Here is a 109,731-nt window from a genome sequence, read left to right as displayed (position 1 = left end):
CTTGCGGTATGCAACTTAGTCACGTGTGATGAACCCCTTGTTATTCCCAATACAAAACGCGATGTTAGAACGTCTAATTTAGCCATCATTGATGGTGCTCGGGTAGGTTCTTATTTAGGAACACCTATTGTGCTAGAAGACGGGAGAATGTTTGGTACCTTATGCGCGGTCGATCCGGATCCTTATCAGTTTAGCGAAAGTGAAATTCAAGGGTTAAACCGGCTGGCTGGTATTTTGTCTCATATTATTTATAAAAATCAAGCGGCTGTTTTGCCGAAAATTGAAGAGAAAATTCTGCAGCTTGATAAACTGGCGCTCGTAGGGCAGCTAGCAGCAGGGTTAGCGCATGAGATTCGAAACCCGATGCAGTCGGTGCGCGGCTTTATCCAATTTCTATTTAATGAAAATGAACAGGCAGAGCCTTTTCAAAAAATTGTTCTTGATGAACTGGATCGTATGAATGAACTCATTAACAACTTCTTGCTTGTTACGCAGCCAACAGCGCCTAAAAAAGAAATCGTATCGATTGTAGAAGTTATTCATGATACCGTTGCTTTCTTGAAAAGTGAAGCTGCGCTGTATAATGTCGAAATGAACGTAAGAATAGAAGGAGCCATTCCGCTTGTATCAATCGATCCTGCTCAAATGAGACAAGTGTTTATGAATCTTTTGAAAAACGCCATTGAAGCAATGGAGAAAAAGAAACGCGGCGAAGTAAATCTTATTATCAAAGAATGGGAAGGTTGGGCTCTTATTGACATTCAAGATACCGGCTCTGGCATTCCGCTATCCATTATTAATAAAGTAGGAAATCCATTTTTCTCAACAAAAGATGGAACAGGCATGGGGTTAGGGCTTTCTATTTGTAAAACGATCATCAACGAGCATAACGGTAAGCTTGCGATTGAAAGTGATGAGAACGGGACGGTAGTGACGGTGAAGCTGCCTTTGACGCTTTAAGATAAAACAAAAAAGAAAGGAGAGCAAGCACTCATCCTTTCTTTTTTGCTGACCTTTTTAATATGCTGAACTGTCTTCAATCCAGTATTCATAGTCTTCCGCATCTTTTTTATTTAACTTTTTGCCGTTGATGTAAATTTTGTCCCATTCGTAAATTTGTTTATCCAAATAAACGTTAAACACAATGCGTACATGCTCTTTTTCTGTATAATCGTAGCCGGTAAATTGTACAACATGATGACGGCCTTCTTTTTTAATATAGGTCCATTTTGGATGATCGTTGTACGTTTCAAGCGTAATTGCTTCGTCGCCGTAGCGAACTACATCTTTAATATTCGTTTTTGTTGGTAAAAATGATAATCCCGCTCCGACTCCAAAAGTAATCACAAGCGCCAAGATGCTTAAACCAATAGCAATTCCGATGTGAGTGCCGCCTTTTATTTGCAGATAAGCTTCTTTCCGCTGCTCCGGCTGAGCTTCGGCTCGAGCTAACACGTTTTTAACATGCTTATAATACCAGCGGTTTGCACATAGCCCTGTAATAAGTGAAGCGCCGCCGAACACAATTGCATCGGACCACTCTGGTATGTCTACAAAGCACAAAAGGGAAAACCAAATTACTTCAATAAGCGATAAAATAAAAAAGTGCTTATACATTTTTCGGTATGCAAACCAAGCGCTTGTCAGAAAAAAGGCTGCCCAGTTCCACGTGTTGTTTTTAGCTGGATTGGCTGTTTTTCCCCATTTTAAATCATAATACGACGTATTCGTTCGAACTACTTTATGCTCTTCTTCAAAAGAAACGAGTTCATTTACTGCTTGTTCTTCCATTTAAAACACCTTTCGTTGGTTATAATCTATCATCTAAAATGACTCTATTATTATACATTATTTCTAGTATTTTTCTATTCTTCCTTAAATTATTTTTAAAGTAAGAATATTTGTGCTATGGGTTTTTCAACAAGAAGTTTCATAAAAAAGAATAATATGGTAGATTTGAAGAAAAAGGAGCTGCTTGAGCATGAATCATTTAAAGAAAGCCCTGCACCAATCGTGGTCAATTCATTCAAGCACGAAGTGGACGGCTGATAATCCTTCTAAGGGACAGTGCGGCGTAACGGCCCTTGTCGTTCAAGATCTAAAAGGAGGATATATTTTAAAAACTCCGTGTAAAGAAGGCTGGCATTTCTATAATCAGCTTGATGAACAGCGCTGTGATTTTACACAAGAACAATTTCGCGAGCCTCTCCATTATGCAGACATTTTATCCAGTCGGGAAGAAGCGTTTATGGATACGAATAAGGAGCAATATGAGGCTTTAAAGAAAAACGTAATGACCTATTTTATACATGAAAATTTGCTTTAGAAAGGAACACATAAATGAAAAGTATTCAGTATTCCATTGTTGATGTATTTGCACAGAGAAAATATACGGGAAATCAGCTCGCAGTTTTTAAAGACGCAGGAAACCTTTCAGACAAAGAGATGCAGCAAATAGCTAAAGAAATTAATTTCTCTGAAACGACGTTTATTACGTCTTCTTCTGCAAAAGGGGAATATAACGTGCGAATTTTTACGCCTAATGAAGAAGTGCCATTTGCAGGACATCCGACGCTCGGAACCGCTTATGTTATCCGAGAAGAACTAGAAGAAAAAGATACAGAGGAGCTTATTCTTCATTATAAAGCAGGTCCTACGCCCGTTACATACGATGAACCAAAAGATGTGCTGTGGATGACACAAGGTCAGCCGACGTTTGGGAAAGTGCTTGATAAAAAGCGAGTGGCGGACGTGTTAAACCTTGATAAAGCTTATATCGACACGCGTTTTCCTGTTCAAGAAGTATCCACCGGTCTGCCGGTTATCCTTGTCCCGTTAACATCATTAGAAGCAGCTAAAGAGATAAACGTAGACAAAGAAAAATATTTCAAACTGATAGAAGACACGGAAGCAAAAGCAATTATGGTATTTTCACCGGAAACCTATCACCAAGATCATCACTTAAACGTACGAGATTTTGCCGACTACTATGGTGTTCCAGAAGATGCGGCAACCGGCAGCGCCAACGGCTGTTTAGCAGCATATTTAGTTAAATGCGGCTATTTTAATCAACCAGCTATTGATATACGTATAGAACAAGGATACGAAATAGGAAGACCTTCACTGCTGTATGTAAAAGCTAGTTATGACGGAGAGAAATTTCACATTCAAGTAGGCGGAAAAGTAGAGATGATTGCGCGCGGTGAATGGATTTTGTAACAAGCTGTTCATCTGCTGTTCACAATAAGTTCTTATCCTAATAAAAACGCAATAGGACCACGGCGTTTGGTTACACTAGTAAACAGATAGATACTGAAAGAATAAATAATGGCGGCCAAAAGGCCGCCATTTTAAATGGTTGATAAAAGGAGTGGCAGAAGAAATGATTCACATTTTACTGGCGGATGACGATGAGCATATGCGGCAATTAGTTCGTCACTATTTGCAGCTTGAAGGCTATGTGGTGCATGAAGCAGAAGACGGTGAGGAAGCTTCGGGTCTGCTTGCTAAGCAGCACATTCATTTAGCGGTTGTCGATATTATGATGCCTCATAAAGACGGGTATGAAGTTTGCGAAGAAATACGCAGCTATTATGATTTTCCCATTATTTTATTAACGGCAAAAGATCAGCTGGAAGACAAAGAAAAAGGCTTTTTAGCAGGAACAGATGACTATGTGACAAAACCGTTTGAACCAAAAGAATTGATTTTCCGAATCAAAGCCCTGCTTCGCCGGTACGAAGTGGTAAATGAAAAAATGATCGTGCTGAACAACACCTCTATCGACCGAAAAAGCTATGAAGTGCACTGCAGCGGGCGACTGTTAATTCTTCCAATGAAAGAATTTGAATTATTAGCTCAGCTTGCGAGCTATCCAGGAAGAATTTTCACAAGAGAAGTATTAATTCATCTGATATGGGGAGCGGATTTTAACGGAGATAACCGCACAATCGATGTACACGTAAAAAGGCTGCGCGAAAGGTTTGAACATACCGATGATTTTTTCATTACGACGGTTCGAGGAGTCGGCTATAAGCTTGAGGTGAAGGCAAAATGAAGACGCTCTATTTGCGGATTGTCCTGACGACCATCGCTGTAATGGTATTTAGCAGTCTCCTAGCGTTTATTTTAGCAAACGTTTATTATCAGTACAGCTTAAAACCTTATAACGATCAAAAGCTTACGCGTATGGCAAAAGACATTGCGAGCTTTTACGAAAGCAATAGGGGCGTGGATCAACAAGCTTATTTACAGCATATTAGTAAATTAGGCTATCAAATATATGTGGTGGACAGCAGCGGACATGAGACGTTTTACGGACGGGAATTTAGAAATCAGCGCTTAGAAAAGAGTGCTGTCAAACAAGTACTGGACGGAAAAATGTATCACGGAATTGCAAACTTTCCTTCACAGGTGTTTGTGACGGGATTTTTTGATAATGTGTTAGCCAATACCATCGGCGTGCCGTTAAAAGGAGAAAGTAATAAGCAGCAAGCGCTGTTTATCCGCCCTGATATTCAGCTGCAGTTCGGGGAAATGCGTATTTTTTTCTCGGTTATTTTACTGGTGATGATTATATTAAGTATTTTATTTGTACTTATTAGTACGCGTTATTTAGTAAAACCAATTGTCAAGCTAACGGAAGCGACAAAACAAGTGGCAAAAGGAAAATACAACGTCGAGCTGTACGTAAAGCGCCGAGACGAAATCGGCGCGCTTGCTTCACACTTTTCTGAGATGGCTAAAAGTTTAGAGCAGCTTGAAGAGATGCGCCAAGAATTTGTATCCAACGTGTCGCATGAAATTCAGTCTCCGCTGGCGTCCATTCAAGGGTTTTCGAAAACGCTCCGTTCTGCACATCTTTCTGATGAACAAAGAAATGAGTATCTGTCTATTATTGAAGAAGAAAGCCGGCGCATGTCGTCGCTCAGCAAACAACTGCTTACGCTTGCTTCACTTGATAAAGAAAGTCAGAATATCGACAAAATCCCGTTTGATGTTGCAGCTCAAATCAAGCAAGTGCTGTTTATGACAGAGTGGAGCTGGCGTGAAAAAGAGTTAGCTATTGAAATGGATCTTCCTTCAACGATGATTTCAGGCGATCAAAAACTGCTTCATCAAGTGTGGACAAACTTGATTACAAACAGCGTAAAGTTTACGGAAGAAGGAGGAACGCTGTCTCTTCGCGTGCAGATGGAAGACACGCATTGCCACGTTGAATTTCAAGATACGGGAATCGGTATGTCAAAAGAAAGCCTCCCGCATATTTTTAATCGTTTTTATAAAGAAGATAAAGCAAGAAGCCGGACGGAAGGAAGCAGCGGTCTTGGTTTAGCGATTGTGAAGCAAATTGTCGAAATGCACGGAGGTTCCATTCACGTTGAAAGTGAAAAAGGAAAAGGCAGCACCTTTCACGTTTATCTTCCGAAAATGTAATGAGCCGTTCATCTTCCATTCATTTTTTATTTTTATACTTTAAATAGAATTAAAAAAGGAGATGAAAGAAAGATGTTTTTGGCTTTACGTGAATTGAAACATGCGAAGCTGCGCTACTTACTCATTGGCGTGATTATGGTGTTAATTGTATGGCTTGTGCTTTTTGTATCAGGCTTAGCAAAGGGGCTTTCCTCTGACAATGCTTCAGCTGTTCAAGAAATGAAAGGAAATTACGTTGTGCTTCAAAAAGAAGCGGATCAGCGCCTGACGCGCTCTGTTTTATCCGCAAACAAAACAGAAGATATTCAACAACTAAGCGGCAAGAAAAATGCTGAGCCGCTTGGTGTGATGATGACAGCCGTTATAAATGAAGGAAAACAGAAAAAAATAGACGCCTCGTTTTTTGCCATAAGCACAAGCGGCTTTTTAGCTCCGAACGTAATAGAAGGGAAGATGATTACGGACGATGCGAAACATGAAGCCGTGGCGGACTCTTCGCTAAAAGAAGAAGGAGTAAAGCTAGGTGATACGATAAAAGATACGGCTTCAGGAAAAAGCTTTACAATTGTTGGTTTTACAAAAAATCAGTCGTTTAGTCACGCGCCTGTTATTCATATTAATCTTACAGAGTGGAAGACAATTGAAAGCACAGGTGCCTTTAATGCAGTGGTGTTAAACATGAACGATAAAAAAGCGCATGCTCTTCAAAAAAAGGGGTCTAACATTGACGTGATTAGTAAAGATGAAGCGTTAAAGGGTATTCCTGGCTATCAAGAAGAACAAGGCTCGCTTTTAATGATGATCGCGTTTCTGTTTATCATTGGAGCTTTTGTATTAGCCGTTTTTTTCTACGTGATGACGCTTCAAAAAATGAATCAGTTTGGGGTGTTAAAAGCGATAGGAGCAAAAACAAGTTATTTAGCGCGGACGATTTTATCTCAAGTGGTTGTGTTAACTTTATGTAGTCTCGCTATTAGTATTGGACTGACATACGGAGTAGCTGCCATTTTGCCCGATTCGATGCCATTTTACTTGGATTTATCGCTAATCGCAGGCTGTTCAGCGCTGTTTGTAGCTGTTTCTGTACTGAGTTCATTATTGTCGCTGTATCGCGTAGCAAAAGTAGATGCGGTTGAAGCGATTGGGAGGGCTGTTTAATGAGTGAAGAAAAATTAGTTTTAGAGAATGTTAGCAAGTCGTTTGGAGAAGGAGAAAACGCTGTAGTCGTGTTAAATGACCTATCGCTGCGTGTAAAAGCCGGAGAGCTTGTGGCGATTGTCGGTCCTTCAGGTTCTGGGAAAAGTACCTTTTTATCTATTGCAGGGGCGCTGCTTTCACCGTCTAGCGGACGTGTAATTATTGATGGAGACGAGATTAATAAAATGTCTCCCGGGCAAATGAACAGCGTCCGCTTGAAGAAAATCGGCTTTATCTTTCAATCAGCTAATTTAATTCCGTATTTAACGGTTCGCGATCAGCTTCTTCTTGTAACGGAACTAGAAGGAAATCGAAATAAAGAAGCGAAAAAAAGAGGGGATGATTTGCTTGAAAAACTAGGGATTGCTCATCGAAAACATCACTACCCTGAAAGTCTATCCGGCGGAGAGCGTCAGCGGGTAGCGATTGCAAGAGCGTGGATGAATAACCCTGAAATTATCTTTGCAGACGAGCCTACAGCAAGCTTGGATTCAGAGCGAGGAAGAGCAGTCGTGCAAATGCTCGCAGATGAAGTGAAGCTAAGGGGCAAGTCAGCTGTAATGGTTACCCATGACCAAAGAATGCTGGATTTATGCGATCGCGTTGTGTGGATGGAAGATGGGAAATTAGTAGAATCAAATAGCGTGCAAGTCTAAAAAAGTGCTGCTCTTGTCAAGAGCAGCACTTTTTTTATGGTATAAAATTAAGCGATGGAGGCGTACTTTCTTGTTCTTCGTTAAATAAGTTAATCTCTCCTGCCGTTTCCAAACCTTAGCCTGCCGTTTTTAATGACGTTCCAGCAATTTCATTTTTCTGTCCCTGAAGCATCACTTCATCACTTGGCTCTCCTAGCTGCTGAAAAATTCCGGTCGTATGAATAATTTGACCAATCGTTTGAAGCACAATTCCCGATACGACTTGTTTGTCTCCAGGAGTTGGTCGTTTATTAAGAGAAAAGAGATTTGCAGCTCCAATCAGCTCCATAATTTGACCGATTGTTTTTAAAGAATTTCCTGCAGCAATTAGCCCTTCAAAACTTACTTTACTTTCTTCATTATGGGTATATTTGTCATCTCGATTTGGCGCCTCCATACGTTCACTCCTTTGTTAGTAGATGGGTTAGTTATTCATATTCCACTTCTGTAAAAAGCGTGTAGCGAAAATAAAACAACGCTATTTAGGAAGGAATAAAATAAGAAACAGGAAATGAAAGAGCCATGAAGAAATAATAAAAAGGTGATGAAATGATGAGAACATGGAAAACAGCCGCGTTTGGACTTCTCATGGCAAGCTTTACAGGATGTTCAAGCAGTGGATTTCTTGAAGAATCCCCGCCAAAAGCGTATCTCGAAGCAAACAACCATCTTTACGAAACAAAAGTCGGCACATACTGCTGGAAAAGCACGTGTGTGGATACAGCAGGACCTTCAGAATTATTAAAAACAGAAAAGCCTATTGAAGTAAAAGCAAATGAATCGCTATCACTTGTTATAAAACATGAAAGGCAGCCTAACGAGCGGCATATGGTACAAATACAAAACAAAAATGAAGTGGATGTATCTCTGAAAAAAATAAGATGAAAGCACCTTCTAAAGCGGGCACTTACTACTACTCATATTCAGTATGGTGGATGGATGAAAGCCAAAAAAATGTATCTAATGGAGATGCGTCGTACGCGTTTGTATTGGAAGTGAAATAAGGAGAGAGCCTATGCAAACCCCTATTATTCTCATTGGACCTATATGCGCGGGAAAAACGACGGTGGGTGAAAAAGTAGCAAAAAAACTAAAGATTCCTCAGTGCTCAATGGATGAAGTGCGATTTCCCTACTATCACGAGATAGGATTCAGCAAAAAAACACAGCAACATATTCGAGAGAAACAAGGATTTCAAGGCATGTACGCCTATTGGAAGCCGTTTGAAGCTTATGCCGTTAAAAGAATACTAGAAGATTACAAGCACGCGGTAATTGATTTTGGCGCCGGCCACTCGGTTTATGAAGACATAAAGCTGTTTCAACAAGTGGAAAAGACCTTAAAACCTTACCAGTCTCTGTTTTTACTGCTTCCGAGTACTGACAAAGAAGAGTCCATACAAATATTGCATCAAAGATTGCTTCAAATAACGGATAACAACGATGTTTTTGAACTTAACAAACATTTTGTAACGCACCCATCCAATCAAAAGTTGGCAAAGCAAACGATCTACACAAAGGAAAAGTCCGCAGATACCGTAGCGGAAGAAATTATTTTATCCATATAAAAGGAGTGAAAGCAATGATTAAAAAAGTCGGTCAAATTATGATATATGTAAACGATCAAGATCAAGCGGTAAAGTTTTGGACAGAAAAGATGGGATTTCATGTTATGTCTGAACAAAATAATGAACAAGGTATGAGGTGGATTGAGCTGGCACCGGTAGAGAGTGCCGAAACAACCATTATCCTTCATAATAAACAGCTAATAGCAAAAATGCAGCCAGAATTAAACGTTGGGACTCCTTCACTGATGTTTTTTACAGAGAATGTGGATGAATTATACAGAGATTTAACAGCTAAAGGCGTAACGGTGGGAGAAATCGTATCTATGCCTTCGGGAAAAGTCTTTAACTTTTCAGACAGTGAAGATAATTATTTTGCAGTTATGGAAAACGGGAATAATAAATAGAGCAAAAATAAAAAACACCGGGAGCATAATATTGTCTCGGTGTTTTACGGGCAAAGCAGGATAAGTTACTTTTCATTTTCATCTGCTGATTGGCAGTAGCAATACTATTCTTTATAGATTTACTCCTTTTCTTCATTATTAAACGCTATGATTGTATAAACGTGTATTAAGGGTCGCTTTAAGTTTCTAAAATTTAATAAGCCATTTCATAAATCAAGGAGTAATGCCTCTCATGATAAAATTAATAGGAGAAAAAGTGTTACTAAGAGAAGCGACACAAGAAGATGTTAATACGCTCTATTACTGGAAATACGAAGAGAAAAAACAAGAAGCGAAAAAATGGAATGCTCCTTACATACTAGAAGAAAGGCTTACGAAAGAAAAATATATGAATTCATTTGACAAAGAGCATGAGCTTTTTCCAGACGTTCCTCAACTCCTTGCGGTCATCATTGATGAAAAAGCTGTGGGAACAGTGAGCTGTTACTGGGTGGACAAATATACAGACTGGCTGGAAACTGGAATTGTCATTTACGACTCAGACTATTGGAGCGGAGGATATGGGACAGAAGCTTATGGAATGTGGATCAACTTTTTATTTGAGTTTACACCTTTGCATAGACTCGGCATGTCTACGTGGTCAGGCAATATCAGAATGATCAAAACAGCGGCAAAAATAGGTATGAAAGAAGAAGCAAGAATCAGAGAAGCTCGTATCGTAAACGGGGAATATTTTGATAGTGTCAAAATGGGAATTCTGCGAAGAGAATGGAACAACCGGATGAAGCAGAAGCTCTAATACCCTGTGTTCTATGCTTTCCTTGCATAGAATGCCAATCTCGCTGTTTTTCTATAAGTGTTTGCTTTTTGATCCATAATTGAATTAGGCAGTTTAGTTTGATATATCCTAATACGGGGAATAGAGGGAAAATAGGGACGTGTGAGATTTTTATATAATTTAAAACTTCTTCCTTCATGAACGGAAGAAGTTTTTCTTATGTGAAATCATGTCATATGTCAAATCTAGCATGTATAAGATAGAAAAGAGGCAATATAGCCGTCCTCTCTCATACTACAAAAAAGTTATAGCCAAGCTGTGCGTATCTTTATGAAAGAATGCACTTATGGCAGAGAGAATGATAGTTGCGATGGAGGTAACTAAATGAACGTTGATGGAGAAAATAAAGTTCCTCATTTTTATTCACTGCGGTCTGTTTCGCAAAAATTATTTGAGGTTATTACCAAACAGCTGAATGTCAGTACAACGTACGTAACTAGAAGAGGAGAAACAGCGATGACGGTCCTCAGCTCATATAACGAGAAGGAAGAGATTATTCCTGAAGGATACAGCGTTGAATACGGAGGTACATACTGCCGCTTAATTATTATGAATGACGGAGACGTTATGCATACGGCAAATCTGATGAAGGATGCCGTTACAAGACAGCTAGAAGTAACGGATCAATTGCAGGTAAAAGGTTTTTTAGGTGTCACATTAAAAGATTTAAAAGGAAATGTATTTGGAACACTCTGTGTAATGGACAAGGAAGAAAAAGAATTTTCAGGAGAAGACATTGATTTTTTACAATCAATGGCAGGTATCTTATCCCACATGATCGATCTGGATGAAACACGGTATCAGATGGGATTTTTAAGCGTCCCAATTATTCCAATTACAGAAGGTGTTTCGATTCTTTCTCTTCAAGGTATTATTGATAAAGAGCGGGCGGATCAGATTATGACAGATGTGCTTCACGATGCAGCTCATAATGAAATAGATTACTTTATCATTGATTTATCGAAGCTGCTTTTGAGAGAAAAAGAGTTTCCGAATTTCTTCTTTAAAATGATTACAGCACTTCAGCTCATGGGTGCACAAGCAGTTATAACAGGTGTAACGCCAACATTTGCGAAAGAGCAAATTAAAAATCATGATTTGAGAAACTTACAGTTAAAAGTCGTGAAAAATATTCAACAAGCTCTTCAATGTGTAGGGTATAACTTAATCAAAACGTGAAGCAAGCCTTGGCTCTATCAGCCAGGGCTTATTTTTGTGTACGTATATAATTCAATACGAAACGAAAAAGACAAGCTGGTATGCTCAGAAGCTGTGAAAGCATCAAATGCAGCATAAAGTGAATATAGATAAAGAATATAACTTCATTGAAGCCTTGCGTGATGATCATTACGCATCTTTTGATAGCCGTGAGAGAGGCCTGCGTATGGCTAACGATCTTTTTTGTTGTATGCAAGGGGGGAAAATACATACGAGCAAACTTCAAAGAATCTACAGAAATAAACGTGAATACGAAAAAGGAGAGAACGCTCCAGCTGACGTTAAACGTAGTTGGAATCCTTATGTTTATGGGGGTTTTGATAAGGTGGTGGACCGTACCATTTTCTGTCAGCAGAGACCTTCAAATTTATTATAATCAAGGTTTTCAAATGACATTGAACGAGTGTAAAGAGTTTCTTGCGTTCGTTTTATGCGCAGCAGGCGTGTATTTTAGTTTAGTAAATGTCTACTTTTTGGGAAAAACAGATAGAAGACTAGTCTATACCGTTCTTGTTTTATTTGCTGTTTTTAGCCTCTATATGATGCTTACGCTTCTTGCTGTAGCCACGCATTAAAGGTGTGCGTGCAGCTCAAAAGAAAGAGCTCAAACTTCCTTTCTCCTTTAAAGTGTTTTACAATTTTTCTATGTAAAAAACAGATAGGTCTTCAAACATCTTCATTAGTTGAGCTTTCATATCACTTCCACCTTTTGATATTTTTCCCTGGCATATATGCAAACATTATGTATGCTTTTACTTTCATACAATTCTATCAAATCCATTAAAGCAGTTTTATTTTCTAAATTCAACTAAAAAGTATTTTCATTATTTTTCCATAAGCTAACCGAGATAAGCTGCTATAAGGTTTAAAGAAAAAAAGAAAAAATGAAATGATTTTTTACGAGTTTTATATCTTGACGAAAAAATATTTCAGGAATAAGATAGGTTACATAAAGTAACGAGTGAAAAAAAAGTTACTTTTTAAGATTATATTTTTCCTAACAGGAGGAAGAGATATGGAAGCGATGACTTTTGTTTTATTCGGTTCAACAGGTGATTTAGCGAAACGTAAAATTTATCCTGCACTCTATAATTTATTTGTAGACGGGAAAATCCCTAAATCAATTTCTGTTGTGGGACTAGGCAGAAGGGAGATGTCAGACGCTGACTTTCAGGAAAAAGTAGAAGAGTCTATTCATACTTTTTCACGTCGCGTCGAAAAAGATTCATCTCTTATGCAGCATTTTCTTTCAGCTTTTCGCTACAGCCAATTGGATGCAACGAATACTGAAGATTATAAAAATTTGTTAAATCTAGTAGAAGCACGCGAAGCAGAACTGAACATTCCAAGCAACCGAATGTTTTATCTCTCCGTTGCACCAGAATTTTTTGGTACGATTGCCGAGCATATTAAAGACAGTGGCTTAGGTGCTACAAAAGGTTGGAAACGGTTAATTATTGAAAAACCGTTTGGCCATGATCTACAGTCAGCTCGTCAATTAAACGAAAACTTAAGCAAAGCGTTTAAAGAAGAAGAGATTTACCGCATTGACCACTATCTTGGCAAGTCGATGGTGCAAAATTTAGAAGCGCTGGAATTCGCTAATCCTATTCTTCAATCATTATGGAATAACGAACATATTGCGAATATACAAATTACAGCAAGTGAAACGGTCGGCGTAGAGGAAAGAGCAAGCTATTATGACCATTCAGGAGCCATTCGAGATATGGTTCAAAATCATATGCTGCAAATGCTGATGATGACGGCCATGCACTTACCGGCTCGCATTAGCGCTGATGATATTCGAAACGAAAAAATAAATGTGTTAAAAGCACTTCGTCCGCTTGTAAAAGAAGATATGGATCTAGACGTTGTTCGCGGTCAATATGAGGCCGGAAAAATAAACGGGTCTTCAGTGGAGAGCTACGTAAATGAGCCCGGCGTATCACCATCTTCGCAGACGGACACGTTTTTAGCAGCCAGACTATATATCGATAATTCGCTTTGGAAAGGCGTTCCTTTCTACATTCGTACAGGGAAAAGAATGGCTGAAAAAGCGACGCGAATTGTTATTGAATTCAAAGACTCGTTAAAAGAGTTGTACTTAGACAAAGGAGAAACAACATCTCCAAATCTGTTAATGATTGAAATTAACCCGCATGAAAATATTACGCTGCAGTTGAACAGTAAAAACCCATTTAATCATGGTCATATTGAGCCTGTACAAATTAATTTTTCAGGTCAGCAAGAAGGAGCACCGGAAGCATATGAGCGTCTTATTGCAGATGCATGTGCGGGAGATTCTACATTTTTTTCTCATTGGAAAGAAGTAGAGCTAGCTTGGGAATGGGTTCAGCCGCTTCTTGAAGCATTTGAGGAAAATACAGTGCCGCTTTATAAATATGCAGCTGGTTCACACGGCCCTGATGCATCAAATGCACTTTTAGAAAAAGACGGTTTTAAATGGTGGCTGGATGAAGAAGCAGCGAGCCAATCACGCGAAGTGCAGCCAGTTTAATACAAACAAAGCGAAAGAAGGATGACACATGAGTACCAACATAGACACACTTGCAGTTAATACGATTCGCACCCTGTCAATCGATGCGGTGAACGCAGCCAATTCAGGCCACCCCGGGCTTCCGATGGGAGCGGCTCCGATGACCTATGCGCTATGGGCGAATCACTTACAGCATAATCCGGCAAATTCAAGCTGGTTTAACCGAGATCGTTTTATCTTGTCAGCCGGGCACGGTTCAAGCTTGCTGTATAGCATGCTTCATCTAAGCGGATACAATGTATCAATAGAAGATTTAAAAAGCTTTCGCAAGCTAAACAGTAAAACACCGGGACATCCTGAATTTGGCCATACGGACGGCGTAGAAGCCACAACAGGTCCTTTAGGTCAAGGAATTGCAAATGCAGTGGGAATGGCAATGGCAGAAGCCCATTTAGCGGCAAAATTTAACCAGTCAAAATTCCCTGTCATTGATCACTATACGTATACGTTAGTAGGCGATGGTGACTTGATGGAAGGCATCTCTTATGAAGCGATGTCCATGGCTGGCCATATGAAGCTTGGCAAACTTATCGCTTTATATGACTCCAACGATATTTCGTTAGACGGGGAATTAAATCTTTCGTTTAGTGAAAATATCCAAAAAAGAGCGGAATCTGCAAACTGGCAGTATTTACGTGTAGAAGATGGAAATGACGTAGATGAAGTCGCAAAAGCAATCGAAAAAGCGAAGCAGAACAAAGAACAGCCAACGCTCATCGAAGTGAGAACAATTATTGGATACGGAAGTCCAAAAGTAGCGGGAACAAATAAAGCACACGGCAATCCGCTTGGAGAAGAAGAAGCAAAAGCAACAAAACAAGCCTATGGCTGGGAAACGGAAGAAAACTTCTATGTTCCAGAAGAAGTAAAAGCCCATTTTGAAATGCTAGAAGAAAAAGGGATGAAAGCAGAAGCAGAGTGGAACGAGCTGTTTGCTTCTTACCAAAAAGAACACCCCATGCTCGCTGATGAATTAGAACGTGCCATCACGGGCGAAGCGTTAATTGAAGTGAATGATATTTTAACATTCTCATCAGAAAAAGCGATTTCGACTCGTGTTGCAAGCGGAGAAGCTATTAATTATTTCACTAAATCTGTGCCATCTATTTTTGGAGGCAGCGCTGATTTATCGCATTCCACGATGACGGACATTAAAGAAGAAGGCCCTTACGCACCTGGATATTTCGGTAACCGAAATATTTATTTTGGAGTACGCGAACATGCAATGGGAGCGGCCGGTAATGGAATGGCCCTTCACGGAGGTGTGAAGCCGTTTGTCAGCACATTTTTTGTTTTTAATGATTACTTGCGTCCAGCGATTCGTTTAGCTGCACTGCAAAAGCTGCCGGTCACATATGTGTTTACTCATGATTCCATAGCAGTAGGAGAAGATGGACCAACTCATGAGCCCGTTGAACATTTAGCTTCTCTTCGTGCAATTCCAGGGCTTACCGTAATCCGTCCGTCTGATGCAAACGAAACAGCAAGCGCTTGGGCTTATGCGCTTCAGCAAGTGGAAGGTCCTGTAGCCTTAGTGCTTAGCCGTCAAAACTTGCCTGTATTTGAAGAAACAAAACGAAATATCAACGACCTAGCTAAAGGAGCTTACGTACTAACCGAAACAAACGATAAACCGGAGATGATTTTCATCGCTACAGGTTCTGAAGTAGCACTAGCGGTCAGTGCTAAAGCTCAGCTAGAACGTGAAGGTACATCCGTACGGGTTGTGGCAATGCCTAGCTGGGAGCTGTTTAACAAGCAGTCAAAAGAGTATCAAGAGCGCGTCTTGCCTGAATCTATTTCAAAACGAATCTCTCTAGAAATGGGAATTTCACTTGGCTGGGAACGTTTTGTAGGACCAAAAGGAAAAGTGTTAGCCATTGACACATTTGGTGCTTCAGGAACGGGAGCTGATGTGATGAAGCTGTTTGGATTTACAGAAGAAAACGTAGTGGCACAAGCAAAAGAATTGCTAAAGGCTTAAATAAGAAGATGAAAAGATAAATAGAAGGAGCTGTTCACATGAAAGTAGGATTAGTTGGTTTAGGGAAAATGGGGATTAACTTAGGACAAAACTTATTGGATCAGCGTCATGACGTTGTAGCATTTGACGTAAATTCAAACGCAGTGGAACAAATGAAAGGGTACGGTGCTTCAGGAGTATCAAGCTTACAGGAGCTTGTTCAGTCACTAGAAACACCAAGAGTTGTATGGCTGATGGTTCCTCATACGGTTGTTGATTCTGTTATTAGTGAAGTGAAGCCTCTTTTAGCTGAAGGAGATATCGTAATTGAAGCCGGAAACTCTCATTACAAAGAGTCTATTCGACGCTATAACGAGTTAAAAGAAAATAAAATCCGCTTTATGGACGTTGGAACATCTGGCGGAATGGAAGGCGCTCGTAACGGAGCTTGTTATATGATTGGCGGAGATCGTGAAGCGTGGGAAATTGTTGAACCTATCTTCCGCGATACAGCAGTAGAAAACGGATATTTATATGCTGGAGAAGCAGGGAGCGGCCACTTTTTAAAAATGGTTCATAACGGCATTGAATACGGCATGATGGCTGCAATCGGAGAAGGATTTGAAGTTCTTGAAAAAAGCCAATTCGACTATGATTACGAAAAAGTGGCGAGAGTATGGAACAATGGATCTGTTATTCGTTCATGGCTAATGGAATTAACAGAAAATGCATTCTCTAAAGATGCTAAGCTAGATGACATCAAAGGAGTTATGAACTCTTCTGGTGAAGGGAAATGGACGGTAGAAACCGCTCTAGACCTTCAAACAGCTACGCCGGTTATTGCGATGTCTTTACTGATGCGCTATCGCTCGCTTGAAGATGATACCTTTACAGGAAAGGTAGTTTCCGCACTTCGAAACGAGTTTGGCGGTCATGCTGTGGAAAAGAAATAACAAGTGAAATAGTGGGTATAGTAAAAAAAACTAATGGAGGAATGAAAAAATGAAATTTTTTATTGATACTGCAAACCTTGACGATATTAAAAAAGCATACAAAGTGGGCGTTTTATCTGGCGTCACAACAAACCCTTCTCTTGTTGCAAAAGAAGGCGTAAAGTTTGAAGATCGTATTGAAGAAATTTTAAAAACTGTTCCAGAAGTAGAATCCGTTTCAGCAGAAGTGACGCCGGATGCAGAAACAGCAGAAGACATGATTGCGCAAGCAGAAGAACTCATTAAAATTAACGGCGGGGACCAAAATATTACGATTAAGCTTCCAATGACAATCGCTGGATTAGAAGCGACTCGCTACCTTGCTAAAAAAGGTGTAAAAACAAACGTAACGCTTATTTTCACTGTAAACCAAGCGCTTTTAGCAGCTCGTGCAGGTGCAACATATGTATCTCCATTCCTTGGTCGCCTTGATGATATTTCAGAAGACGGCGTACAGCTTGTGGCTAAAATTGCCGAGCTGTTCCGCATTCAAAATATCGACTCTCAAATCATTGCGGCTTCTGTAAGACATCCGGATCACGTTACACGCGTAGCTCTTGCCGGAGCTCATATTGCAACTATTCCATATTCAGTAATCGAGCAGCTTGTTAAACATCCTTTAACAGAACAAGGAATTGAAAAATTTGCGGCTGATTGGAAAAACGCTGTTCAAAACTAAGTAAAAGATAACGAACGTGCGCATTCTAGAGAAGGAATGCACGCGTTCTTTCATAATATCCCTAAAGAGGTAAACATCATGAATACAGTAGACGCTAAGATTATTAAAACCCAATACGGTTCAGAGGTTTATGTAGATGACGTAGAGCATATTAACTTTAAAAGCCTTCATGCGCCGAAAGTTAATATGCCGCTCTATCACATTGAATTTGAAATTGGCTACTTTTTATTAAAAGAACACAGATATTACGAGTACGAAAAAAACTATTTTTGGCTTGCAGTAAGCGAAGATTTTAGTAAGCTAATTATTCAAGAACCTGATATGGAGAGCTTATTTGGAGCTAAAAGCGAAGACGAAAGAAAGGCGACAAAAGAGCTTTTAAGTCAGTGGCTCATTCATACAGAGGCTTATAAAAAGCAATTAAATCAGCATATTAATGACTGCAAGAAAAGTAATAAAACAAATGAGGGCATAACGGCTGTTTTAGAAAAGTTGCTGCATATTTCAGCAGCAGACATTGAACAAGCCCCGATTGAGAAATTAGCTGCCTCACGGTCAGTTTAACTTAAAAAAGTAGGTAGGCATTCATAGCTGCACTAGAAAAAGATGCTTCGTTTAAAACGCGAAGCATCTTTTTTCATTCTTTATAAAGAGAGGGTTTATCTTTAGGAAAGGCTCTTTTCGCATAGAGTATTTCCTGATAAGAGGTGATAAGATACTCTTTCAGGAGGCGGTTTCTCAATGATTAAAGACATCTATGCCACGCTTTCGGACTTCACTAAAGACGAGCAAATTCAACTATTTAACTCTTTAAAATTCCTATGTTGAAACGACTGTATTATTTATTCCGCTAAAGCCCCCGTTACTTGAATAACTTATACCAGTATAAAGTGGTTTCAATAGTAGGGTTATATGACTGTTTTAGTGTGTCAACTCCACCTAGTATGAATCCTTGTTTTACATAAAATCTGCATGCACCAAGATTATCATCTTGTGCTTCCAAGGACATTCCTATAAGTTTTCTTTGTTTTGCCCACTCTTCTGCTTTATTTAAGAGCAACTTTCCGACTCCACTGCCTCTATAATCTTTTTTAGTAGCAATGTTTTCAATATAACAAAAGTGATTCCAATCCTTAATTATTCTAATCTGTCCTATGCAAGTATTATTCATATAAGCTAAAAACAAAGCTTTATCCTCTCGGTTTATATATTGGCTCCAATCAAGTTTGTCATCTGGAAAACGTGTTTCTCTAGTTTCATCAAAAAGAACTTCTTTATAAGACCACCTTCCTGATTGTAAACTGGGGACAACTCTGCCATATAGCTTAAAATAATCATTTGTCATATTGATATCCTCTATTAAGTCATTATTTAATGGAGAAATAATGAGTTTACTTTCACTACCCAATATTACACACTTCCTTTTATGATGTTTTGAAAATATTTTATTTAAGGATAAGTAAACCCTATCTTATTCAACATTTCTGCCCGTTAGCTGACTAAGCTTTTCTTTATACAATACTATAAAAAGGAAATTTTCCCTTGTTATAATTAAAAGCAGCAATCTTTACAAAAAGTGCCTTAGGAAAATAGCCTTAGGAAAATAAAGGATAATAATAAAAAACGACATAATTGTCGTTTTTACATTGACGAATCAATTTCAAGAGGTTACCTTATATTAAAACGACAACGTTGTCGTTTTAATATAAGGAGGCTGAAATGATGCTTATTACGATGTTAACAACAGGAACGCGAGGAGACACCCAGCCTTTTATGGCTTTAGGATTAGAGTTAAAAAAGAAAGGATACCGTGTACGAATTGCGGCTTCAGAAGCTTATCAAAACTTCATAGAATCGTATGGATTTGAATATGCCATGCTTCGAGGTGATGTTTCTAAAGTTATAGAGAGCGGAGCAGCAGACGATGCGATTAATGCAGACAATCCTCTCAAATTTTTTTCAAGCTTAAAAAATGAAAAGATGATGGGTATGATGGTTAATATACAAAAAGATTTGCATAAAGCCTGCAAAGGAGCCGATGCAATTGTATATCATCCAGGCGCGGCAATTGGATATTTTGCTGCTAAAGAAATGGATATACCAAGCATTCTAGCGAGCCCTTTTCCAATGACACCAACAAAAGATTATCCAGCTTTAATATTTTATGATCGCCCCCGATTTGGAAAAATATATAATAAGCTGACGCATCGTATTTTTGAATGGGGATTTTGGAAGATAGTAAGTGGTCCTTTAAAAAAATATTGGGTGCAGCAGTATGGAGAAGGACCTAACGATTTTTCATGTCCGTATCCAAAGCAGCGTACAGCAGCTAACCCAACCATTATTTCATCAAGTCCCACTGTATTTTCCATATCTAAAGATTGGCCTGAACACGTTCATTCCTACGGAAATTGGTTTATGGACAGTGACCATAGCTATCAGCCGGAAGAGAAGCTGGAAAGGTTTTTAAAGGCTGGAGAACCGCCAGTTTATATTGGATTTGGAAGTGTTGGGGATAAAAAAAATGCAGGCGAAACGACTGCTTTAGTGATTAAAGCCTTAAAACTTGCCGGGAAACGAGGTATCATCAATACAGGAGGAAGCGGAATGAATCAGACGGAAGAGATAGCAGAAGACATTTTATTTGTAAAAGATATTCCTCATGAGTGGCTGTTTCCTAAAATGTCTGCCGTTGTTCATCACGGAGGAGCAGGAACAACGGCGGAAGGCCTTCGAGCCGGCGTTCCAAGTGCTATTATTCCTTATGGAAATGACCAATTCGCTTGGGGAAGAAAAATTCACGAGCTAGGAGCTGGAGCAAAAGCCATTCCGAGAAAAGAATTGACGGCTGAAAAATTATCCGCAGCTATTTCCTATACGCAAGTTAATGAAATTCAATCCAAAGCACAAGAAATCGGAAAACAAATCCGAGCTGAAAAAGGAGCCGAAAAAGCAGCTCAGGTAATTATCGATACACTCGAGACATTCGGGAATAAATAAAAAAGTAAGCGAGCGTGAAAAAAATGCCAAAAGTAAGGGAAGGATACGCTGAAAAAAAGAAGCAAGAGATTTTAGAAGCCGCCAAAAGAGTATGCAAGAGCAAACCGGTGCATGATGTAGCCATGCGAGATATTGTTTTGGAATCAGGAATGAGTCAAGGAGGCGTGTACAAATATTTTTCAAATCTTGATGAAGTATTTGTCGGACTTCTTAATCAAGAAAGCGTCAGCTGTAAAGTAAAAGATAAAATTGAAGCCCTACTCCAGACAAAAAAAGATCCCTTTGAAGTGCTGCATAATTTTATTATGTATATTGGAGAGCATATCCAAGAATCGATGACAGCAGGAGGAGAAATTTACTTTGAACTAGTAGCGTTGTATTCAAAAGACCCTCAGCGTTTTATGAAAATTGAAGATCAGCTAGTTGAAGTATCTAACCTTAAATATATTCAAAAAAAGCTTCACGACTTTATCACGCAGCAAATAGAAGTAAAGAATTTCTCTCCGTCTGTACCAACAGATGATCTCCTAGCTTTTATGGCTACAACGATCAACGGAATTACACAAAATCCAGCGCCGGTTTACAACGTCGATGAACAGAAACAAGTTGCTGAGGCGGCAAACGTAGAACGCCATGTCAATACGCTGTCAATAGCTGTCCGAAAGCTATTAGGAGAATAAGTACAGCTGTAACATTAAAATGTGTCTTGTAATATTGCTAGCAGCGTTAAGTATATTTTTAAAAAAGGTTTTTTCACTTCTCCGTCTCCTTTGAATAGTTTTGCAAAAATTAAGCATAATACGACTGCAAACTATATTTAAGGAGATGGAAAAAATGAAAAAAGGACTTATCATTGCTTCTTCAGTTCTTTTTCTTTCCGGCTTAGCTGCATGTGGAGGAAATAAAGACAATAACGCAATGGACAATACTCAAAATGACTTACGCAACACTTCTACAAACGACGGAGTTGATAACAATATCCCAATGGATAACACGGATCAGCCGACCAAGTCAGTTGAAGCAGCGCAAAATGTAGAAGATATGAAGGAAGTTGATGATGCATATGTGCTTCGCGATAATAATAATGCCTATGTAACGGTAGATTTAGCTGGAAATGACGCAGCAGACAACAATGATAACGACAAGGTCAACACCGTAACGTATAACGGCGATACTTACCATGAAGTTTCAACTGATTTTGAGCAAAAAATTGCAGACCGCGTAAGAGAAGCCGATAATAAAATCGACAAAGTATACGTGACGTTTGTAAACACGGGCTTAGACAATATGAACAATAACAATAACGTACCTGGCGTAGATAAAAATGACAAGATGTATCGAGATGATGAAAAAGATAACAACCGTGATCCAGAAGATATTGTAGAAGATCCAAAAGATATGATGGACCGTAACAACAAAGATCAATAACATAAAAAAGGCCTCTGAATCACCAGAGGCCTTTGGTTCATTAACTAAGTTCAAGTAAAGAAATAAAAATCGGAAGAACACAGCAAGAAACGGCTGAAATAAAATCAAGCTCGTTCTGTTTTTTTGCAGAAAGCGTGAACTCCATCAAAATAATTGTCAGGATACTCATGAAAAGCGTTGCATAAAAAAGAAAATCGCGCTGACTTTCCACTAAAAACAACACCGCATTTAAAATCAAAATAACGGCATAAAGAAACTTAAGCAGCACGTGAAGCTGCATGCTGAATTTATTCTCTTGTTTGTAGCGCAAGATATAGACAAAAAAGAAAATAAATAAAGTTAATTGCCATGAGGCAGGAAGTAACTGCTGCCATAGATTGTCCAAGAAACTCATTCCTCCTATAAAACGATGATGCATATATGTATAACATACATTTTTATTTTAAAAGTGAAGAGTATCTTTAGGCAAGCACAATTCTACTTTTTTATTCTTTTTCTTATAAAGACTCTCAACATAAAAAAAGAACGGTCGCGATGACCATTCTTTTTACTTCACTTCAATTAAAACCTTCGTACCGTCAGGAAACTCGTCTACTTGATGTGAGATCCAAGACCCGGCGCCTCGATTGTCTGAAGGCTTTACATATTCAATATCGGCACCGCTTCCGCCTTCTTCACAAAAGGCCATCGGAAACTCATCTCGGTCATAGCCGCTTTTAGTCGGAATGCCTTTTAAAGACTCACGGCGGTTTTCCTCAGCCCCGTCTCGGTCGATTGTACAAACAGCCGATTTTCCTTTATCGATTGCATGTTGAATGTGCGCTGCAGTTTCAGGGTAACGATCAGCAGGGAAGGTAATTACTTCATCGTAGGAGGTATTCGTTGAAGAGTTCTGCTCTAACGGATTTCCTTCAATCATAACAATAACGGCTAATACTAAAATTAAAATTCCAGAAACAATTTTTTTCAATCTGTAAAACTCCTTTATAAAACGTTTATCACTTTTATTTTAAAGTAATAAGAAAAAAATGTAAAAACATATAATGGAACTAGCTAGAATTCATAAGAAAAACATAAGCTCACGTACAGCTGCTAAACGTGAGCTTATGTCTAATGATGAGAGTGATGATGATGCGTTTCGTTTTCAGCTGGCTGCAGTGAACGTAACTCTTCTTTCGATAATTTGCCTACTGCGACTTGCTGAGTAGGAAGGATGTGTTCACCGCGCGCGTTAATATCGGTTTTAACATAATAAATACCATCCTCTTTAAAGGTTGTTTTTGCTTTATACATACTGCCGTCATAGTGCGCTTTTACTGTTTCAACTTTACGGGGGGCATCTTTTTTCCACACTTTAAACTGAACGCTTTTTGCATCATCCACCGTTTTATTTTCTTGCATCACATGTACTTCTAGTACTTGTATGCTCCGTGGTTTTATAGTTTCAGGAAGCATCACATGCGCAGACAGAGGCTTTGGCTGCTTGTAGAGCTTGTCTGCGTTACTGTTTACAGAGCACGCGGAAAGTAAAATCGTACTGAGTATGACCAATCCGGGTATTTTCCATTTGTTCATTGTTACTGCACCTCAAATCGTTTCATAAATCATGCGTTTAAAAACCGCTTCAATGCTGGAATTCGTTTGATGACAAAGAAATCTAAAAGCCACACGATAACTAAGGACAGTCCAACTAAAGGAAAAAGGATACCAAGCACCACGATTATACACGTCACGATTCGCATTGCATTTCCTTCAGGAACTTTAGGAGCCCCTATGTTTTTAGCTGGTTTTCGTTTCCACCACAGTAAGGATCCGCTGATGGCGATACCAGCAATTCCGATACAAATAATAAGGCCCATAAGCTGATTCATAAATCCAAACTGTGTGCCTTTATGAAGCGTAATACCGAGTGCAATCAATTTGCCCATAAATCCATAGTTGCCGTACCGATAATCAGCTAAAACAGCTCCGGTATATTGATCAAGGTGAATGGTTGCTTCATCCTGAGCTCTTGGTGAAAAAACAGAGAGCGTATACACACCTTGGGGCTCTTGCGGAATGGAAATGGTGTAGCCATCGTGAATATGCTGTTCTTTTGCAATACCTACAATGTCATCAAGCGATACTTTTGTATATTGCTGAGCTGTGGAGCTTGGAACTTCTAACGTTTCAGCTCCCCAAGGCACGTCCGCTACATCTTTTGTTTGCACGGTTGAAGTAGGGGCACTGCCTACCCAAATAGACGGAGGGTACCCAACGCCTGCGTTTGTGGCGATTTGCTGAAACGCATTGCCCCACAGTCCTGACCACGGAAGGCCTGTTAGTACGAGAAAAAGCATACCGGCTGAAATCCAAAAGGCCGGTACCGCATGAAGGTCTCGTGCAAGCACGTTTTTACCTTTTGAAAAACGAGGAATCAGTACGCCTTTTATTTTGTCTTTTTTGCGCGGCCACCATAAAAAAGCACCGGTTACAATTAAGACAATCGCCCAGCAGGCCGCAAGTTCTACGATACGATCACCGGCTGTTCCTGCCATTAGCTCTCCGTGAAATTCTTCAATTTGATTCATTAAGCGACTCGAATCATCTAATTTTCCTATGATGTGACCATTGTGAGGATTAACGAAAATCGTATATGTATGGTCTTTTAATGAGATTCCTACTTCTGAAGAACGAGTGGAGCGATCACTGGGCTTATACGTCAACACGTCAGCGCCTGGATATTTTTCCTTTACAGCCTGTACTTGTGCTGAAGGAGATACGGACTGTGACTGAGCTTGCACATGATACAAGTCGTGGTACAGTCTTTCTTCAACTTGAGGCTTGAATAAATACATGCCTCCAGTAACAGCTAATATAAGAAGAAACGGAGTAAACACTAAACCCGCATAAAAGTGCCAGCGCCATATAGCTTTGTATAGACCTTGAGAACGCGCCGTGCTTTTTTTAGTTGTACTCGTTGTTTCTTCGCGCTTTTCCTGCATCATTTTTTCCTCCTTTTTACTAACTAACGTGCTTTTATTATAGAAGGAAAGGGAGAATTAGCCATCACTCCTGAGAGTGATTGTTGGGACTTATAAGAGGAAGCTGCTAATAAAAAAACAGCTCGTGAAAGCTGTTAGTTCATTAAGCCATTTTGAAACGCATAGCTTGTCAGCTGCACGCGATTTTCTAAATGAAGCTTGCTTAAAATGTTTTTCAAATGACTTTTTACCGTGTGTTCAGAAATAAATAACTGCGCGGAGATATCGCGATTTGACAGTCCTTTAGCCACTAATTGAAGCACTTCAAGCTCTCGTGCAGAAAGGGGAGTGTCGGGTTTTGTAATGGACGTTTCCTGAGGAAACTCTTTTAAAATTTGAAACGCAATTTCTTTTGACATAGGAACTTCATCTAAAGCGAACGCACGCAAATAGTCGTACCACACTTCAGACTGCAGGTTTTTTAACAAATAGCCCTGTGCGCCTTTTTTCAGCGCATCAAATAAATCCGTAATATCGTCTGAAACCGTGATGACCACAATTTTAACGTACGGAAACTGAAGCTTAATTTGTTTTGTTGCTTCTAAACCGTTCATCACAGGCATTCCAATATCCATTAACACAATATCGGGCATTAATTTTTCGGTCAGTTCGATGGCTTCTTGCCCGTTGGTTCCTTCGCCAACAATAATAAAATCTTCATATTCTTCTAAAATATCGCGAATGCCTTCTCTCGCATGAGCATGATCATCTACAATCAAAATACGAAACGGCTGCATTTACGTAACCTCCTTTTTAATACTAACAGTCGTTTGGTTCTGTTTTCGCTGAATAGAAAAGTCCCAGTTCATATCTTTAGCACGATCTTTCATAATTTGTAAACCAAGCCCGGCCTTGAGAGATTCGGAAGTAAAACCTATACCGAAATCTGTAATTTCACAAATCCATCCGCCAGCCGTTTCACTGGCTGTAATCCAGATTTTATTTGTTTTTGCATGTTTAATGACGTTCATAGCAGCTTCTTTCACACAGGCAAACAGCTCGTTTTTTTCTTTTCTCGACAGCGTTGTTTCTGACAGTCTCCAATCTAAATTTACATCTAGTAAATGAGTATGTGTTAAGTCATCCACGTATTGTTGAATGCTTTCTGTCCAGCTTTCCGAAGAGTGGGAAGGAGAGTGCTTTAGGTTCGTAATCGCTTGGCGCGTATCGTCATGGACATGCTGCAGAGTTTGTTTCATTCGTATAAAATCAGGATCCTGCTCTAAGTTGTTTTTTCTTCCGAACTTGTTCATTTTAACAGATAAGAGAAACAGCGACTGCGCAATGCCGTCATGCAATTCTCTCGCTAATTTTTCACGTTCAATAAGCGCAGCTTTCTTTTCTTTTTCTTGCCTTAGTTCCTCTTGTATTTTTTCTAAAATAGAAAATAAATAGCGGACAAACACAAGCGTGACAAAAAAGACAAGCAGCGGAGAAAGCACATTTCCCATATCCATTGAGATGTAAGGGAGCAAAAAGGCATGGCGAACATACTCCCAAAGCGCGATGGTCAAAGTTGGAAGAAGCAAAATCAGCCATTTGATTTGTCTATATTTCACGGTATCCCTTCTTTCGTCCATAAAATGTGTCTATATTTTATCATTTGAGCGGAAAATTACTAGAGGAAAGGAGAGAAATCACTCTTAAGAGTGATTAGTACCACCCGTAGCTGAACGGATAAAAGTAATGGAAAAAAGTCTTATCTGCAATATCATACAAGAAAAATTTTCGAGTGAATGGTATGGTTAAAAAAGCTTAGTATGTGACAAGGAGGGGTCGATTGATGACAAAAGAAATTCGCACGGCGCACGTTGACGCCGATTTACATATTGAAGCTTACCGTTTTAAAGGAATTATGCAAAAGTTTCCTGCTCATTTTCACGAGTATTATGTGATTGGATTTATTGAAGAAGGTCAGCGTCATTTAATTTGCCAAGGCAAAGAATACATCATTAATCCAGGAGATTTGCTGCTGTTTAATCCGTATGATGTCCATAGCTGTGAACAAATAGACGGCAAAACGCTTGATTATCGCTGTATTAACGTGACGCCAGAAGTAATGAAAAAAGCTGTTTTTGACATTAACGGCAGTGAAAGTCTTCCGCGTTTTAACAGCAGCGTGGTGCAAAGAAGTGATGCTGTCTCTAGTTTAAAAGAGCTTCATTTGCAAATTTTAAATGGTGAACGTGAGTTTAAGAAAGAAGAGTTATTTTTATATTTGCTAGAAGAACTCATGCAGGATCATTCAAATCTTTCTTTTCTTTCGTCAGCCGTTGACACCTCTCATGAAATCACAACGATCTGCAGCTATTTGGAAGACAACTATACAAACAAGATCACACTGGATGAATTAAGTCAGCTAATTGGATGGAGTAAATACCGGTTGCTGCGCTCTTTCACAAAGCAAAAAGGAATCTCTCCATACAGCTACTTGGAAACAATACGAATCAATCAGGCTAAAAAACTGCTAGAGCAAGGAAAAAAGCCGATTGACGTATCGTTTTTAACGGGATTCAGTGATCAAAGTCATTTGACTCGATTTTTTAAAAGTCAGGTTGGGTTAACACCAAAACAATACATGAAAATATTTGAAAATGAAAAGAAAACAGGATGCTAGTAATAGCTTAGAAGGGAGAGAAGAGATGTGGATCATTTAGCGGCTTACATGCTGATGGCATTGGTCATGTCCATGATACCTGGTGCTGATACAATTCTTATCATGAAAAATACGCTTCATCACGGAGCAAAAGCAGGACGTTTTACCATACTCGGCATGGCTACAGGCCTCACGTTTTGGACGTTAATTGCTGTGCTTGGCTTGTCTGTTGCTATTGCGCAGTCGGTGTATCTGTTTAACACGATTAAATACATAGGGGCAGCGTACTTATTTTACTTAGGCATCAAAATATTTCTGACAAAAAATACGCTCTCATTGGAGGCCATTTCAGAAGAAACAAAAACTGTAAAGTCTTCATCTAATCGCTGCTATAAAGAATCATATATGCAAGGGGCTCTTAGTAATTTTCTTAATCCTAAAACGGTATTAGTTTATATTACGTTTATGCCACAGTTTATTAACTTGGATGCACACACAAATCAACAGCTGCTTATGCTTGGCTTTATTCTGACGCTTATAGCGGTAGGGTGGTTTTTAATCTTGGTGTATGTAATAGATTACGTAAAAAAACGGCTTAAAAAACCGGTGTTTCAAAAAGCCTTTCAACGATGCAGCGGAGTGCTGCTGATTGGTTTTGGGATAAAAACAATAGTGTAATCGTAGTTAGTAAGCAAAAAAGCCTTATTGAAAAATAAGGCTTTTTTTACGTTTAAAAACACGTAAACGAAACAATTTGTCGTGTATCGACACCGAAAATGGTCCAAAAACGTCCGTTCCATCTAAATCCTGCAACCGATCGCGGTCCTACAAAAATAGGAAAATACCAGAAGCTAGAGCCGTTTCTAAGCCATATAAACGTATTGCGGAATAGACAAAGAGAAATGGCTCCTGGGTCAACAGCAAATGGAGTTGCCGTTTGTTGAGCTGGAATAAATGCCGGCGGAGGGGAAGTTGGAGCTTGCTGCGGGTTAGGTGTAGGTAAACCGCCTGGTGGCCTAGGTGGACCGGCCGGGAGTTGAGGTCCAGGAAATCTTGCTGGGTAAGAATAAAAATCCATATAATTAATGTCCATTTTTTTAATCACCTCTATTTTTTATCACTATTTTATAAAGTATGAGAAAGCTGCCTAAAGGGATTGGGCAACTATAACGTTTTTTACATAGGTCTTTTTTATGAAGAAAAGTTTGGTTCTTAAGTCGGGAATAAATTCCTTCATGAACTCGATAAAAGCTGAATAGGATAAAACAGAGTGTGTTTTTAGAGGAGGACTTTTCATGGATAACAATCCAAAAAAGATGTTTACACCGGTTAAGACCTATCAACCTTTCCACAGTATCTATGATCCGTGCCGGCCGATAGGAGTTAAATATTATTCTACGCCGCCTCAATTATACATGGGATTTCAGCCGCCGAATCTGCAGCAGTTTTCACCGAAAGAAGCGCTAAAAAAAGGAACGCTGTGGCCGGCTTTTTGGGACTACTATGAAAATCCATACAAAGATAAGAAGAGGGATGAAGAATGAAAAATCTACCTCCGGAGTACTATCAGGATTTAGAAGAAATACAGGCGATTGATTTTGCACTGGTAGAATTAACGCTGTATTTAGATACCCATCCAAATGACCAGCAGGCTATGCAGCAGTTTAACGAATACGCGCAGCAGGCTATGCAGTTAAAAAGAAACTTTGAAACAAAGTACGGGCCGCTCCAGCAATATGGAAACAGCTATACCGACGGAAATTGGAGCTGGGGAACAAGCCCTTGGCCATGGCAAATATGAGCAGGTAAAGGCGGGAACTATATGTGGGTGTATGAAAAGAAATTGCAGTATCCAGTGAAAGTAAGCACGTGTAATCCAACGCTTGCAAAATATTTAATGGAACAGTACGGGGGCGCGGACGGAGAGCTTGCAGCAGCACTTCGTTATTTGAATCAGCGCTATACGATTCCCGATAAAGTTGTTGGATTACTAAACGATATCGGGACAGAAGAGTTTGCTCATCTTGAAATGATTGCTACGATGATTTATAAGTTAACAAAGGATGCAACGCCGGAGCAGCTGAAGGCAGCGGGATTAGCAGAACACTATGTGAACCATGATAGTGCACTTTATTACAATAATGCTGCTGGGGTTCCGTTTACAGCTACTTATATACAGGCAAAAGGAGATCCGATCGCAGATCTTTATGAAGACATAGCTGCAGAAGAAAAAGCAAGAGCTACATATCAATGGTTAATTGATATATCAGATGATCCTGATTTAAACGACAGCTTAAGATTTTTACGAGAAAGAGAGATTGTTCACTCACAGCGGTTCCGTGAGGCCGTGGAGATTTTAAAAGATGACAGAGACAGAAAGAAAGTCTTTTAACTAGTAAAAAAACATCCCCCTTGGCGAATGCAAACGAAAGGAGGGATGTTTTTTGTTGTAACTGCGTTGATTATACGCTAGAACTGCAGTGACAAGAAACAACCTTTAATTTCCCTTCAACATCTTTCCAAACTCGCGTATAGCTGTATTCGCCTCCGATCGATTCACCGGTTGCCAGCGACCCATTTAACGCTATTTTTGTAACGGTAACGGCAAGTTCTTGAAACAGTTTAATTTCTTGTTCCAACACTTCGATGCCCGCTATATCAAGACTTTTTGAACGATGAGCATTTATATCTTGCTCTTTTGACACCCATTGCCCAAGGTGATTCACAAAAATAAGCTCATCTGAAAGTAATTCTTCTAATAGCTCTACGTTATTAGAAAGCATGGCTGAACGAAGCATTTCTTCGTATTCTATAACTCTTGCTTGGTTCATTTTTTATCCTCCTTTACGCCTTGTGTAACTCTTTTCTATTTCCACGTTGCTTTTCCTTTAAACTTCTGCTCTTAATAAAATGTGTTAATTTATGTTAATAGAGGGGATAAGTGGACTAATTTTCTGTAAGCACAAAAGATTCTGAAAGACTCGGTTAATTACCTTTAAATGGTATAAAATTAGAATGAAAGAACCTTTTCTTTCCACTTTTTCAGTTATCTTTTTACTATTAAGATGCAGTTTTTTATACTTGTAATTGTAGCGGAATGAACGTTCATTCCGTTTTTTGAAAAGAGGTGATAAAGTGGAATCTACTCCAACAAAACAAAAAGCGATTTTTTCTGCTTCGCTTCTGCTGTTTGCAGAAAGAGGATTTGATGCAACAACGATGCCAATGATTGCAGAGAATGCCAAAGTAGGAGCAGGAACAATTTATCGCTACTTTAAAAATAAAGAAAGTCTTGTAAATGAATTATTTCAGCAGCATGTGAACGAGTTTTTACAGTGTATTGAAAGCGGTCTGGCAAACGAAAGAGATGGATACCGAGATGGGTTTCATCATATCTTTGAAGGTATGGTGGCATTTACTAAAAACCATCCTCGTGCTCTTGGATTTATTAAGACTCATAGCCAAGGAGCTTTTTTAACGGAAGAGAGCCGCTTAGCATATCAAAAGCTGGTGGAATTTGTTTGCACGTTCTTCAGAGAAGGACAAAAGCAAGGTGTGATTAGAAATCTTCCTGAAAATGCGCTAATTGCTATTTTATTTGGAAGTTTCATGGAAGTATATGAAATGATTGAAAATAACTATTTATCTTTAACTGATGAACTTCTTACCGGTGTAGAAGAGAGTCTGTGGGCAGCACTTAGCAGACAATCTTGAAACTTAACAAGTGAAAGAGGGATACGATGCCAATTAAAGAAATGCCTCAGCCAAAAACATTTGGAGAACTTAAAAACTTACCGTTATTAAACACAGATAAACCGATTCAAACTTTGATGAAAATTGCGGATGAATTAGGAGAAATCTTTAAATTTGAAGCGCCTGGCCGCGTGACGCGCTACTTATCGAGTCAGCGTCTAATCAAAGAAGCATGCGATGAATCACGCTTTGATAAAAACTTAAGTCAAGCGCTTAAATTTGTGCGTGATTTTGCAGGAGACGGTTTATTTACAAGCTGGACCCACGAAAAAAACTGGAAAAAAGCCCATAACATCTTGCTTCCAAGCTTCAGCCAGCAAGCAATGAAAGGCTATCATGCGATGATGGTAGATATCGCTGTGCAGCTTATTCAAAAGTGGGAGCGTCTAAATACAGATGAGCATATTGAAGTACCGGAAGATATGACGCGTTTAACGCTTGATACAATCGGTCTTTGCGGCTTCAACTATCGCTTTAACAGCTTTTACCGAGATCAGCCGCATCCGTTTATTACAAGTATGGTTCGTGCACTAGATGAAGCAATGAACAAGTTGCAGCGAGCAAATCCAGATGATCCAGCTTACGATGAAAATAAGCGCCAGTTTCAAGAAGATATCAAAGTGATGAACGACCTAGTAGATAAAATTATTGCAGACCGCAAAGCAAGCGGTGAACAAAGCGATGATTTGTTAACGCATATGCTAAACGGAAAAGATCCAGAAACAGGTGAGCCGCTTGATGACGAGAACATTCGCTATCAAATTATTACGTTCTTAATTGCGGGACATGAAACAACAAGCGGTCTTTTATCATTTGCGCTGTATTTCTTAGTGAAAAATCCACATGTATTACAAAAAGCAGCAGAAGAAGCAGCACGAGTTTTAGTAGATCCTGTGCCAAGCTACAAACAAGTCAAACAGCTTAAATATGTGGGCATGGTCTTAAATGAAGCGCTGCGCTTATGGCCAACGGCTCCTGCGTTTTCCCTATATGCAAAAGAAGATACGGTGCTTGGAGGAGAGTATCCTTTAGAAAAAGGTGATGAACTGATGGTTCTGATTCCTCAGCTTCACCGTGATAAAACAATTTGGGGAGACGATGTAGAGGAGTTTCGCCCAGAGCGTTTTGAAAACCCAAGCGCGATTCCACAGCATGCGTTTAAACCATTTGGAAACGGTCAGCGTGCGTGTATCGGTCAGCAGTTCGCTCTTCATGAAGCAACGCTTGTACTTGGTATGATGCTAAAACACTTTGATTTTGAAGATCATACAAACTACGAGCTGGATATTAAAGAAACTTTAACGTTAAAACCTGAAGGCTTTGTTGTAAAAGCAAAATCGAAACAAATTCCGCTTGGCGGCATTCCTTCGCCAAGCCGAGAGCAGTCAGCTAAAAAAGAGCGCAAAACCGTAGAAAACGCTCATAATACGCCGCTTCTTGTGCTATACGGTTCAAATATGGGAACAGCCGAAGGAACGGCGCGTGGTTTAGCGGATATTGCGATGAGCAAAGGATTCGCACCGCAAGTCGCAACGCTTGATTCCCACGCAGGAAACCTTCCGCGTGAAGGAGCTGTTTTAATTGTAACGGCTTCTTATAACGGTCATCCGCCTGATAACGCAAAGGAATTTGTTGACTGGTTAGACCAAGCGTCTGCTGATGAAGTAAAAGGCGTGCGCTACTCCGTATTTGGATGCGGTGATAAAAACTGGGCGACAACGTATCAAAAAGTGCCTGCTTTTATTGATGAAACTCTTGCCGCTAAAGGGGCAGAAAACATAGCTGAACGCGGTGAAGCAGATGCAAGCGACGACTTTGAAGGCACATACGAAGAATGGCGTGAACACATGTGGAGTGACTTAGCAGCCTACTTTAACTTAGACATTGAAAACAGCGAAGAAAATGCGTCTACGCTTTCACTTCAATTTGTCGACAGCGCTGCGGACATGCCGCTTGCGAAAATGCACCGTGCGTTTTCAGCAAACGTCGTAGCAAGCAAAGAGCTTCAAAAGCCAGGCAGTGCACGAAGCACGCGTCATCTTGAAATTGAACTTCCAAAAGAAGCTTCTTATCAAGAAGGAGATCATTTAGGTGTTATTCCTCGCAACTATGAAGGAATAGTAAATCGTGTAGCAACAAGATTCGGTCTAGATGCATCACAGCAAATCCGTTTGGAAGCTGAAGAAGAAAAATTAGCTCATTTGCCACTCGGTAAAACAGTATCAGTAGAAGAGCTTCTGCAATACGTGGAGCTTCAAGATCCTGTTACGCGCACGCAGCTTCGCGCAATGGCTGCTAAAACAGTCTGCCCGCCGCATAAAGTAGAGCTTGAAGTCTTGCTTGAAAAGCAGGCGTACAAAGAACAAGTGCTGGCAAAACGTTTAACAATGCTTGAACTGCTTGAAAAATATCCGGCGTGTGAAATGGAATTCAGCGAATTTATCGCACTTCTTCCAAGCATGCGTCCGCGCTATTACTCAATTTCTTCATCACCTCGTGTCGATGAAAAACAAGCAAGCATCACGGTCAGCGTTGTTTCAGGAGAAGCGTGGAGCGGATACGGAGAATACAAAGGAATTGCATCGAACTATCTTGCCAATCTGCAAGAAGGAGATACGATTACATGCTTTGTTTCCACACCGCAGTCAGGATTTACGCTGCCAAAAGGCCCTGAAACACCACTTATCATGGTAGGACCGGGAACAGGCGTCGCGCCGTTTAGAGGCTTTGTGCAGGCTCGCAAGCAGTTAAAAGAACAAGGACAGTCGCTTGGAGAAGCGCATTTATACTTTGGCTGCCGTTCACCTCATGAAGATTATCTGTATCAAAAAGAGCTTGAAAACGCCCAAAATGAAGGCATCATTACGCTTCATACCGCTTTTTCTCGCGTACCAAATCAGCCGAAAACATACGTTCAACACGTGATGGAACAAGACGGCAAGAAATTGATTGAACTTCTTGACCAAGGAGCGCACTTCTATATTTGCGGAGACGGAAGCCAAATGGCACCTGACGTTGAAGAAACGCTTATGAAAAGCTATGCTGAAGTTCACCAAGTGAGTGAAGCAGACGCTCGCTTATGGCTGCAGCAGCTAGAAGAAAAGGGCCGATACGCAAAAGACGTGTGGGCTGGGTAAATTAAAAAGAGGCTAGGATAAAAGTAGTTTAGTTGGTTGAAGGAAGATCCGAACGATGAGTCGTTCGGATTTTTTTATTGGTAGAGTGAACGTAGATTTCATTTATTTAGTGGCTTCTAGCGGTTGATTGGAGGGTAAGGCGAAGACTCCTGCAGGAAAAGCGGAACAGGTGAGACCCCGCAGGAGCACAAGCGACGAGGAGGCTCACCGCCCGCCCGCGGAAAGCGAGGTCTTGCACGGAAATCAACCGCGGTGTCTAAAGCGATCTATACGAGTTCATTTCTCCCATTTATTCGTCTTTTGTCCCCACTTCATTTTTATAGCGTCTTAACGTTTCTTCTGCGTGACAGCAAATTTTTTCAATTAGCTCCTGAGGTTCTTCAATAAAAGCATGAGCCCCTAAGGTATAGAAAAAAGAAGCCATGTAGTTTAATTCATTTCCATCAGTTATTGTATCGATATAGCCATTCCCATCACGCGCCACCTTTACATGATTTTCAAGCCAAGGAACGCCTTTACACTGACGAACGCCTTCGTGCGTCAAGGTTACTTTTAATGAAATCGGCTGTGAGTTTACCGGTTCTGTTTCAAGCCATTCCTTTAACGTAAGAGACATATTTTCGTCTTTTTCTAAAACCTTTAACGAGTGAATACGATCCGCTCGAAATAATAACACTTTTTGCTTATCGCAGGAATAGGCAGGGCAGTACCATAAACCGTTATGAGCATAAATGCCAAGGGGTTTGACTTGTTTTCTTGTTTGACCGGTCTGTGAATCATAAAGAAATTCAACATATTTTCCTGCAAGGCTTGCTTCTAAAAGCTCTTTTAAATAAGGAGTGTCAAGGTTTCTTTTAGGATTCCAAAACGCAATATGAGCACTCATTTTATCTACTTTTTTCTTTGTTTCCTCAGACAGGTACACATAAAATTTTTGAAGAGCCGCATGAATTCCTGCATCAAACGGAAGGTCATGATAATACTGCAGAGCCTGATAAGCAAAAAAGATAGAGATGGCTTCTTCTTCCGTAAACAAAATAGGAGGGAGAATACGATTTTTTAGCACTCTGTAACCGCCGCTCCGTCCTTTTTCACTGTAAAGAGGCAGTCCTAATTCACTTAAGTCCAGTAAATAGCGCTGGACGGTCCGCACGGAAAGACCAAATTCCTCCGCTAGTTCTTTTGCCGTAAACGTTCTTTTTGTATTAATAAACATGAGCATATCAACAAGCCGTCTAGACTTAGCCATTTATTTTCACCTTTTTCTTTTAATATGACAAAAATTGTCGTATTAAGATGATATCATACAGAAACAGTAAAGTTGAAAGGAGAAAAGGAAATGAAGAAAAAAATCGTCGTATATATTGCCGCAAGCTTAGACGGGTATATTGCAAGAGAAAACGGAGAGATTGACTGGCTAGAAAGCATAGAAGGAGAAGGAGATAACGGCTATGAAGAATTTTATCAAACGTGTGATGCGGTCGTTATGGGAAAGGCTACGTACGACCACGTGCTGAAGCTCACACCTGAGTTTCCGTATCCCGATAAAAAGTGCTACGTATTTAGCCGCTCAGTTCAAGAGAAAAATCAACATGTAGAGTTTGTAAACGAAAGCGTAGCGTCATTTCTCAACAGCTTAAATCAAGACAATAAAAAAATATGGCTAGTAGGAGGCTCGGATATTCTCGATGATTTCTTAAAAGCAAAGAGGGTGGATGAATTTATTATATCGGTCATTCCCGTTTTGCTTGGGGCTGGTATTCCGCTGTTTAAACGAGGAATTCCCGAAATGAACTTAAAGCTTACCGATATAAAACAGTACGGGCAAATTGCTCAGCTTTATTACGAAAAAGAATAAGCTTTTCGTAATAAAAACTCTTTCTGTAGTGTCAGTGTGCTCAGCGTGTATTTAACATCCAGCTATTGTTATTTTAGGGACAGTGACATCAAGACCGGCTTTTTCTCATAGTATATTTTTGGGGTGAAAAAATGCCAAGAGTAAATTATCGAGATTCAGACGTTGCTTTAATGGCAAGGATGATGAGAGCAGAAGCTGAAGGAGAAGGAAAACAAGGAATGCTGTATGTTGGAAATGTCATTGTCAATCGCCTGAAAGCAAACTGTTTAGATTTCAAGAATTTAAGATCCGTTCCGCAAGTTATTTATCAGGTGCAGGGTGGCAACTATTCGTTTGAAGCTGTTCAAAAAGGAAATGTATTTTATCAAAGAGCAAGAAGTGTTGAAAAAAGGTTAGCCAAAAAGAATTTGGATTATTGGAGAGAACATCCGGGGAAATATGCCCTGTGGTACTTTAACCCATCCGCTCCATGCCCTCCAACCTGGTACGATCAACCTGCTTCTGGTCAATACAAAAATCATTGTTACTATGAGCCAAAACCCGGAACATGCGCTAGCGTTTATAACGGGTAGATAGCCTGGGAAATATGCTGCATTCTGAAGGTTGGGCCTCACATTCGAATCTTTAGCTGCAGGAGACAAGGTAGTCGTTCTTCATATAATAAGAGAAAGCCCTCTTTTAATAAAGGGGGCTTTTGGTAATTGGTTCATTCATCATTTTGCTTCAAATTTTATGTTTTTACCAGCAGCAAATTCCTCTTGATTCTTCGTTTTTGTATCCTTCAATACCCAAGACGTCTTGATCTTACCTGTTGCTAAAATATCTTTGATTTGTTGATCGTTTAAGTCTTTTGTATAAAGGACAAATTCCCTTGTATAGATGTTTTTATTTTCTTGCTCTTCATCTGCACCGCTGCCAAACCAATATCTTATTTGCTGATCGTCTTTCATGTTATTAAAAGCTTGTTTATAATTAGGCAGCTTAACTTGAATATTCGACAGGTAATCCGTACCGCGTAATGTAAGAACCACATGCACTTTGCGAAAATCTTGTTTAGAGGGGCTTGTTAATTCGGATATTTCAACTTCACTAAATTCTTTTTTCGTCAGCGGTTTAACTGTAGTAGAAACAGAAACTTGCGGGTCTGAGTGATTTGTCGTAACTTCTTCGGTACTGCAGGCGCTTAAAATGATCACCGTTAAAAGAGCATAAACGAACCCCACTGCTTTTTTATTCATGCACGTTCTCCTTTGTCATTAATAGATAATGGTACTCATTCGTCGTATTCATTGTATTTACCTCTATTTGTTCCAATGTCCTAATCAACGAAGAAAATCGTAAAAGTATAAAAAAAGAAATGCCGAGGCATTTCTTTTTTCGTTCTATGAGTCTGGATTAAGCGAAGTATGCGTATACTCCGGCATACGCTCTTCTTTTTCCGTTAGCTGAGTATCGGGGCTTTGCTGCTCTTGTGAAATAGGAGACAGCGTAGATTTTTGTTCATGATTCATGTTTGTTATTCCTCCTTATATAAAGTGAGCTGTTAATCAAGCGAAAGCAAATCATCTTGAATTCGCTGCGTTAAAGATGCCACTTGCTGCGTTAAACTGTCATTTTCCGCCTGGAGTTTTTGATAAGACTGATTTGCTTTTGAACATAGGTAAGGGTCTGTTTCCCACCAGTCCATGCCAATTTCTCTTGCTTTATCAATAGAAGCGACAAGCAGCCGGATTTTTATTGTTAAGAGTTCAACATCAGCAATTTGCACTTTAATATCTCCAGCAATGACAAGACCTTTATCTAATACTTTTTCCAATACTTCCACAATGGTGCCCAGCTGCCCGTTATGTTCCGCCGCCATTTTTTCACTCCTTGTTATAACACTTTTCCTAGGGGACCTAGATCAATATTTAAATCTTCATTTGTAAAGTTAAATACTGATTTTAACTCCTCCATTTTGTTCTCTAACTTCATCAACGCCACGCCCAGGTCTTCGATTTGAGCGTCCGTCAGGTTTCCGCTGTCGACTCGGCGAATCGCATGTTTTTCAATGAGCTGCCGCAGTAATTCAATGACGGTTAAAACAAGCTGCGCTAGGCCTTGTTCAGCATTTTCCGCACTCAGCTCAATGCGACCGTTTCGTTTGAGGTTATTTTCCATTTCGCAACGCCTCCGTTTCCTGTTCAAGCTGCTGAGAAGAAATGATTTGACGATCATGAGAGCCTATCAGCGTTTCTACAGAAGAAATCAATACCCGCAAATCAAGATAGACTAAATCAATTCCGGCAATTGAAATCAATAAATCACCTTTAATGGCAATTCCTTTATCGAGGATCACATCTAATATATCAATGAGGGCGATGTCTTTTTGCTCGAGCGTTTGTTTTCGCAGCGATGTCATCCCGCATCTTTCTCCGAGCGCAGAGTGTCGATATGATAAGCAGGCCATGGTCCCGTTACTTCAATGTTCAGTCCCATTTTATTGTAAAACGTTTGCTTGTCGCTAATGGCTTTTAGAAACGATTCCACATTGTTCTTTGAAAGAAGGTAGATGCTGTTCCAGCACATGCTGTAGCTCTCGCCGGTTATTTTTTGACTCCAGTTATTTTTGATTTTATGATAAGCGGCGTAAGGACTTATCTCACTGTGCAAGTGATCACAAAGCGAAAGCTGTTCTTTTTCTGTTTCTTCTTCAATCAGCCTTTCTATCTTTTTACGTTCGAAAAACTGCCTGCCCGGAGGCAACGTAGTTATTTCTTTTTTTTTCTCTTGGATCGTTTCATTATGGGTTAGCAGATAGTTCTTTAAAGAATTCGTATGGGCATACACTTTTATATTCCATTCTTCAGATCTTTTTAAAAGCTGAAGAGAAGAGAGGTTTTTTTCTTTGTTATTGACAATACTTTCTCGACAGCTTTCCTTGCTTTTGTAGACCGTACAAAATTTCATGGGAAGAAGCGTGTAGTGACTTTGTAAGAAAAGAAGAGTCTCATGGTGATGCATGGCTTTGTCCTGCAGCCATTTCATATCGTGCTCGATCTTTTCTTTCAGCATTTCTTCCGAATACTCATCACTTGGCAAGTCGCATACAAATGCGGTAATGTCATCAAAGTAAAGAGCATAGATAAGGTTGTTCTGGTCCATGCCTTCAAGTGAAGGAAAGGGCATTTCCTTAGCTTCTTCGGTTGGAACTAGACCATATAAATAAATGAGCTTTTCCATCTTTTAACCTCACTTTTGTTTCTTCGTCATTGATTCCCATCTTTTTAATTCATATTCTTTTGCTGCTTCATACCTCAGCAGCAGTTCTTTTTCTTTTTCCATATATGCATCTTCTGGTATTTCTCCAAGCTCATACATCATTTGAAGATGAACGATTTTTTGCTGAATAAAAGAGACATCGTAAAGTTCTTTATCCGCTTCTTCCTTGATTTTCTGTCCGACTTTTACAATGAGCGTAACTGGAGACAGCAGCAGTTTATGAATCATACATTCTCTTCTACTTTTAGTTGAATATTAATAAAGTTATAAGCAGCCCACGGTCCGGAATATTTAAAATCGGCTTTGTGCTTCCATTTTTCATACAGGTCATTTACACGTTCATCAAACGCTGCTTCTTTTTCTCGGTCAATTAAAAAAGAAGCGTTCAAAAGCATCGTTTCGACAATAGGAGGGTTGAGTCTCGACGCTTCAGCTATCGGTTCTAAATGTTGATACAGCTCTTTTTTACAGTCGTGCTGAAGCTTTAAAAAGAATTTCTGAGCTGTTTCTCCGTGCGCAATTTGTTTATAAAAATCAGCACTGGCAGAACGCGGGTTTCGTACTTGCTGCAAAGAAGAATCTTGATTCACTTTTTGTTTCAGCCAGTCCGGTTTCCCAATTACTTTTAGTCCGACTTCTATTTTTCCTTTTAACTGTGGGAAAAGGGAGGCGAACTGTGGATATAAGTTTTCTAACAGCATTTCAACATCTTGTTGACTATGAAACACGTTGCCAAAGCTGATTGGAATAACCGAATCATGCTCATTCATTACTTTGGAAATCACCTGCTGGTGCGCTGTGACGTTCTCTTTTGTAGGGTGATAAATTTTAAGAGGAAAGGCAGCGGCCACTATAGCTGCATCTCGGTAATGAATGGTAAAAGTAGCTCTTTCCTGGTGATCAATCGTGACGCTGCCAAACGTATGCGCCTCGGTGGCGGGAATACTGCAAAAAATATAAATGCCCGTTTCTTCATTCATCGATTTCTGTTTCATTCCTTTTCATTAAAATAATCAGCTTACTTCTCTGCTGGAGAGCTTCGATAGCGCAGGCTGGTGCGTGAAAAAGACGTAATGTTATGCTGCTTATTGACGAGCACTTCATAGATACCAAGCAGTTCATCTTTTGCATAGCGCCTCATATACTCCTGTTCTTCAAATGCTTCAAGTGTTATTTTCCATCCTCCATTTTGAATCGATTCATACGAAATAATTCGGTGAGGAGGAGCAACGTGTTCTTTAAAAAAATCAGTCACGGATTCCATGATTTCGGCTACTTTCACTTCTCTAATCCACCTTTATGAGTTTATAAATCTAAATCTTGTAAAAGGTTTAGCTGTTCAAGTTTTGTTCCGCTGTTCTTCGAAGAAAGAAAATCTTCTCTTTCATTATGAAGCAGCCGAACTGCCTCGGCGTACCTCAGCCATGTGTCCACACTGGCAATCACGATTCTAGCTTCAATGGTAATTAATTCAATGCCAATAACGGAAATACGAGCGAATACGTCAATTACGACGCCTTTATCTAAGATGCGGTCAACTACTTCAGCTAGGCTAGAACAATCGTTTGATTTGTTAATCGTCATGATGAAATTCCTCTCATGTTGCATAGTGAAATATATACGTTTGCTAATCTTGCTATTAATGTGCGTGATATTGTAAAAAATATACAAATAAAACGTGCATAAATTAAAAAATAGTATAAAATACCATGATTATTTTTGTTTAGATACGGGTAGAGTTAAGTACATTACTTTTATCCATTGATGATTGAAAACACATACATAAAAACAAAAGGAGTGGAGAAAGATGAGAAAAGAAGAGCAGCCGGTATTATCTGATTTTATTGAAAAGGACCAATTTGAGTTAAATTCATATTTAACTTCTTTATTTGAAACGACAAGTGAAAAGGAAGAAAAAAACGGTTGATAAGCTGAGAGTGTATAGGGCTACTTTCCATGCGGAAAGTAGTTTTTTCATTTGTGAACTTGATATACTGATTGGATAAAGAGGTGAGAAAGGTGAACGAAAGAGACGTGGTTTCGAGAAGTATTTTAACAAAAGCGACGGGCTTTTTGGCATCTGGTTATACTCATAGTTTAAATCCGTATGCCGGATGTGCATTTTCCTGCAAATTTTGCTACGTGCGAGAACTGCCAATTCAGCGTTTTAAAGAGATGGAGTGGGGGACATGGCTAGAGCTTAAAGTCAACGCAGCTGAAGTCTATCAAAAAGAAATACAAAAACTGCGAAAAAAAGAGCAGCCGGTGCGCATCTTTATGTCTTCAGCGACAGATCCCTATCAGCCTGCTGAGCGTAAAGCAGGCATCACACGTGCCCTTTTAGAAACGATAATCAATCATCCGCCTGATTTTTTATTGATTCAAACAAGGTCGCCCCTTGTGACGAGGGATATTGATTTGCTTTTACAGCTTCAAAAAGTATGTGATCTTCGCGTATCGATGACTGTTGAAACGGACCGAGAAGATGTAAAACAAATTTTTTCTCCTTATGCTCCGGGGATGAAACTTCGTATGAACGCGTTAAAAAAAGTAAAAGAAAGCGGAATTTCAACGCAAGTAACCATTGCTCCAATGCTTCCTTTCACGCCTGAATTTCCTAAAAAAATAGAAGGAATGATGGACCGAATTTGCATTGATACCTTGTACTTAGGAGACGGTTCCTTAGGTAAAACGTCTAAAAGGCTAGGGATGCCTGAATTATTTGAGAAGTACGGTTTCCTAGACTGGTATGACAAAGACATTCATATCAAAGCCATTCGTTATTTTGAAAAATTTTTTCCTTCTTCAATGATTTATCTTTCTCAAGAGGGATTTGCCCCATAAAAAAAGAAGGGCTAGAAGAACCCTTCTTTTTTTTATATTAGTTTTTATACGTATCAAACATGTTCGTATCGTCAGGTACGTTTTCTAAATAGCTGATTTTCCCGTTTTCATCTAGCTTAGCAATATCTTTTCCCGTTTGAGTAAAGACGCTGCCAGATGCACGTTTACCGCATACTGCCCAAGGCGTTTCAAACTTATCTGTACCTTCAACTGCTTTCCAGCCTTCGAACATATGCTTAATATCAGCATTTTCTTTAAACACCATTTTCACAAACAGCTTCCAGTTTTCAATGCCTTGCTTTTCGTGGCCGTTTAAGACAAATACGATATCTTCTGAAAAAAGCCCCACTAATTCTTCAAATGCTTGTTCGCTTGTACGTGATTGATCGAATAAATCAAAATATCTATTTAAGTTTTCCATGATGATCTCCTTTGGGTGCTACAGCACCATTTTTTCTTCTACTGTTGCTTTTAGCATGTCCAGGTTTTCTTTTGGACATTTTTTGTGAATTTCATTTGTGAGCGTAGCAATGGTTTGCCGTTTTAAGATAGACTGCCACGAAGATTCGGCTTCTTCCATTAAATCGGATAATAAGCAAATATCTTTGTCTTTTAAGTTAAGCATATCGTGAAAAATACCGCTTGATGAGTAAAGAGACTGCTTACCTTCAATGGCTACGTATACGTCATAAATACGAATTTCTTCCGGCGTTTTCTTTAAGCGAAATCCACCTTTGCTACCAGGAACGGAAGCAAGTAAATCAGCGCTAACCAGCTTGCGAAGAAGCTTTTGAAAATACGTAGGCGAACCCCCAAGCTGAGTGCTGATGACATCTCCTGGCAACACAGCTTTTTCAGGTAAAAACGTAAGCAGCAAAATGGCATACACCGATTGCTCAACGCCTGTTTTCATGTGCAAAGACATCATCTCCTGCTATATGTGTACAACGTGGATAATCATTATCTACATTGTGCACATCATAACGCTTATGAATCAAAAAGTAAAGCAGTTACTTAATATGCACGTGATATTCGTGTATACTGTGAAAGAAACAGCAACAAAATACGGAGATGAGAGAATGACAACTATTGCAGATATCGCTCGGCTTGCAGGAGTAGCAAAAAGCACTGTATCCCGCTACCTTAACGGAGGGTCTGTGAGCGATGCGACGAAACGAAAAATCGAAGAGATTATTAAAGAAACAAACTATAGCCCAAATGCGTTTGCTCAAAGCTTAAAAGCGAAAAAAACAAATATCATTGGCGTAATTGTTCCGCGCATGGGTTCTTTTGCGACTTCCCGCACATTAGATGGTATTGACCAAGAACTTAGAGACCACCACTATCAAATGATTATTTCCAATTCTAATCAAGATTTAGAAAGAGAAGTCGAAAATATCTATACGCTGGCTAAGCAGAAGGTAGCAGGTATTATTCTTCTTGCCGTTCAAATCACAAAAGCTCATTTGGAAGCGTTCCGCACAATTTCAATTCCCGTTTTGCTAATTGGACAGCAGCATGAAGAAGTCCACAGTTTAATTCACCAAGACTACGAGGCTGCATGCGACATTGGAAGGTACATAGGAGAAAAAGGGCATAAAAAAATCGCTTTTTTAGGCGTAACCGAAAAAGACATAGCTGTAGGTGTAAAGCGAAAAGAAGGCGTAAAGCAAGGTCTTAAAGACAGAGATTGCGAGATCCGCTGTTATCAAACAAGCTTTAACATGAGCGATGCAATCGGGGCCGCTACGGCTGTGATGAAAGAATTTAATCCGTCCATTATTGTATGTGCGACCGATAACATTGCGCTTGGTACGTTAAAGGCAGCTTATTTAAACGGACTGCGCGTTCCTGAAGATGTATCCATTACCGGCTTTGGAGGCTATGAAATTACAGGTGTGATTCATCCCAGCTTAACAACCGTAAAATATTACTATAAAGAAGCGGGACAAATGGGGGCACAGCGAATCATTAAGCTAGTTAACGGAGAAGAAGTCGAAAAGCTTACGCTTTCGAACTATGAATTAATTGAAAGAGAGAGCGTTGATAATCGTTTTACATAAAAAACGATTGACAGAATGTAGGAGATGCTATAGTATAAGTGGTGTAAATACAAACAAATAATTGAACGTATCTCCTAAAGGGGAGTAGCTTTAACAGCAAAGTCGTCATTACAGAGATTATCTCTCGGCTTTGTTGGCGACATTATGTTGTTAGCAAGACCTTTACCGCTTATTTGGTAAGGGTCTTTTTTGTATTCAATTATAAAAAGGGAGGAAAAGGCTCGGACATTTAAAGGAGAAACGTTACATAAAAAGAGAAGGTGGAGGTAACTATGGAGGAACTAATTGGCGTATCAGTGCAAGGTTTGCTGCAAATTATTTTTCTTGATTTAATTTTAAGCGGGGATAACGCAATTGTTATTGCAATGGCGGCTCGTAACGTACCAAAAGATTTACAAAAAAGAGCGATTTTAATTGGAACAGGCGGCGCGATTGGTCTTCGATTATTATTTGCGGCTATTATTGTCCCTTTATTGAAAATACCATTAATCGGAGCGGTCGGCGGTTTGATGCTAGTGTGGATTGCATATAAATTATTAGCGGACAATCACGATCACGGTGACAATCCTCAAGGTGGAGCAACGGTATGGAGCGCGGTTAAAACCATCATTATCGCAGATGCGGTCATGTCATTAGATAACGTATTAGCTCTAGCAGGTGTAGCTCACGAATTTGTCCCGATTATGATTGGTGTATTAATTTCAATTCCGATTATTATTTGGGGAAGTAGCTTTATTATGAAAGCAATGGAAAAATTTCCGATTATCATTTACGCTGGAGCAGCGATGCTTGCATGGTCTGCTGGAAAAATGATTGTGGAAGATAAAATTATCGGCGGATTTGTTCCAACTACAGCTTTACATCTCGCTGTTCAAGTTATCTTAACCATTGCAGTTGTAGGCATTGGGTACATGAAAAACAAAAAAATGAAAAAAGAACAAGCCCACGCAGCTTAAAAAAAGAGCGTACGGATTATCCGTACGCTCTTTTTTTATGATTCGGGGTAGTGCATAAGTAAAAAAAAGCTTGCTTCTTCTTCAGAAGAATTGATATAGCTGTGAGAGGTATTTCCTGAAAAATGCAGAGCGTCTCCCGAGACTAATTCATGTTCTTCATTTTCAAAACGAACCGTTAATTCGCCTTCTTTAATAAGTAAGTATTCATCTCCTAAATGAGTTTTCGCTTCGTGCACGCATCCGGGCTTTAATGTGACGATGTAAATTTCAAACTTTTTTTCCGGATGATAAGGAAAAAAAGAATACACTAAGTAATCACCTTTGTTGTCCGTGATGGGATCTAGCTGTTTTATGCTTACTTTCTGCACATCCGGGGTGTCTTCTTTCATAAATACAGAAAAAGAGACTTGAAGGCCGTTGGCGATTTTCCAAAGCGTGGTAACCGTGGGACTGGATTTACCTTTTTCAATTTGTGCAAGCATTGCTTTACTAACACCCGTTAATTCGGAAACTTGATCAAGCGTCAAATTTCGATTTTTTCGTAATTTAACAAGATTTTTAGCAATAATATCTTGAATCGCGTCCATTGTTGTACTCCTTTAATTATTATAAAGATAGTATAACATACTGTTGTTTAATATAACGTATAGATGTATAATATAGCAGAAAAGGAGGGAGTACGGTGATTGCAGAAAAAGCAGTACAGCAAAGAGAAAAAGTGGACTTAACGTTCAGACAAGGGGCTAAGGATTGTATCCCTACGCTACTCGGTTACATAAGCATAGGGCTTGCTGCCGGGATCGTTGGAGTGTCCTCGCATCTTTCCATTATGGAAGTTACTTTATTATCAGCGCTCGTGTATGCCGGGGCAGCACAGTTTATTATTTGTGCACTGATGGTTGCGAACAGCTCGATTTCAGCTATTATTCTCACAACATTTATCGTTAACTTAAGACATTTTCTTTTGAGCGCTACGATCGCGCCTGAATTTACAAAATATTCGTTATTAAAAAACGTCGGAATTGGAGCCCTTCTAACAGACGAATCATTTGGGGTGTCTTCCAGTAAAATTGCAAAAGGTGAGCCAATTAATGACCGCTGGATGAATGGATTAAATATAACGGCTTACGTCAGCTGGATTATCGCCTGTACGACAGGAGCTATTTTTGGCCATATGCTATCTAACCCGGAAGCCTTTGGGTTTGATTTTGCCTTAACAGCTATGTTTTTAGCTCTGCTTGTTTTACAAATCGAAAGTGTGTTACCTTCAAAGCTTAATCATTACTTACGTTTAATTCTTTATATGGCGATTATTATGATTGTGCTGTCTTTTTTCGTACCTTCACATGTGGCTGTATTAATTTCAACGATTATTGTAGCGACAATTGGGGTGGTGACGGATAAATGAGTATCCACTACCCAACACTCATCATTATTTTAGGGTGTGCCCTTGTTACCGTAGTTCCTCGCATTGTTCCGTTTTTAGTTGTACGTAACATCGCGCTGCCAGAACCCGTATTAAAATGGCTATCCTATATTCCTATTTGTATTTTAACCGCACTTGTTGTAGAAAATTTTATCATTCAAGCAAATGACAGCGTAAAGATTAACTGGCCCGTCATTATCGTAGTCATTCCAACCTTACTGATTGCCCTGAAAACCAAAAGCTTATCCATCACCGTTATTAGCGGAGTCGGAATGATGGCGCTGCTTCGTTTTTTTCTTTGGTCATGAAAGCTCAAGTTATGCTCTTGAGCTTTTTTACTGTCTCCTTTACGTACGCTTTTTCATATAGTATGATAAGAGTGTAAATTAGAAGCCAATGAAAACAAAAATATAAATGAGGTGCTTTTATGAGCGGAGTAGTATCTAAATAGGAAAAATTAAATGAAATAAATTGAATAAGTAAGATGGGTATTTTTTAAAAAAATAAGGTACCCTTTGTTTGCTTATGAATTTATTTCACTGCCTATGAAGATACCTACAATGCTTTATAAAGGGTTCGGCATTTGTCGTCAGGGAGGCGTCTGTTTTTACAGAGCTTTCTTTTGTGATATGTGCCCTAGACGCCTGATTAACGCAAAAAGCTGTGGGATCACCACAGCTTTTTTTGTTTACCTTTTTCATTGCCTTCTAATAAATAGGTATCTTCATATGTGATGACAAATCATAGTGAGGAGAAAAACCATGAATACGATGACATTTGAAAAATTGCAGTATCATGAATTAAAAAAAATCGTAAAATCTCACTGCGTAAGTGAGCTGGGAAAACAATTAATGGATAAACTTCAGCCGAGCACATCTCTTAAAACAGTAAAAAACCGACTTAAAGAAACAACGGAAGCACGAAGACTTCTAGATGCTGAGAAATCACTTCCGCTATCAGGTGTCTCAGGTATAGGAAGAGTCATCGAAAAGCTTGAAAAAGGCATGATTTTAGAGCCCGAAGAGCTAATGCGCGTATCCGATTTTTTAAAAGGCTGCAGAAAAGTAAAACAATATATGGTGGATAAAGAATTTTTTGCTTCGCTCTTAAGTTCCTATGCCCATTCGATGAAAGAACTGACAAGTATAGAAGAGGAAATTAATTTTGCGATCAAGGCTGGAAAAGTAGACGCTGCGGCAAGCAAAGAGCTCAAGCGTATCAGAAGACATATAGAAGGAACGGAAGCTAAGATTTCAGAACAGCTTGCGAAATTTTTACGAAACAGTAAAAACAAAGAGTATATTCAAGACTTTTTTATCAGTAAAAAAGGAGACCGCTATACGATTCCGATTAAGGCCTCCTATAAAAATCACGTTGGAGGAACAATTGTTGAAACATCCTCTAAAGGGTCAACAGTGTTCATAGAGCCGGCATCTATTACAAAGCTGAATGCGGAACTAGCGATTTTGAAAGCAGAAGAAGAGGTAGAAGAATATCAAATTTTAGCGTCTTTAACAGGTTTAGTGTTAGAGAAGCTAGCTGATATTCATATTAATTTAGAGCTAATTAGCCAATACGACATGGTGTTTGCCAAAGCAAAATACAGTAAACAGGCAGACGGAATCGAACCTAAAATTAATGATTATGGATATATTCATTTAAAAGGCGCATATCACCCGCTGTTAACTGGTGAAATTGTTCCGCTTCACTTCGAAATTGGCGAGAATTATCGAAGCTTAATTATTACGGGACCTAACGCAGGAGGAAAAACCGTTGTCTTAAAAACGATTGGGCTACTGACACTCGCTACAATGTTAGGATTTCATATTACAGCTGATGAAGGAACAGAAATTGCATTGTTTGAGCATGTTTTTGTCGATATCGGCGACAACCAAAGTATTGAAAATGCGCTGAGTACCTTTTCCTCACACATGAAAAATATATCGGCTATTTTGCAAAAAGCAACAAACAATACGCTGCTCCTATTCGATGAAATTGGCAGCGGCACCGAACCGAATGAAGGAGCTGCACTTGCGATTGCGATTTTAGAAAAGTTTTATCATATGGGCTGCATAACGGTCGCGACTACGCATTACGGAGAAATTAAGCGTTTCTCAGAAATTCATCCTGACTTTATGAATGCCGCAATGCAGTTCAACAGTAAAACATTAGAACCGCTGTATCAACTGTTAATTGGAACATCTGGAGAAAGCAATGCGCTTTGGATTTCAAAGAAGATGAAGGTAGAAGAAGAGATTTTACAAAAAGCAAAGTTCTATATGGAAAGCAAATCGTATGATACAGAAGTCGTCAGAGAAAATAAAATAAAAAAACCAACTATTTTGAAGGAAAAGAAAAAAGACCGTGTTGAATACCAAATGGGAGATCGAGTCAAACTGTTAGATTATGAAAATCATGCGATTGTTTATAAGTCTAAAGACAACACAAACAATATAGTCGTACTCTATCAGAAGGAGTTAATTGAAGTAAACGTTAAGCGAGTAGCTCTTGAAATCAAAGCTGCTGAATTATATCCCGAAGGCTATGACCTCGATTCGTTATTTATTAGCTATAAAGATCGAAAAGAGCAGCATGATCTGCAGCGAGGATCAAAAAAAGCATTGCGGAAAATTGAAAAAGATATACGCGAAAATAGATAAAGCAGAAACCCAGCACTTATAAGAAAGTGGTGGGTTTTGTTTTTATGTAGCTTCTCAAAACTACATAGAACAGATCTCCAAATAAATCTTAAAAGAATTTACATCACTTTTATAGTTGTTTATTGTTGTGGTTTTTTGTTGTTTTGACGTGTTATAATATGAAATAGTTATAAAAACAACATAAACAACAACAATCAACATCTAAAGCACTTTCATTTTGTTAAGTGTAAAAAACAGCCTCAGATATAAGTGCACTCATTATTTTTACCGCTTTCGCCCATCGTAGGAATTCTCTACGAATGAGAAAACTATTTATCAAAAACATTGTAAATGGCAAATTAAATAACGAAAGGAAAGAGGAAAATGAAAAAAATCGAAGCTGTAGTATTTGACTGGGCTGGAACAATGATTGATTACGGGTGTTTTGCTCCGCTTGAGGCGTTTTTAGAGGTATTTAAAAGACATAAGGTAGAAATTACAATTGAAGAAGCTAGAGAGCCAATGGGCATGCTGAAAATTGAACATATCCGAGCGCTTCTTAAGATGCCGCGTATTCAACGGGAATGGAAAAAGGCACACGGATCAAAGTCAACAGAACAAGATGTTGCAAAACTGAATGATGAATTTGAATCAAGCTTATTTTGTATATTAGAAGACTTCACCACGCCTATTCCTGGAGCTGTTGAGCTTTCAGAGCGTTTGCGAAACAGAAATATTAAAATAGGTTCTACGACGGGATATACGAAAAAAATGATGGAGATTGTTGCGCCAAAAGCAAAAGAAAAAGGATATTCACCGGACTGTTACTTCACAGCAGATGATGTAAAAGCAGGCCGGCCGTATCCATGGATGTGTTACCGTAATGCCATGGAGTTAGATGTCTTTCCTATGAATCGTATCATAAAAGTAGGAGACACCGTAACAGATATGCAAGAAGGAAAAAATGCCGGCATGTGGACAGTAGGCGTGATTTTAGGAAGCAGTGAGATGGGACTTTCTGAAGAAGCAGAAAAGAATATGGATCAAAAAGAATTAAAAATAAAAATGGAAGAAGTGAGAAGCCGTTTAGAAGAAGCCGGGGCAAATTTCGTAGTGGATCGTATATCTGACCTTGATCAAGTGATTAATCAATTGGAACAACAATAAAGAGGAGGATTATCATGAAAAATCCATATTTGCTTTTAACTCCAGGTCCATTATCTACGACAGCTTCGGTTCGCGAAACGATGCTGAAAGATTGGTGTACATGGGATGATGAATATAATAATCTCGTCCAAGATATAAGAAAGCGTTTAGTCAAGCTGGCAACGGCGTCTTCTTTATACACTGCTGTGTTAATGCAGGGAAGCGGCACGTTTTGTGTAGAAGCAGCCATCGGAACGTTCGTACCGAGAGTCGAAGGGAAAATCCTGATAGCAGCAAATGGAGCTTACGGCTTAAGAATGGTTCATATGTGTGAAGCAATCGGAATTAATAACACTGTATATAAAGTAAAGGAAACTGAGTCTTTTGATACAGATGTGATTGAACGAATGCTTCAAGAAGACGAAGACATCACTCATGTAGCTGTCGTTCACTGTGAAACGACAACAGGAATTTTAAATCCTATTGAAGAAGTATGTTGTATTGCTAAGCGCTATAATAAAATGACCATTGTAGACGCCATGAGCAGTTTTGGCGGTATACCCATGGATATAGAGCAGCTGCAGATTGATTTACTTATCAGCAGTTCGAATAAATGCATTCAAGGCGTTCCTGGATTCGGATTTGTCATTGCTAAAACAGATGAGCTTGAAAAATGTAAAGGAAATGCCCGTTCCCTTTCACTCGACCTTTATGATCAATATAAAACGATGGAAAAGGATAAAGGGAAATGGCGCTTTACCTCCCCAACTCATGTGGTCCGGGCATTTTATCAGGCGCTACTCGAACTTGAAGAAGAAGGGGGAGTCCAAGGTCGCTTTAAGCGGTATCGAGAAAATCAGCACTTGCTAGTGACAGGGATGAGGAGGCTAGGGTTTAATACGCTGCTGCAATCAAAACAGCAGTCACCTATTATTACATCCTTTCTTTACCCTACCTATTCTTTTTTTACATTTCAAGGATTTTATCAATCTTTAAAAAAACAAGGTTTTGTCATTTATCCAGGAAAAGTTTCTCAAGTGGACACCTTTAGAATTGGAAACATTGGAGACGTACATAAACAAGATATCGAAAGATTGCTAGAAGCGATTCATTCGACAGTGAAGAGGAAGGAGATTCAGCAATGAACGTGTTTAGGCGGTGCCGGCAAAATTTCTCGCGAATCAGTATAAAATTTAGCGTAATACTATCTTTCAAGAGTTAAAGAAGCAAGGTCTGCATGAAGAAAGAAAATATCATCTTTACATGAGCAAATTTTTTCGTAGAGTTAGGAGTGCAATAATGTGTCTTTATTGGCAGAACAACGTAAAAAAACAATTTTAGATATGATTGAACATCAAGGGCAAGTCAAAGTAAACGACTTAGCGCACGCTTTTGATGTATCGACTGAGACTATTCGCCGTTATCTAGAAGAATTAGAAGGAGAAAAAAAGTTAAAAAAAGTGTATGGCGGGGCCGTGAAAATAGAAACAGAAATTGCTGAGCCGCCTATGTTTGAGCGAGAAGTCATAAGAAGCAAAGAAAAGAAAAAAATAGGGAGTAAAGCAGCTGAGCTGATAGAAGAAGGCAACGTTATTTTTATAGATGAAGGCAGCACGACCATGCAAATGGTTTCGTCACTTGTCAATATTTCTAATATAACGGTTATTACAAATTCCTTTCCTCTTGTGACTATGCTAATCGACTACCAAAACAAGCAGGTTTTCAGCGGAGAAGTTATTTTTCTAGGAGGTCATGTAAGAAGCAAACATTTTCGGGCTTCTGGATCCCTAGCAGAAAGGGTTGCAAAAGAATTTTATGTAGATAAAGCCTTTATTTCAATTGACGGCCTTCATCCCGAAGCTGGGATTACGAGCTTTGACTTAGAAAAGTGCCTGCTGTCTAAAATCTTCATCGCTAATGCAAACCAGACCATTGTATTGGCTGATCATTCCAAGCTAGAAGTGAAGGCGAACTACAAAATAGATTCTTTAAAGCACATTGATTATATTTTATGCACTGCTTCTCTTCCGGAAACTTGGGGAGATTTGGATGCAAGCTGGATTAAATGTTAAAAATAACAAAAGGGGAATGTTTTATAAACATTCCCCTTTTGTTAAGTACTTAAAAGGTAAGGAGGTTTTTTTAGCTATATTAATAATCTATAGGTACAAAAAAAACATCTTTCACCGCTCTAATGTACTCGAGAGATGCGTTTAATAAATTATTCGTTCGTTGGAACAGGAAGACTTTTGAGCATTGAAAAACAATAAGCCATTTTTTTTGCAAAATGTAAAGGAGGCTCTACAGATTGAATATGCAGATACATAAGGACTGGTTCTGTAAAAAGCCAATGGTTATGCAAAGCGCTTACGATAAGACCTTGCCGCGCAGCAGCTTCTGTAAAACGAGGGATTTCTTCTTGTAAAATAGCAATCTCAGCCAAGTTTAACGCGTTTCCCTGTGCGTCTATCGCCTCAAATGATACACCAACAGGAACGACAGAGCTGCTTTTTCGCCCTTGAACATGAGCTTGAAAGCTTCTTTTAAGCGACACTGAGCATCCTGTTGGACTAACTTTGCTTTTAGCGTTTAAAATCTGGCCAAACTGCTGACAAATTTCACTTGTAGTATACATTATAAGCTCCTGCCTTTCTTCTATACTCTTAGTAAGCTTTATGACATAAGAGCTTCACTTATGCAAACAGTGTTCTTATAAAAAAATCCCCTTCACGATGAAGAGGATTTTTTTATTATTCAGCATGCGATGAGCGTTCGTTTAACAAATTTTCATAAAAACGGGCAAGTGAAGCAGAAAGGTATGGAATAGACCATAAAAAGCCGATTCCTAGTGTAATAATACTTAATAAAAACCAGCCAAGAAAGCTTAGCAGCAGAAGGAAGTACTGTCCTTTGTAACCATTCATCAACCTGCGGCTTTCTGTAATCGCTTGATTCATCGAGTAAGTAGGATTGTCTTTACAAATATAGTACGTTTGTGAATATGCCAGTGCTTTGATAATTCCAGGAATCAGTAAAAGCAGTGACCACAGCATCACATAAAGAGTCATAAGTACATAAATCCCTAATGACTTTACATAAAGACCGAAGTCTTGGAATGTTTTGAACAAATGTCCCAATTGGACAGATTCACCTCGCGCTAAACCTAAAAATGCCCAGTAGTTCGCCATGAGAAGAGGCGAAAAGACAATAGCAAAGGCAGTTGAAATCCATGACGCCGAATCAGATTCATCTTTCATCCAATTGTCATAGCCGCCGCTTGCCACAATTTCAAATGGAATAGGCAGAAGCGTATATACTCCGTACGTCACCACCGTAAGTAAAATCGCTAGTCCCCAGCGATTTTTCAAAGAAGCTTTAGCTTCTCTTTTAATCGTCCCAATATTCATGTTGTTCCTCCTTTAATGTTGCAAAACAGTATCTTTTTGCTCGTATTAACATGTAAACCATGCACAATTGTTAATTTTGTATGAAATGAAAATAATAGTCAATAGGTTCTAAGATGAAAAGCAAAGCTCCTGCGAAAGATTTTTACTAGACAGATAGAAATCGCTAAATAGGTACAATCTGCTTTTGAAGAAGATGGATGTAAGGAAGGAAAGCCCCATGCGTGATTTGGCATTTTTATATGAAGTGAAACCCTCATGGAAAGACTTTCTAAGATAAGAGGGATTTCTATGTTTGAAATGACCAAAATGATGCAACAAGTCTTAAATGAAAAGGAATTTTCTTATTGCGTTCATCGAGATCTTTTTAGTTTTCAATGGTGGCTCATAGTGGTGATAAATGCTCTTTTTCTACTGCTTTTTTATTTTTTTATGGATAGACAGCGCCTCTTTTTTATGCTGCTCGTTTTTTTATCAGCTTTGACATAGTCGGTTTGGTAGATGAATTCGGGAAATTTTTTAACCTGTGGTGCTACCCTCACCAGATGCTTCCGTTTACAGATCGCTTCAATACGGTTGACTTTGCTATTATTCCCGTAAGTATCGCACTCGTCTACCAATTTTTCAGCAAATGGAAATTTTTCTTTATCGCACATATCGTTACGTCTGCTGTTATTGCTTTTATAGGTATTCCGATATTCAAAGCGCTGTATTTGTACCAATTGCTGAACTGGACGATGTTTTATTCATTTCTTACAATATTCATCATGGGAATTGTAGTGAAAATGATTAGCGATTGGATTGCAGGTAAGAAGAAAGGCTATAGCGTTAGCTAAACAAATAACACCCCTATCTATTTAGATAAGGGTGTTATTTGTTTAAGTGAAAACTGCAGTATACCTTTATAATGAATATAAGACAGAATGAGAGGAGACTGTAAAAGTGGAAACAGCGAATATCACCCAAATATTTTATGAATTAGAATGCATGCACTTAAAATCAGAAGTACGAACCTCTGTTAAAGAGCTTTCAAACATTCTTGCAGATGATTACGTGGAGTTTGGCAGCTCGGGCAGGGTATGGAAACGAGAAGACTACAGTCAAAATCATACCCTTTCACCCGATGTATTCGAAATCTCTCATTTTCATTTAGACGTATTGTCTTCAGACTGCGTATTAACTACCTATCATCTTATGAACCATACGGCAGAAAAAAAGACGCTTCGCAGTTCTATTTGGCGAAAAAGAGAAGAAAAGTGGCGTTTGTTTTTCCATCAAGGCACAGTGACAAACGATGATCAATAAATAAGATTATTCGGTTATTATTATACTTTCCCTCTATTTGATGCTATGATGAAAGTATATTTTGACGTAAGGGATGTTTTGAGATGAGCAAAAATAACGTAAAAAAAGAAGTGTTTTCATGGCTTAAGTCCATTGTTATTGCATTGGTTATTGTAGTGGGAGTTCGCCATTTTTTATTTGCGCCAACTACGGTTCACGGTGAATCGATGTATCCAACGTTTGAAGATTCAAACCGCGTCATTTTAAATAAAATCAGTGATGTTGATCGCTTTGATATGATTGTATTTCATGCACCGGATGCAGATGAAAATTATATTAAACGTGTAATCGGCTTGCCAGGAGATACGGTAGAAATGAAAAACGACGTTCTATATATTAACGGTAAAGCTTATAAAGAGCCGTATTTAAAAGAATCTAAAAAATCTCTTGCACCTAATGAAAAATTCACGGAAGATTTTACGCTTCAAACGCTGCCTGCAACTGATGGCAAAGTGAAGGTACCGAAAAATTCACTGTTTGTAATGGGGGACAACCGTCCTGTAAGTCATGATGGACGAGCATTTGGCTTCATTCCACAAAAATCAGTTATCGGAAAGGTGCAGTTTCGCTACTATCCGTTAAATGAAGTAGGCGAACCGAAATAAAAAAAGGGAAAAAGGCTGGCGGAATTTAATTCGCCAGTCTTTTTTATTGGGTTAAAAGAACTGATTTTTAAAAAACGATTTGCTTTATGCAAGTTAAACATCTTCTAAAGAATTAGTAAATTAGACCTTGTTTTTTTCTTTGTTTAGGAAATCATAAGGGTGTTTAAAAAGGGACTTCTAGGTACCTATGTTACTTCAAAGTAAGAGGTGGTACTGATAGGTAAGTAGTTTTTATGGGTATACAGATATATGAAAATAAAGAAGCAAGGATTTTGGAAAGGAGCAGGTCAGCATGAAAAACGTATTAATCATTAATGGACACGAGTATTATAAAAAGTCAAAAGGAGAGTTAAATCAGACGATTTTTAACGAAATGCAGCATTTACTCACTGATCAATTTGACATTAAAACAACGGTGGTTGATAAAGGCTACGAAGTAGAAGAAGAAATTGAAAAGTGGCTATGGGCTGATGTTGTGATTATGCAGACGCCTATTTACTGGTTCAGCATTCCCGGAAAGTTTAAGCAATATATTGATCGAGTGTATATGGATAACATTTTCTTTAAAGGCTCCAGTCAATACGGGCGAGGCGGTTTATTAACGGGAAAAAAATACATGTTTTCGCTTACATGGAATGCGCCGGAAGCTATTTTCGACAATGACGAAGCTTTCTATGAAGGAAAAAGTTTAGATGAAGCCATTATGCATTTGCATAAAATGAATCAGTACGTCGGTATGAGCCCACTTCCAACGTACACTATTCATGATGTAGTCAAACATCCAAACATTGATCACTACAAGCATAAATTAGAAAATCATGTAGCAGAAGTATTTGGAATAGGAGAGCATCATTGAACTACCCCCACTTAGCAAGACTGAAGTGGGGGATTCCTAAAATCTTTAAAGACTTAGGAACCCTTCCCGATAAAAATCGATATCTACAAAAAACCTGACTAAACAGTCGGGTTTTTTTATTCACTTTGACGCAAAAATCGTAGTCAAAAACAGTTTTTCTTTTTCTTTCTGAGCACTAGCGAAATGTCTACAATGGTAAGGAAGAGTTAACCATCAAGTTGCACAATAATTGGACCAGAAGTGGTAATGAAAGCGTAAACATTTTGGTGGAGATCAGTGATAGAATAAATTTAAGCAAGGGGGGAGCAATTGATGCATCTAGATGAAAGGAGCAATTTAATTTTAAAACGAGTGGTTAGTAATCCAGGTATTTCCAATACGGAACTAGAGAGAAAGTATCATCTTTCACGGAGGCAGATTAGCTACAGCTTTACAAAAATTAATGACTGGTTAAAGAGTAATAACTATCCGAAAATTCAGCGAACGAACGGGGGGAAATTTATTATTGATCCTCTTCTAATGGAACTGTTTGCTGAAAAAGTCGAACACTCTGCTGGAAGTTATATTCCGTCTGAAAAAGAAAGAGCTCAATTGGTTTTGCTTATGCTATTAAGTAGCGAAGAAGAATTATCTTTACTTCATTTCTCTAGCTCGCTATCAGTGAGTAAGAATACGGTATTAAGAGATATGAAATATACACAGAAAATTGTAAATGGTTATCATCTTGAAATTGTTTATTCGCGAATGTATGGATACGACATAGTAGGAAGTGAGTGGAATAAAAGGAAGCTGCTTATTGAAGTACTGCGGACCGTCTATGATATGTATCAAGGCGAGACGTATATTCAGGCGTATACAGGAACTTCAAGAGAAGAAATTCAGAGATTAAAAGAGCAAATGGAAAAAGTAGAAAAGCGTTTAGCACTTCAATTTATCGATCAAAAAATAAAACTTCTTCCATATACAATAGCTATTTTGCTAAAACGAATTAAAAAAGGAAACTTAATTAAAGATTCTTATCATATCGACTATGAAGAACTGTCGGATACAAAAGAGTTTGAAGCTGCCGAAATTTTAATTGAAGATGCTGCTTGCATCCCAAAGGAAGAACGTTTATTTATTACATTACAATTGCTTACTTCTAACGTTCTATCCTCCCAGTTTTTAAGAGAGGAAGAAACTCTTGAATTAAAATCTTCATTAAAAAACAGCCTTGCGTTATTTGAGAAAAAAGCATGTATCACTTTTAAAGAAAAAGAGAAGCTGCTTCAAAAATTAGTGCTGCATATGAAACCAGCTTACTACCGCATTAAATATCAGCTAACTACTAACTATTCAATAATTGAAAAAGTTAGTGAAGAGTTCGAAGCCATTCACTACATTGTAAAAGATTCATTAAAGCCTTTTGAAACTTATATTGGCTGCTCTATTCCTGAAAGCGAAGTGATGTTTATTACCGTTTTTATTGGCGGACATTTAATTAACAGTGGCGAAACAATACAGCTTAAAAAGCGAGCGGTTGTTGTTTGTCCTAACGGGGTATCCATTTCACATTTGATGGAGCACACGCTGCGTGATTTATTTCCAGAGTTTTATTTCTACGAAGCTCTTTCGATTCGAGAATTTGAGCAATCAAAAGCAGAATTTGATATGGTATTTTCTCCTGTTCCTGTTCAGACTTCTAAGCATTTATTTATTGTGGAACAATTTATTACCGATTTTCAAAAGTTGCAGCTTCGGCAGCGAGTCATTCAAACCATATTCGGTTTAAATACATCCGTGGTAAACATTGAACAGTTAATAAGTGTCATTGAAAAATACGCAAAAGTTGATCAGAAGTCTCAACTTCAAAAAGCACTGCAAGATTATTTTTCTCTCCAAGTATTAAACGAAACAAGTAAAAATCAAGAATACAGTTTAGCAGATTTAATTACACCCGAAACAATTGTGCTGCGCGATCAAGTGGAAAGCTGGAAGGAAGCTATTTCAATAGCCGCTGCCCCGCTTTTACATAAAGGTATTATTACTGAAGCTTATATTGATAAAATGCAGGAACAATATCCGTCTATGTCTCCACATATTGTACTAAGACTTAATGTTGCAATACCTCACGCAAGCCCTGAGGATGGTGTTCAAGCAGTAGGCATGAGCTTACTTAAGTTAAAAGAAGGCTTATTGTGCGGAGAGCAAAAAGTTCATTTTATTGTTGTTATCGCAGCTATTGATAAAAAGAAACATTTAAACGCTATGCTGCAGCTGATGAAGTTAGCGGAAATGAACGGGGTAATAAATGAGATGAAACGGCTAAATGAAAAATACAAAATCTATGAAATAATTAAAACGCACTCTATCTAATCATGGTACAGAATGTATAGCAAGGAGGATACAATCGTGACATTACAGCCTTTTTTAAAAGAAGAGTTATTGAAGTTAAATAGTGTATGTAAAGATCAAGCCGATATTTTTGAAATGGTGTACAAAGAGGCATTTGGCAAAGGGTATGTCAGTGAAAACTTTCTGACAAAAATTAAAGAAAGAGAAGCATCTTTTCCGACAGGCCTCCAAATAGGCGATTACAGTGTAGCAATTCCTCATACAGATCCAGAGCACGTTTTTGAACAATTTATTAGTGTGGTTACCTTACAAAAACCTGTATCGTTTTATTTAATGGATGATAATACAAAAAAAGTGGATGTGCGCATTGTGCTTCTATTAGGGTTAAACCAGCCTCACACCCAGTTAACAGTACTTCAGGAGCTGATGCAAGCAATTCAAGATCAGCAAAAAATAGAGCAATTATTACAGGCTGAAAATCAAAGGGATGTTCAAGCTATTTTTAACGGAGTTGAAAAAATTAGTACAAAAGGGGAGAAGTAAAATGAAAAAGTATACGGTATTAGTAGCGTGCGGAGCGGGAATTGCAACATCAACAGTGGTGTGTGAACGAGTAGAAAATTTATTAAAAGACAACAGCATTAACGCGGAAGTTGTGCAGTGTAAAATTGCCGAAGTAGCTTCTCGCCAAGAAGGAGCGGATTTAATTGTATCGACAACGATTTTACCCACAACGTACAGCATTCCAGCATTAAGCGCAACCTCCTATATCACAGGGATTGGCATGGAAGCACTAGACCAAAAAATAATAGATGCCTTAAATAAAACCTTTGCTAATTAATAAGTCGGAAAATTCAAAATAATAAATTAGGAGCTGAACAAAATGAAAAAATATACGGTATTAGTAGCGTGCGGAGCGGGAATTGCAACATCAACAGTGGTGTGTGAACGAGTAGAAAATTTATTAAAAGACAACGGCATTAACGCAGAAGTTGTGCAGTGTAAAATTGCCGAAGTAGCTTCTCGCCAAGAAGGAGCGGATTTAATTGTATCGACAACGATTTTACCCACAACGTACAGCATTCCAGCATTAAGCGCAACCTCCTATATCACAGGGATTGGCATGGAAGCACTAGATCAAAAAATTCTGACGCATTTACAAGCATAGGTACCACGCGTTGCCTCCATTTTAGGAAATGACAAAAGAAAAATGAGGGATGGATATGGATAAACTTCTATCAGGTGTGCAAGCAGTATTAAATCTAGGACCTACAGTTATTTTACCAATTGCCATTTTTATCTTAGGCCTGTTATTTAAAACAGGAGCAAAAAAAGCGTTTAAATCCGGAATTACAATAGGAATTGGTTTTGTCGGCATCAACTTAGTTATTGATTTACTTGTAAAAAACTTAGGACCAGCAGCACAAGCAATGGTTGAACGATTTGGATTAAATCTAACTGTTATCGATACAGGATGGCCTTCTGCCGCTGCAATATCATGGGCATCTCCCGTTGCAGCTATACTAATTCCTGTTTGCTTGTTTGTAAATATTATTTTACTTTTGTTAAAACTGACTAAAACGCTTGATATTGATATTTGGAACTATTGGCACTTTATCGCTGCTGGTGCAACAGGATACGTTGTCACAGGAAGCTGGTGGTTTGCAATACTGTGTACCGTTCTGTATGAAATTGCTGTTTTATTTGTAGCAGATAAGACAGCGCCAATGGTTCAAAAATTTTACGGGTTAGAAGGAATTTCTCTTCCTACGGGCTCTACAGCTGCGTTTGGACCAATTGGTATTTTGGTAGGTATGGGTGTATCAAGGATTCCAGGGATTAAAAGGTTGAACGCAGATCCCGAATCTATTCAAAAACGGTTTGGTATTTTCGGTGAACCAATGATGATGGGTTTAATCTTAGGGTGTGTAATCGGTATATTAGCAGGATATGACCTTGGTAAAGTTTTTCAAGTAGGTATTTCAATGGGAGCGGTTATGCTTTTGATGCCTAGAATGGTTAAAATCTTAATGGAAGGACTTATTCCAATTTCTGAAGCAGCTCGTTCTTTTCTTCAAAAACGATATGGTGATCGTGAAATATATATTGGATTAGATGCCGCTCTTGCAGTAGGACATCCATCCGTTATGGCTACAGCACTGTTACTTGTCCCCATTACATTACTTTTAGCTGTCATTCTGCCTGGGAATAAAGTGTTGCCGTTTGGGGATTTGGCTACCATTCCTTTCTATGTAGCTTTTGTTGTGGGCTCATTAAGAGGGAATATTATACACTCTCTTATTTCGGGCACTGTTATGGTAGCGCTATCACTTTATATGGCAACGAATTTTGCAGATGTGCATACGCAAATGTTATCAGGAGCTCAGTTTTCTATGCCGGAAGGTGCAACACAAATTTCAAGTTTAGACATGGGAGGAAACTTATTTAACTGGCTTATTCTTAAATTCTCTCAGCTGTGGGCTTCTATTTTTTAAAATAGGCATAAACAGGAGGTAAGGCAATGAAAGCGGCTGTGCTACATGAAAAAAATAAAATTATTTATCAAGATATTGGGATTGATTCCTGCCGAGCGAATGAAGTCAAAATAAAAGTAATGGCAGCAGGAATATGCGGATCGGATACACACAAAATGACAAGCAGATGGAAGTATCCGCTGCCTGCCATTATGGGACATGAATTTGCTGGGTATATCGTTGAAAAAGGGGGAAAAGTAGTAGATTTGAACGTTGGAGACAGAGTAGCTGCTATTCCGTTTAAACCGTGCAGCGCATGTGAATATTGCCAAAAAGGGCAGTATTCACTATGCGAAAACTACGGAATGATTGGCGCGCAATCATTTGGCGGATTTGCTCAGTATGTCAATATTCCAGCTTCAAATGTTATCCAAGTAGGAGAGATGGACTTTGAAGAAGCAGCTATGATAGAACCTTTAGCAGTAGCGCTTCATGGAGTACTTAATATTCATCCGCAAATAGGAGACACTGCAGCGGTCTTTGGAGCAGGAGTCATTGGCATGCTGACGATTCAATGGTTGAAAATTGCGGGTGTAAAAGAAATCATCGCCATCGACATTTCTAGTGAAAAGCTTGCAGAAGCGAGGGCCATGGGTTGTGAAAAAGTGATTCATGCCCGTTATGAAAATGTCCTTGAAAAAATTAATGATTATACAAAAGGAAGAGGGGTGGATCTTGCACTCGAATGTGCAGGTTCCCCTGTCACTCAAGAGCAGTGCCTGCTCGTTACTCGTAAAAAAGGGAAGGTTGGATATTTAGGTATTGCTTATTCAGATGTGTGTTTATCTGAAGCAGCATTTGAGAGTATTTTTAGAAAAGAGCTTACATTGCAAGGTTTTTGGAACTCTTATTCTGCACCGTTTCCCGGGAAAGAGTGGAAAACAAGCGTTGACTTTATTTTAAATAGAAAGATTAGATTAAAAGAATTAATTTCTCATCGATTCAAGTTAGAAGACACGCAAAAAGCATTTAATATGATTATTAATCGAGAAGAAGCTTATGGAAAAGTGTTAATAATTCCAAATAAGGAGTGAAAAAAATGAAGGCAGTCATAAAGGTAGAGCCAGGCTACGATAAGATGCTGTTAAAAACAATCCCTGAATTAGAAGTTCAGAAAAACCAAGTGAAGATTAAAGTAGCGTATACCGGAATATGCGGTACGGATATTCACACGTTTACAGGTCAATACAAAAATTCCCAGACGCCGGTTGTGCTTGGGCATGAGTTTTCCGGTATAGTCGTTGAAGTAGGGGAAGCTGTAACAAAAGTAAAAGTTGGCGATAAAGTAACGAGTGAAACAACATTTGTGACGTGCGGAGAGTGTGATTATTGCTTAGAAAAAGACTATAATCTGTGCGCTCATCGAAAAGGAATAGGCACACAAATAAACGGCAGCTTTGCTGAATATGTTATTTCACGTGAGGAAAGTGTCCATGTGCTACCAGATGCAGTCGACCTAAAAGCAGCTGCTTTAACTGAGCCTCTAGCTTGCTGCGTTCATGCAGCTTTAGAAAAAACAGTTGTTAAAAAAGAAGATAAAGTATTAATTTTTGGTCCAGGTCCCATTGGTTTACTGCAAGCGCAAGTTGTAAAAGCACAAGGAGCGTTTGTTATATTAGCAGGTATAACAAAAGATCAGAAGCGTTTAGAGTTAGCTAAGTCTTTAGGAATCGACGTAACTGTAGATATCCAAAATGAAAGCTTAGAAGAAATTGTGCTAACCTATACAAAGGGATACGGTGTTGACAAGTTATTTGAGTGTTCAGGTGCTGTCCAGGCGTTAAACCAAGGGTTGCCTCTGGTTAAGAAAAAAGGAACGTTTGTACAAGTAGGGATTTTCTCCGAAAAATTAAACCTTTTAGATCAAGAATCTATCATTCAAAGGGAAATTACATATATTGGAACGCGTTCTCAGAAACCAAGTTCTTGGCATATTGCTTTGAAACTTCTTGAAGAAAAGAAAATTAATACAGAGAAAATGATCACTAAAATTGTACCTCTTGATTATTGGCGTCAAGGATTCGAAGCCGTTCTATCAGGTAATGAAATAAAAGTGCTTGTTCAGTCGTAGAAACGAACTATATAAATAATGTAAATCAGGGAGGGAGGAAGTGTGAAAGATACCCAAATGGAAGCAGGTTTATATTGTAACAGTTGCAAAGAAGAGCTTCCTCACCACGTTTATTATATTAACGGCAAAATTGTACGCGTAGAGTGTCAAGAATGTAGGCGTACAATGGTATTTAAAGTTGATGTTTTGAAAGAGTTCTATAAAGAGGTCTACAAGCGTGTCTTTACTAAACCTAACCGAGTATCAAAAGAATATAAAAAAGATATAAATAGATTTTTAACTGGAATTCCGATAAGGTTAGTGAGCAAGCCTTATCGTCTAATGAAAGATTTTAATGAATCCATGCATACTATTCACCGTTACAAAAAACGAACTGCTAGAAAATAAAGGGCGGGTTGCCTGTTGTTATAGCTGGTGCATCAATGCGTTTTTTCTAGCTACATAAAAAAGCTGCTTTCTATACATTAGATGTATAGAAAGCAGCTTTTTTACGTGACAGTTTCAAACTTCAGGGTGTGAGGTGGGATAGTTTTTGTTTACCCGTCTATATCTAAATAAAACAATCTAAATGATAATGAAGTAGAAATTATTTATTCCGTTTGTTTATAAATTGTTTAAATATAAGATGAAGCAGTTTAGCTTTGGAAAATAAGGGAAGAAGCATACTAACTTGCCTGTGTATATTTAGAAAAGGAGGGATAAAGATGTCGTTAGCTCATTTTGATGATATTTCAGAAATTTGCTATGCATGTGAAAAACAGCCTCTTGGGAAAAGACAAAAACGCATTGGCGTATGGACGGAAAAAGAAATGAGAAAGCCTGTTGAAGAGAGAGTAGAAAATCAGAAGGTGGTCGCACTTTCTCGTTAATGTAAAAAAGCCTTTAGCTCATCTAAAGGCTTTTTTACGTATTGGCGTTTGGACATGTGTGAAGGATCATAGAAGCAATCGTTATAAATCTTCTAGTCTTTGAACTTTTTTGCCTTCTATTTTATGCTGTTCCATCGTTTCTTTTAACTCTTTGTTCGCCGTTGTCATCGTTGTTTCATTTGTTACGCCCATAAATGACCAGCCGTGAGATTCAAGCCAGTACTTGAATTCCCGCAAAAACTCTTCCTGCGTTCCTCCCGTATGATAAAAAGCTCCTTGAATTGTAATAGCCGGTTTCTCCGTGTTATACGTCACATACATTTTATTTGCACACATCCAAATAGACCTCCTTTATTAATAAACAAACGTAAATTGACAAAGAAGCGCTGAACCATTCCTCAATAGTTACACTATTTCTCTATTTAACTGCTGTTTTCCTTTTTATCTCTGCGATTAATCATAATTAAATCAAGTTTTTTACAGAAAGAGGAATGTAAGTAAACAGATAAAAAGCTCGTTTCGCAATGAAATCGTCATATTTCTACATATTCTTTAAGGGTCATGTAAAAGTTGTAACATAATGAATGGCACTGTAAGAAACTTAATCCAATTAGAACAAATGTTACTGTTTTTTTTAATGAAAAGGCGAATCTATGTGCTAAGGTAATAACAGGTTCAAATTTTAGGAGGTAGTTTTTGTGAGTAAAAAACGTGTAAAAAAATGGGCAGTTGCTTCTGCAGCGTCTGTAGCATTTCTAGCAAGTCAAGGAACAGCATCAGCAGCAGCTTCGCACAAAGTCGTAAAAGGAGATACCTTGTGGGGGCTTGGCCAACAAAATGGGGTTACGGTAGATGAGCTGAAAGGTGCTAATAACCGCCAAAACGACATGATTTACGTTGGAGAAACATTAACGATTCCTGACCAGGGACAAGCACAACCTGCCGCTAGTCCGGCAACATCTGTACATACAGTAGCACAAGGCGAAACGTTATATCATATTGCAACACAAAACGGCATGACTGTGGATCAGTTAAAAGCTGTTAACGGTTTACAAAGTGATATCATTACCATCGGACAAACATTAAAACTTCAAGGAGAAGCACCGGCGCCGGCACCAACTGCTCCGTCTACATCGGTTTCTGCACAAGATCAAGATTTACTAGCTAGATTAGTAGAGGCAGAAGCAAAAGGTGAGCCGTACCAAGGAAAAGTAGCGGTAGCAATTGTGGTATTAAACCGTGTAGCTTCACCGGAATTCCCAAATAACATTCACGACGTTATTTATCAGCAGCTAGGAAACGGCGTATATCAATTTTCACCAGTAGCAAACGGAGCAATTAATCAGCCTGCATCAGAAGAATCAAAACGAGCGGTAAGCGAAGCATTATCAAACCCGCATGAAAACGATGCGCTGTTTTTCTATAATCCGAAAATCGCTGAAAGCCAATGGGTTGCAACGCAGCAAGTAACGGCAGTTATTGGAAACCATGTATTTGCAAAATAAGTAGATTTCTCTCAAATATAAACATATATTTCATATATATGTAATGTTGATGCAAAGAGTCTGCTACAGAAGTATCTTGGTTAAAGTAAAATCCAAACTATTAATATTAATAGTTTGGATTTTTAAGTCTAATTGAACCTTAAAATACCTTAACAGATCCATCTGTTAAGGTATTTTTTTGCTTAAATTTTGAGAAAACCATTGATTATTTAGAGAATAATGATATGATAAAGAAAGTCAATTGATAATGATAATCATTTACATATGATGAAGGAGGAGATAACTAGACTTATAGAGGGAAGAAAGGAGTAAGGAAAGTTGAAGTTTTATCAGTTAATTCTTGTGTTTGCTGTACTATCGATTTTGTCTCTTTTTGTAGGAGTACAAGATCTGTCAGCGATGGATCTGTTTCATTTAACAAAAGAAGAAAGCCAAACGCTGTTTTTTAGTCGTTTTCCTAGGCTTTTGAGTATTATTATGGCGGGAATGAGCCTTAGTATTTGCGGATTAATTATGCAGCAAATTACGCGAAATAAGTTTGTATCTCCAACAACGGCAGGAACGATGGACTGGGCAAGGCTTGGTGTGTTGATTTCTCTACTAGTATTTGCTTCAGCAAGTCCTCTATTAAAAATGAGCATTGCTTTCATTTTCTCACTGGCGGGCAATCTATTGTTTATGAAAATACTAGACAGAATTAAATTTAACGATACGATTTATATTCCACTAGTCGGTTTAATGCTCGGTAGTATCGTAAGTTCCTTAGCTACCTTCATTGCCTATAAATACGATTTGATTCAAAACCTTTCTTCATGGCTGCAAGGCGACTTTTCGCTAGTAGTCAAAGGGAGATATGAACTTTTATACCTTAGTATACCGCTCTTAATAATTGCTTATCTTTACGCAGATAAGTTCACGGTTGCTGGTATGGGAGAAAGCTTTTCAATCAATTTAGGCGTGAAATACAAACAAATCGTAAACATTGGATTAGTCATTGTTTCGCTTATTACTTCGATTACGATTTTGACCGTTGGCATGCTGCCTTTCTTAGGATTAATCATCCCAAATATCGTATCGATTTACCGTGGAGATCATTTGCGCAAAAGCCTGCCTCATACAGCGCTGCTTGGAGCTGTGTTCGTACTTGCGTGCGATATTTTAGGCAGAGTCATTATTTTCCCTTATGAAATCTCTATTGGGTTAATGGTAGGTGTAATAGGAAGTGCGATCTTTCTTTTTATGCTGATAAGGAGAGGTCGTTATGCATAACAAACATAAAATTATCATTCTCGCCGCGCTGGCCATTTTATCAGTGGCGCTGTTTATCAGCTACGATTTAGGCTACTGGCAGTACACGCTGCCGCGAAGAATTGAAAAAGTCGCTGCGATTGTTTTAACTGGAGGAGCCATTGCGTTTTCATCCGTTATCTTTCAAACGATTACCAATAATCGAATTCTAACTCCTAGTATTCTAGGACTAGATTCACTGTATTTATTTCTGCAAACGTTTATTGTGTACATCTTTGGCTCAACGAATATTATCATCATGAACAAAAATCTTAATTTTCTTCTTTGCGTTTCGCTGATGATTATCTTTTCGGTCTTGCTTTATATACTGATGTTCAAAAAAGCCGGTAAGAATATTTTCTTTATTTTACTGGTTGGAATTGTGTTCGGCACGTTATTTAAAAGCATGTCTTCATTTATGGAAATGCTGATTGATCCCAATGAATTTCAAGTTGTACAAGATAAATCATTTGCAAGCTTTAACAATGTTAATACTGATTTGCTATACATAGCAGCCGTCATATTTATCCTGCTTGGCATTTACGTGTGGCGCTTTACATCCATTTTTGATGTACTGTCGCTAGGAAGAGAACATGCGGTAAATTTAGGGATTGATTATGACGGGCTCGTCAAAAAAATGCTGATTGTGATTGCCATTTTTGTCTCAGTGGCTACAGCGTTAGTTGGACCGATCACCTTTCTTGGACTGCTTGTTGTGAACCTTGCGAGAGAGCTGTTCAAAACGTACAAGCACACCTATTTAATGATGGGATCACTGCTGCTTAGTGTTATAGCCCTCGTCGGAGGAGAGTTTATCGTTGAAAAAGTGTTCACCTTCAGCACCACGCTGAGCGTCATCATTGACTTTGTCGGCGGAATTTACTTTATTTATTTGCTGCTAAAGGAGAATAAATCATGGTAGAAGTAACAAATGTCAGTAAAACATACGGAGAAAAAACCGTTTTAGAAAAAACATCCGTCGTGATTCCAAAAGGGAAAATCACGTCATTTATCGGCCCAAACGGAGCGGGGAAAAGTACGCTGCTTTCAATTATGAGCCGTCTCATTAAAGCCGACTCAGGATCAATATCAATAGAAGGAAAAAATATAGAGAATATTGACAGCTCAGATTTAGCCAAAAAAATGAGTATTTTAAAACAGTCCAATCAGCTGAATATCAGGCTTAGCGTACGTGAACTCGTAAATTTTGGCCGGTTCCCTTATTCAAAAGGCCGGTTAACAAAAAGCGATGAACAAGCGGTTGATCAGGCGCTGAGTTACATGAAGCTTGAAAGTATTCAAGATAAATACTTGGATGAACTGAGCGGGGGACAGTGTCAGCGAGCTTTTATCGCTATGGTCATCGCACAGGACACGGAGTATATCTTCTTAGATGAACCGCTCAATAACTTAGATATGAAGCATTCTGTTGAAATTATGAAGCTGTTGAAACGTCTCGTAGAAGACTTAGGCAAAACCATTGTGATTGTCATTCACGATATTAATTTTGCGTCTGTCTATTCGGATTACATCGTGGCGCTTAAAAACGGTGAAGTGATCCGTGAAGGCCCAACAGAAACCATCATTCAAACGTCTGTATTAAAGGATATATACGATATGGATATTCCAATCGAAACGGTTGGCGGACAGCGTATTTGCGTGTATTTTTCATAAAATTTATTCATGAGGTGACGAAAGTGAAAAAAGTGTTATTAATGTTTGTAGCAGTCTTAACTGCGATTGTTGTAGCTGCTTGCGGTAATCAAGGAGCAAAAGAAACAACAGGTGGAGAAAGTAAGCAAAAAGAGACAGTAACAGTAACCGATCAGTTCAATAAAGACGGAATTAAAATTGAGAAAAACCCTAAAAAAGTTGTAGTATTCAGCATGGGTGCACTTGATACGCTAGATAAACTAGGGGTTGAAGTAGCGGGCTTACCAAAACAAGCGATTCCTGAGTATTTATCAAAATATCAAGATGATAAGTACGCAAATGTAGGTGGATTAAAAGAACCTGATTTTGAAAAAATTGCAGAGCTAAATCCAGACTTAATTATTATTCAAGGCCGCCAAGCAGATTCATTTGATGAATTCTCAAAAATTGCGCCGACGATTTATATCGATACGGACAACCAGCACTATATGAAGTCATTTAAAGAAAATACAAAAGTACTAGGACAAATTTTTGATAAAGAAGATCAAGCGAAAAAAGAGCTAGCAGCGATCGATAAGCAAATTGCAGATTTGAAAAAACAAGCGGACAAACTAGATAAAAAAGCGCTTGTAATGATGGCAAATGATAGCAAAATGACAGCGTTTGGTCCGGGTTCTAAATACGGATTAATCCACGACGTATTCGGTATTAAAGCAGCGGACGACAGTTTAGATCCATCGGCTAAGCACGGTCAAAGCATTGCATATGAATATTTAGTCAAACAAAATCCAGACTACTTATTCGTCGTTGACCGCGGCGCAGCAATTGGTGAAAAATCATCTGCTAAACAAATTGTTGAAAATGAATATGTAAAAGAAGTCAACGCAGTGAAAAACAATCACGTTGTGTACCTTGATCCAGGCCTTTGGTATTTATCTGGAGGAGGCCTTGAATCAATGACAGGCATGATTAAGGAAATTAAAGCAGGTATAGAGAAGTAATAGAGAAAAAGAGCTGGTTTTAACCAGCTCTTTTTTTTGTACATTCAAAGTATTCATTGTTCCGTATAAGGAATGTAAAAAGACTGCTACGAGCAGTTTTTTTGCTTATAACAAAGGGTTTTATACGCGTGTTTCAATTCAGTTGTCTTTTAACTACCGAGAATAAAAAGACCGCATATGGAAACAGTAGTTATGTGCACATGTTAGAAAGATGGCACCACGGAATATGTTAGGAAGAAAAGCAACAGGTACTGTAAGTGAAAAATCCTATAGCGGACAAAAATCTACATAAGTTAGTTCAAAAACAAGCAATGTCAATAAAAGGAGTGTTTGATATGTATTATTACAAAGAAGGATTAATCAATGGCATTAAACCGGATAAGCCCGATCCTGCGGCCGCGAAGGTACTGCAAGAAGCCTTAGGCGGGCAGTTTGGTGAAATGCGGACGATGATGCAATATTTCTTTCAAAGCTCTAACTTCAGAGGAAAAGAAACGCAGTATCGCGATTTAATGAAAGGTGTTTTTTTAGAAGAAATTGCTCACGTAGAACTCGTTCAAAATACTATTAATGCATTGTTAGATGAATCTGGCGGAGCCGGGGTAGGAAGTCAAGGTTCAGATCAGGCTCCTCTTGATGAAGCCGTAAAACATGCTAATCCTCATCACTATATCATGGGCGCTCAAAGCTCACTGCCAGTAGATGCGGGCGGAAATCCATGGAACGGCTCGTGGGTTTATAATCACGGAAATCTAGTGGCTGATTTACTGAATAACGTTGTATTAGAATCAACCGGTGTTTTACAAAAAACAAGAATATACGAAATGAGTTCTAACCAAACGTTAAGAGAAACGCTAGGTTTCTTAATTGTTCGAGATAATGCTCATCAAAATGCGTTTGCAAAAGCTCTTGAAACATTAGGCGTGGACTGGGGAAAACTATTCCCTGTACCAAATTATGATATTAACAAATACCCTGAATGCAGAAAATTTGTCGAGATGGGGTATCATAACACGCAATTTGATTTTAGGTTAGATCCGCACCGAATGGGAGAAATATTCCAAGGGCAGACGCCAAGCAGAAATGGCGGAGACTTGAGCGTAACACCTCCACCGGAAGCTTTTCCAGTCCCTCATTTATCTGAAATGCCAAATGAGCATGCTCCAGGTTTAGGAGATATGAACGCATAAAAGTATGTGAATCGACTTTAATTAAACAAAGCTAAAATAAAAAACATTGACTGGGAGCTAGTAGTCAATGTTATTTTATTTGCTTTAGCGAAATTCTTTCATTTGTCTAGCGCAAAGCACATCTCGCCATTCCTGTAAGCGCATGATAAAGGGCTTTTTTACATCTGTTTGTGAATTTATTTGTTTTTTACAAGAAGAAAAGGGAATACTTTCTTTAATCGCTTGTGATAGAAAGCTAATAAGGGGTATGCTGCTATGAGTAACCAAAAAGATGAATTTTTATTTAAACGAGAGCTCTATCGCTTAGTACAAGAATACAAACGCTGTAAAGTTGAAGAAATTAGACGGGCAATTAAAAAGGATATTCTTCTTTTGAAGAAGGTTATAAATAACTAAAATAGATAAACACCGGCAAAAAAGCTCATGTTAGTTAATAAATGAGCTTTTTTTGCTGCTTTAAACTTGTTCAAACGAATTAGTATGTCTATAAATAGTCTCAGGAAGATTATGGACCATGTTAAACAGAGCTAACGCAGTTGTTTCTGGTTCCTCATAACGATAAATGATATCGTTTTCAATGTCGCAGATTTGAAAACTGTTTAATTGTTTTGAATAACTTAGTGTAAACCTATTGGCAAGAGTATGAGTAATGTCGCTATCTCTATAATTTACTAAATTTGCTATCATGTGCTTAATTTCAGTTAGGTTCATCCACCAAGTCACCCTTTCATGTTATTGAAGTTATCATACCATGTACAGGTAGTTTGAATGCTTTTTTTTACAATTTGTAACAACAATTTTCAAAATGAAACATAAAGGTAATAAAAAGTTAAAACGAGCAGCTTAACGCAAGCTGAACATTTCCTATGAGGGGGTAGGTTTTTCTTTGCAGTAGGTCAACTCCAACTTTTTATCTGCGATTTCTTTTAGCCCAATACGAATCATACTAAATACTAAAATCCATAATATAACCGTTAAAATTGTATGTCCAGCGGGCAAAATACCTAGTATAGGTGAGTCCCAAAGAGCGTGCATAAAAACGACAAGCAAAAATACACCGAGAAATTTTGGTTTTATCAACATGCTCCACTGAAATTTCTTATCTCCTTGGACGATGCAGACGGCAGCTCCAGTCAAGGCAGCCCAAGCTACATGTCCTCCAGGAGCAAAAATACTGCGCCAAAGTATTGTAGAATAAAGCATGTGAAAGCTGCCGGAAAGAAGTGCCCGTAAAGCATAGCCAGCGGTTTCAAAAGCAGCAAAACCAGCTCCTATTGCAGCTCCCAAGAGGAGTCCGTTAAGGATATATCTATATTTAAGATTGCGCACAAAATAAATAACCGCGATAACTTTAGCCAGTTCCTCGCATATTCCAATCACGATCACGTTTGTGTTATTTCCAAGAATATCATAAAACACAAGTGCTAATAAAAGTGAGAGGATTCCGCCAATAAAAACGACATAAACAATTTTGTAAATAGCAATATTCTGCGGAGCGTTCATTTCCCAAAAGAAAATGAGCGTAGTAAATGGCACTGCAAAAGCACCGACTACAATAAGACCGGGTATGAAGTTGATGTTTTCGAACAAGCTTACGCCTAGATATAGCCCTAAGTATGCGATAAGCGCAATAAGAAAGACCCTTGCAAAAAGCCAAGGCTTTGGCCATGTATTTACAACTTCTTCTATTTTAGGAGTCGTAAGTCCTGTTCCTACAATAAAAAGCCGTTCAGCTTCCATTTCACTGTGCTGTCGGAAGACTCGAGAGAATATATTTCGAAATTTAGGTTCAACCGAACGTTCATTTCTTGGTATTTTATCAACACGATGGGCAAACAAGTAGAATATGCTGTAGTTTTCATCACGGTCCACGATTTCATGGCCGCAATTTAAGCAGAATTTTACCCCTTCCGGATTAGAATAAGCGCAATGGGGGCATTTCATTTATCTTCCTCCTTTTTCTAGATACAAATCGTTTGACGCTTGTCTTATGACATCTTCTACATATATTATGTGAACTGATGAAAAAAGCATAAGAGGGGTTGATAGGTAATTTGCTTAAATAATGGAATGGTATGTATATAAAAGACAGAAGCTATTGCTAAAAGAGACCTCATGAAACCAAAAAAAGGCTGCGTCATAAGCCGAACATTCGACTTACAGCACAACCTTTTATATGATTGAAAATGTGGATTTAAGCCTGTTTTCTTTACAATGCTTCTACGCAATAAAAAAGCTTCCTGAAATAAAAACGATGACACCAATGACCATCATTAATATTTCGCGGTCTTTTTTTCCTGTTTTTTTATTAGCAGGAAGCAGCGATTTTGAAAGAGGCTTGGCAAAAATTATGACAAGCATGCAAACAGCAGCAAAGATGCCAAGCGCCACCTGAAAATTACCTTCAATAAAGACGCATGCCATTAAAAGTACAAGACTTATTTTTAGAAAAATTTTTGATAGGTTCACTATCAACACTCCTTTAGAACACTTAATACGAAAGACTTAGTGATTTTTTTATGTGCCTGTTGTTTTCTACGGCTTGAAGGAGAAAATGAGCGACGTCAGAACGGCTGATGTTGCGTCCGTTTTCTGGTACGCTAGCTTCTCCTATACGATAATACGTAGTTAATGGACCGCTCGTTAACCCCATTGGCCGAGCAACAGTCCAGTCGAGCCCGCTTACCTTCAAGAGCTTCACGGCTTCGTAATGATCGCGAAGCACATTTTTTAAAATACGCTGAGCAAGCCAGCCCGTCATGCCTGGAATTTCTCCGTCGATTCCGGCAGAAGCCGTGTAGGCGATACGCTGAATTCCGTTTTCGTTCATACATTGAATCAGCAGATTTGTCGTTTCTACTAAAAGGGTAGAATGCCCTAGATTTTCGGTCCCAAGACAAGAAATTACTGCATCACACCCTCGCATGGCCTGACACACTTCATAATAATCAAGCACGTCGCCTTGTATGATGTGTACGTTCGCATGCGTTATCTTAAGCTTAGATGGATTTCTCACAAATGCTTTTACATAATGTCCGTTTTTAATCGCTTGCTTTATTAATTCCTGTCCGGTCCTGCCGCTTGCGCCAATCAAAAAAATGTTCATACGATCAACCCTTTCGTTTCAATGTAGGTAGTAAAAACGAAATTTTCTTTTACCATAACACATTTTTCTCGATTTAGCTTGTCAAAACATAAAAGCTGCTTACGAGATTCATCAAAGTAAGAGGTATCCTCTGTTCTTTTTTAAAACTTATGTCATAGACTGTCTAGAAAACAAAGAAATGTACGAACGGTTTATAAAGGTGTTTAATGCTATAGAAGCGAAAGGGTATTATAGGAATAAGGGACGAACAGAAGGGGCGATGCACTATGAAAAAATCGGTAAGCCGAGCACGTGTTATCATAGTACTAATAGGTTTTCCGCTCATCTTTCTCATTATGGCACTTGTGACGGGTGAGTGGCGATATATGACTTGGACCATTCCGCCGGCACTGATGTCATGTTGGACGGCACTCTTTGTATTAAGGAAGCAAGAAGAAAGATAACAGGAAATTTGAACTATTGCATCGAATTTATAGAAAAAGTATAAAATGATAGAAAGCTATAGTAAGAAAATTTAATGAAGGACGGTGTGAAGATGAACGGACAACAGTTATTGTATGGGTTGCTTACGTCTAAAGGCGATATCCTAAGAGCTGCTTATGTGTTATGTGACCACCGCATTTATACGGAAATGTCAGCACAGTATCAGCAAACGGAGCATACGGATTTTCAAGCGTCATTGGTAGAAGAAATGAAATTGCTTGAAAAACAGCCTGAAGTAGACATGCATCTGCATATTTTGCTTGAAATGGCGAAGTTTTTTGAACTTCCTGTTTCCCATGCTACAACAAATGGCGAGCTGTACGAGTTAAGTGATAACATTGGAAATTTGCTTGTATCTAAATACAATGAGCTGTTTTCAATTGCACGCTGTCATACGCTAGAAGACGTAATGCGCCATCAAATCCGACTGTTCTTTCATCTAATTGATTCGCAATACATGATTGCTACAAATCGTCAGCAAGCTGTGTTTCAGCAGCAGCTGATGAATTGGATTGAACAGCTGCCCCCCATGTATCAGGAAAGAATGATTGATGCATTAGGAGAATATCAGCAGGAAGCGCTTGTGAAACTGCTGCAAAAAAAAGGGACAATCGAGCTATACAAACAGCTTCCTCCGCACGCATACCCTGCTGTTTCAGGCCTTATGGCAACCGTAATGAGTATCTTTATTCCCGTTAATTACCCGCCAGCACTGCTATTTAGTATGAATGCGCCGCTGTTTTTAATGGCGAGCTTTGAAAGTCATGAAATTATTGCAAAACGCAAAGAAGCTGGAACTTTTTTACCGCTGTTATTAGTAGTTGTTCAGCTGATGTGGACGTACAAGCTTGAGCATCAGGATGAGCTGTTGAATTATCAGTCTCTGCTGATCAAGTGGTCATCTGTACACACAGGGTATCAAGATTACATGAAAAAGAAAGAGCAGTCACTGTTTGACCGTGAACGGTTAGACAGCTTTATTTATAAAACAGAGCAGTATGTTAAGCAGCTCCGCGCTACGGAGAAAAAGACGGTGAAGCAAATTGAAACGCTCAAAACAGCCATCCGCCATCAGCTTGATGAAATGGAGCTCACATCGTTAAACGGAGGGCTTGTGCTTCAAAAAATGATTGAAGAGCATGAATCATTAAAACAAGATGTAGAAGAACTGCAGCGCAAGCTTTCGATTAAAGGTGACTTCTTCTCTAAAGTAAGGCTGACGTTCCGTTCTGCAGAACGGGCCGTCAAAAGCAAAGTGAAAGAGGTAGAGCGTAAAAAAGTGCTTATGCAAATGACGGACTTTATTTTAGCAAATCGCTTGCCCGTATGCGTGGATATTCAAAATGAAATTTATGATTATCAAGACGAGCTGACGACGACTATTTTTCAAATTAATCAGCAGGTCGAGCTGCTTGAAGAAACAAAACAAAGCCGCCAGCTAGCCGATGCAAAAGTACGCCGCTATGATCAAGAAATAAAGCGATTTGAACGGAACTACTATGGCTTAAAAGAAGGAACCGTTGAAGAAATGGCACAGTGAAACTGGGACAAACATATTTTATCCGAACGAGTTTGGTTCTCCATCAAGAATCAAACTCGTTCGGATTTTTTCATGGTGGTCATGAACATAGGTTTTATGTATGTAATTGCTTCTAGCTGTTGATAGGAGAGCAAGGCGAAGATTCCTGCCGGAAAAGCGGAAGCAACGAGGAGGCTCACCGGCCGCACGCGGAAAGCAAAGCCCTGCAAGGAAATCAACAGCCATGTCAAGATCGATCCATACGAACTCATTCACCTCATTTGTCTGTCTTTAGAGTGGCGTAATTTAGTTATGTCTCAATCTTATTCTCTGTCTGTAGGAGCGGACAGCTGATCTTTATACTCATCTACATAGAGCATGCCGTTTGTTGACACAACTGCATACAGCACTTGGTTCAACTGAAGCTGACGATTTGAAAGCTCAAGGTTGATCCACTGTTCGGTATATTGAGATGTTAAATTTTTATGAATAATTTCTCCGTCCATGATGAGTTCTACTGGTAAATTCATTTCTTTAAACGGCTTAGACAAAACGTCCTGTTTGGCAATGTTTTGATAAGCAGTTTTCTTTAATACCGACAGTTTTCCGCTTACTTCTAAAACAGCAAATTCTACTTCAGCAATGTTGAATGTTCCTAGTTCTCGTAAATGCTGATTCAAGTCGTCAATAGAATATTTGACTTTTTTCATATTTGCTTCAAGAAGCTTTCCTTTTTCCATAATAACCGTCGGGCGACCTGAAATCCATTTTCGCAAGCGTCTGCTTTTTAAAGCTGTTGATGCTAAAAGAAAATGAATGGCCACAAGAAAAGCAAAAGAAGCGAACATCGGCAGAAATTTTAATTTTAAATCAAATCCCATATTTGCAATGAACGACCCAATAATGATGGACATCGCAAATGTAAAATGATTATTATGTGTGTTAATTTGTTTTCCAATCAGGAAAGTTGTAATGCTTAAGATAATAAAAGAAACAAAGGTTCTAAGAAGGGACATGAGAATGTCTTCCATAGGTTGTGATGTCACCTGCTTTCTCATAAATAGAAAGAGTATCTATCTCTATAGCGTTATCCATTTAAAGGATCGTTATACAAGAAAAAACATCAAGAAGAAGGGCGGATAATGCGTTCACATTCGGCTGCTTAAAAAGGGGGGGAAAGGCTGTAGGTAAGGGATCAAAGCAAACAAAAAGAATGTGCAAATTCCTTTGAATTTTTTTGGAGGATTTGTTACAATAAAGGTGCTTATTTTTGTTCGGTAAGGATAGTTCGAAGTGTTCGTCTTGACTTATTGTAAGAGCAGGAATAGAGTAATACACAATGTGTGGATTGTCACACAAGGAGGAAAAGAGATATGTTACAAGGTAAAGTAAAATGGTTCAACGCTGAAAAAGGTTTCGGTTTCATCGAAGTAGAAGGACAAGACGATGTATTCGTTCATTTCTCTGCTATCCAAGGCGAAGGTTTCAAAACTTTAGAAGAAGGTCAAGAAGTTACATTTGAGATCGTTGAAGGCAACCGTGGACCACAAGCTGCTAACGTTCAAAAGTAATTTTTTTTATAAAGTTTAAGCCGATCAGCAGAACGTTTCTCTGGTCGTTCGTTAAACTAAACTGGGAGAAGGCCCCTTTTATAAAAGGGGTCTTTTCTTGTTCGCTTTTTACACCTTGTTGACGATTTCTTTGATTTTGTAGAAGTATTCAATTATGAAAAAAACTAGTCACGCAGTATAAAAAAAGCGTATAATGAAATGATGAAAATAGGAATTGTAGAGCAGAAAGGATTTTAAAACGTATGAGCAACCAACTTCAAGAAACGATGGTCGATTCACGTCGTACATTCGCCATTATTTCTCACCCGGATGCCGGGAAAACAACGTTAACAGAAAAAATGCTGTTACTGGGCGGAATGATTCGTTCAGCCGGAACGGTTAAAGGAAAAAAATCAGGCAAGTTTGCTACATCTGACTGGATGGAAATCGAAAAACAACGTGGAATTTCGGTTACATCAAGTGTTATGCAGTTTGAGTATAAAGATCACTTTATTAACATCTTGGATACACCAGGACATGAAGACTTCAGTGAGGATACGTATCGTACCTTAACGGCTGTAGACAGTGCGGTCATGGTTATTGACGGAACAAAAGGGATTGAAGCACAAACGCTTAAACTTTTTAAAGTTTGCCGTATGCGCGGTATTCCCATCCTAACGTTTATCAATAAATTAGACCGTGAAGGAAAAGAGCCGCTTGAGCTGCTTGAAGAAATTGAAGATGTACTCGGTATTGAATCATACCCTGTAACGTGGCCAATTGGCATGGGGAAACGATTCCAAGGAACGTATGACCGTTTTTCAAAACAAATTGAAGTATACCAAGGAAACAAAGAGTCCTATTTTGCAGACTTTGACGGTGAAAATATCGACGATGAAATTAAAAAACACGTCGATGAAATGTATTTACCAGGCTTAGTGGATGATTTATCTCTATTAGACGAAGCAGGTAATGATTTTTCAATTGAAAAAGTAAAGCAAGGCCTATTAACACCTGTTTTCTTCGGAAGTGCGATTGCAAACTTTGGTGTACAGTCTTTCTTTAATTCATTTTTACAATTAACATCACCGCCGCAGCCTCGTGAATCAACGAATGGCACCGTTCAGCCTACGGATGAAAACTTCTCAGGTTTCATCTTTAAAATTCAAGCGAACATGAACCCAGCTCACCGCGACCGCATTGCGTTCGTACGCGTATGTTCAGGAAAATTCGAGCGTGGAATGAACGTGACGTTAGCAAGAACGAACCGTAAAATGAAGCTTGCGCAGTCTCATCAGTTCTTGGCATCAAGCCGTGAAACAGTAGACACAGCGTATCCAGGGGATATCATTGGCTTGTATGATTCAGGCACGTATCAAATTGGCGATACCATTGTAGGAGAGGGAAAAGTATTCGAATTTGATGCTCTTCCAAAGTTCCCGCCTGAACTGTTTGTAAAAGTTCGTGCGAAAAATGCAATGAAATCCAAGCACTTTGAAAAAGGGATTAATCAGCTTGTACAAGAAGGAGCCGTACAGCTTTACCGTACGCCGTTCTTTGGAGATTATATTTTAGGAGCAGTCGGTGAACTTCAGTTCCAAGTGTTTGAACACCGTATGAAAGGTGAGTACAATGTCGATCTTGAATTCACCCGCATGTCTCATAACATTGCAAAATGGGTAGACAAATCAACAATTGAAGATCGCATGCTAGATTCTCGCGTGATGCTAGTAGAAGATCGTGATAAGCATTCCGTTCTTATGTTTGAAAACGATTTTGTATGGCGTTTGTTCCAGGACAAATATCCATCTGTTAAATTCCTAGATCCGTTTAATCTATAAAAGAGTATAAAAAAAGGAAAACGATACATACTACTTTCATAAGTAGACAGTCGATTTTCCTCCTTTGCTTAAGAGTCAGTATTTACTGGCTCTTTTTTTTAGTGAGCCACTGATTTTAAATTTAAAAGAATGACTCCTGCAATGATTAATACGATGCCAAATACCATCGTGAGACTGCCGCTTTCTTTCCAAATGACTACGCCAATCACAGCTGTCACAGCAGTTCCTACGCCAGACCAAATGGCATACGCAACGCTGAGTGGAATGTGCTGAAGCGATGTGGAAAGCGCATAGAAAGCAAGACCAAACCCTAATAAAACACCAAGGCTAGGCCAAAATTTTGTAAATCCGTTTGATGCTTTTAACATAGATGTACCAAATAACTCTGAACTAATTGCAATGGCTAAAAATAAATAGGCTTTCATCGAAAACCCTCCTCTGTTAATTTCCGAAGTTGTTGTTGAATCTGTTTTTGCATGTCTGGATCCACGGGTGCGAGCCCAAACATTTGACTGAACCATAATCCGTCAGCTGCTAAGCGCACAATGGTAGCAAGGACTGGATCAATGGCGTCTTGTTCAATGTGCTGCTGCCACTTTTCGTATTGCTTTTGAAAGTGCTGCAGGAGTTCAGGATTGGTTGCAATACCTGCAAGTAATCCCGCGCTCATCACTTGTTCACGCTGCAAATCATGAAGTGTCTCAGAGAGATAAGCCCGGCTCCATTTGCCAGGAGAATCGTCATGTTCAACTTGTACGTTTAGTCCGTCATCATATTTCTTTGTGACTGAATACAGCATTTGCTTAATCAATTCATCTTTTGAAGAGAAGTGATACAACAAACCGCCTTTACTGACGCCGGCTTCTTTTGCTACTTTTTCAAGCGTTAACTTTCCAACACCGTCGCGCTGTACAACCTGCGTAGCTGCAAGCAATATATCATCAAATGTAGACACATGAATTTCCTCCTTTTTGATTTTCCCTAGAATACTTTACCGTCTGGACGGTTTGTTTGGCAATACTTTTATTTCGAATTTCAAAAAAAATTTTTGTGCACACTAAAATATAAAGTATAAAAACAAAAATAAACGAGTAAACAAAGGGTTAATACCTTTACTATATGAAGAAAAAGAAAAAATAAAGCCTGGGTATATGAAAGAAAGGTGTGAAGAAACAGATGAGGGATGTGTATCAAAGTTTTCAAGAACTATCACAGTGTGAACGAGCGGGAATTGATTACGAAATAGAATGTGTCATTCGCCGGAGAGAAATTGTCGTGCTTGCTATTCACGGAGGAACGATGGAAATTGGGACAGAAGAAGTAGCAGAAAAAATAGCAGAAAAGCTGAACGCAACGGTGTACGTATTTAAAACGCTGAAAACAGAAAATCCGTTTGAATTGCATGTTACGTCTGCAAACTACGATGAAGAAATGGCGCGTCATCTCGTTAAAAAATCAGCGGTCACAATTTCTCTTCACGGTGCCTACAGCGACGTCTGCACGACTTATATCGGAGGAAGAGACGAAGAGTTAGAAAAAGCGGTGCGTCATGCACTCTCAGGTTTTCCGATCAGTGAAACGCCCGTACATTTAAAAGGCGTTTCACCTCGAAATATCGCAAACGGCAATCAGCGGCATAAAGGACTGCAGCTTGAAATAACCACTCCGCAGTATGAACAATTATTGAAGGATAATCAGCTGTTTAACGAGTATGTGAATGCGGTAGTATCGGCTGTGAACTCAGTGATGTAAAGATAAATTCAACAGCTTCCTGTATATTGGCTGCAATAAAGGCTGCTTGTACGTCAGCCCATTTTTCCCGTGCATGTAACGTGTCGTGCCCAGCTCCTGTTAACACTAAAATACATTGTGCTCCTGCTGCACGGGCCGCTACGAGGTCTTTCCACCGGTCGCCAATCACGATGCAGTTAGCCAAATTTAAGCTGTGCTCCTCGGCTGCTTTTAACAGCATGCCCGTCCTTGGTTTGCGGCACGAACAATTGTCCGAATCTTCATGAGGACAAAGGTAAACATCATCAAATCCAAAAGCTAAAAGCTCAGAGATAAAGTCTGATTTCTTTACCTTTCCTTTTGCAATATCGGGCTGATTCGTAAAGGAAAACAACGGAATGTTTTGTTTCTTTATGTCTATAATCGCTTGTTTTGCTTGGGGGAATAGTTGAAAATCACCTGGATATTGTATTTCATTACTGCCGCCAATTGTTCCGTCTCGGTCTAAAAATATTGCTTCAATCATATTAATCACCTCTTTTTCTATCATAATATAAAACAGGATTAATTTGGTAAAAAATTGTTTTTTGAAAAAAATCAAAGAAATATGACTGTCTTTTTACTTCTCATCATATGGATAAGTTAAATAGAAGTGGTGAGGAGGGGAAGACAAGTGAACGAAGAATCGTTTTATTCACCATTTATAAGCGAAGACGGAAAGAAAAAAACAATTGGAGAAATTGAGTTTTCAGATGTGCAGCGCATGATGGAAAAACATTTAGAAGAAGGCTATCAGCTTGAGTTCAAGCGCGAAGTAAGCTCAACGGTCAAACGGAAAATCCCAAATATCATCGCTTCGTTTGCCAATGAAAAAGGAGGGTGGCTTATTTTTGGCGTAGATGAAGACGACCATTCCATTAACCTGCTCGAGCGCAAGGAATATGAGCTGTTTATTAATAATATGCTTAAAGATGTCACCAATCCCATTCCTCGTATCGTTACGCGTTTTTTATCACCTGAAGATCACCCCAGGCAAGGTGTTTTTGTCATTTGGATTCCCGAAGGTCCGAACCCTCCGTACATGTCTTACGGGAAAATTTACAGAAGAATTGGAAGCGGCACATCTCCGGTTACGGAAATCGATGATCGCTATCATTTAGATCGACTCTATCAAAAATCCGAGGATCAAACGCAGCGAATAGAGGAATTTTGCACAAAAGAACTGTCTATCTATAACAGAAAATGGCCGATGCATGGGAAAAGCTATATTCATTACGGGATGTGTAATATGTACGTGCTGCCACTATATGATTTGCATTTAGTTGAACAAATGGAAGAAGAACGGTTAAAACAATATATTTTAAGCAAGTCTAGCGAGCCAAAACACTATCGTTTGGACGACGAGAGTACGGTGATGCTGCATACACCGTTTGTTAAAGCCTCTTATTCAGCCGAATCCATCATTTTTCGAAGCACAGATGTGATTGATGCGTATGATAAAACAATTGCGTGGGAGCAGTTTTATAACGGATCAGCTAAGTTTCATATTCCTATTCCGTACATGGAAGAATCAAAACAAATTCATGACGTATTAAAGTCAAGTATTTCAAGCTACATCGATGAGACGATTTTTGAGCAGTTTCAATATATAAACGGACCCTTTTTTCTCACATCTTTAATCAGCTGCATCGGCGGATACATTGATTGTATGATGGAATTAAAAGCAGAGCTGGAAGATATGATTATTGTGATTGACTTAGAGAACGTTCGAAACGATGTGCTTTACTTTCCGCATGAGCAATTTCAAACATTTTTAGAAGAAGAAGGGCTCGTCTTTTCAGATAAAAAGCAATACCGATTTAATCGATCATTTAAAACGACAAAATTGGGAGGTAATCTGGAGCTTCTTGCCTACGTTGATTATATCGTGACAGCGTTTGGCCTTTCAAAAAACCAGTCCATTGACTTTCTTAAACACTCATTAAATCAAGGATAAAATATACAATTTTTTGACAATAACTAAAAAAATGACAAAAGTGAAAAAAAGTATGATAATATCTTTCGTAAGTAATGAGCAAGTAAAGAAGAGAAAGGGGACTCTTTTTTACGGATGCCGTTGCTAGGTAGGGTTAAACATAAGGGGAGAAAAGGCAATGAAAAAAGCGACATCCATACTTCTAATTGTCCTAGCACTGGCTGGGTTAGGAGGAGTATGCGCTGCTTATTACCATTTGGAGCAGCAAAAGCAAACGGAAGAAATGACGTATGAACAGAAGTACATAACCGTAAGAAATGCATGAAAAAACCAGCCGATCGGCTGGTTTTTTTGGGTTTCAAGTCATAGTAAGTAAAATAAAGATTTTGCTTGTTCAGTTTTTTTAAATAACTCCAATGATGTATAGACGCAAAATAGAAAGCCAACGCTTGAAAAAACAAAAAACAAGCGGAGAAAAGGGCGTTTTTTTTGAATGCGAAAGTACGTAAAAACAACGAGTGAACATACAAGCAGTACGCTCATAGCAGCAAATCGAATCGCGAGGTCTGCTAAATCATCAACCGTACGCTGAAACAATTTTAGCGTTTCATCGTTCAAATCAGTCTCAGGAATGTTTGTTTTGTCTTGCTGATTTAACACCCCTACATCCCATTTTTCTCGACTATAATCATGAGAAACCGTGTAGTAAAACGGACCAAGCTTTTTTTCATCTGCACCTTCGTCAGCAAGTGCTGAAGCTGGATGCATGAATGCTAGAACAAAAAATAAAAAGCTCCACTTTCTCATTACCAAAGCCTCTTTCTAACTCAGACTATCTCCCATTATAAACCAAAAATTTTTATGTTTCCATCATCCCTCTTTCCTATTTCCATTTCTATATATAAAGTGAAAGGGGGAATAAAAGATGGCAGAAAAAATTCAGCATTCAAGCCAGCTTCGCTTAGTATTAGAACAAGGAATAAAAGAGGATGGAAAACCCGATTTAAAGACAAAATCCTATATGAACATTCAGCCTGGAAGTTCTGCAGATGCACTCATTACAGCAAGTGAAACCATTGCCAGCCTGCAGTCACTGCCGCTTGTTGAAATCAACGAAGTTGTCACGTTTTCACTTTTAAAATAAGAAAAGAGGTAGAGTATGAAAACTTTAACGATGCAGTTTTTGAATGAGTCACAAAAAGCAGTAAGCCTATCGATTGAATCACCAAAAGATACGTTAGACGCGGCAGCCATTACAGCAGCAATGAATGCGCTGATCGCAAGCGATGTCTTTACTTCAAGCGGCGGAGCGCTCGTTGCCAGAAAAGGCGCTCAAATCGTCGAGCGAAATGTAACCGAATTTACGATTTAAAAATGAGAGTCCTTCCACTTCGGTGCGAAGGGCTTTTTTAAAAGGAGAGAGGAAGATGACAGAGTGGTTTACGCTTGTCTCAGACGTTGGTTTTCCCGTTGTGGTGACGCTTTATTTACTTCACCGAATCGAAGCCAAGCTCGATACAGTTGTGCTATCCATTCAGCATTTAACCGATGAAGTAAAAAAGTGATTATGACAATTGTAAGGCAGTTGTCATGGAAAAGTTGACGGATTTGACACCTCACACTACAATTGGTAGTGTGAGGTGTCAAATATGAAAATTGAAAAATTCAAATTTAACGAAACCGGCCTTAATCGCTTTTTTGGCCCGCTTGAAGCAAAAATTATGACGGCTTTATGGAACGGAAGTGAAATGTCCATTAAAGATGTGCAGCACGTGCTTGAGAAAGAAAAAGCAGTTAACTTCAACACCGTTATGACCGTTATGAATCGATTGGTGGAAAAAGGCGTGTTGCAAAAGCGTTTAAAAGGACGTACGTCGATGTATCAGCCGATTCTTTCTAAAGAGGAATTTATCGACGCTCAGTCGAAAGAGTTAACGCACGAATTGATCGACGAATTTGGCTCGCTTGCTGTTACTCATATGCTTGATGCGTTAGAAGAAGTCGATGATTCACTGTTAAGCATGCTCGAATCAAAAGTCAAACAGTTAAAAAAGGATGAATAATCAATGAATCAAGGAATACTAAAGCGTTCTAAGCTTATTTTTAACCTGTGCTTTTTTATTGCCGTGACGTTGCTTATGCAAATGGGCATGTATGTGCTGCATTTGCTGTTTGGATGGAATTTATCATTTAACTTAATTTTACTTTGTAACAAAGTAGCCCACTTTTTCGGCTTGTTTTTTATTGAATACATGCTGAATGCGGTTATTTTTCATACGATGTTTGTACTGTTCATTAAAGCTGTAAAGCAAGTGATTCAAATGCGGAAAGTCCGTAAAATGATTACGAAGCTGCGAAATGAAACAACAACGGCTCACCTGCAAAAAGCGTACGGAAAGAATTTAACAGTTTTAACAACAGATCAGCCCATTGCATTAACAATGGGGTTGTTTACACCGCACATCGTTCTGTCTACAGGGTTGCTCTCAGTGCTTGATGAAAATGAACTAGAAGCTGTTATTTACCACGAGCAGTCACACGTTGCAAACAAAGATCCGCTCAAAACATTTTTACTAAGCACGCTTGCTTCTGCATTATGGTATATTCCGTTTATTAAATGGAGCCATAAACGTTTCAAAGTCATGCGTGAAGTGCTGGCTGATCAAGATGCCATTGTGAAAAATGGCACGTCTGCTCACATCGGCAGCGCCCTTTTGAAAATGGTTAAAACGGGACAAACAAGTCTTTCGTGTGCGCACGTATCGTTTGCTGATACGTCGGTTAATTATCGCATTCAATATATTTTAAATCCGGAAACGAAAATGCCGATGCAGCCTCCTGTTATTTTAACGCTGACGTCGCTATACGTGTTTTTTATTTTGTGTGCGCTAATTTTTACAGCTCTAACAGCTTTGTAAGTTTGTAAGAGAGAAAGAAAAGAAGGAGATGAGATTGTGTCAAAAGCAAAGAAAAAGAAAAAAGTAACGCCCAATCAGCAAACGTCCTCGAGCAAGTGGATTTTTTGGGTGATTGGAATTATTGCGGTCTGCATTTTAGGGTTAATCGTCCTTTCTAATATGTCAAAGGGCGGAGGAGATGAAAGGGCCGCTCTTACATATGATAATCAGCCGTATCTTGGAAAAGAGTCAGCTCCGGTAGAAGTAGTAGAGTTTGGAGATTACAAATGCCCGGCTTGTAAAAACTTCACGGAATCCTTTTTCCCGCTGATTCAAAAAGATTATGTAGATACGGGCAAAGTCAAATTCTACTTTATGAACTATGCGTTTATCAACAATGACTCATCTCGTGCAGCAGAGTTTGCCGAGACGGTATATAAAGAGCTTGGAAACGATACATTTTGGAAATTCCATGAACTTCTTTATAAAAAGCAAAACGCAGCGGACGAAAAGAAAGATGTCTTAACGGAATCTTACTTAGAAGATACGCTGAAAGAAGTATCTAGCGATGCCGATGCGAAAAAAGTAGCGAGTGCATTTAAAGACGGAAAAGGAAAAGATGCGTTTGATCAAGATATGAAGACAGCCAATGATTTAGGCATCACAGGTACACCAACCATTTATGTAGGGGGCAAAAAATTCGAAGGAAAAACAATCGATGACTTTGATCAAATGGTCAAAGATGCGGCTAAGGAGAACAAATAATGAACAAGTCTTTGGTTTTCGGGTGGATTACAGCGCTTATCGCGATGCTTGGAAGCTTGACGTTTAGTGAAGTTCTTCACTTTATCCCGTGTGAACTTTGCTGGTATCAGCGAATTTTAATGTATCCGCTCGCGATTGTGCTAGGTATAGCCGTGTATCGGAATGATACGTTCATCTACAAATACGTCCTGCCGTTTTCGGTGATTGGTATGGCGCTTTCAGGCTATCATTATTGCCTGCAGAAGATACCGGCTCTTAAAGCATTTGAAACGTGTACAAGCGGTGTTCCTTGCTCAGGTCAATATATTAACTGGCTTGGGTTTATCACCATTCCTTTTTTAGCGTTTATTGCGTTTACCATTATTACGATTATGATGCTTGTTCTTCGCAAGCAGACGAAAAAAGCTTAACCTCGGGGTTAAGCTTTTTTGTATGGAAACAAAAAAAGTCCCGCTTACAAAAAGCGGGTGCAAATAGGGTACATCTATGAAAAATGATGAAATTGTTTTGACAAGAACAGTATATAAAAGAAAAGTGAAAAAACGGTGAAAAGAGAAAAGCTTTTTTAAAAAATAAGGGGAAAATATGCTTTTCTTATAAAAAAAGCCCCGCTCACAAAAAGCGGGGAATAAATAGGGGTCATTTATGAAAAATGATGAAATTGCTTTGACAAACTTAGTATACAAAAGAAAAGTGAAAAAACGGTGAAAAGATGGAAGCTTTTAGAAAAAATAAAAAAAGACCTGTTTTGGGGAAACAGGTCACTAGAAAGGGAGTAAAACTATGAAAAAATATGCTAATTGGCTTTACACATACTATCTTACCGCCCAATAGTGAAAAAACAGTGAAAAGAAACATCAAACAAAAAAAGACCTGCTCTGGGGAAGCAGGTCTTCACAAAGGAGTAAAACTATGAAAAAAATATGCTAATTGGCTTCGCAAGTACTATCCTATACCTTTATGGTGAAAAAATGGTGAAAAGAGAAACGGGATATAAAAAAGACCTGTTTTGGGGAAACAGGTCATTAGAAAGGGAGTAAAACTATGAAAAAATATGCTAATTGGCTTCGCAAGTACTATCCTATACCTTTATGGTGAAAAAATGATGAAAAGAGAAGCGGGATATGAAAAAAGACCTGCTCTGGGGAAGCAGATCTTCAAAAGGAGTAAAACTATGAAAAAAATATGCTAATTGGCTTCGCAAGTACTATCCTATACTTTTATGGTGAAAAAATGGTGAAAAGAGAAGCGGAATATAAAAAAGACCTGCTTTGGGGAAACAGGTCATTAGAAAGGGAGTAAAACTATGAAAAAATATGCTAATTGGCTTCGCAAATACTATCCTATACCTTTATGATGAAAAGATAGTGAAAACGATATTAGGATATAGTTCCTATTTTTCCATATTATAGATTCATTTCTCTTTAATAGGGTATACGTTCATTAGAATCGATATAAACTTAAAGAACTGCCAGGGAGGTATATATATGGAAAAGAAACACGAAGCAACTACAAATCAGCGCGTGGTTCACCGCGCCCGAAATAGCTGGTCAGGCTTTTTGTTTGGCGTAGGGTTAGTTGCTTTTATTGATGAAGCAGTGTTTCATCAGCTGCTTCATTGGCATCATTTTTATGATAAGTCCACAACGTCCGCTGGTTTAGTGTCGGACGGTTTGTTTCATGCATTCAGCTGGTTCGCTACAATTGCATCACTTTTTATGGTGGCAGATCTCAGGCGCCGGGGTGGCTGGTGGGTGAAAAGGTGGATAGGAGGAGTATTGCTTGGAGCCGGTGCGTTTCAGCTTTATGACGGGACCGTGCAGCACAAGCTTATGGGACTTCATCAAATCCGGTACGGAGTGAAGATTGCACCTTACGACATTACGTGGAATGTACTTGCATGTTTGATGCTGCTTATTGGCATCATTTTAACATGGTTTACACGTAAACAAGGTGCACATCATGATTAAATATGAAGTATTGTCTCAGCTTTTATTAGCTCTGCCTTTTGCCGCTGCCTTTTTTTTATATATGTGGGCTGTAGCGTCTTCGAATGCGACGTATAGAAAATGGTCATTATATAGGACGTCCAGCTGGACACTTGGTATTTTATGCGCCATATCTTCTGTAGCAGGACCGCTCGCAGCCCGTGCTCATATGGACTTTACCGCGCATATGACGGGGCATTTGCTTTTAGGTATGCTAGCTCCGCTTTTAATGGCGTTAGGAGCACCTCTTACGCTGCTGCTTCGCACGCTTCCGGTTCATGCAGCCAGAAAAGTGTCAAAACTTTTAAAAGGACGGTTTGTTCGGTTCATCAGCAGTCCGGTGACAGCTTCTGTTCTTAACGTAGGAGGACTTTGGATTCTTTATACAACAAGTCTGTATGGCATGATGCATCACTCTTTTTTCGTGCATGTCGCTGTACATATTCACGTATTTTTAGCCGGCTATTTATTCACCGTATCGATGATTTCAATTGATCCTTCGCCGCATCAAAAAACTTTTACGCACCGAGCATCCGTATTGGTTCTTGCTCTTGCCGCTCACGGTATTTTATCAAAATATGTGTACGCTCACCCGCCTATGCACGTCTCGGCGGAAGGGGCGCAGCAAGGGGCTATGCTGATGTATTACGGAGGCGATTTAATCGACTTATGTTTAATTGTGCTTCTTTGTTATGAATGGTTTAAGCGGGTTCAAAAAGTATCTCTTATATAAAAAAACGCGCAGAAAGCATCATGCTTTCTGCGCGTTTTTTTAGTGAATGTTTCGTTTTTTAAAGCGTCCGCCGCGGACTTCGGTAATATCTGCAACGGCTAAAAAGGCAGTAGGGTCAAAATCTTCAACAATGGTTTTTAGCTTTGATTCTTCAAGGCGCGTAATGATGCAGAAAATCACTTTTTTATCATCGCCCGTATAAGCACCTTCACCGTGCAAATAGGTAACGCCTCGACCTAGACGCGCATTAATCGCATCGCCAATTTCGTCGGAATATTCACTAATAATCCAGGCTGATTTTGATTCTTCCAATCCTTCTACAACCGTATCAATGGCTTTAGCTGCAATGATATAAGCAAGGATGGAATACATGGCGCGGTCCCACGTGAACACAAATCCCGCTGCTCCTAAAATGAAGAAGTTGAAAAACATCACAATTTCTCCCACTGAAAACGGAATTTTTTTACTGATTAAAATGGCAAGTATCTCCGTACCGTCAAGCGCTCCGCCGTAGCGAATTACGAGTCCAATTCCAATTCCGAGAATAATTCCTCCAAAAACGGTAGCAAGGAGAACGTCTGCGGTAAACGCGGGGACTTCATGAAACATAGAAGTTAAGATGGATACAACCAGTATGCCAAAAATAGTGGAAAGGGCAAATGTTTTCCCCATTTGCTTGTACCCGATAAATACAAACGGAAGATTTAGTACAAAAAGAAAGATTCCTAGATTTACGCCAGTAATATGCGAAAGCATAATGGAAATACCGGTAATTCCTCCGTCGACAACGTGGTTTGGGACAAGGAAAATTTCAAGTCCTGTGGCCATGAGCAGCGCACCGATCGCAATGGCGACGGCCCTTCCAAATACCTGTCCCTTGGACAGCTTTCGGTGCTGAATTTTCGCTTTTTCGAGTTCTGTCATTTGCATGTCTCCTTTGATGCCTCATATGTATTTCTCACTTTAGAAAAGTGAAACTATTTTTAATTATACCTTACTATGCACAATTAGTGGGGATAGACGGCTTAATTACTTGTTTCACCATGTAAAAAAAGCCTGCTTTAGAGTCATAAGCAGGCTTTTTAAAGAGTAAAACGATGAAAAAAGATAGTTGGCTTCACGGCTTTAACTATATAGAAACTTGATGAAAAAACAGTGAAAACGCCGGCATGTGCGGTAAGAAAATCGGGGATACTAGTTAAAAAAGCCAAAAGGAGATGACGAAATGAGCGTGTGGATGATGTATAATCACTTGATGCATTCGCAAACCTTTTTAAGCAGCGTATTAATTAGCGGTATTCTTCTTGTTAGCGGAGGATTTGTGTACGGCAGAATAATGAGCAAAAAGTGAACCTAATATTGCCACGGATAGGTTGTTAATGGAAGATGCTCAATAGCTGCTTGGTTAATGTTATACTTGCTCCATAAGCTTAGCGTGGAGGTGTCAGCATGAGCAAGCATCATGATCTAACAGCATCATACGGAGAATCGTTAGTGACGTGTGAACATCAGTTTGAAGCTAGCTATTACTATCATCAAGTGCGCGAACAGTGCATGAATCACATTCATGAAATAAGCAAAGCGGTAGATGAATTCACCGTTGATTTTACAGATGAAAGCTTGAAAATATTAGAGCTTCTTTACTATGATCTAGAAGACAGCAATTGTTTTGACTATTTTTCGATGACAAAAGAAGAATTCGAAGAGTGCATGGGCGTATACTTTGGTGAAGTGGTTACGTCTACTATTGACGAAGCGCGCTGGGTTGTGAAAGAATATCCGCTTATGGAAAACAAGTATGTGACCGGAATTGAAAAAGGGAATTTTTCACTCATGTTTCCCCATGGATTTTTTAACCATAAAGAGCGTCATCCAGAGTGCGTTTTTACTCTTTATCATTTATATAAACAGCTGCAAAAATAGGAAAAAGGTGAACTTAAGTTCACCTTTTTTATTGTCCCAGCTTTATGGGAATATAAATATCCATTTCATATGTATCACTATATAAATTGCTGTGTATAGCTGTATTTACAATTTCAAGAGCAGGACCTTCAATCATGCTGTAAGGAGAGTTCGGAAGCCATTCATTCCAGATGCTGTTATACGTCGACCCAAGCGATGTAATGGGACCTCTGTGTTTAAACTGCAGGTATGTAAACGAAGGAAACGTATGAACGCTCATACCGTTTGGAATACAAGCCGTATCAGCCACTTCTGTCCCTGCAATATAAAAATAATTTTCTTTTTTCGGAGCCATGCAAATGCCTGTAACCATATGAGGTTCTTTTGAAGAGCTAATCATTTCTTTTTCTTTAAGTATTTGCTTCAAAAGATTCTCTTTTTGATACTCTCCGTTTTTTGCTATGCCTATCACTGAAAATCCTTCTTTATATACAACTTTACCTTGCATAATCCACCTCGAATTTTTCAAGCTCTAGCTTTTATTCTATCAATCATAAATTACTTTACCGTGATTGTAACATAATCTTAAGTAGATATCGATGCAGAAAATGGAACATTATAAAAGATAGCTTTTGTGAATCAAGAGATAGTTCTGGCAAGCTGATTAGCGGAGATTAGTAAACTCTTAGTCATGTTAAATAAAAGGAGAGTATATACTTTATTACCATGTAATTCATATTGGAGGTAGGAAGATGGGAGACGTAATTCAAGGTCAGCTGAACATATTTTCAGCACAGTCTCAAAACGTGCAGACATTGACTTATGGTTCGGAAACGAGCATTTTAAGTGTAGACGCTGAGACGAAAAAACCCAACCAAAAGATGAAAATAGACGGTTTTGCTACAATTGAATCAAGTATTCCCCTTGGATTAACTAGTTATCAATATGGAGTAACACTTAGAGTATATAGAAATTCTCAGCTTTTGTTTTCACAGAATTTACAGCAGGGAGCTGCAGCCGTTTTAACACTATCATTTACTCAGCAAAACGCTCTTTCTTTTACATGGGTAGATACAGTAACATCAATTGGTACATACACGTACTCAGTGAGAATAGAGTTTTTTAGCCGGTCTTCAACCGGGGTGACTGCTCAAACAAATACACGTGCAATTGCGATTACTACATAAAAAAACAGCGCCAGAATTCTGGAGCTGTTTTTTACTGATGCAACACTTTATTTATATAACGTTTATGAAGAGTAAATCCGGGAAACTCCTTAATATAAGTCAAAATGGTAGCTAAACCAGTAGTCGTCCTGCACATTCTTTGTGTTTGAAGCGACAATATGCTCATGACCTTGTTCATCCGTGGCAATCCAATTATAGTTGATATCCATTTTAATCGGATACATATTGCCTTTTTTAAACAAAATAACGGGGGGAGTTACTTCAACAAACTCATTTAGTTTTTTAACAACATTTTCTTTACAGCGAATTAGCTCCATGTCTTTTTCTCCTTCGGTGTTATTGCACAATCATATTTTTTGCGTTGTGCACAATATATAATTTAAAATAACAAAGGTAAGTTTAGCACATTTTACAAAAAACAGAGAAATAAAAAGGAGCGATATCGATGAATGAACAAATTTTATTAGCAGAACGCCCAAAGGGAATGCCAACAAAAGATACGTTTAAATACGAAAAAATTGAAATGCCTACAGCGAAAGAAGGCGAGGTACTTGTTCAAACACTGTACCTTTCTGTTGATCCGTATATGAGAGGACGCATGAACGATACAAAATCATATGTTCCTCCATTTGAGCTAAACGCACCGCTTGCAGGCGGCATTGTAGCACGCGTAATGGAATCAAAATCAGATCGCTTTAAAGAAGGCGATATCGTGACGGGTATGCTTCCTTGGAAACGCTATTCAGCTGCAGAAGCAAAAAACTTACAGAAAGTTGATCCAGAGCTAGCGCCAATTACAACGGCTATCGGCGTTCTTGGTATGCCTGGTCTCACAGCTTACTTTGGACTGCTTGAAATCGGTCAGCCAAAAGAAGGCGAAACAGTAGTCGTTTCCGGTGCAGCAGGTGCTGTTGGATCTGTTGTTGGTCAAATCGCTAAAATTAAAGGCGCACGTGTTGTCGGCATCGCAGGTTCTGAAGATAAAATTGCTTATTTAAAAGATGAGCTCGGATTTGATGAAGTGATTAATTATAAAAAAGGAAATGTGAAAGAAGCGTTGAAAGAAGCGTGTCCTAATGGCGTTGACGTTTACTTTGAAAACGTCGGCGGAGAGATTTCAGATGCAGTTGTTAGCTTATTAAATAAGTTTGCGCGCATTCCGCTTTGCGGCCAAATTTCACTGTATAACTTAGAAAAACAAGATGTTGGACCGCGTGTTCAAACACCTTTATTAATTAACAGTGCGTTAATGAAAGGCTTTATCGTAGCCGACTATGCAGACAAATTCCCTGAAGGCATTAAGCAGTTAGGCGAATGGGTGCAGCAAGGAAAAATCAAGTACAGCGAAAACGTTGTAGAAGGTTTTGAAAATGTACCTGAAGCGTTCCTTGGTTTATTTGAAGGAGCAAACTTAGGAAAACAGCTTGTAAAAGTAGCAGAATAAGCGTAAAAAACCGTGCGGGGATAATCCCGCACGGTTTTTTTTACATCGTTGAAGCCGTTTGTTGTTTCGCTTCTTCTTCCATATGTTCACCAGTTCGTTCGATTGGCGAGCGTTTGTGATAGCGTCCAAGCAGTCCTGTCATGATGAAGATACCAATTAACGAATAAAGAACTTGAACTACACCGAATACCACTGTTGCAGAGCCTACAATCAACACATCTGTCAAAAGCATTGTTTTACCTGGATTAATGCCAAAGCGTTTATCAAGAAACACGCATAGCATGTTGATTCCGCCAAGAGAAGAGCCGTGGCGAAACAAAAAGATCAGTCCAATGCCGACAATAATGCCGCCCACAATCGCAGCTACAAGCGGATGCGGAAGCTCAAACGAAAAGTTGGTAGCTAATAAATCGGACATCACTGACATCAGGCTAACGCTGATGAAGCTTTTTATCGTAAATTGCAGCCCGATTTGCGTAAGAGCCATAAAATAAAATGGTAAATTGATGATAAAGAACAATACCCCAAATGAAATACCGGTTAAATGCTGCAGGACGATTCCAAGTCCTGCTGTTCCGCCAATAACGAGGTTAGAAGCGGTTAAAAATTGAATTCCGATGGCAACGCACAAACAGCCAAAGGTAATCCATCCCCATTGTTTTACGTGATTCATATCTCCATCCCCTTTTGTATATTTATACAATACTTTCGATAGAAAACACCGTCTTTTAATTCACAAAATCTATTTTACTATATATCTTTTCAAAAAAAAGCACTTTTGTGAGAGAATCTAACACAAGATTAAAAGTTAGATAATTCAGATTTATTAAGTTTTTTTGAAGCGAATGAGCGATAAACCAATATGTTTCTAAAAAAAGATTACAAAGAAAGAATGAGAAAAACGGATTTTGGAAAATGTATAAACAAATATTTGGATAATGGTTAAAAAAAGGGAGGAAACATTAGTTTAAACGAACAATTTTAACTAAAATTAAAATATAATTCGTATTTTCGTTGATTTTTTGTTTAATTTAGGTAATATATAACATTATTAGTATGAAAATATGTAGAGATGGAAGTGGATGCGAAATGAATAAGAAATTATCAGCGTTGACAGGGGTGGCTGTACTTGCTTTTTCAATGACAGCATGTGCCCCTCAGCAGGAAAAAGAAGTGTCTGCTGAGAAAAAAGAACCCGCTCAACACCTCGCTGATCAGCAAATCATGGCCGACGCTTGGTACCAAACATCCGGCGAAATGAAAGCTTTGTATTACCAAGGCTATAATACAGGAAAGCTTCGTTTAGATGAGGCGCTTGCAAAAAGTACCGATAAAAAGCCTGCCATTATTTTGGATTTAGATGAGACCGTGCTTGATAATAGTCCATTTCAAGCATCAGCAATCAAAACCGGCAAAGGATTTCCTTATAAGTGGGATGAGTGGGTGCAAGCAGCAAAAGCGAAAGCAGTACCAGGTGCTGTTGATTTCTTGACGTATGCGGATCAAAAAGGCGTAGATATTTACTATATTTCAGGCCGTACAACTTCTCAGCTTGAGGCAACAATTAAAAACCTAAAGAATTTACATATTCCTCAAGCAACCAAAGACCATGTGCTATTAACGGGTCCAAAAGATGAAGGAAAAGAAACGCGCCGTCAAAAAGTAGCGACGAATCATAATGCAGTCCTGCTGTTTGGGGATAATTTATCTGATTTTAGCGGCTTTGATAAAAAGTCCATTACTGATCGAAATAAGCTTGTAGAAGAGCAAAAAGAAGCGTTTGGCCAAAAGCTAATCGTATTTCCAAATCCAATGTATGGAGATTGGGAAGGAGCTATTTATAACTACGACTACTCAATTTCGGACAAACAAAAAGATAAGCTTCGCCGCGAACAGCTTCAGTATTTCAACTAAAAAAGAGATGGAGACATAACGAAATCGCTCCAATCAACAGCTAGAAGCACCTGCATTGAAACCTTTGTTCACCATCACAATAAAAAATCCGAACGAGGTTGATTCTCCATTAAGAATCAACCTCGTTCGGATTTCTCTTCAACTCACATATTGTTGTCCCAGCTTCTTTTAATCTTTTTACTATAGCTTGTCCAACTGATCCTGCCTTTTAAGAAAGAAGCCAAGGAGCATAAGGAGCTTGCTTCCACTCGTGTTTTAACATGCCATAAATCACAAGGTCGTGGTAGTGATCATATAGGTATTCACCTTCTCTGCAAAGGCCTTCTTCTGTAAAACCTAGACGCGTAGGGATGGCTTTACTTTTTTCGTTATTAACGCCGCAGCGTATTTCGACTCGATGAAGGTTTAACGTATTAAATGCATAGTTCAGGCATCCGTGTACGGCTCTTGTCATAATACCTTTTCCTTGAAAATCATGTCCAATCCAATAGCCGAGGCTTGTACTTTTGTTTCCCCAATTAATTCCGTGAAAACCAATCATCCCGGCGATTTCTCCGTAGTACCGAATGATGGCCTGGAACCCTTGGTTATTATAGTATTGAGCTCTCCATTCAGGGATAAGTTCATCATAGTCAGCAATACTTTGCATGCTATCTACCCATGGGAGCCATTCTTTTAGGTAAGGTCTTGACTCGTTAATAAGAGAAAGCAAGGGGAAAGCGTCAGTTGATTCAATCAAATGCAAACTAACTTCGTCATCAATTTTGTATTCAAACATACGAAAGCCTCCTGTGATGATGGGCCTGCTGAGATAAGCGTAGCGTGTAGGCAGTTCTAACATCTAGTTTTTCTTTATTCTACCACAAGTAACAGAGAGGAGAACGAGGAAGTTTAGGCTAAAAGCAAATAACGCATAAAGTCGATAGGATTTTAATGATTAAAAAAATTAATAATTGAAAGCACTTTTATCAATATTTTTACAGAAAAGAAGCATATACAGTGATACAATGGAAGAAGAGATAAGGCGTTTTATGTATACATACTTTATAACAAACATGATATTGGATTGATAAAAGCAGGTGGTAAAAACATGGATGTACAACTATTAATAACGGTATTTGCACTCGGGTTTTTCGGGTCATTTTTAGCAGGTATGCTTGGAATTGGAGGATCAGTTGTTTTGTACCCGCTGTTGCTATTTGTTCCGCCTCTTGTAGGAGTGGGAATGTTCAGCGCGCACGAAGTAGCTGGTATAGGAGCCGTACAGTCGCTGTTTGCGTCTGTTTCAGGAGCTCTTGCTTACAAAAAGGGCGGCTATTTGAATAAACCGTTAATTTTATATATGGGTATCAGCGTCTTAGTTGGCAGTCTCATTGGTTCAACGCTATCAAACTCGTTTTCAGAAGGAATGATCAATTTCATTTACGGCGTGATGGCAACAATTGCTGCAGGATTAATGTTTATGCCCAAAAAAAATAATCCAGCGGCCGATTCATTCGAAGTGACGTTTTCAAAACCTTTGGCAGCAGCTCTGGCGTTTTTAGTTGGAATTTGCGGGGGGATTGTCGGAGCAGGGGGCGCATTTTTACTTGTTCCTATTATGATTACCGTGTTGAAAATTCCTGTGCGCGTAACGATTGCAAGCTCATTAGCCGTGACGTTTATTTCGTCTATGGGAACAACATTCGGTAAAGTAATGACGCATCAAGTCCTTTTGCTTCCGGCGCTTATGATTATTGGAGCAAGCTTACTAGCAGCTCCAATCGGCGCTTTTGTCGGGCAAAAGACGAAGGTAGCGTCGCTGCAAGTTATCTTAGCGATCGTTATTACGGCGACTTCGCTGAAAATATGGTTTGATTTACTAATGAAATCTATTCATTAAAAAAAGCTGCCTTTTTAAGGACAGCTTTTTTATTTTGTTGTTGATGACACAAGGTGAGCGACTAAAATATAGCGTTCAGGTGCTGAACCAACGTAGTTAAATGGATAACAGGTGCTGACGGTTAAAGTGGCTCTAGGCTTTGGCACAATAACAGTCCGGTCATCCGCATCAACGATTCGTACTTTGTTCACTTTGTATGTGAAGGTGCCTGCTGCCGTGTTCACCACGAGCGAATCGCCTTCACCCACGTCGCCAAGCTTACGAAAAACCGTATCGCGATGTCCTGATAGAACAGAATTGTCGTTTTGACCAGGCAACACGCTTCCTGCAAAATGACCCACGCCTTTTTCTAATTCATCTTCGTTCGTACCGTGATAAATCGGCAGCTTAGCGTTTAATTTAGGAATATATAATTCTCCCATTAAATCACCGATTTTTGGCTGTTTCGGGTAAGACACATTTGACACTTTCGGCTTTTTTTCCGAGCTAGCAGTACGAGAGTGTACCGCTTTTTTAGCTTCAACAGAAGAAGCTTCAGCAGAAGAGTCTGCTGTTGAAGAGTCCTTGCTTTTAGAAACTGAAGCTGCGGCTGGTTCTTCTGTATCCATTGTTTTAAATGCCAAATAGCCTCTTGCAAATTTATAGGCGTTTGTTGTTGTAAACCAAAGACCAAAGCAAATGACGGCGGCTAAAAGGGAAAGAACAATCAACCGCTTTTTGCGATTGATTGTTCTTCTTGTTTTTCTTGGTTCCATTTTATGCGCGTCTCACTTTGCGGAAAAGAACAAAGCCAGCTGCTACAAGCACTAATCCAATTAATGTATTTGTTACATAATTAGAAGCCGTTTCGGGAAGTTTTCCACCTTTAACGGTTTTTTGTACAGCGCCATTCGTTTGTTTCTTCACCGGTTCTTGTTTCTTTTCTACTGCTGGTTTTTGCGCTTGAGCTGGTTTTGCTACAGCTTCAGCAGATTTTTCTACTTCTTTTCCTGTGTCTGTGATGATATCAGAATTAAACATATCGCCTGTAATCACCATGTCTGCTAAAAATTTACCGTCTGTTGTATAAAGAGAAATTTTTAGACTTGCATTTTTTAATTCTTCTAAATTGATTAAATCAGTAAGAGAAAGCGGTCTTTCATTTCCGCCTTGTACAAGTGCAAACTTAGCGTCTAAATGGAAGATTGATAGCATTTCTTTATAAATAGACATTAATTCAGCGATTTGATCAGCAGATAATTCTGTTGCTGTATCAAAATCTTCGAATGCCGCTAAGCGCTCGCCTAATTGATCTAAGCGGTTAAGCGTTGCTTCATTTGAAAGCTCATCTTCTAACGATGTAAAATGTGCTTCAATTCGATTTAACTCTTCTGAAGTTAAGCCTAATTCAGACTGCATAAACGATAGTAAGCCGCTTAAATCTTCTTCGCTTAATTCATCATCGTAAGAAGCGTCTTCTTCGTCATATGACTCATCATCTTCATACCAGTCGTCGCCCTCTAGATAGAAGCCAACATCCTCATATAAATCATCTAGGTACACATAATCGTCTAAGCTTTGGCCATTCTCTTTTAATAACGCATTTAAGCTTGTTTTGTCTAAGTCAAAATCTGCATACACATCTTGCACGTTATGTAAGTCAGCTGCAATTGGTTCACCTAAAAAGTCTTCTAAATCTGCGATTGTATCGAAGTTTTCAAGACTTTCATCGTACAGTGAAAGCGAATATTCAACGTCGTCTTTGGTTACTTCAAAGCCTCGCGTTTGGCTTACCGATTTTAAATACTTGTTGAAATCTGCGTCAAATGTTGACGCTGCTGCGAATGAAGACGTTGGAAATACGCCTACAAACAGCAGAAATGATAATAGTATTGCCCCCAGTTTTTTCATCAATTTTCTCCTTTTTTTTACGTTTTCTACAAGATTATATAGGAAGAGTTATAAATTTACAATATATACTTATATTATATATAGCTTGAATATAGTGGTAATTTAAGGGATTTATAGAACTATAGATTTTGAGAATCCCGTATGAAAGGGAGAGGAAAGCCCCAGATAGAAAAAGGAGGAAATAAAGAAAAAGGTTTATAATTTTTTTGACAGAGGCAGAAATATAAAAAAGTACCAAAAAAGAACAGCACTTAGAAGCTGTTCTTTTTGAAATGATATGTAAGCCTTAGCATAGATAGTTGAAATTCGATACCGTTCCGCTTTAGAAAAAGGTGGTTACGAGTTATGATTTTAGTAAGGATAGTGAAGAAAAGTGAGAGCGCGGTTTTGTCAGCTCTATTTTGATTCCTTTTAGCCTTAAACGTTCTACAAACTGTTTGCGTTTTTTTCGCTTTTCATGCGGGGATTGATTCATATTTGCCTCATCCTCCATATTTAGTCAAGTAGCTAACATATCATTATCATAATCAAAAGATGACGGTTACACAATAAACATTCTCAAATATTCACAAAGATTTAAAATTTGTTACATTGATAGTGTACATGTACCCCATTCTCTTTTTTTATAACATCTCAATGTGCTGTTTTTAAATTGAAGTGTTGTAAATCCTGTCGCAGGCTAAAAAACGGGATTAAAAAACGCGCTGACTTTTATATTTTGATTCGCTGTGCTTAAAAGCTATACTAGTAGTGCGTATAGAAAAGAGTAAACCGAATTTTTACATCTCATCTATTCGTATACAAAAAAGAAAGAGGGATTTTGATGAAAACAGAACAGCAGTATTTTGAAGAAGGAAAATCAATTCAAACATATATGAACGACATGAGTACATTAAAAGAGGAAAGTTTAGCTGTTTATGAACAATTTCAGCTTCCTAAAGATGGACTCGCTGACAAATTAAAGGCTCACAAGCTTCACTTCTTAGCAATTACTGAAGATTGGTGCGGAGATGCGATGATGATTAACCCAATCATTCGTAAAGTAGCTGAAGCTGCCGGTATCGATGTGCGCGTTGCACTGCGAGATGCGGACACCGAATTAATTGACCGCCACTTAACAAACGGAGGACGTGCCATTCCGATTATTTTAATTTTTAATAATGAGGGGAATTTACTAGGAAAATGGGGTCCTCGCGCTCCTGAAGTTCAGCAAATCGTCGATGAGCTTCGTGCCACGCTTCCTTCAAAAGAAGATCCTTCGTTTGAAGAAAAACAAAAAGAAGTCTTTTCTTCGTTACGAAGAAGATATAAAGAAGAACCGGCTCTTTGGTCGTATGTTTATAACAGCTTTAAAGAAACGGTATTAGCTGTTGTGAAATAACTTAAAAAAGCAAGATAAAATGAAGCGCTCATTTTATCTTGCTTTTTTTCTGGTTATTGCAACAAGATCGTTTGTATATCACTTTAATGGAAAGGCAGCTCTTATGAATGTTAGTGTTCAAATCGCGCACTTTTAATTGAGAAAACGTACAAAATTCTAAAAATAAAAATATTTTTTATTCAAAACGCGTACTTTTCAACTTGATGATGATATAATAACAAATAATAAATGAAGAAAGGGGACGCGTGAATGAATGGAAAAGCTTTTGGTCAGTATTTTTAAGCAGCATTTTTAGAGTTCAAAATGAATTTTATTTTTAAAATTTAATGAAAGCGCTTAATAACTAACTTCTCAGAAAATATAGAAGAAAGGTGTTAGATACATGAATAACTTACATAGAAAAATGGGAACGTTTTCTCTCATGATGGTCGGTCTTGGATCTATTATTGGATCAGGATGGCTGTTTGGGGCATGGAGAGCTGCTCAAATTGCAGGCCCGGCAGCAATTGCTTCTTGGATTATTGGAATGGTTGTTATTTTATTTATAGCTCTTTCTTACAGTGAACTAGGGTCTATGTTTCCAGAAGCAGGAGGTATGGTTAAGTATACGCAATACTCGCACGGCTCATTTCTTGGCTTTATTGCGGCTTGGGCAAACTGGATTGCAATCGTATCGGTTATTCCTGTTGAAGCGGTTGCTTCTGTTCAGTATATGAGTTCATGGCCATGGGAGTGGGCGAAATGGACAGGCAGTTTAGTAGAAAATGGGATTCTTACTGGAAAAGGCTTGGCTATTGCTACAGGACTATTAATCATTTATTTTCTTTTAAATTATTGGACCGTAGGCTTATTTTCGAAAGCTAATTCGCTTATTACCGTTTTTAAGATTGTAATTCCAGGGCTTACAATTGGTGCTCTTTTATTTGCAGGGTTTCACGGAGGAAACTTCTCCTCTGCAGGAGGCGTTGCTCCAAATGGATGGGCAAGCGTTTTGACAGCTGTTGCTACGTCTGGGATTGTGTTTGCTTTTAACGGTTTTCAAAGCCCCATTAATATGGCGGGAGAAGCGAAAAACCCGGGACGCTCTATTCCTATTGCGGTAGTAGGATCCATTTTAATTGCGACCGTGATCTATGTATTGCTTCAAATTGCGTTTATTGGAGCGGTAAATCCTTCAGAAATCGTAAAAGGATGGAGTCATCTTAACTTTAATTCGCCGTTTGCCGATCTAGCGATTGCCTTGAATATTAACTGGCTTGTTATTGTTTTATATGCCGATGCTTTTGTATCGCCATCAGGAACAGGTATTACGTATACAGCTACCACGTCACGCATGATTTATGGTATGGAAAAAAATAAATATTTGCCGAATATACTGGGACGAGTTCATCCGCTTTACGGAGTTCCGCGTCAAGCCATGTTCTTTAATTTATTTGTCTCATTCATCTTTTTATTTTTATTTAGAGGCTGGGGAATATTAGCCGAAATTATTTCTGTAGCTACATTAATTTCATATCTTACCGGTCCTATTACCGCTATGACGTTAAGAAAAACGGGGACCGATCTTTATAGACCTTTACGTATAAAAGGGTTAAACGTAATAGCGCCTCTTGGATTTATTTTTGCTTCACTTACTCTTTACTGGGCAAGATGGCCGTTAACTGGACAGGTATTATTTATTATTTTAATTGGTTTGCCAATTTATTTTTATTACCAAGCAAAATCCAAATGGAAAGGCTTTGGTCAAAACTTCCGAGCTGGCGTTTGGATGATTGTCTACTTATTATGTATGATGACAATCTCTTGGATAGGAAGTGAAAAGTTCGGGGGACTCAATATTATTAAATACGGCTGGGATATGGGTCTGATTGCAATTGTTGCACTTTTCTTTTATGCTTGGGCACTTAAAAGCGGATACAAAACCGAGTATTTAAAAGAAGCAATCGATGTTAATAATGAAATGAAAGCAGCTGAAGCACAGACTGCCTCAGCTAAAGAACAGATCATAGAAAAACAGATTAAATAAGTAGGAAAAATGAGGCTGGGACAAAAGTATTTCAGTTGAAGTCAAATGCGAACTATTAATTATTTTTTGATTGGTAGTTCGTGTTTTTTTGTTGTTATGTTGAATATAGATTTTATGTGTATAGTTGGTTCTAGCAGTTGATTGGAGGACAAGGCGAAGACTCCTGCGGGAAAAGCGGAAGGGATGAGACCCCGCAGGAGCGCAAGAGACGAGGAGGCTCATCGGCCGCCCGCGGAAAGCGAAGTCTTGCACGGAAATCAATAGCGGTGTCACAAGCAGTCCAGCTCATGTATCCAATTTGTTTGTCTTTAGATTAGATTGATTTAGTTATGTTCCAGCCTCTTCTTTTGTGGATAAATTTTATTTTTTTGAATACTAGATAGTAAAAAATGCTATAATGGTGGGCAAAATCATGCAGGGGGAGAACGACTTATGGATATCGTATCAATCACTTCTTTTTTAGGCGTAGCCGCTTTGCTTACGGTTATGCCTGGACCTGATAACTTATTTGTTTTAGCACAAAGCATATCAAACGGTAGATATGCAGGAATCTCGACTTCATTAGGGCTTTGTACGGGCTTGCTTGGTCATATAGCTGCAGCAACATTGGGTCTATCGGCCGTTATCTATCAATCGGCTTTAGCGTTTGCTATTGTAAAATACGCTGGAGCAGCTTATTTATTATATCTGGCTTATAAGACGTTTACAGCAAAAGATTCCGCTCTCGCTGTTGAAAACAAAGAAGCCGTTGAGTACAAGGTGCTATATAAAAAAGGAGTGATTATGAATCTGCTAAATCCAAAAGTTTCGCTTTTTTTTCTTGCTCTTTTACCTCAGTTTGTTAATCATTCAACCGGACACGCCACACAGCAAATGCTTGTTTACGGCGCTGTGTTTTTAGTTCAAGCGCTGATTATTTTTACGTTAATTAGTCTATTTGCAGGGAAAGTAGGAGAGTTTTTGCGAAAATCTCCGGCGCTGTCTAAGCGGCTTAATCTTGTGCAAGGCTCTATCTTTACGCTTATTGGCTTAAAAATTGCTTTCAGTGAGAAATAGCAAAAGATAAGACGGTAAACCTGCTTTTTATCTCTATTAAAAGGCGTGGACATAGGTTAGTTAAAGGGAGATCCGAACGATAAATCCAATTCGTTCGGATTTTTTATGTCTATAGTAAAAGTAGGTTTCATGTATGTAGTTGCTTCTAGCTGGTGATTGGAGGGCAAGGCGAAGACTTCTGCGGGAAAAGCGGAATAGGTGAGACCCCGCAGAAGTGCAAGCGACGAGGAGGCTCACCGCCCGCGGAAAGCGAAGTCTTGCACGGAAATCAATAGCGGTGTAACAAGCAGTCCAGCTCATGTATCCCATTTGTTCATCTTTATTTTGTGCTTTAAAACAGCAGAGAATACCTAGCAAAATCCTGCTTTTTTGAGTGAATATTCTCGAATGTTTTAAGGGGACGAACCCTTCTTGTCCAATCACATATATATATAGAATGAGAGATAAAACATCAGGCAAAGCCGGTGTTAATCACAAATTCTTTCATATTATGATTGAAAGGAAAGGTTCACATGAAAAAAGTATGGCTAGATGCAGGACACGGCGGTACAGATTCAGGCGCTTTAGGAAATAATTTGCGTGAAAAAGATATTACGCTGCAGCTTGTACTACACGCGCGGGCGTATTTAGAACATAACTATTCCGTAGATGTTCAAGTAACCCGTTCAACCGATGTGTTTGTTTCATTATCAGATCGAGCGAACCGGGCTAATGCATGGGGAGCGGATATTTTTGTTTCTATGCACATCAATGCTGGCAGCGGTACTGGATTTGAAACGTATCGGTATCCATCACAAGAGGGAAGTCAATCTTCTCTTTTACAAAAAGAGCTGCACACAGAGATTTTAACAATCATGCGGAAATTTGGGACGATTGCAGATCGCGGTTTAAAAACAGCTAATTACGCTGTACTGCGTGAAACAAATATGCCAGCTGTTTTAACAGAAAACTTGTTTATCGATACGACAGCCGACGCTGAAAAATTAAAAAACGCTACGTTTCTTCGGGAAGTGGGAGAAGCGCACGCGCGTGGAATTGCTAAGTATTTAAACTTACCTTCTAATCAAGTTACATTCTATACCATTCAATCTGGAGATACATTTTATAGCACTGCAAAGAAGTATAATATCACCGTTCAGCAGCTGCAGGATGCAAATCCTGGCGTAGATCCTACAAAACTGCAAATTGGTCAGCAAATTGTTCTTCCTGTCACTACGTATACCGTACAAGCAGGAGATACGTTTTATAGCATCGCGAAAAAATACAGCATGACCGTTCAGCAGCTGCAGGATGCAAACCCCGGCGTAGATCCTACAAACTTACAAATTGGTCAGCAAATTATCATTCCCGCTGTTTAATATCTGTAAATAAAAAAGATGACACGGCAGTGTGTCATCTTTTTTATTTATTGAACTAATCTTACAAGCATATGGGCAAGGTGATGCTGCTGTTCTTTGTCTCCAACCTTCCACAGTTCGTGAAGCAGGTTTTCCTCTCGATTGCGCGGCTCTTCATGCTTAGCAAGGTAATCAGCTACTTTCTGAGCTGTTTTAGCCAGCTGTTCCTCATTCATCCCTAACTTTTCGCCTTTTGAGACCTTGTCCCCTAGATAACTTTTAAATCCTTCGAAGCTAGAGAGAATATCCTCTTTTTTCTCCTCGCTCATAGAATTAATTGCTCCTTCAACTTTTGCTGAATGATTTGCTTCTACAGAATTACTCATAGTTTTTTTTCTCCTCTCATGGTTATATTTGGGTGTTAGAAAGCATATTCCCTGAGGATTCAGTAAATAAACGTCCAAATGTGTTATTTTTACATTATGACATTTTACAAGGACTTAAAAAGGTGAGGTCAACCGAGAGTTTATCAACCAATAATAAAATTAGTAAAAGACTTTGAATAAAGAAATCAAAGTCTTTTACTAATTTTTATTTTATACTGAAGCATCATACCTCGGGCGTAGGAGTAGGCGTAGCATAGCCTTCCTTATATTTATCATCGATTTCTTGGCGAATGTCTTCGATGCTTTTGCCTTTGCTGTAGTCTACTACAGCTTGAGCCGTTATTTCTAAACAGACGCCGCATTTTGTTCCGTGATCATCCCACGTCACTGCGCCGTTTCCTTTGTTTTCAAAGATAAAACAGTCGTAGTTGTTTTGATGATTAGCTTCTTCTCCACATCCGCAGTAGCAAGGAATGTTTTCTAGTAAGGTTTGATGCTTAGCAGCGGCTGCATAAATAAGCTGCATGTCTTCGGGCTTGTCATTCAGAAAAGAGGGAAGAGTTTCACTATTTTTTGTTTCTTCTCGTTTATCACCTAATGTGTGCTGCTGATGTTCTTCATGTTGTGTTGCTTCTGTACGTTTGCTGCCTGAACTTTCTTTACTTTCGTTTCCGCAGCCGGAGACCATGCTTGCTGCAAGGACAACTGTTATGACCTTTGATTTCATCATCAAAATGTTCATCCTTTCTTCAATTAAAGATAGAAAATGATATGTACATCCATCATGTGAAAAAGACATTATTCGTCTTTGAAGTCATTCATCAACTTTCTGCAAAATAATTTTCCGATACATACCTTTCAACATGACGCTTGAATTTTCCTTTAAGATAAGCTGATCCCGGCTTGCTTCAAACACATGTTCAAAAGAGAGTCCAATATCCGTTCCTAGTAATTTTACGAAAGGGCGGAATATTTTTTTAGTAAAAGCCGCTGATTTCTTTTTAGTTTCAAATTTATCAAAAATCAGGATAGTTCCCTTAGGCTTTACTACTCTTGTCATTTCTTTTAAAGCTTGCTCCGCATCAGGTACTACGCTAAGAATTAAGCTTGCTACAACTACATCAAACGAAAAAGAGTCGAATGTTAGCTGCTGAGCGTCCATTTGGTGGAAGGTTATAGATGGATTTTTGTATTTATCTTTTGCTTTTTGAAGCATTTCACTGGAATAGTCGATGGCTGTTACATTTACTTCATGAGGAATAAAAGCTAAATCTGCACCCGTTCCAACACCTACAAATAAAATGCGCTGTTCAGATGAAAAGTGGACGTCTTGAAAGACTTTTTTTCTGGCTTGATAAAACATCCCATTATTAAAAAACGCATCATAAAAAGGGGCCCAACACTTATAAATAAATTGATTCCAGCGGTTATTCACGTAAACCCTCCTAGAAAATAAGCTTTCCAACGCCTGCTGGAAAGCTTATGGATTATATTTATTTTCTCATTTTGAGTAAGCGAAGACTGTTTAAAATAACAAGTAGCGCTGCTCCTGTATCGCTTAAAACGGCAATCCACAGAGTAAGCCACCCTGGGAAGATAAAGGCTAAGGCAATGACTTTAACAATAATAGAAAACCAAATGTTTTGTTTGATGACAGCTAACGCTTTGCGGCTTAGCTTCATCGTATGAGGAAGCTTTTCTAAATTGTCTGCCATGAGAACAATATCAGCTGTTTCCATGGCCGTATCAGTACCAGCACCGCCCATTGCAATGCCAAGATCAGCAGTTGCGAGGGCAGGGGCGTCATTAATTCCATCTCCAACCATAGCCGTTTGATACCCTTCATGTTGAAGCTGCTGTATGGCTTTTACTTTGTCTTCAGGCAGCAAATCGGCGAAATAGCGGTCTACCCGCGACTCAGAGGCAATCATTTTAGCTGTTCCTTCGTTATCACCGGTTAACATCACAATTTGCTGCATTCCGTTTTGTTTGAGGCTTTCTAAAGCAGATACGGTTGTATGTCTGATGGTATCAGCTACGCTAATAATACCTAGAACACTTTTAGCTGTTCCGACAATAATAATCGTTTTACCTTCGTTTTGAAGCTTTTCAATATGAGACCAGCAGTGGGATAGAGGTGTTCCTAAATCTGAGAATAATTTTGCATTACCTGCGTAATAAACCGTTTCTTGAATTGTTGCCTGAACGCCTTTTCCTGTAAGGATTTTAAAATTTGATCCTTGTAAAGAATCGACTTTTTTCTCCGCTGCATAATCCACGATAGCACGGGCAATGGGATGATTCGAATAGTCTTCAAGCGTTTTTGTTATCGCTAAAAGCTGATTTTCTTCAGCAGCAAGGGAAACAACCTCTGAAACGGCTGGTTTACCTTCTGTTAGCGTTCCTGTTTTATCAAAAGCAATCGCATTGATTGCACCAGCTTTTTCTAAAAACGTCCCGCCTTTAATGAGCACACCATTTTTCGCCGCGTTTCCAATCGCAGATACAATGGCGACAGGAGTAGAAATGACTAGCGCGCATGGGCAAGCCACAACTAATAATTCAAGCCCCTTGTAAAACCACTCACTCCATGCACCATCAAACAGGGGAGGGATGACCATAATGAATAAAGCTAAAATAAAGACGATAGGCGTGTAAATGGTTGCAAATTTATCAACAAATGCTTGAGTAGGCGCTTTTTTCTCCTGTGCTTCTTCCACTAAATGAATAATTTTAGAAATAGTCGTATCTTCGACTAGCTTTGTTACCTTAACTTCTAACGATCCGCTTTCGTTAATGGTGCCTGCATAAACAGCATCACCGATTATTTTATCAACTGGAATAGATTCACCTGTAATAGGAGCTTGGTTGATACTGGATTCGCCGTTTATAATTTCACCATCTAGCGGAATTCGGTCTCCTGGCTTTACGACAATCGTAGTGCCGATTGAAATATCTTCCGCTGCTTTTTTAATCAGCTGGCCGTTTTCTTTCACCCATGCTTCAGAAGGAGCTAAATCCATCAAACCTCGTATGGAGTTTCTTGTTTGTTCAATCGACCTTGTTTGTAGAGCAACACCTAAAGCAAATAGCCAAACGACCGTAGCACCTTCAAGCCACTCACCAATAACAGCTGCTCCAAGTGCTGCAACGGTCATTAAAACATTCATGTCTAAAGAACGGCTTTTAATTCCGTAATAAGCACTTTTAGCCGGTTTATATCCGCTAACAATCATGGCAATAGCGTAGAGTACAGTTGTCATATAAGAAGCAATTCCTGTATGAGAACCGATAAAACCTAATGCGATGAGAATACCCGAAAAAACAATCGGTCCATTTTGGCCTTTATGGTGCCGCGACTCAGCAGACTGCCTGCTGCTGGTTACTAAAGTAGCGGTATACCCAGCTT

At 38.9% G+C, this 109,731-nt stretch carries 135 protein-coding genes and 1 pseudogene (2 of these 136 running past the window's edge); 88 read left to right on the top strand and 48 right to left on the bottom strand.

The features are described from left to right. Nucleotides 1-960, top strand: the 3' portion of a protein-coding gene (locus tag ACFX4N_RS10950; protein ID WP_057234974.1) for a GAF domain-containing sensor histidine kinase. It extends 177 nt beyond the left edge of the window; only the last 960 of its 1,137 coding nucleotides appear in the window; the start codon falls outside the window, past its left edge; the stop codon is at nt 958-960. A gap of 57 nt (nt 961-1,017) precedes the next feature. Here the strand turns inward: ACFX4N_RS10950 and ACFX4N_RS10945 are convergent, their stop codons facing one another. Further along, entirely contained in the window at nt 1,018-1,791 is a 774-nt protein-coding gene (locus ACFX4N_RS10945; RefSeq protein WP_098196726.1) for a DUF2628 domain-containing protein, read from the bottom strand. Nucleotides 1,792-1,981: 190 nt separating this feature from the next. Between ACFX4N_RS10945 and ACFX4N_RS10940 the strand changes: the two genes are divergently transcribed. From ACFX4N_RS10940 to ACFX4N_RS10915, 6 genes are all read left to right on the top strand, one after another. Beyond that, nucleotides 1,982-2,326, top strand: coding sequence for a YunG family protein (locus ACFX4N_RS10940; protein WP_013057972.1), 345 nt, complete (start codon nt 1,982-1,984; stop codon nt 2,324-2,326). Between the two features lie 14 nt (nt 2,327-2,340). Beyond that, nucleotides 2,341-3,219, top strand: coding sequence for a PhzF family phenazine biosynthesis protein (locus ACFX4N_RS10935; protein WP_029322955.1), 879 nt, complete (start codon nt 2,341-2,343; stop codon nt 3,217-3,219). 163 nt (nt 3,220-3,382) lie between these two features. Next, nucleotides 3,383-4,057: a response regulator transcription factor gene (locus tag ACFX4N_RS10930; protein WP_192100272.1), complete on the top strand. Its 675-nt coding sequence runs from the start codon at nt 3,383-3,385 to the stop codon at nt 4,055-4,057. Continuing rightward, nucleotides 4,054-5,436, top strand: coding sequence for a sensor histidine kinase (locus tag ACFX4N_RS10925; RefSeq protein ID WP_098602489.1), 1,383 nt, complete (start codon nt 4,054-4,056; stop codon nt 5,434-5,436). Before ACFX4N_RS10930 ends, ACFX4N_RS10925 begins: the two co-directional genes overlap by 4 nt. A gap of 72 nt (nt 5,437-5,508) precedes the next feature. After that, nucleotides 5,509-6,594, top strand: coding sequence for an ABC transporter permease (locus ACFX4N_RS10920; protein ID WP_057273565.1), 1,086 nt, complete (start codon nt 5,509-5,511; stop codon nt 6,592-6,594). Next, nucleotides 6,594-7,289 (top strand): ABC transporter ATP-binding protein, encoded by a 696-nt coding sequence (locus ACFX4N_RS10915; RefSeq protein ID WP_192100273.1) that lies wholly within the window; start codon nt 6,594-6,596, stop codon nt 7,287-7,289. Before ACFX4N_RS10920 ends, ACFX4N_RS10915 begins: the two co-directional genes overlap by 1 nt. A 115-nt stretch (nt 7,290-7,404) precedes the next feature. Here ACFX4N_RS10915 and ACFX4N_RS10910 read toward each other — a convergent pair whose 3' ends face one another. Next, nucleotides 7,405-7,725 (bottom strand): hypothetical protein, encoded by a 321-nt coding sequence (locus tag ACFX4N_RS10910; protein WP_192100274.1) that lies wholly within the window; start codon nt 7,723-7,725, stop codon nt 7,405-7,407. A gap of 155 nt (nt 7,726-7,880) precedes the next feature. Here ACFX4N_RS10910 and ACFX4N_RS10905 point away from each other — a divergent pair, with 155 nt between their 5' ends. The 11 genes from ACFX4N_RS10905 to ACFX4N_RS10855 all read left to right on the top strand — a co-directional run bounded on the left by ACFX4N_RS10905 (nt 7,881) and on the right by ACFX4N_RS10855 (nt 18,110). Continuing rightward, nucleotides 7,881-8,213, top strand: coding sequence for a hypothetical protein (locus ACFX4N_RS10905; protein WP_223268999.1), 333 nt, complete (start codon nt 7,881-7,883; stop codon nt 8,211-8,213). Nucleotides 8,214-8,343: 130 nt separating this feature from the next. Continuing rightward, entirely contained in the window at nt 8,344-8,895 is a 552-nt protein-coding gene (locus ACFX4N_RS10900; RefSeq protein WP_192100275.1) for a shikimate kinase, read from the top strand. A 14-nt stretch (nt 8,896-8,909) separates the two neighbouring features. Further along, nucleotides 8,910-9,299, top strand: coding sequence for a VOC family protein (locus tag ACFX4N_RS10895; RefSeq protein WP_377261374.1), 390 nt, complete (start codon nt 8,910-8,912; stop codon nt 9,297-9,299). A gap of 232 nt (nt 9,300-9,531) precedes the next feature. Beyond that, on the top strand, nt 9,532-10,098 hold the full coding sequence (locus tag ACFX4N_RS10890; RefSeq protein WP_057273561.1) for a GNAT family N-acetyltransferase: 567 nt from the start codon (nt 9,532-9,534) through the stop codon (nt 10,096-10,098). Nucleotides 10,099-10,461: 363 nt separating this feature from the next. Continuing rightward, entirely contained in the window at nt 10,462-11,316 is an 855-nt protein-coding gene (locus ACFX4N_RS10885) for a GAF domain-containing protein (protein WP_013057961.1), read from the top strand. Nucleotides 11,317-11,600: 284 nt separating this feature from the next. Then, nucleotides 11,601-11,930: a hypothetical protein gene (locus tag ACFX4N_RS10880; RefSeq protein ID WP_377261371.1), complete on the top strand. Its 330-nt coding sequence runs from the start codon at nt 11,601-11,603 to the stop codon at nt 11,928-11,930. Nucleotides 11,931-12,370: 440 nt separating this feature from the next. Continuing rightward, nucleotides 12,371-13,873: a glucose-6-phosphate dehydrogenase gene (zwf, locus tag ACFX4N_RS10875; RefSeq protein ID WP_377261368.1), complete on the top strand. Its 1,503-nt coding sequence runs from the start codon at nt 12,371-12,373 to the stop codon at nt 13,871-13,873. 28 nt (nt 13,874-13,901) lie between these two features. After that, nucleotides 13,902-15,896 carry a transketolase gene (gene tkt, locus ACFX4N_RS10870; protein ID WP_057273560.1) on the top strand — a complete coding sequence of 665 codons (1,995 nt, stop codon included), beginning with the start codon at nt 13,902-13,904 and terminating at the stop codon, nt 15,894-15,896. A gap of 38 nt (nt 15,897-15,934) precedes the next feature. After that, the gene (gene gnd, locus ACFX4N_RS10865) at nt 15,935-16,828 is read left to right on the top strand and encodes a phosphogluconate dehydrogenase (NAD(+)-dependent, decarboxylating) (RefSeq protein WP_013057957.1); all 894 of its coding nucleotides are present in this window, start codon (nt 15,935-15,937) and stop codon (nt 16,826-16,828) included. Between the two features lie 49 nt (nt 16,829-16,877). Continuing rightward, nucleotides 16,878-17,546 (top strand): fructose-6-phosphate aldolase, encoded by a 669-nt coding sequence (gene fsa, locus ACFX4N_RS10860; RefSeq protein ID WP_014459236.1) that lies wholly within the window; start codon nt 16,878-16,880, stop codon nt 17,544-17,546. A 78-nt stretch (nt 17,547-17,624) separates the two neighbouring features. Further along, nucleotides 17,625-18,110: a hypothetical protein gene (locus tag ACFX4N_RS10855; RefSeq protein WP_057273559.1), complete on the top strand. Its 486-nt coding sequence runs from the start codon at nt 17,625-17,627 to the stop codon at nt 18,108-18,110. Between the two features lie 298 nt (nt 18,111-18,408). Here the strand turns inward: ACFX4N_RS10855 and ACFX4N_RS10850 are convergent, their stop codons facing one another. Next, nucleotides 18,409-18,954, bottom strand: coding sequence for a GNAT family N-acetyltransferase (locus ACFX4N_RS10850; RefSeq protein ID WP_057273558.1), 546 nt, complete (start codon nt 18,952-18,954; stop codon nt 18,409-18,411). Between the two features lie 314 nt (nt 18,955-19,268). Between ACFX4N_RS10850 and ACFX4N_RS10845 the strand changes: the two genes are divergently transcribed. The 3 genes from ACFX4N_RS10845 (at nt 19,269) to ACFX4N_RS10835 (ending at nt 21,974) form a co-directional block, all read left to right on the top strand. Beyond that, the gene (locus tag ACFX4N_RS10845; protein ID WP_057273557.1) at nt 19,269-20,546 is read left to right on the top strand and encodes a glycosyltransferase; all 1,278 of its coding nucleotides are present in this window, start codon (nt 19,269-19,271) and stop codon (nt 20,544-20,546) included. Between the two features lie 23 nt (nt 20,547-20,569). Further along, nucleotides 20,570-21,226 carry a TetR/AcrR family transcriptional regulator gene (locus ACFX4N_RS10840; protein WP_057274131.1) on the top strand — a complete coding sequence of 219 codons (657 nt, stop codon included), beginning with the start codon at nt 20,570-20,572 and terminating at the stop codon, nt 21,224-21,226. Between the two features lie 154 nt (nt 21,227-21,380). Next, nucleotides 21,381-21,974: a hypothetical protein gene (locus ACFX4N_RS10835; protein ID WP_377261364.1), complete on the top strand. Its 594-nt coding sequence runs from the start codon at nt 21,381-21,383 to the stop codon at nt 21,972-21,974. Nucleotides 21,975-22,014: 40 nt separating this feature from the next. On the opposite strand, the gene ACFX4N_RS10830 is transcribed toward ACFX4N_RS10835, so the two are convergent. From ACFX4N_RS10830 to ACFX4N_RS10805, 6 genes are all read right to left on the bottom strand, one after another. Then, a complete protein-coding gene (locus tag ACFX4N_RS10830; protein WP_223272376.1) occupies nt 22,015-22,368 on the bottom strand; it encodes a DUF1516 family protein in 354 nt (117 codons plus the stop codon). A 153-nt stretch (nt 22,369-22,521) separates the two neighbouring features. Continuing rightward, nucleotides 22,522-22,944 carry a NucA/NucB deoxyribonuclease domain-containing protein gene (locus ACFX4N_RS10825; RefSeq protein WP_013057949.1) on the bottom strand — a complete coding sequence of 141 codons (423 nt, stop codon included), beginning with the start codon at nt 22,942-22,944 and terminating at the stop codon, nt 22,522-22,524. A gap of 140 nt (nt 22,945-23,084) precedes the next feature. Further along, nucleotides 23,085-23,549 carry a FixH family protein gene (locus ACFX4N_RS10820; RefSeq protein ID WP_029322913.1) on the bottom strand — a complete coding sequence of 155 codons (465 nt, stop codon included), beginning with the start codon at nt 23,547-23,549 and terminating at the stop codon, nt 23,085-23,087. A gap of 29 nt (nt 23,550-23,578) precedes the next feature. After that, nucleotides 23,579-24,961 carry a PepSY-associated TM helix domain-containing protein gene (locus ACFX4N_RS10815; RefSeq protein ID WP_082611746.1) on the bottom strand — a complete coding sequence of 461 codons (1,383 nt, stop codon included), beginning with the start codon at nt 24,959-24,961 and terminating at the stop codon, nt 23,579-23,581. A gap of 131 nt (nt 24,962-25,092) precedes the next feature. Next, a complete protein-coding gene (locus ACFX4N_RS10810) occupies nt 25,093-25,734 on the bottom strand; it encodes a response regulator (RefSeq protein WP_195782618.1) in 642 nt (213 codons plus the stop codon). After that, nucleotides 25,735-26,556, bottom strand: coding sequence for a sensor histidine kinase (locus tag ACFX4N_RS10805; RefSeq protein ID WP_192100282.1), 822 nt, complete (start codon nt 26,554-26,556; stop codon nt 25,735-25,737). A gap of 224 nt (nt 26,557-26,780) precedes the next feature. On the opposite strand from ACFX4N_RS10805, the gene ACFX4N_RS10800 reads away from it, so the two are divergent. Next, complete coding sequence (locus ACFX4N_RS10800) at nt 26,781-27,614, top strand: AraC family ligand binding domain-containing protein (RefSeq protein ID WP_053487480.1); 834 nt, start codon at nt 26,781-26,783, stop codon at nt 27,612-27,614. Between the two features lie 27 nt (nt 27,615-27,641). Further along, nucleotides 27,642-28,271, top strand: coding sequence for a LysE family translocator (locus tag ACFX4N_RS10795; protein ID WP_377261360.1), 630 nt, complete (start codon nt 27,642-27,644; stop codon nt 28,269-28,271). 52 nt (nt 28,272-28,323) lie between these two features. Here ACFX4N_RS10795 and ACFX4N_RS10790 read toward each other — a convergent pair whose 3' ends face one another. Then, nucleotides 28,324-28,686 (bottom strand): hypothetical protein, encoded by a 363-nt coding sequence (locus tag ACFX4N_RS10790; RefSeq protein WP_013057940.1) that lies wholly within the window; start codon nt 28,684-28,686, stop codon nt 28,324-28,326. Between the two features lie 202 nt (nt 28,687-28,888). Between ACFX4N_RS10790 and ACFX4N_RS10785 the strand changes: the two genes are divergently transcribed. Genes ACFX4N_RS10785 through cotJC form a run of 3 tightly spaced genes read left to right on the top strand, consistent with a single transcriptional unit; the run spans nt 28,889 to nt 29,985 of the window. Further along, the gene (locus tag ACFX4N_RS10785) at nt 28,889-29,137 is read left to right on the top strand and encodes a spore coat associated protein CotJA (protein WP_013057939.1); all 249 of its coding nucleotides are present in this window, start codon (nt 28,889-28,891) and stop codon (nt 29,135-29,137) included. Beyond that, entirely contained in the window at nt 29,134-29,394 is a 261-nt protein-coding gene (locus ACFX4N_RS10780; RefSeq protein WP_013057938.1) for a spore coat protein CotJB, read from the top strand. Before ACFX4N_RS10785 ends, ACFX4N_RS10780 begins: the two co-directional genes overlap by 4 nt. A 21-nt stretch (nt 29,395-29,415) precedes the next feature. Then, complete coding sequence (gene cotJC, locus ACFX4N_RS10775) at nt 29,416-29,985, top strand: spore coat protein CotJC (protein ID WP_013057937.1); 570 nt, start codon at nt 29,416-29,418, stop codon at nt 29,983-29,985. A gap of 70 nt (nt 29,986-30,055) precedes the next feature. On the opposite strand, the gene ACFX4N_RS10770 is transcribed toward cotJC, so the two are convergent. Beyond that, nucleotides 30,056-30,424: a nuclear transport factor 2 family protein gene (locus ACFX4N_RS10770; RefSeq protein WP_013057936.1), complete on the bottom strand. Its 369-nt coding sequence runs from the start codon at nt 30,422-30,424 to the stop codon at nt 30,056-30,058. Between the two features lie 304 nt (nt 30,425-30,728). Between ACFX4N_RS10770 and ACFX4N_RS10765 the strand changes: the two genes are divergently transcribed. From ACFX4N_RS10765 to ACFX4N_RS10755, 3 genes and pseudogenes are all read left to right on the top strand, one after another. Further along, nucleotides 30,729-31,307 carry a TetR/AcrR family transcriptional regulator gene (locus tag ACFX4N_RS10765; RefSeq protein WP_013057935.1) on the top strand — a complete coding sequence of 193 codons (579 nt, stop codon included), beginning with the start codon at nt 30,729-30,731 and terminating at the stop codon, nt 31,305-31,307. Nucleotides 31,308-31,333: 26 nt separating this feature from the next. Further along, entirely contained in the window at nt 31,334-34,483 is a 3,150-nt protein-coding gene (locus ACFX4N_RS10760; protein ID WP_192100284.1) for a bifunctional cytochrome P450/NADPH--P450 reductase, read from the top strand. 138 nt (nt 34,484-34,621) lie between these two features. After that, nucleotides 34,622-34,870: pseudogene (locus ACFX4N_RS10755) on the top strand (hypothetical protein); the annotation flags it as partial. Here ACFX4N_RS10755 and ACFX4N_RS10750 read toward each other — a convergent pair. Then, a complete protein-coding gene (locus ACFX4N_RS10750) occupies nt 34,773-35,732 on the bottom strand; it encodes a helix-turn-helix transcriptional regulator (protein WP_057273546.1) in 960 nt (319 codons plus the stop codon). The pseudogene ACFX4N_RS10755 and the gene ACFX4N_RS10750 overlap by 98 nt on opposite strands. Before the next feature lie 90 nt (nt 35,733-35,822). Between ACFX4N_RS10750 and ACFX4N_RS10745 the strand changes: the two genes are divergently transcribed. Together ACFX4N_RS10745 and ACFX4N_RS10740 are read left to right on the top strand one after the other, a co-directional pair. Next, a complete protein-coding gene (locus tag ACFX4N_RS10745; RefSeq protein WP_057273545.1) occupies nt 35,823-36,341 on the top strand; it encodes a dihydrofolate reductase family protein in 519 nt (172 codons plus the stop codon). 131 nt (nt 36,342-36,472) lie between these two features. Then, a complete protein-coding gene (locus tag ACFX4N_RS10740; protein WP_013057931.1) occupies nt 36,473-36,913 on the top strand; it encodes a cell wall hydrolase in 441 nt (146 codons plus the stop codon). A 141-nt stretch (nt 36,914-37,054) separates the two neighbouring features. Here ACFX4N_RS10740 and ACFX4N_RS10735 read toward each other — a convergent pair whose 3' ends face one another. The 10 genes from ACFX4N_RS10735 to gvpJ form a co-directional block, all read right to left on the bottom strand. Then, a complete protein-coding gene (locus ACFX4N_RS10735) occupies nt 37,055-37,579 on the bottom strand; it encodes a hypothetical protein (RefSeq protein WP_013057930.1) in 525 nt (174 codons plus the stop codon). A 144-nt stretch (nt 37,580-37,723) separates the two neighbouring features. Further along, the gene (locus tag ACFX4N_RS10730) at nt 37,724-37,852 is read right to left on the bottom strand and encodes a hypothetical protein (RefSeq protein ID WP_013057929.1); all 129 of its coding nucleotides are present in this window, start codon (nt 37,850-37,852) and stop codon (nt 37,724-37,726) included. 32 nt (nt 37,853-37,884) lie between these two features. Next, nucleotides 37,885-38,202, bottom strand: coding sequence for a gas vesicle protein (locus tag ACFX4N_RS10725; protein WP_013057928.1), 318 nt, complete (start codon nt 38,200-38,202; stop codon nt 37,885-37,887). A gap of 14 nt (nt 38,203-38,216) precedes the next feature. Further along, a complete protein-coding gene (locus ACFX4N_RS10720) occupies nt 38,217-38,501 on the bottom strand; it encodes a gas vesicle protein K (protein WP_013057927.1) in 285 nt (94 codons plus the stop codon). Then, nucleotides 38,491-38,742 carry a gas vesicle protein gene (locus ACFX4N_RS10715; RefSeq protein WP_013057926.1) on the bottom strand — a complete coding sequence of 84 codons (252 nt, stop codon included), beginning with the start codon at nt 38,740-38,742 and terminating at the stop codon, nt 38,491-38,493. The genes ACFX4N_RS10720 and ACFX4N_RS10715 overlap by 11 nt, the downstream gene beginning before the upstream one ends. After that, nucleotides 38,739-39,563 (bottom strand): GvpL/GvpF family gas vesicle protein, encoded by an 825-nt coding sequence (locus ACFX4N_RS10710; protein ID WP_053487476.1) that lies wholly within the window; start codon nt 39,561-39,563, stop codon nt 38,739-38,741. The genes ACFX4N_RS10715 and ACFX4N_RS10710 overlap by 4 nt, the downstream gene beginning before the upstream one ends. Before the next feature lie 9 nt (nt 39,564-39,572). Continuing rightward, nucleotides 39,573-39,830 carry a gas vesicle protein GvpG gene (locus ACFX4N_RS10705; RefSeq protein WP_014459264.1) on the bottom strand — a complete coding sequence of 86 codons (258 nt, stop codon included), beginning with the start codon at nt 39,828-39,830 and terminating at the stop codon, nt 39,573-39,575. Beyond that, a complete protein-coding gene (locus tag ACFX4N_RS10700; RefSeq protein ID WP_057273544.1) occupies nt 39,827-40,597 on the bottom strand; it encodes a GvpL/GvpF family gas vesicle protein in 771 nt (256 codons plus the stop codon). Before ACFX4N_RS10700 ends, ACFX4N_RS10705 begins: the two co-directional genes overlap by 4 nt. A gap of 23 nt (nt 40,598-40,620) precedes the next feature. After that, entirely contained in the window at nt 40,621-40,884 is a 264-nt protein-coding gene (locus ACFX4N_RS10695; RefSeq protein ID WP_013057922.1) for a gas vesicle protein GvpO, read from the bottom strand. Between the two features lie 23 nt (nt 40,885-40,907). Further along, nucleotides 40,908-41,186 carry a gas vesicle protein GvpJ gene (gene gvpJ / locus ACFX4N_RS10690; protein ID WP_057273543.1) on the bottom strand — a complete coding sequence of 93 codons (279 nt, stop codon included), beginning with the start codon at nt 41,184-41,186 and terminating at the stop codon, nt 40,908-40,910. A gap of 435 nt (nt 41,187-41,621) precedes the next feature. Between gvpJ and ACFX4N_RS10685 the strand changes: the two genes are divergently transcribed. Then, entirely contained in the window at nt 41,622-42,446 is an 825-nt protein-coding gene (locus ACFX4N_RS10685; RefSeq protein ID WP_057273542.1) for an SPL family radical SAM protein, read from the top strand. Nucleotides 42,447-42,483: 37 nt separating this feature from the next. Here the strand turns inward: ACFX4N_RS10685 and ACFX4N_RS10680 are convergent, their stop codons facing one another. Together ACFX4N_RS10680 and ACFX4N_RS10675 are read right to left on the bottom strand one after the other, a co-directional pair. Further along, nucleotides 42,484-42,867, bottom strand: coding sequence for a nuclear transport factor 2 family protein (locus ACFX4N_RS10680; protein WP_013057918.1), 384 nt, complete (start codon nt 42,865-42,867; stop codon nt 42,484-42,486). Nucleotides 42,868-42,885: 18 nt separating this feature from the next. Next, the gene (locus ACFX4N_RS10675; protein ID WP_013057917.1) at nt 42,886-43,365 is read right to left on the bottom strand and encodes an RrF2 family transcriptional regulator; all 480 of its coding nucleotides are present in this window, start codon (nt 43,363-43,365) and stop codon (nt 42,886-42,888) included. 160 nt (nt 43,366-43,525) lie between these two features. Here ACFX4N_RS10675 and ACFX4N_RS10670 point away from each other — a divergent pair, with 160 nt between their 5' ends. Together ACFX4N_RS10670 and ACFX4N_RS10665 are read left to right on the top strand one after the other, a co-directional pair. Beyond that, nucleotides 43,526-44,509, top strand: a complete 984-nt coding sequence (locus tag ACFX4N_RS10670; protein ID WP_013057916.1) for a LacI family DNA-binding transcriptional regulator — start codon at nt 43,526-43,528, stop codon at nt 44,507-44,509. A 272-nt stretch (nt 44,510-44,781) separates the two neighbouring features. After that, on the top strand, nt 44,782-45,465 hold the full coding sequence (locus ACFX4N_RS10665; RefSeq protein ID WP_013057915.1) for a TerC family protein: 684 nt from the start codon (nt 44,782-44,784) through the stop codon (nt 45,463-45,465). A 35-nt stretch (nt 45,466-45,500) separates the two neighbouring features. Here ACFX4N_RS10665 and ACFX4N_RS10660 read toward each other — a convergent pair whose 3' ends face one another. Then, nucleotides 45,501-46,052 (bottom strand): helix-turn-helix domain-containing protein, encoded by a 552-nt coding sequence (locus tag ACFX4N_RS10660; protein ID WP_013057914.1) that lies wholly within the window; start codon nt 46,050-46,052, stop codon nt 45,501-45,503. Nucleotides 46,053-46,147: 95 nt separating this feature from the next. Between ACFX4N_RS10660 and ACFX4N_RS10655 the strand changes: the two genes are divergently transcribed. The 6 genes from ACFX4N_RS10655 to ACFX4N_RS10630 all read left to right on the top strand — a co-directional run bounded on the left by ACFX4N_RS10655 (nt 46,148) and on the right by ACFX4N_RS10630 (nt 52,748). Next, nucleotides 46,148-46,873, top strand: a complete 726-nt coding sequence (locus ACFX4N_RS10655) for an AzlC family ABC transporter permease (protein WP_013057913.1) — start codon at nt 46,148-46,150, stop codon at nt 46,871-46,873. Beyond that, nucleotides 46,870-47,199, top strand: coding sequence for an AzlD domain-containing protein (locus ACFX4N_RS10650; protein WP_013057912.1), 330 nt, complete (start codon nt 46,870-46,872; stop codon nt 47,197-47,199). The genes ACFX4N_RS10655 and ACFX4N_RS10650 overlap by 4 nt, the downstream gene beginning before the upstream one ends. Before the next feature lie 453 nt (nt 47,200-47,652). After that, a complete protein-coding gene (locus ACFX4N_RS10645) occupies nt 47,653-49,551 on the top strand; it encodes an endonuclease MutS2 (protein ID WP_098449159.1) in 1,899 nt (632 codons plus the stop codon). A 363-nt stretch (nt 49,552-49,914) separates the two neighbouring features. Further along, complete coding sequence (phnX, locus tag ACFX4N_RS10640) at nt 49,915-50,697, top strand: phosphonoacetaldehyde hydrolase (RefSeq protein WP_098449160.1); 783 nt, start codon at nt 49,915-49,917, stop codon at nt 50,695-50,697. Between the two features lie 11 nt (nt 50,698-50,708). Then, nucleotides 50,709-51,821 (top strand): 2-aminoethylphosphonate--pyruvate transaminase, encoded by a 1,113-nt coding sequence (gene phnW, locus ACFX4N_RS10635; protein ID WP_057273539.1) that lies wholly within the window; start codon nt 50,709-50,711, stop codon nt 51,819-51,821. Nucleotides 51,822-51,977: 156 nt separating this feature from the next. Next, nucleotides 51,978-52,748, top strand: coding sequence for a DeoR/GlpR family DNA-binding transcription regulator (locus ACFX4N_RS10630; protein ID WP_029322874.1), 771 nt, complete (start codon nt 51,978-51,980; stop codon nt 52,746-52,748). A gap of 149 nt (nt 52,749-52,897) precedes the next feature. On the opposite strand, the gene ACFX4N_RS10625 is transcribed toward ACFX4N_RS10630, so the two are convergent. Together ACFX4N_RS10625 and ACFX4N_RS10620 are read right to left on the bottom strand one after the other, a co-directional pair. Then, nucleotides 52,898-53,311, bottom strand: a complete 414-nt coding sequence (locus ACFX4N_RS10625) for a DUF1259 domain-containing protein (RefSeq protein ID WP_013057907.1) — start codon at nt 53,309-53,311, stop codon at nt 52,898-52,900. A 115-nt stretch (nt 53,312-53,426) separates the two neighbouring features. Beyond that, nucleotides 53,427-54,083: a DUF975 family protein gene (locus tag ACFX4N_RS10620; protein WP_013057906.1), complete on the bottom strand. Its 657-nt coding sequence runs from the start codon at nt 54,081-54,083 to the stop codon at nt 53,427-53,429. Between the two features lie 470 nt (nt 54,084-54,553). On the opposite strand from ACFX4N_RS10620, the gene ACFX4N_RS10615 reads away from it, so the two are divergent. The 13 genes from ACFX4N_RS10615 to ACFX4N_RS10555 all read left to right on the top strand — a co-directional run bounded on the left by ACFX4N_RS10615 (nt 54,554) and on the right by ACFX4N_RS10555 (nt 64,693). Next, entirely contained in the window at nt 54,554-54,916 is a 363-nt protein-coding gene (locus tag ACFX4N_RS10615) for a CBO0543 family protein (RefSeq protein WP_306472902.1), read from the top strand. A gap of 106 nt (nt 54,917-55,022) precedes the next feature. Next, nucleotides 55,023-55,385, top strand: coding sequence for a nuclear transport factor 2 family protein (locus tag ACFX4N_RS10610; RefSeq protein WP_340643106.1), 363 nt, complete (start codon nt 55,023-55,025; stop codon nt 55,383-55,385). An 83-nt stretch (nt 55,386-55,468) separates the two neighbouring features. Beyond that, nucleotides 55,469-56,029 (top strand): signal peptidase I, encoded by a 561-nt coding sequence (gene lepB, locus ACFX4N_RS10605; protein WP_029322864.1) that lies wholly within the window; start codon nt 55,469-55,471, stop codon nt 56,027-56,029. A 292-nt stretch (nt 56,030-56,321) separates the two neighbouring features. Then, nucleotides 56,322-56,885: an NAD(P)H-dependent oxidoreductase gene (locus ACFX4N_RS10600; RefSeq protein ID WP_029322862.1), complete on the top strand. Its 564-nt coding sequence runs from the start codon at nt 56,322-56,324 to the stop codon at nt 56,883-56,885. 312 nt (nt 56,886-57,197) lie between these two features. Further along, a complete protein-coding gene (locus ACFX4N_RS10595) occupies nt 57,198-59,240 on the top strand; it encodes a BglG family transcription antiterminator (protein WP_053487469.1) in 2,043 nt (680 codons plus the stop codon). A 36-nt stretch (nt 59,241-59,276) separates the two neighbouring features. Beyond that, the gene (locus ACFX4N_RS10590; protein WP_013057901.1) at nt 59,277-59,762 is read left to right on the top strand and encodes a PTS sugar transporter subunit IIA; all 486 of its coding nucleotides are present in this window, start codon (nt 59,277-59,279) and stop codon (nt 59,760-59,762) included. 1 nt (nt 59,763) lies between these two features. Further along, on the top strand, nt 59,764-60,060 hold the full coding sequence (locus ACFX4N_RS10585; protein ID WP_098314658.1) for a PTS sugar transporter subunit IIB: 297 nt from the start codon (nt 59,764-59,766) through the stop codon (nt 60,058-60,060). A 42-nt stretch (nt 60,061-60,102) separates the two neighbouring features. Next, the gene (locus ACFX4N_RS10580) at nt 60,103-60,387 is read left to right on the top strand and encodes a PTS sugar transporter subunit IIB (protein ID WP_013057899.1); all 285 of its coding nucleotides are present in this window, start codon (nt 60,103-60,105) and stop codon (nt 60,385-60,387) included. A gap of 55 nt (nt 60,388-60,442) precedes the next feature. Then, nucleotides 60,443-61,714, top strand: a complete 1,272-nt coding sequence (locus tag ACFX4N_RS10575) for a PTS galactitol transporter subunit IIC (protein WP_013057898.1) — start codon at nt 60,443-60,445, stop codon at nt 61,712-61,714. A gap of 26 nt (nt 61,715-61,740) precedes the next feature. Beyond that, a complete protein-coding gene (locus ACFX4N_RS10570) occupies nt 61,741-62,787 on the top strand; it encodes a galactitol-1-phosphate 5-dehydrogenase (protein WP_013057897.1) in 1,047 nt (348 codons plus the stop codon). Between the two features lie 5 nt (nt 62,788-62,792). Then, nucleotides 62,793-63,824, top strand: coding sequence for a zinc-binding dehydrogenase (locus ACFX4N_RS10565; RefSeq protein ID WP_098803625.1), 1,032 nt, complete (start codon nt 62,793-62,795; stop codon nt 63,822-63,824). A 42-nt stretch (nt 63,825-63,866) separates the two neighbouring features. Continuing rightward, the gene (locus ACFX4N_RS10560; RefSeq protein WP_013057895.1) at nt 63,867-64,211 is read left to right on the top strand and encodes a hypothetical protein; all 345 of its coding nucleotides are present in this window, start codon (nt 63,867-63,869) and stop codon (nt 64,209-64,211) included. A 317-nt stretch (nt 64,212-64,528) separates the two neighbouring features. After that, nucleotides 64,529-64,693 (top strand): hypothetical protein, encoded by a 165-nt coding sequence (locus ACFX4N_RS10555; RefSeq protein WP_013057894.1) that lies wholly within the window; start codon nt 64,529-64,531, stop codon nt 64,691-64,693. An 81-nt stretch (nt 64,694-64,774) separates the two neighbouring features. Here ACFX4N_RS10555 and ACFX4N_RS10550 read toward each other — a convergent pair whose 3' ends face one another. Then, nucleotides 64,775-65,029, bottom strand: a complete 255-nt coding sequence (locus ACFX4N_RS10550; protein WP_013057893.1) for a hypothetical protein — start codon at nt 65,027-65,029, stop codon at nt 64,775-64,777. 362 nt (nt 65,030-65,391) lie between these two features. Here ACFX4N_RS10550 and ACFX4N_RS10545 point away from each other — a divergent pair, with 362 nt between their 5' ends. The 7 genes from ACFX4N_RS10545 (at nt 65,392) to ACFX4N_RS10515 (ending at nt 71,725) form a co-directional block, all read left to right on the top strand. Further along, on the top strand, nt 65,392-66,198 hold the full coding sequence (locus tag ACFX4N_RS10545) for a cell wall hydrolase (RefSeq protein WP_063672061.1): 807 nt from the start codon (nt 65,392-65,394) through the stop codon (nt 66,196-66,198). A gap of 318 nt (nt 66,199-66,516) precedes the next feature. Then, nucleotides 66,517-67,467: an ABC transporter permease gene (locus ACFX4N_RS10540; protein ID WP_057244399.1), complete on the top strand. Its 951-nt coding sequence runs from the start codon at nt 66,517-66,519 to the stop codon at nt 67,465-67,467. Beyond that, nucleotides 67,460-68,407 carry an iron chelate uptake ABC transporter family permease subunit gene (locus ACFX4N_RS10535; protein ID WP_192100286.1) on the top strand — a complete coding sequence of 316 codons (948 nt, stop codon included), beginning with the start codon at nt 67,460-67,462 and terminating at the stop codon, nt 68,405-68,407. The genes ACFX4N_RS10540 and ACFX4N_RS10535 overlap by 8 nt, the downstream gene beginning before the upstream one ends. Continuing rightward, complete coding sequence (locus tag ACFX4N_RS10530) at nt 68,401-69,159, top strand: iron ABC transporter ATP-binding protein (protein WP_013057889.1); 759 nt, start codon at nt 68,401-68,403, stop codon at nt 69,157-69,159. Before ACFX4N_RS10535 ends, ACFX4N_RS10530 begins: the two co-directional genes overlap by 7 nt. A 23-nt stretch (nt 69,160-69,182) precedes the next feature. Next, nucleotides 69,183-70,139 (top strand): siderophore ABC transporter substrate-binding protein, encoded by a 957-nt coding sequence (locus ACFX4N_RS10525; RefSeq protein WP_029322847.1) that lies wholly within the window; start codon nt 69,183-69,185, stop codon nt 70,137-70,139. Between the two features lie 335 nt (nt 70,140-70,474). After that, nucleotides 70,475-71,329 (top strand): manganese catalase family protein, encoded by an 855-nt coding sequence (locus tag ACFX4N_RS10520; RefSeq protein ID WP_013057886.1) that lies wholly within the window; start codon nt 70,475-70,477, stop codon nt 71,327-71,329. A 255-nt stretch (nt 71,330-71,584) separates the two neighbouring features. Continuing rightward, entirely contained in the window at nt 71,585-71,725 is a 141-nt protein-coding gene (locus ACFX4N_RS10515) for a hypothetical protein (protein ID WP_013057884.1), read from the top strand. Between the two features lie 468 nt (nt 71,726-72,193). Here the strand turns inward: ACFX4N_RS10515 and ACFX4N_RS10510 are convergent, their stop codons facing one another. From ACFX4N_RS10510 to ACFX4N_RS10500, 3 genes are all read right to left on the bottom strand, one after another. After that, nucleotides 72,194-73,273, bottom strand: coding sequence for a PrsW family intramembrane metalloprotease (locus ACFX4N_RS10510; RefSeq protein WP_013057883.1), 1,080 nt, complete (start codon nt 73,271-73,273; stop codon nt 72,194-72,196). 276 nt (nt 73,274-73,549) lie between these two features. Further along, nucleotides 73,550-73,798: a hypothetical protein gene (locus ACFX4N_RS10505; RefSeq protein ID WP_029322842.1), complete on the bottom strand. Its 249-nt coding sequence runs from the start codon at nt 73,796-73,798 to the stop codon at nt 73,550-73,552. Nucleotides 73,799-73,820: 22 nt separating this feature from the next. Next, nucleotides 73,821-74,435, bottom strand: a complete 615-nt coding sequence (locus tag ACFX4N_RS10500; protein WP_013057881.1) for an NAD(P)-dependent oxidoreductase — start codon at nt 74,433-74,435, stop codon at nt 73,821-73,823. A 535-nt stretch (nt 74,436-74,970) separates the two neighbouring features. Here ACFX4N_RS10500 and ACFX4N_RS10495 point away from each other — a divergent pair. Together ACFX4N_RS10495 and ACFX4N_RS10490 are read left to right on the top strand one after the other, a co-directional pair. Continuing rightward, complete coding sequence (locus tag ACFX4N_RS10495; protein ID WP_013057880.1) at nt 74,971-76,458, top strand: hypothetical protein; 1,488 nt, start codon at nt 74,971-74,973, stop codon at nt 76,456-76,458. A 119-nt stretch (nt 76,459-76,577) separates the two neighbouring features. Next, nucleotides 76,578-76,742: a hypothetical protein gene (locus tag ACFX4N_RS10490; RefSeq protein ID WP_170959621.1), complete on the top strand. Its 165-nt coding sequence runs from the start codon at nt 76,578-76,580 to the stop codon at nt 76,740-76,742. Nucleotides 76,743-76,760: 18 nt separating this feature from the next. On the opposite strand, the gene ACFX4N_RS10485 is transcribed toward ACFX4N_RS10490, so the two are convergent. After that, nucleotides 76,761-77,483, bottom strand: coding sequence for a DUF421 domain-containing protein (locus tag ACFX4N_RS10485; RefSeq protein WP_231101754.1), 723 nt, complete (start codon nt 77,481-77,483; stop codon nt 76,761-76,763). Between the two features lie 327 nt (nt 77,484-77,810). Between ACFX4N_RS10485 and cspD the strand changes: the two genes are divergently transcribed. Together cspD and ACFX4N_RS10475 are read left to right on the top strand one after the other, a co-directional pair. Next, a complete protein-coding gene (cspD, locus tag ACFX4N_RS10480; protein WP_013057877.1) occupies nt 77,811-78,008 on the top strand; it encodes a cold-shock protein CspD in 198 nt (65 codons plus the stop codon). A gap of 242 nt (nt 78,009-78,250) precedes the next feature. After that, nucleotides 78,251-79,828: a peptide chain release factor 3 gene (locus ACFX4N_RS10475; protein WP_013057876.1), complete on the top strand. Its 1,578-nt coding sequence runs from the start codon at nt 78,251-78,253 to the stop codon at nt 79,826-79,828. A gap of 98 nt (nt 79,829-79,926) precedes the next feature. Here the strand turns inward: ACFX4N_RS10475 and ACFX4N_RS10470 are convergent, their stop codons facing one another. Further along, the gene (locus ACFX4N_RS10470) at nt 79,927-80,253 is read right to left on the bottom strand and encodes a DMT family transporter (RefSeq protein ID WP_013057875.1); all 327 of its coding nucleotides are present in this window, start codon (nt 80,251-80,253) and stop codon (nt 79,927-79,929) included. After that, a complete protein-coding gene (locus ACFX4N_RS10465; protein WP_013057874.1) occupies nt 80,250-80,783 on the bottom strand; it encodes a TetR/AcrR family transcriptional regulator in 534 nt (177 codons plus the stop codon). The genes ACFX4N_RS10470 and ACFX4N_RS10465 overlap by 4 nt, the downstream gene beginning before the upstream one ends. 221 nt (nt 80,784-81,004) lie before the next feature. Here ACFX4N_RS10465 and ACFX4N_RS10460 point away from each other — a divergent pair, with 221 nt between their 5' ends. Continuing rightward, nucleotides 81,005-81,580, top strand: a complete 576-nt coding sequence (locus ACFX4N_RS10460; protein ID WP_013057873.1) for a poly-gamma-glutamate hydrolase family protein — start codon at nt 81,005-81,007, stop codon at nt 81,578-81,580. Here the strand turns inward: ACFX4N_RS10460 and ACFX4N_RS10455 are convergent. Beyond that, nucleotides 81,531-82,085 carry an HAD-IIIA family hydrolase gene (locus tag ACFX4N_RS10455; protein WP_035439049.1) on the bottom strand — a complete coding sequence of 185 codons (555 nt, stop codon included), beginning with the start codon at nt 82,083-82,085 and terminating at the stop codon, nt 81,531-81,533. The genes ACFX4N_RS10460 and ACFX4N_RS10455 overlap by 50 nt on opposite strands. Nucleotides 82,086-82,232: 147 nt before the next feature. Here ACFX4N_RS10455 and ACFX4N_RS10450 point away from each other — a divergent pair, with 147 nt between their 5' ends. Beyond that, nucleotides 82,233-83,555: an AlbA family DNA-binding domain-containing protein gene (locus ACFX4N_RS10450; protein ID WP_013057871.1), complete on the top strand. Its 1,323-nt coding sequence runs from the start codon at nt 82,233-82,235 to the stop codon at nt 83,553-83,555. A 157-nt stretch (nt 83,556-83,712) separates the two neighbouring features. Further along, entirely contained in the window at nt 83,713-83,859 is a 147-nt protein-coding gene (locus ACFX4N_RS10445; protein WP_013057870.1) for a hypothetical protein, read from the top strand. Between the two features lie 38 nt (nt 83,860-83,897). On the opposite strand, the gene ACFX4N_RS10440 is transcribed toward ACFX4N_RS10445, so the two are convergent. Beyond that, on the bottom strand, nt 83,898-84,341 hold the full coding sequence (locus tag ACFX4N_RS10440) for a hypothetical protein (protein WP_013057869.1): 444 nt from the start codon (nt 84,339-84,341) through the stop codon (nt 83,898-83,900). Nucleotides 84,342-84,459: 118 nt separating this feature from the next. On the opposite strand from ACFX4N_RS10440, the gene ACFX4N_RS10435 reads away from it, so the two are divergent. The 9 genes from ACFX4N_RS10435 to ACFX4N_RS10395 all read left to right on the top strand — a co-directional run bounded on the left by ACFX4N_RS10435 (nt 84,460) and on the right by ACFX4N_RS10395 (nt 89,917). Further along, nucleotides 84,460-84,678 carry a DUF1659 domain-containing protein gene (locus ACFX4N_RS10435; protein ID WP_013057868.1) on the top strand — a complete coding sequence of 73 codons (219 nt, stop codon included), beginning with the start codon at nt 84,460-84,462 and terminating at the stop codon, nt 84,676-84,678. A gap of 15 nt (nt 84,679-84,693) precedes the next feature. Next, a complete protein-coding gene (locus ACFX4N_RS10430; RefSeq protein ID WP_013057867.1) occupies nt 84,694-84,906 on the top strand; it encodes a DUF2922 domain-containing protein in 213 nt (70 codons plus the stop codon). 55 nt (nt 84,907-84,961) lie between these two features. Beyond that, nucleotides 84,962-85,099: a YvrJ family protein gene (locus ACFX4N_RS10425; RefSeq protein ID WP_013057866.1), complete on the top strand. Its 138-nt coding sequence runs from the start codon at nt 84,962-84,964 to the stop codon at nt 85,097-85,099. A gap of 84 nt (nt 85,100-85,183) precedes the next feature. Continuing rightward, the gene (locus ACFX4N_RS10420; RefSeq protein ID WP_013057865.1) at nt 85,184-85,597 is read left to right on the top strand and encodes a BlaI/MecI/CopY family transcriptional regulator; all 414 of its coding nucleotides are present in this window, start codon (nt 85,184-85,186) and stop codon (nt 85,595-85,597) included. A 3-nt stretch (nt 85,598-85,600) separates the two neighbouring features. After that, nucleotides 85,601-86,452, top strand: coding sequence for a M56 family metallopeptidase (locus tag ACFX4N_RS10415; protein ID WP_013083927.1), 852 nt, complete (start codon nt 85,601-85,603; stop codon nt 86,450-86,452). Between the two features lie 36 nt (nt 86,453-86,488). Beyond that, on the top strand, nt 86,489-87,196 hold the full coding sequence (locus ACFX4N_RS10410) for a DsbA family protein (protein ID WP_013057863.1): 708 nt from the start codon (nt 86,489-86,491) through the stop codon (nt 87,194-87,196). Then, nucleotides 87,196-87,606: a disulfide oxidoreductase gene (locus tag ACFX4N_RS10405; RefSeq protein ID WP_013057862.1), complete on the top strand. Its 411-nt coding sequence runs from the start codon at nt 87,196-87,198 to the stop codon at nt 87,604-87,606. The genes ACFX4N_RS10410 and ACFX4N_RS10405 overlap by 1 nt, the downstream gene beginning before the upstream one ends. A gap of 1,077 nt (nt 87,607-88,683) precedes the next feature. Beyond that, entirely contained in the window at nt 88,684-89,166 is a 483-nt protein-coding gene (locus ACFX4N_RS10400; protein WP_013057860.1) for a DUF2243 domain-containing protein, read from the top strand. Continuing rightward, a complete protein-coding gene (locus ACFX4N_RS10395; protein WP_013057859.1) occupies nt 89,159-89,917 on the top strand; it encodes a cytochrome c oxidase assembly protein in 759 nt (252 codons plus the stop codon). Before ACFX4N_RS10400 ends, ACFX4N_RS10395 begins: the two co-directional genes overlap by 8 nt. Nucleotides 89,918-89,956: 39 nt before the next feature. Here ACFX4N_RS10395 and ACFX4N_RS10390 read toward each other — a convergent pair whose 3' ends face one another. Then, nucleotides 89,957-90,841 (bottom strand): YitT family protein, encoded by an 885-nt coding sequence (locus ACFX4N_RS10390; RefSeq protein WP_013057858.1) that lies wholly within the window; start codon nt 90,839-90,841, stop codon nt 89,957-89,959. A 301-nt stretch (nt 90,842-91,142) separates the two neighbouring features. On the opposite strand from ACFX4N_RS10390, the gene ACFX4N_RS10385 reads away from it, so the two are divergent. Continuing rightward, a complete protein-coding gene (locus ACFX4N_RS10385; RefSeq protein ID WP_013057857.1) occupies nt 91,143-91,268 on the top strand; it encodes a hypothetical protein in 126 nt (41 codons plus the stop codon). 98 nt (nt 91,269-91,366) lie between these two features. Next, nucleotides 91,367-91,840 (top strand): hypothetical protein, encoded by a 474-nt coding sequence (locus ACFX4N_RS10380; protein ID WP_192100288.1) that lies wholly within the window; start codon nt 91,367-91,369, stop codon nt 91,838-91,840. A gap of 28 nt (nt 91,841-91,868) precedes the next feature. Here ACFX4N_RS10380 and ACFX4N_RS10375 read toward each other — a convergent pair whose 3' ends face one another. Beyond that, nucleotides 91,869-92,327 carry a GyrI-like domain-containing protein gene (locus tag ACFX4N_RS10375; protein WP_013057855.1) on the bottom strand — a complete coding sequence of 153 codons (459 nt, stop codon included), beginning with the start codon at nt 92,325-92,327 and terminating at the stop codon, nt 91,869-91,871. Between the two features lie 244 nt (nt 92,328-92,571). On the opposite strand from ACFX4N_RS10375, the gene ACFX4N_RS10370 reads away from it, so the two are divergent. Then, nucleotides 92,572-93,006, top strand: a complete 435-nt coding sequence (locus ACFX4N_RS10370) for a hypothetical protein (protein WP_057273527.1) — start codon at nt 92,572-92,574, stop codon at nt 93,004-93,006. An 89-nt stretch (nt 93,007-93,095) separates the two neighbouring features. Here ACFX4N_RS10370 and ACFX4N_RS10365 read toward each other — a convergent pair whose 3' ends face one another. Then, nucleotides 93,096-93,323 (bottom strand): hypothetical protein, encoded by a 228-nt coding sequence (locus ACFX4N_RS10365; RefSeq protein WP_013057853.1) that lies wholly within the window; start codon nt 93,321-93,323, stop codon nt 93,096-93,098. A 128-nt stretch (nt 93,324-93,451) separates the two neighbouring features. On the opposite strand from ACFX4N_RS10365, the gene ACFX4N_RS10360 reads away from it, so the two are divergent. Beyond that, entirely contained in the window at nt 93,452-94,450 is a 999-nt protein-coding gene (locus tag ACFX4N_RS10360) for an NADP-dependent oxidoreductase (RefSeq protein ID WP_013057852.1), read from the top strand. A 40-nt stretch (nt 94,451-94,490) separates the two neighbouring features. Here the strand turns inward: ACFX4N_RS10360 and ACFX4N_RS10355 are convergent, their stop codons facing one another. Then, a complete protein-coding gene (locus tag ACFX4N_RS10355) occupies nt 94,491-95,123 on the bottom strand; it encodes a YitT family protein (RefSeq protein ID WP_192100289.1) in 633 nt (210 codons plus the stop codon). A 416-nt stretch (nt 95,124-95,539) separates the two neighbouring features. On the opposite strand from ACFX4N_RS10355, the gene ACFX4N_RS10350 reads away from it, so the two are divergent. Further along, on the top strand, nt 95,540-96,364 hold the full coding sequence (locus tag ACFX4N_RS10350) for a 5'-nucleotidase, lipoprotein e(P4) family (RefSeq protein ID WP_192100290.1): 825 nt from the start codon (nt 95,540-95,542) through the stop codon (nt 96,362-96,364). Nucleotides 96,365-96,572: 208 nt separating this feature from the next. Here the strand turns inward: ACFX4N_RS10350 and ACFX4N_RS10345 are convergent, their stop codons facing one another. After that, complete coding sequence (locus ACFX4N_RS10345) at nt 96,573-97,142, bottom strand: GNAT family N-acetyltransferase (protein ID WP_013057849.1); 570 nt, start codon at nt 97,140-97,142, stop codon at nt 96,573-96,575. Between the two features lie 312 nt (nt 97,143-97,454). Here ACFX4N_RS10345 and ACFX4N_RS10340 point away from each other — a divergent pair, with 312 nt between their 5' ends. Continuing rightward, on the top strand, nt 97,455-98,246 hold the full coding sequence (locus tag ACFX4N_RS10340; RefSeq protein ID WP_013057848.1) for a sulfite exporter TauE/SafE family protein: 792 nt from the start codon (nt 97,455-97,457) through the stop codon (nt 98,244-98,246). A 29-nt stretch (nt 98,247-98,275) separates the two neighbouring features. Here the strand turns inward: ACFX4N_RS10340 and ACFX4N_RS10335 are convergent, their stop codons facing one another. From ACFX4N_RS10335 to ACFX4N_RS10325, 3 genes are all read right to left on the bottom strand, one after another. Further along, entirely contained in the window at nt 98,276-99,001 is a 726-nt protein-coding gene (locus tag ACFX4N_RS10335; RefSeq protein WP_013057847.1) for a class D sortase, read from the bottom strand. 1 nt (nt 99,002) lies between these two features. Next, complete coding sequence (locus ACFX4N_RS10330; protein WP_013057846.1) at nt 99,003-100,136, bottom strand: processed acidic surface protein; 1,134 nt, start codon at nt 100,134-100,136, stop codon at nt 99,003-99,005. 343 nt (nt 100,137-100,479) lie between these two features. Next, nucleotides 100,480-100,611, bottom strand: coding sequence for a hypothetical protein (locus ACFX4N_RS10325; protein ID WP_013057845.1), 132 nt, complete (start codon nt 100,609-100,611; stop codon nt 100,480-100,482). Nucleotides 100,612-100,959: 348 nt separating this feature from the next. On the opposite strand from ACFX4N_RS10325, the gene ACFX4N_RS10320 reads away from it, so the two are divergent. The 6 genes from ACFX4N_RS10320 (at nt 100,960) to ACFX4N_RS10295 (ending at nt 105,957) form a co-directional block, all read left to right on the top strand. Beyond that, entirely contained in the window at nt 100,960-101,517 is a 558-nt protein-coding gene (locus ACFX4N_RS10320; RefSeq protein WP_013057844.1) for a thioredoxin family protein, read from the top strand. Between the two features lie 382 nt (nt 101,518-101,899). Further along, nucleotides 101,900-103,543 carry a glutamate/serine transporter AimA gene (locus ACFX4N_RS10315; RefSeq protein ID WP_013057842.1) on the top strand — a complete coding sequence of 548 codons (1,644 nt, stop codon included), beginning with the start codon at nt 101,900-101,902 and terminating at the stop codon, nt 103,541-103,543. A 137-nt stretch (nt 103,544-103,680) separates the two neighbouring features. Beyond that, on the top strand, nt 103,681-103,860 hold the full coding sequence (locus tag ACFX4N_RS10310; protein ID WP_013057841.1) for a hypothetical protein: 180 nt from the start codon (nt 103,681-103,683) through the stop codon (nt 103,858-103,860). Nucleotides 103,861-103,975: 115 nt separating this feature from the next. Continuing rightward, nucleotides 103,976-104,599, top strand: coding sequence for a LysE family translocator (locus tag ACFX4N_RS10305; protein WP_013057840.1), 624 nt, complete (start codon nt 103,976-103,978; stop codon nt 104,597-104,599). A gap of 152 nt (nt 104,600-104,751) precedes the next feature. Then, a complete protein-coding gene (locus tag ACFX4N_RS10300) occupies nt 104,752-104,874 on the top strand; it encodes a hypothetical protein (RefSeq protein ID WP_013057839.1) in 123 nt (40 codons plus the stop codon). Between the two features lie 237 nt (nt 104,875-105,111). Next, complete coding sequence (locus ACFX4N_RS10295) at nt 105,112-105,957, top strand: N-acetylmuramoyl-L-alanine amidase family protein (RefSeq protein ID WP_063672043.1); 846 nt, start codon at nt 105,112-105,114, stop codon at nt 105,955-105,957. A 47-nt stretch (nt 105,958-106,004) separates the two neighbouring features. Here the strand turns inward: ACFX4N_RS10295 and ACFX4N_RS10290 are convergent, their stop codons facing one another. The 4 genes from ACFX4N_RS10290 to ACFX4N_RS10275 form a co-directional block, all read right to left on the bottom strand. Further along, on the bottom strand, nt 106,005-106,322 hold the full coding sequence (locus tag ACFX4N_RS10290) for a DUF3243 domain-containing protein (RefSeq protein ID WP_013057837.1): 318 nt from the start codon (nt 106,320-106,322) through the stop codon (nt 106,005-106,007). 223 nt (nt 106,323-106,545) lie between these two features. After that, a complete protein-coding gene (locus tag ACFX4N_RS10285) occupies nt 106,546-107,052 on the bottom strand; it encodes a PCYCGC motif-containing (lipo)protein (protein ID WP_377261338.1) in 507 nt (168 codons plus the stop codon). Nucleotides 107,053-107,136: 84 nt separating this feature from the next. After that, the gene (locus tag ACFX4N_RS10280; protein ID WP_192100291.1) at nt 107,137-107,757 is read right to left on the bottom strand and encodes a class I SAM-dependent methyltransferase; all 621 of its coding nucleotides are present in this window, start codon (nt 107,755-107,757) and stop codon (nt 107,137-107,139) included. Between the two features lie 58 nt (nt 107,758-107,815). Continuing rightward, nucleotides 107,816-109,731 carry the 3' portion of a heavy metal translocating P-type ATPase gene (locus ACFX4N_RS10275; protein ID WP_055992109.1) on the bottom strand. It continues 646 nt past the right edge of the window, so the window shows 1,916 of its 2,562 coding nt (coding positions 647-2,562); the start codon falls outside the window, past its right edge; the stop codon is at nt 107,816-107,818.

Source organism: Priestia sp. YIM B13551, assembly GCF_042787905.1.
Classification (GTDB): domain Bacteria; phylum Bacillota; class Bacilli; order Bacillales; family Bacillaceae_H; genus Priestia.
Note: the sequence above shows the minus strand (reverse complement) of the source record. Positions and strands in the feature narration are given on the sequence as shown.

Bases quoted from the DNA above. Each gene is read 5' to 3' on its own strand.
- ACFX4N_RS10945 (WP_098196726.1), bottom strand. From the start codon at position 1,791: ATGGAAGAACAAGCAGTAAATGAACTCGTTTCTTTTGAAGAAGAGCAT.
- ACFX4N_RS10940 (WP_013057972.1), top strand. From the start codon at position 1,982: ATGAATCATTTAAAGAAAGCCCTGCACCAATCGTGGTCAATTCATTCA.
- ACFX4N_RS10935 (WP_029322955.1), top strand. From the start codon at position 2,341: ATGAAAAGTATTCAGTATTCCATTGTTGATGTATTTGCACAGAGAAAA.
- ACFX4N_RS10930 (WP_192100272.1), top strand. From the start codon at position 3,383: ATGATTCACATTTTACTGGCGGATGACGATGAGCATATGCGGCAATTA.
- ACFX4N_RS10925 (WP_098602489.1), top strand. From the start codon at position 4,054: ATGAAGACGCTCTATTTGCGGATTGTCCTGACGACCATCGCTGTAATG.
- ACFX4N_RS10920 (WP_057273565.1), top strand. From the start codon at position 5,509: ATGTTTTTGGCTTTACGTGAATTGAAACATGCGAAGCTGCGCTACTTA.
- ACFX4N_RS10915 (WP_192100273.1), top strand. From the start codon at position 6,594: ATGAGTGAAGAAAAATTAGTTTTAGAGAATGTTAGCAAGTCGTTTGGA.
- ACFX4N_RS10910 (WP_192100274.1), bottom strand. From the start codon at position 7,725: ATGGAGGCGCCAAATCGAGATGACAAATATACCCATAATGAAGAAAGT.
- ACFX4N_RS10905 (WP_223268999.1), top strand. From the start codon at position 7,881: ATGAGAACATGGAAAACAGCCGCGTTTGGACTTCTCATGGCAAGCTTT.
- ACFX4N_RS10900 (WP_192100275.1), top strand. From the start codon at position 8,344: ATGCAAACCCCTATTATTCTCATTGGACCTATATGCGCGGGAAAAACG.
- ACFX4N_RS10895 (WP_377261374.1), top strand. From the start codon at position 8,910: ATGATTAAAAAAGTCGGTCAAATTATGATATATGTAAACGATCAAGAT.
- ACFX4N_RS10890 (WP_057273561.1), top strand. From the start codon at position 9,532: ATGATAAAATTAATAGGAGAAAAAGTGTTACTAAGAGAAGCGACACAA.
- ACFX4N_RS10885 (WP_013057961.1), top strand. From the start codon at position 10,462: ATGAACGTTGATGGAGAAAATAAAGTTCCTCATTTTTATTCACTGCGG.
- zwf (WP_377261368.1), top strand. From the start codon at position 12,371: ATGGAAGCGATGACTTTTGTTTTATTCGGTTCAACAGGTGATTTAGCG.
- tkt (WP_057273560.1), top strand. From the start codon at position 13,902: ATGAGTACCAACATAGACACACTTGCAGTTAATACGATTCGCACCCTG.
- gnd (WP_013057957.1), top strand. From the start codon at position 15,935: ATGAAAGTAGGATTAGTTGGTTTAGGGAAAATGGGGATTAACTTAGGA.
- fsa (WP_014459236.1), top strand. From the start codon at position 16,878: ATGAAATTTTTTATTGATACTGCAAACCTTGACGATATTAAAAAAGCA.
- ACFX4N_RS10855 (WP_057273559.1), top strand. From the start codon at position 17,625: ATGAATACAGTAGACGCTAAGATTATTAAAACCCAATACGGTTCAGAG.
- ACFX4N_RS10845 (WP_057273557.1), top strand. From the start codon at position 19,269: ATGCTTATTACGATGTTAACAACAGGAACGCGAGGAGACACCCAGCCT.
- ACFX4N_RS10840 (WP_057274131.1), top strand. From the start codon at position 20,570: ATGCCAAAAGTAAGGGAAGGATACGCTGAAAAAAAGAAGCAAGAGATT.
- ACFX4N_RS10835 (WP_377261364.1), top strand. From the start codon at position 21,381: ATGAAAAAAGGACTTATCATTGCTTCTTCAGTTCTTTTTCTTTCCGGC.
- ACFX4N_RS10830 (WP_223272376.1), bottom strand. From the start codon at position 22,368: ATGAGTTTCTTGGACAATCTATGGCAGCAGTTACTTCCTGCCTCATGG.
- ACFX4N_RS10820 (WP_029322913.1), bottom strand. From the start codon at position 23,549: ATGAACAAATGGAAAATACCCGGATTGGTCATACTCAGTACGATTTTA.
- ACFX4N_RS10815 (WP_082611746.1), bottom strand. From the start codon at position 24,961: ATGATGCAGGAAAAGCGCGAAGAAACAACGAGTACAACTAAAAAAAGC.
- ACFX4N_RS10810 (WP_195782618.1), bottom strand. From the start codon at position 25,734: ATGCAGCCGTTTCGTATTTTGATTGTAGATGATCATGCTCATGCGAGA.
- ACFX4N_RS10800 (WP_053487480.1), top strand. From the start codon at position 26,781: ATGACAAAAGAAATTCGCACGGCGCACGTTGACGCCGATTTACATATT.
- ACFX4N_RS10790 (WP_013057940.1), bottom strand. From the start codon at position 28,686: ATGGACATTAATTATATGGATTTTTATTCTTACCCAGCAAGATTTCCT.
- ACFX4N_RS10785 (WP_013057939.1), top strand. From the start codon at position 28,889: ATGGATAACAATCCAAAAAAGATGTTTACACCGGTTAAGACCTATCAA.
- ACFX4N_RS10780 (WP_013057938.1), top strand. From the start codon at position 29,134: ATGAAAAATCTACCTCCGGAGTACTATCAGGATTTAGAAGAAATACAG.
- cotJC (WP_013057937.1), top strand. From the start codon at position 29,416: ATGTGGGTGTATGAAAAGAAATTGCAGTATCCAGTGAAAGTAAGCACG.
- ACFX4N_RS10770 (WP_013057936.1), bottom strand. From the start codon at position 30,424: ATGAACCAAGCAAGAGTTATAGAATACGAAGAAATGCTTCGTTCAGCC.
- ACFX4N_RS10760 (WP_192100284.1), top strand. From the start codon at position 31,334: ATGCCAATTAAAGAAATGCCTCAGCCAAAAACATTTGGAGAACTTAAA.
- ACFX4N_RS10750 (WP_057273546.1), bottom strand. From the start codon at position 35,732: ATGGCTAAGTCTAGACGGCTTGTTGATATGCTCATGTTTATTAATACA.
- ACFX4N_RS10745 (WP_057273545.1), top strand. From the start codon at position 35,823: ATGAAGAAAAAAATCGTCGTATATATTGCCGCAAGCTTAGACGGGTAT.
- ACFX4N_RS10740 (WP_013057931.1), top strand. From the start codon at position 36,473: ATGCCAAGAGTAAATTATCGAGATTCAGACGTTGCTTTAATGGCAAGG.
- ACFX4N_RS10735 (WP_013057930.1), bottom strand. From the start codon at position 37,579: ATGAATAAAAAAGCAGTGGGGTTCGTTTATGCTCTTTTAACGGTGATC.
- ACFX4N_RS10730 (WP_013057929.1), bottom strand. From the start codon at position 37,852: ATGAATCATGAACAAAAATCTACGCTGTCTCCTATTTCACAAGAGCAG.
- ACFX4N_RS10725 (WP_013057928.1), bottom strand. From the start codon at position 38,202: ATGGCGGCGGAACATAACGGGCAGCTGGGCACCATTGTGGAAGTATTG.
- ACFX4N_RS10720 (WP_013057927.1), bottom strand. From the start codon at position 38,501: ATGGAAAATAACCTCAAACGAAACGGTCGCATTGAGCTGAGTGCGGAA.
- ACFX4N_RS10715 (WP_013057926.1), bottom strand. From the start codon at position 38,742: ATGACATCGCTGCGAAAACAAACGCTCGAGCAAAAAGACATCGCCCTC.
- ACFX4N_RS10710 (WP_053487476.1), bottom strand. From the start codon at position 39,563: ATGGAAAAGCTCATTTATTTATATGGTCTAGTTCCAACCGAAGAAGCT.
- ACFX4N_RS10705 (WP_014459264.1), bottom strand. From the start codon at position 39,830: ATGATTCATAAACTGCTGCTGTCTCCAGTTACGCTCATTGTAAAAGTC.
- ACFX4N_RS10700 (WP_057273544.1), bottom strand. From the start codon at position 40,597: ATGAAACAGAAATCGATGAATGAAGAAACGGGCATTTATATTTTTTGC.
- gvpJ (WP_057273543.1), bottom strand. From the start codon at position 41,186: ATGACGATTAACAAATCAAACGATTGTTCTAGCCTAGCTGAAGTAGTT.
- ACFX4N_RS10680 (WP_013057918.1), bottom strand. From the start codon at position 42,867: ATGGAAAACTTAAATAGATATTTTGATTTATTCGATCAATCACGTACA.
- ACFX4N_RS10670 (WP_013057916.1), top strand. From the start codon at position 43,526: ATGACAACTATTGCAGATATCGCTCGGCTTGCAGGAGTAGCAAAAAGC.
- ACFX4N_RS10665 (WP_013057915.1), top strand. From the start codon at position 44,782: ATGGAGGAACTAATTGGCGTATCAGTGCAAGGTTTGCTGCAAATTATT.
- ACFX4N_RS10660 (WP_013057914.1), bottom strand. From the start codon at position 46,052: ATGGACGCGATTCAAGATATTATTGCTAAAAATCTTGTTAAATTACGA.
- ACFX4N_RS10650 (WP_013057912.1), top strand. From the start codon at position 46,870: ATGAGTATCCACTACCCAACACTCATCATTATTTTAGGGTGTGCCCTT.
- ACFX4N_RS10645 (WP_098449159.1), top strand. From the start codon at position 47,653: ATGAATACGATGACATTTGAAAAATTGCAGTATCATGAATTAAAAAAA.
- phnX (WP_098449160.1), top strand. From the start codon at position 49,915: ATGAAAAAAATCGAAGCTGTAGTATTTGACTGGGCTGGAACAATGATT.
- ACFX4N_RS10625 (WP_013057907.1), bottom strand. From the start codon at position 53,311: ATGTATACTACAAGTGAAATTTGTCAGCAGTTTGGCCAGATTTTAAAC.
- ACFX4N_RS10620 (WP_013057906.1), bottom strand. From the start codon at position 54,083: ATGAATATTGGGACGATTAAAAGAGAAGCTAAAGCTTCTTTGAAAAAT.
- lepB (WP_029322864.1), top strand. From the start codon at position 55,469: ATGAGCAAAAATAACGTAAAAAAAGAAGTGTTTTCATGGCTTAAGTCC.
- ACFX4N_RS10600 (WP_029322862.1), top strand. From the start codon at position 56,322: ATGAAAAACGTATTAATCATTAATGGACACGAGTATTATAAAAAGTCA.
- ACFX4N_RS10595 (WP_053487469.1), top strand. From the start codon at position 57,198: ATGCATCTAGATGAAAGGAGCAATTTAATTTTAAAACGAGTGGTTAGT.
- ACFX4N_RS10585 (WP_098314658.1), top strand. From the start codon at position 59,764: ATGAAAAAGTATACGGTATTAGTAGCGTGCGGAGCGGGAATTGCAACA.
- ACFX4N_RS10580 (WP_013057899.1), top strand. From the start codon at position 60,103: ATGAAAAAATATACGGTATTAGTAGCGTGCGGAGCGGGAATTGCAACA.
- ACFX4N_RS10575 (WP_013057898.1), top strand. From the start codon at position 60,443: ATGGATAAACTTCTATCAGGTGTGCAAGCAGTATTAAATCTAGGACCT.
- ACFX4N_RS10570 (WP_013057897.1), top strand. From the start codon at position 61,741: ATGAAAGCGGCTGTGCTACATGAAAAAAATAAAATTATTTATCAAGAT.
- ACFX4N_RS10565 (WP_098803625.1), top strand. From the start codon at position 62,793: ATGAAGGCAGTCATAAAGGTAGAGCCAGGCTACGATAAGATGCTGTTA.
- ACFX4N_RS10555 (WP_013057894.1), top strand. From the start codon at position 64,529: ATGTCGTTAGCTCATTTTGATGATATTTCAGAAATTTGCTATGCATGT.
- ACFX4N_RS10550 (WP_013057893.1), bottom strand. From the start codon at position 65,029: ATGTGTGCAAATAAAATGTATGTGACGTATAACACGGAGAAACCGGCT.
- ACFX4N_RS10535 (WP_192100286.1), top strand. From the start codon at position 67,460: ATGCATAACAAACATAAAATTATCATTCTCGCCGCGCTGGCCATTTTA.
- ACFX4N_RS10530 (WP_013057889.1), top strand. From the start codon at position 68,401: ATGGTAGAAGTAACAAATGTCAGTAAAACATACGGAGAAAAAACCGTT.
- ACFX4N_RS10520 (WP_013057886.1), top strand. From the start codon at position 70,475: ATGTATTATTACAAAGAAGGATTAATCAATGGCATTAAACCGGATAAG.
- ACFX4N_RS10515 (WP_013057884.1), top strand. From the start codon at position 71,585: ATGAGTAACCAAAAAGATGAATTTTTATTTAAACGAGAGCTCTATCGC.
- ACFX4N_RS10510 (WP_013057883.1), bottom strand. From the start codon at position 73,273: ATGAAATGCCCCCATTGCGCTTATTCTAATCCGGAAGGGGTAAAATTC.
- ACFX4N_RS10500 (WP_013057881.1), bottom strand. From the start codon at position 74,435: ATGAACATTTTTTTGATTGGCGCAAGCGGCAGGACCGGACAGGAATTA.
- ACFX4N_RS10495 (WP_013057880.1), top strand. From the start codon at position 74,971: ATGAACGGACAACAGTTATTGTATGGGTTGCTTACGTCTAAAGGCGAT.
- cspD (WP_013057877.1), top strand. From the start codon at position 77,811: ATGTTACAAGGTAAAGTAAAATGGTTCAACGCTGAAAAAGGTTTCGGT.
- ACFX4N_RS10475 (WP_013057876.1), top strand. From the start codon at position 78,251: ATGAGCAACCAACTTCAAGAAACGATGGTCGATTCACGTCGTACATTC.
- ACFX4N_RS10470 (WP_013057875.1), bottom strand. From the start codon at position 80,253: ATGAAAGCCTATTTATTTTTAGCCATTGCAATTAGTTCAGAGTTATTT.
- ACFX4N_RS10460 (WP_013057873.1), top strand. From the start codon at position 81,005: ATGAGGGATGTGTATCAAAGTTTTCAAGAACTATCACAGTGTGAACGA.
- ACFX4N_RS10455 (WP_035439049.1), bottom strand. From the start codon at position 82,085: ATGATTGAAGCAATATTTTTAGACCGAGACGGAACAATTGGCGGCAGT.
- ACFX4N_RS10445 (WP_013057870.1), top strand. From the start codon at position 83,713: ATGAAAAAAGCGACATCCATACTTCTAATTGTCCTAGCACTGGCTGGG.
- ACFX4N_RS10440 (WP_013057869.1), bottom strand. From the start codon at position 84,341: ATGAGAAAGTGGAGCTTTTTATTTTTTGTTCTAGCATTCATGCATCCA.
- ACFX4N_RS10435 (WP_013057868.1), top strand. From the start codon at position 84,460: ATGGCAGAAAAAATTCAGCATTCAAGCCAGCTTCGCTTAGTATTAGAA.
- ACFX4N_RS10430 (WP_013057867.1), top strand. From the start codon at position 84,694: ATGAAAACTTTAACGATGCAGTTTTTGAATGAGTCACAAAAAGCAGTA.
- ACFX4N_RS10425 (WP_013057866.1), top strand. From the start codon at position 84,962: ATGACAGAGTGGTTTACGCTTGTCTCAGACGTTGGTTTTCCCGTTGTG.
- ACFX4N_RS10420 (WP_013057865.1), top strand. From the start codon at position 85,184: ATGAAAATTGAAAAATTCAAATTTAACGAAACCGGCCTTAATCGCTTT.
- ACFX4N_RS10415 (WP_013083927.1), top strand. From the start codon at position 85,601: ATGAATCAAGGAATACTAAAGCGTTCTAAGCTTATTTTTAACCTGTGC.
- ACFX4N_RS10405 (WP_013057862.1), top strand. From the start codon at position 87,196: ATGAACAAGTCTTTGGTTTTCGGGTGGATTACAGCGCTTATCGCGATG.
- ACFX4N_RS10400 (WP_013057860.1), top strand. From the start codon at position 88,684: ATGGAAAAGAAACACGAAGCAACTACAAATCAGCGCGTGGTTCACCGC.
- ACFX4N_RS10395 (WP_013057859.1), top strand. From the start codon at position 89,159: ATGATTAAATATGAAGTATTGTCTCAGCTTTTATTAGCTCTGCCTTTT.
- ACFX4N_RS10390 (WP_013057858.1), bottom strand. From the start codon at position 90,841: ATGACAGAACTCGAAAAAGCGAAAATTCAGCACCGAAAGCTGTCCAAG.
- ACFX4N_RS10385 (WP_013057857.1), top strand. From the start codon at position 91,143: ATGAGCGTGTGGATGATGTATAATCACTTGATGCATTCGCAAACCTTT.
- ACFX4N_RS10380 (WP_192100288.1), top strand. From the start codon at position 91,367: ATGAGCAAGCATCATGATCTAACAGCATCATACGGAGAATCGTTAGTG.
- ACFX4N_RS10375 (WP_013057855.1), bottom strand. From the start codon at position 92,327: ATGCAAGGTAAAGTTGTATATAAAGAAGGATTTTCAGTGATAGGCATA.
- ACFX4N_RS10370 (WP_057273527.1), top strand. From the start codon at position 92,572: ATGGGAGACGTAATTCAAGGTCAGCTGAACATATTTTCAGCACAGTCT.
- ACFX4N_RS10365 (WP_013057853.1), bottom strand. From the start codon at position 93,323: ATGGAGCTAATTCGCTGTAAAGAAAATGTTGTTAAAAAACTAAATGAG.
- ACFX4N_RS10360 (WP_013057852.1), top strand. From the start codon at position 93,452: ATGAATGAACAAATTTTATTAGCAGAACGCCCAAAGGGAATGCCAACA.
- ACFX4N_RS10355 (WP_192100289.1), bottom strand. From the start codon at position 95,123: ATGAATCACGTAAAACAATGGGGATGGATTACCTTTGGCTGTTTGTGC.
- ACFX4N_RS10350 (WP_192100290.1), top strand. From the start codon at position 95,540: ATGAATAAGAAATTATCAGCGTTGACAGGGGTGGCTGTACTTGCTTTT.
- ACFX4N_RS10345 (WP_013057849.1), bottom strand. From the start codon at position 97,142: ATGTTTGAATACAAAATTGATGACGAAGTTAGTTTGCATTTGATTGAA.
- ACFX4N_RS10340 (WP_013057848.1), top strand. From the start codon at position 97,455: ATGGATGTACAACTATTAATAACGGTATTTGCACTCGGGTTTTTCGGG.
- ACFX4N_RS10335 (WP_013057847.1), bottom strand. From the start codon at position 99,001: ATGGAACCAAGAAAAACAAGAAGAACAATCAATCGCAAAAAGCGGTTG.
- ACFX4N_RS10330 (WP_013057846.1), bottom strand. From the start codon at position 100,136: ATGAAAAAACTGGGGGCAATACTATTATCATTTCTGCTGTTTGTAGGC.
- ACFX4N_RS10325 (WP_013057845.1), bottom strand. From the start codon at position 100,611: ATGAATCAATCCCCGCATGAAAAGCGAAAAAAACGCAAACAGTTTGTA.
- ACFX4N_RS10320 (WP_013057844.1), top strand. From the start codon at position 100,960: ATGAAAACAGAACAGCAGTATTTTGAAGAAGGAAAATCAATTCAAACA.
- ACFX4N_RS10315 (WP_013057842.1), top strand. From the start codon at position 101,900: ATGAATAACTTACATAGAAAAATGGGAACGTTTTCTCTCATGATGGTC.
- ACFX4N_RS10305 (WP_013057840.1), top strand. From the start codon at position 103,976: ATGGATATCGTATCAATCACTTCTTTTTTAGGCGTAGCCGCTTTGCTT.
- ACFX4N_RS10295 (WP_063672043.1), top strand. From the start codon at position 105,112: ATGAAAAAAGTATGGCTAGATGCAGGACACGGCGGTACAGATTCAGGC.
- ACFX4N_RS10290 (WP_013057837.1), bottom strand. From the start codon at position 106,322: ATGAGTAATTCTGTAGAAGCAAATCATTCAGCAAAAGTTGAAGGAGCA.
- ACFX4N_RS10285 (WP_377261338.1), bottom strand. From the start codon at position 107,052: ATGATGAAATCAAAGGTCATAACAGTTGTCCTTGCAGCAAGCATGGTC.